The following is a 115,343-nucleotide window of genomic DNA, read 5'->3' on the forward strand; positions in this document are numbered from 1 at the left end:
AGTCTGTTCCTTCATCGCCTTTGGCAGCGTAAAGGTGGTGACATTAACGGTTTCATTCTGGCGCCCCATCAACCGATCCCAGCCTGCGCCAAAAATCGGAAATGTATCTTTCGTCACCGCGATATCCAGATTGAGATCGTCTACCGTTTTTCCCAGTACCAGCCGTGACTGAATGAGCTGAATTTCCGCTTCCGAAGCCGGCGGTTTATTCGACAACGCCGAGCCAATATCCTGCACCAGGGAATTCCCGGTATTTTGCTCAATTTGCACCAGCGCATCCGCACTGTAGATCGGCGTGGCAAACAGCGTGTAGACCGCCGCACATAACGCAAACGTCGCCGTAATACCAAGCACCCACCAGCGAGCTTCCACCACCGTTCCTACCAGACGACCAATATCGATTTCATCATTGCCCGTAACCGGCGCGGCAGACTGTTTTACTTTTTCTGTCATTGTTTTCCCTGCTCCGCGTTCAATGCCTGAGCCCACTGGCGGGCAGACCGTTCAAGTAATGCGTACACCGCGTCAAACGCATCCCGACTTTTACGGTATGGGTCGGGAATTTCACGTTCGCTGTCCCAGTGACCAAAAAGCATCACTTTGCCGCGCATCTCCGGCACCATTTCGCACAGGGCTGAAATATGGCGTTTTTCCATGGTCAGGATCAGGTCATACTCCCGGCACATGCGTCCTGAGATCTGGCGGGCACAATGATTTTCCAGTGACAGGTTGTGCGCCTGCGCGACGCTAATAGCACAGGGATCCGCACCTTTACCCACCAGCGCCCCTAGACCTGCAGAAGAGACCGTCAACGCCGGATGAAACTTCCTTAACAAGCGTTCTGCCGTCGGGGAACGGCAAATGTTCCCCACACAGACAACCAATATTTTGTTAAACATGACGATTACCAGTTGTGAAGGTCGCTGGCCGTGTCCGTCATATAGCGAACACCGCTAATGGTCGGCAGCAACTGATTGATCAAACGGTTCCAGCGGGCAACCGGCGCGGTCGTGACATACACCACATCGTAAGGCTGGAGTCGGAATGACGTCGCCATCACCAGCGAAGTCGCATCGGACATATCAAGCTGATAGATATTGGCGATCTTGCCGTTGTGCCCGCTTTCGCCTTTCAACGGACGAATAACGAAAATGCCGCTGGCGTTGGAGGTGGTCAGATCGATACCTTCCGCATTGCCAAGCGCTTCGGTGAGCGTCATACCGCTGAAATCCATTTTGAGGGTGCTCTGCTTCTTCACTTCCCCCATCACGAAGACTTTCAAATCGTCATTACGCGGAACAAACAGAATGTCGCCAGGATAGAGCAGACGGTTCTGGCTCAGGTCGCCATTTTGCATCAGCGCTTGCAGTGAAATTCGTTGCTCCTGCCCTTTGTGAGTCAGTACAACATTGCGCCAGTCAGCCGCCTCGGTGAGACCACCTGCGGCGTTAATGGCATCAAGAATGGTAAGCGGTACGTTGGTGATGGCCTGCTGGCCAGATTTATTCACCTGCCCGGAGACATAAGCCTTCTGCGAGCGGAAAGCGGCGATATTAACGTCCACCTGCGGGTCAGCAATGTACTTCGCTAAGCGCCCGGTAATATCACTACGAATTTCTGCCAGCGTTTTTCCCACCACGCTGACTTTGCCAATGTAGGGGTAAAACATGGTGCCATCAGGCTGCACCCAGTTGCCGGTATCGCTTGAGCTACGATACTGCCCGGCCGGGGTTGTTAGTTCAGGATGATCCCAGACGGTCACATTCAGGACATCGCCTGGACCGACCCGATACTGATATCCTGCAATCTCCTGCTCCAGCGACATGTTAGGCTGTGCAACATTCGGACGAGGACGTAATTGCTCGACCAGTCGCGGGGTCAGTGGATAAACATTCACCATCCGATTGATATCAAAATCAGCGTCCTGCTGTTTAATCACATCTTTGCCCATCGTAGACATATTGCTGCCCGGAAGCACGGTACAACCGTTTATCAAGATTACCGATACCAGGACTGGTATCAATTTAAGTTTGGAGTTCATCATTGATTATTTATCACTTTGGCAGAGTAATTATCACGTGCGTTCTAAATAGTGGCTTCGCCTGTACACATTTACCTTGCCGTTAATTGAAAAGGAATTTAACTGGCATCAGTCCTAAAAATAATGGATTCATCTGCGGTCTCTTGACAGAATAATTTAGGCTTGTTTTCAGGTGACCAGACACGCTACCGCCCCTGGCTTCATTAGCTACCAATGCACTGATTAATTTAAATTTTTATCTTCTCCTTTATTTTCATCATATTCAGAACAGCAACGCATCGGGAATAACGTCACCGATTAATGAGGAAATATTATCTTTTGATTATTACCGCAAGAATTGTTGCAGCTAAGTGAATAGCAGGCAAGATAACAAGCCTCCGTTCACTTGCTTTTAAGATTAATATTAAGCGTGGAATTTATATGTTTTTAGGATTTTATCGATATTGACAGCATGACTAAATAAATACGCCACCTGCGATATTTCCTAAATATAATTGGCTAAAGAAATTTATTTCCTGTAGTTACATTACGGCTATTATCCCGCAGGCATCCTGATATAACCGCCAGAGAAATCCCTTTCCGGCATTGCATTTTCCGCCAGTTTTACCCATGATCGAATTGTGACAATTGTCATACAACTATGGGTATAGCATTTACTATGGAATGGATTGCCGATCCGTCAATCTGGGCCGGACTCGTCACGCTAATCGTGATCGAACTTGTTCTTGGCATTGATAATCTTGTTTTTATTGCCATCCTCGCGGAGAAACTCCCTCCTGCCCAGCGGGATAAGGCGCGTATTACCGGGCTCCTGCTGGCGATGGTCATGCGACTGCTGCTACTGGCATCAATATCCTGGCTGGTGACGCTGACAACGCCACTGTTCAGCATTCGCGGCCTCAGTTTCAGTGCGCGCGATCTGATTATGCTGTTTGGCGGTTTCTTCCTGTTGTTTAAAGCCACAATGGAGCTAAACGAACGGCTGGAAGGCAAAGACAGCGACAATCCCACCCAGCGTAAAGGCGCTAAGTTCTGGGGAGTGGTCGCGCAAATTGTGGTGCTTGACGCCATCTTCTCTCTGGATTCCGTCATTACCGCCGTCGGGATGGTCGATCACCTGGCGGTGATGATGGCGGCGGTGATTATCGCCATCAGCCTGATGATGCTCGCCAGTAAGTCGTTGACTCGCTTTGTCAACAGCCACCCAACCATCGTCATTCTGTGCCTAAGCTTCCTGCTGATGATTGGTTTCAGCCTGGTCGCCGAAGGGTTCGGTTTCCATATCCCGAAAGGTTACCTGTACGCCGCTATCGGCTTCTCGGTTATGATCGAAGCCTTGAACCAGCTGGCAATCTTTAACCGTCGTCGCTTCCTGTCAGCCAACCATACCTTGCGTCAGCGCACTGCGGAGGCGGTGATGAGGCTGCTGAGCGGTCAAAAAGAAGATGCCGAACTGGATGCCGAAACCGCTGCTATGCTGGCGGATCATCAGGAAGGGCAGATTTTTGCGCCTCAGGAACGGCGGATGATTGAGCGCGTACTGAATCTTAATCAGCGTACCGTCAGCAGCATCATGACCTCACGCCACGACATTGAACACGTCGATCTCAACGCACCCGAAGCAGAAATTCGCGCTTTACTGGAAAAAAATCAGCATACGCGCCTGGTTGTTACCGGGGAAGACGAGGAGGAAGAGCTGCTGGGCGTAGTGCATGTCATCGATCTGCTGCAGCAGTCTCTGCGCGGCGAGGCGCTCGACTTACGCGCCCTGATTCGTCAGCCGCTGGTGTTCCCGGAAACCCTGCCGCTGCTTCCGGCGCTGGAGCAGTTCCGTAATGCCCGCACGCACTTCGCTTTTATTGCAGATGAATTTGGTTCTGTCGAAGGGATCGTAACGCTCAGTGACGTAATGGAAACCATCGCCGGTAATCTGCCAAATGAGGTAGAGGAGATTGATGCCCGCCATGATATCCAGAAAAATGCCGATGGTTCGTGGACAGCTAACGGTCACATGCCGCTGGAAGATCTGGTGCAGTACGTCCCTATTCCGTTAGATGAAAAACGTGAATATCACACCATTGCCGGGCTTTTGATGGAATATTTACAGCGTATTCCAAAAACCGGAGAGGAAGTTCAGGTTGGCGACTACCGACTAAAAACTCTGCAGGTGGAAAACCATCGCGTGCAAAAAGTCCAGTTGATACCGCTACACGGTGAAGAAGAGATGGATTACGAGGTGTAAATCACCCGCCGGATGGCGCATTAGCTGCCATCCGGCAATGTGAATCAGAGTTTATCCAGCAACTTTTTAACATCTTTACCGTTGCGGGAGTCTTTATTGCGATCGGCCCAATCGTTCAGACGACGTTTCGCTTCATCCTGCAGATGCTTACGCAGCAACTGATCGACCTGCAAGTTATAGTTCAGCGCCTGCCACTGGCCATAAACCCTGAGAGGAACCGGCGTGGCTTTCAGGAACTTAATCAGCTTGCTTTCGCCATCCCAACCGCCCAGCACGCGAATGTTAAACAGCGTGTCGCAATTCTGCTTCACCAGGTCTAACGTCCCCTTGCCAGTCAGCGCAAGCATCGCCGACTCACCGGCCATGTTATCCAGCGTAACCTCGCCGTTATCCAGCGTCATATCGGTGACAAAGCGATCCAGACGGGTGACGTTATCCAGATTTTGCTGTGATTTCACATCACCGCCGCTGCGTTCTACGGCTTGTTGTATCATCTGCTGGAAGTTCATCCCTTCCATTCGCGTATCACTCATTTCGACATGAGCCTGGCCTTGCCAACTATGGCGAAACGCCTGGGCGTCAATATCCGAGCCGGAAAAATCTCCCGCCAGTGACAGCTTGCCGGTCAGCGCGATGGGGTAATTGAAGGCTTTGAGGATAGCGCCTATTTCTACGCCTTCCAGCCGCGGATGAAAGACTGCTCGCGGCGCATCTTTTCTGGCGTCCAACGTACCGGGAAGCGAAACACGTCCACCGTTACTTTTGCCTTCCAGCTGTGCGATATTCATTAAGCCGAACTGGTTATTTATTTTTGCCGAGACATTCTCAAACGCCATTTTACGCCACAATACTTTGTCAGCCTGTAACGTGATGTCTGCCGAAAATCCCTTGAGTCCCTGGTAAGAGACGGCATCAACCTGCGAAGCAATGACGGGGCGCGCCAGCGTCGACTGACTCTGCCCTTGCTGAACCTCACCGTTTGTCGCCGCCACGGCATCGCGTTGCACAATCAGATTGTCCAGATTGAGCTGACCAAATTTCAGATCGACGAGCCATTCTGGTTTATCTAACAACGACACCTGGGCTTGCCCGGCGAGAGAGCTGTCGTTAGCGGTTAAATGAATCTGGCTAAACGCGAGCTGTTTTTTCTCTTCCAGCCACTGCGCCTGAAGCTGTCCCTCACCTTTAATGCCCTGCGACGGAAGATCGGCCCCCTGTAGCTGCCAGCTTAACTGCTCAATATTAGCGGACAAATTATGCGGGTAGTCGGAAGCATCGACGGTGCCGTTAAACGATAGCGCAAGGTCACGCTGATCGCGGTTCACACGCCCGGAGAAATCAAACGTACCGCGATGCTGGCTATCCTGTTCCATCTCCAGACGAATATCGCGAACCGTTACCTGCTCATCGTCTTCATGCTGGAATACCAGAACGCTGTCGGCGACGCGCAGACGGGCGATATCAAACGACCATCCTTTGTCTTCCGCCAGATCGGGCAACGTATTGTCTTTGGGGGCAACGGGCGCATCTTGTCCACGCACCGCCTCAGTTTGCGGGGTCAGTTGAATCACAGCCCCCTTGAGCATCACCTGCTTCACACTGAGCTGATGACTCAACAACGGCCACAACGCGACGTCGAGGCGCATATTGTCAGCACGAATCAGGGGTTCGCTGGCACCTTCAGCCGTCAACGCCATGCGCCCCGAGAGGATGCTCAACTGAGGCCATACGTGCCAACGCAGAGGACCATCCAACTGCAGTTGATATCCGCTACGCACAGCAACCTGCTTGACCATATACGCGCGGAAATCATTCGGATTCACCAACAGTACTAACGCAGAAAAACCGGCCACCAGCACGACCAGAAGGATCATCAGCGTTGTCAGAAATCGTCTCATGCTATCCCCAATGGACTGAAAACATTCAGTCTTTATCGATCCGGCTGGCAACGGCGCCCTGCTGATCGCGATACTTTGCATCCTGACGACGATTGTAAGGTCGCGCAGCCGGACCGGAAAGCGGTTCGAAACTCAACGCGCCAATTGGCATGCCAGGGCGCAGGGCCAGCGGTAATTTTCCGGAGTTGTAAAATTCCAGTACGATGCACCCTGACCAGCCCGGATCGATACGGTGTGCGGTAACGTGTACCATCAGTCCCAGACGCGCTAATGAAGAACGTCCATCTAACCAACCGACGAGATCGGAAGGCAACGTCACGGATTCGAACGTCACCGCCAGCGCAAGCTCCCCCGGATGCAGGAAAAATGCCTCGCCGTCCTTAAGGACGATTTCATCGCTCATCACGCGATCCAGCGCAGCGCTGACTTCATCTTTCGGTCCACTCAAATCGATATACGCCGCCGTATGACCGCGGAACGTACGGAATTTGTTACCAAGACGCACATCTACCGTGGCGCCATTGATTCGCTCGACAGGAGGGCGTGGAGTGATCGACAGGCGACCTTCATCCAACCAGGCTTCAATATCTCGGTCACATAAACGCATGGCACTTTCTCCTTTCGTGCTTCAACCCCTTAATGCCAGGCGCGTTAAGGGTGAGCCAGGTTATCACTGAACGGTACACAATTCGCTGAACTTATTCAAAGAACTGACTGATTTTAGCCTTCAGAATATCGATGGCGATGCGGTTTTTACCCCCGCGCGGCACGATGATGTCGGCGTATTGTTTTGAAGGCTCAATAAATTGCAGGAACATTGGACGTACGGTTTTTTGGTATTGCGCCATCACCGAATCCATGGAACGGCCACGCTCGTTCACATCCCGTTTAATACGGCGCATCAGGCATATATCCAGCGGCGTATCAACAAAAATAGAGAAGTTCATCTCGTCACGCAAACGCGCGTCTGTCAGCAGCAGAATGCCTTCCAGGATGATCACTTTCTTGGGTTCGATATGAATAGTGTCTTGCGTGCGTGTATGCTCAACATAACTGTAAACGGGTAGTTCAATGGCACTTCCGCGTTTAAGCGTCTGCAGATGTTGAAACAGCAGGCTGTGATCCATCGCGTTCGGATGGTCGTAGTTGGTTTTTACACGTTCTTCCATCGACAGATGGCTTTGATCTTTGTAATAGCTGTCTTCGGGAATAACGCCAATATGTTCGTCACCGACTTGTTCACGTAATTCGCGGTAAAGCGTGCTGGCAATAAGACTCTTGCCGGAAGCCGATGCGCCGGCGATGCCGATAATGACGCACTGATGGGACTGATCAGTCATAAATTTAGCGACCTGATTAACCTGGATGTTAAGGAAGGGCGGCGTCGAAACGCCAAACGCGGCAATTATAGGGATTTCAGCGGCGCGATGCCAGTCCAGCCTGCGCCAATGCTTTCCTTGTCGCAAATTAAAATGATCAGTTTTAAAGCAGGTGCTAAATTTATCTATCAGCCTTAGGAATTAATAGCTTGAGAGTGTTAATTTATGCGCAGCTGGCGTATAAATTGTAAATTATTTGTACTAGCATAATCGCAGATTAAACAAGATGTATTCGGCATATCTCCCGGACGACATCGGCTATTTGGGTAGAGTGGTAATGAGTAAACAATCCCAACATGTTTTAGTTACCTTACCTCATCCTCTACTGCGCATGGCCAGTTTAGGTCTGGTGGCTTTCATTTTTACGCTATTCTCGCTGGAACTGTCACGTTTCGGCGCGCAGCTGGCGCCGCTTTGGTTCCCAACGTCAATCATGATGGTGGCTTTTTACCGTCATGCGGGAAAGATGTGGCCGGGAATTGCGCTGGCTTGTTCATTTGGTAATATCGGCGCTTCCTTACTCTTCTTCCCCGGTGAATCGCTTAGCTTCACCTATACGGCTATCAACATTATTGAGGCTGTCGTTGGCGCAATGCTATTGCGTAAACTGCTGCCCTGGTACAACCCCTTACAAAATCTCAACGACTGGGCGCGCCTGGCTTTTGGCAGCGCCGTGGTTCCTCCCGTGTTGGGCGGCTTGCTACTGTGGTTATTGCTGCCAAAGGAAACCTCGTTAAATACCTTTCTTATTTGGGTGCTGTCAGAATCCATCGGCGCGCTGGCGCTGGTGCCGTTAGGTTTGCTGTTTAAGCCCCATTATCTGCTCCGCCACCGCGACCCACGGTTACTGCTTGAAACCGTCATCACACTTCTGGTGACCTTGACGCTCAGTTGGCTGTCCATGATGTATCTTCCATGGCCTTTTACCTGCGTTATCGTCCTGTTGATGTGGAGCGCTGTTCGTCTGCCGCGAATGGAGGCATTTTTAATTTTCCTCAGCACCGTAATGATGGTCTCGATGATGTTGGCCGCCGACCCTTCGCTGCTCTACATCCCAAAACCCAACTTGACGACCAGCCTGCCTTGGCTGCCGTTTTTGATGATCCTGCTGCCGGCCAATATGATGACGATGGTGATGTACGCGTTTCGGGCCGAACGCAAACATATCTCTGAAAGCGAATCGCGCTTTCGCAATGCCATGGAATATTCCGCGATTGGTATGGCGCTGGTGGGGACCGAGGGGCAATGGCTCCAGGCGAATAAAGCGTTGTGCCAGTTTCTGGGCTACAGCCAGGATGAGCTACGTTCGCTAACCTTCCAGCAATTAACCTGGCCGGAAGATCTGAACAATGATCTCGAACAGTTGGATATGCTGGCGCGCGGGGAAATCAACAGCTACTCCATGGAAAAACGCTATTACACGCGCTCCGGTGATGTCGTCTGGGCCTTGCTGGCCGTTTCATTGGTGCGTAATAGCGATAATACCCCACTCTACTTTATTGCGCAGGTTGAGGATATTAACGATCTGAAGCATACCGAGTGGATTAATAAACGGTTGATGGAGCGCATTACCCTCGCCAATGAAGCCGGGGGAATTGGCATCTGGGAATGGGAGCTGCAGCCTGACGTAATCAGTTGGGATAAGCGCATGTTTGATCTCTATGAAGTCCCTGCGCATATCAAACCCAGTTGGCAAGTCTGGTATGACTGCGTTGTGCCCGAAGATCGTGAACATGCTAAAAATGTCATTCGCGATTCGCTGGCCGCACGGGCCCCCTTTAAGCTCGAGTTTCGCATTGCGGTCAAAGATGGCGTGCGGCACATCCGCTCACTGGCAAACCGGGTACTGAATAAAGATGGTGAAGTTGAACGCTTCCTTGGCATCAATATGGATATGACCGAGGTGAAGCAGCTTAACGAAGCGTTGTATCAGGAAAAAGAACGTCTGCACATTACGCTGGATTCGATTGGCGAAGCAGTGATTTGTATTGATGTCGATATGAACGTGACCTTTATGAATCCGGTCGCAGAGAAGATGAGCGGCTGGCAGCAGGAAAGCGCCATCGGCATTCCGCTGCTGACGGTACTCCGTATTACTTTCGGCGACAACGGACCGCTGATGGAGAATATCTACAGCGCTGACATGTCGCGTACGGCCATCGAGCAGGAAGTCGTCCTGCATTGTCGCAACGGCAACAGTTATGACATTCAGTACAGCATCACCCCCCTCAGCACACTCGATGGCGGCAGCATTGGCTCGGTGCTGGTGATTCAGGATGTCACCGAGTCACGTAAAATGCTGCGCCAGCTTAGCTACAGCGCCTCGCATGACGATCTGACGCAGTTGGCAAACCGGGTCAGCTTCGAAAATCATCTAAAACAGTTACTGCATACGGTTCACGACACGCACCAACGTCATGCATTGGTTTTTATCGATCTCGATCGTTTTAAAGCCGTAAACGATAGCGCTGGTCACGCCGCAGGCGATGCCCTGCTACGCGAACTCTCTTCACTGATGCTCAGCATGCTGCGTTCCAGCGATATGCTGGCGCGCCTTGGCGGTGACGAGTTTGGTCTGTTGCTGCCGGATTGTAATATCGAAAGCGCCCGCTTTATCTCAGGTCGCATCATCAGCGCCATCAACGATTACCACTTTATGTGGGATGGACGCTTGCACCGTATTGGCGCCAGTGCGGGAATTACGCTAATTGATGAAAAAAACCATGTCGCGAGCGACGTCATGTCCCAGGCGGATATAGCCTGTTATGCGGCGAAGAACAGTGGACGTGGGCGAGTCTGCGTTTATGAACCCCAGCAAAGCGAGGCCCATGCGGCGCGAAGCCAACTGTCATTGGATGAACAAAGACACACCATTACGCACAATCCAATGTTAATCATCGCCAGGGGCGTGGCCTCCCCGCGGATACCAGAGACGTTTAGCTTCTGGCTGCTCTCGCTACGCTTAGGGACAGCTGAAGGGGAAATTATTGAAGAGCACGCTTTCCGTGCCGGGCTGGTCGATTCTACATTGAATCAGGCGCTTGACCGCCGGGTATTTACTGAGTTCTTCCAGAGCGCAGCCCCGGCCGTCGCCAGTAAGGGACTCAGCATTGCCCTGCCCCTTTCCGCCGCCGGATTGCTGAATACAGAACTTGTTGACGAACTGCTGGGGCAACTGCAAAGAAGTCCGTTACCACCACGACTGCTGCACCTGACCGTTCCGTCTAACGTGATAAAAACAAACCCAACGCAGGCTATATCCACACTACATCGACTGCGACAGTGCGGATGCCGAATTATTTTAAGTCATGTCGGTCGCGATTTAGATCTTTTTGACAACCTGAAGTATCACATGGTTGATTACCTTCTACTCGACAGCGAGCTAAGCGCCAGTGTCCACGGTAACTTGATTGACGAAATGTGGGTGTCCATTATCCAGGGCCATGCTCAGCGTCTGGACATTAAAACCATCGCTGGCCCGGTGCAGTTGCCGCTAATCATGGATGCGCTTTCTGGCATCGGGATTGATATGATTTATGGCGATATCATTGCCGACGCCCAACCGCTGGATCTGCTACTGAATACCAGTCATTTCGCCATCAACTGACGGCTGCCAGCCATCCGTATACCAGATATGTAATAACGCATAGGAGCGCCAGGGCTTCCAGCGCTCTGCATACCGCCGAATCTGGGCGGGTGTCATGCCGGCAAAACGTTGTTTAATCAGATAGTCATCCGGCAGAAAAACATCTTTCGCCTGCCAGCCGCGCAGCGCAAAGTAGTTGGCGGTCCAGCGCCCTATTCCGGGGAACGTTTGCAGATGTTTGACGCCTTGCTCGATATCGGCAGGCGCTTGTGTCGCAAGCGTTCCATCCAGCGTCGCGCGAGCCAGATGAATTAACGCTTCAGCGCGTTTGAGCGGCATCCCTAACGCTTTCAGGTGTAATGGATCGGCATCAGCGAGCGCTTCAGGGGTGGGAAAACACACATACTCTGGCGCATCCTCCAGCGTGTCCCCATAAGTATGCGCCACTTTCGCCGTCAGTTTCGCCGCCATAGCTACGCTGACTAACTGCCCTAAAATCGCCCGTACTCCTTGTTCAAACGCATCCACACTGCCCGGCAAACGCAGTCCCGGACGCGCTGCCCCAAGGCTTCCCAGCGCGCTGACGATTTGCTGCGGGCAACAGGTAAGATCGAATAAGCACGTCATTTTAGCCAGACACTCTGCGGCAACCGGCTGTAGCCCCGGACTCAACGTCACGTGTAGTTGATGGGTGTGTAGATCCGGTATCACGCGCACCAGACCACGATGATTCCCGACGGTCAGGCTTCTGGCATAACGCAGATCCCCCACGGTTTCTACCCCTTCCACCGCACGGGCGGCCAGGAACCCCAGCATCCAGGGCCAGTCATAAGGCGGTTGCCAACTCAGCGTGAACATTGCGTTTTCCTTTTCAAGCAAACCTACAGCATAAACGGTATTCAAACGATACGCCTTGCTTTCATATTCCAGTTGTCGGGACGTCGATATTTCGTTAAAGTCACGCCCCTTCTTCACTGGCATGGGGATTTTTACGGTGTTTATTGGTTTTGACTACGGTACGGCAAACTGTTCAGTGGCCGTTATGCAAAACGGGCAACCACACTTGCTCAAAATGGAAAACAACAGCACGCTTCTGCCCTCAATGCTGTGTGCGCCAACGCGCGAAGCGGTCAGCGAATGGCTGTATCGCCATCACGACGTGCCAACCACGGATGACGAAACGCAGGCGCTGCTGCGTCGTGCGATGCGCTATAACCGCGAAGAAGATATTGAGGTTAATGCCAACAGTGTGCAGTTCGGTCTGGCTTCACTGGGTCACTATATTGACGATCCGGAAGAGGTGTACTTCGTTAAATCACCAAAATCCTTTCTCGGTGCCAGCGGTCTGAAACCGCAGCAGGTTGCGCTGTTTGAGGATCTGGTCTGTGCCATGATGCTGCATATTCGTAATCAGGCACAAAGCCAGCTGCCAGAAGCCATCACCCAGGCCGTTATTGGTCGCCCAATCAACTTCCAGGGTTTAGGCGGCGATGACGCTAATGCTCAGGCGCAGGGGATTCTTGAACGTGCGGCAAAACGCGCTGGTTTTCAGGATGTTGTTTTTCAATACGAACCGGTAGCGGCTGGCCTGGATTACGAAGCCACGCTGCAGGAAGAAAAACGCGTATTGGTCGTGGACATTGGCGGGGGGACGACCGACTGTTCATTGTTGCTGATGGGACCGCAATGGCATCAACGCGGCGATCGCGAAAACAGCCTGCTGGGGCACAGCGGCTGCCGCGTAGGCGGGAACGATCTGGACATTGCGCTGGCATTTAAACACTTGATGCCGCTCCTCGGCATGGGTGGAGAAACGGAAAAAGGCATCGCCTTACCTATTCTGCCCTGGTGGAACGCGGTCGCGATTAACGATGTCCCCGCGCAAAGTGAGTTCTACAGTAGCGCCAACGGACGCTTACTGAACGATCTTGTGCGCGACGCCCGGGAAGCCGATAAAGTCGCCCTGTTGCTCAAAGTCTGGCGCGAGCGTCTGAGCTACCGCCTGGTACGCAGCGCAGAAGAGAGCAAAATCGCACTCTCCGACCAGAACATCGTTACGGCGGCGATACCGTTTATCAGTGAAACGCTGGCCACCGATATCAGCCAACACGGACTGGAAGCCGCGCTCAATCAGCCCCTGGTGCGCATTCTCGAGCAGGTTCAACTGGCGCTGGAAAACGCGCAGGAAAAACCGGACGTGATTTACCTGACCGGCGGCAGCGCGCGTTCGCCGTTGATCAAAAAAGCTCTCGCAGAGCAGCTTCCGGGGATCCCAATTGCCGGTGGCGATGATTTCGGTTCCGTCACCGCCGGACTGGCCCGCTGGGCTGAGGTTGTTTTCCGCTAAGCCGCTCGCATGCTGAAAAGGATGTGTATTGACATCACCTTAGCTGTAGCTTATTTTCAGGAGTGAGGGTTAGGGAAGGTTTCCCCTCCCCTGGTGTCTTAGTAAGCCGGTAAGCTAATCACTAAGAGTATCACCAGTATGATGACGTACTTCATCATAACCCTTTCCTTATTTTGGCCCCTTCCTCAGGAGGGGCTTTCCCGTTCCAGCGTCCCGCTGAAATCTCTGGCTTACCTCCTTTTTGCCTTGAACGCACTCTAACGCACTATTTCTTGTTCGCCGTTTTCACCGCTTAATGTTGCGTAATACCTCGCAAAGCCGCGTCAGCATTCAGACGAATCCCGACAGTGTTTCATAATTCCTCCATTTTTCTCCCTTGTTCGCTGGCTAAACTAGTATCATTCCGCGAATCGTTTCAGGATGAGAAACTCATAACAATGAAAGGCAGTAACAAATCCCGCCGGGTGATAGCAATTGTGATCGTCGTGGCCGCCATCGCCGCATTCTGGTTCTGGCAAAGCCGCAGTGAACCCCAGGGAACCGCACCAGGCGCGACCAAACCAGCACAGCACTCGCCAGGGGCTGGGCGTCGTGGTATGCGTTCCGGGCCGTTGGCTCCCGTTCAGGCTGCCACCGCCACCGAGGAAGCCGTTCCACGTTATCTGACGGGGCTAGGCACCATTACTGCCGCCAATACCGCTACGGTGCGAAGCCGGGTAGATGGCCAGCTCATCGCGTTACACTTCGAGGAAGGGCAACAGGTAAAAGCTGGCGACCTGCTGGCAGAGATAGACCCCAGCCAGTTTAAAGTTGCACTGGCTCAGGCGCAGGGGCAACTGGCAAAAGATAAAGCCACGCTGGCGAATGCCCGTCGAGACCTTGCGCGTTATCAGCAGTTGGTAAAAACCAATCTGGTCTCCCGCCAGGAGCTGGATGCCCAACAGGCGCTGGTAAATGAGACGTTAGGGACAATCAAAGCGGATGAAGCCAGCGTCGCCAGCGCCCAATTGCAGCTCGACTGGAGCCGTATAACTGCCCCTGTCGATGGTCGGGTCGGTTTGAAGCAGGTGGATGTTGGCAACCAGATTTCCAGCAGCGATACCACCGGTATCGTCGTCATTACACAAACCCACCCTATCGACCTGATATTTACCTTACCTGAAAACGACATCGCCACCGTGTTACGGGCGCAAAAATCGGGAAACCCGCTGAAAGTCGAAGCCTGGGACCGTACTAATTCGCAAAAACTGAGCGAAGGCGTCCTGCTGAGTCTCGACAATCAGATCGACACGAGCACCGGAACCATCAAAGTTAAGGCCCGGTTTAACAATCAGGATGATGCCTTATTCCCGAACCAGTTCGTTAACGCCCGCATGCTGGTCAATACGGAACAAAATGCCGTAGTCATCCCTACGGCCGCCCTGCAAATGGGTAATGAAGGTCACTTTGTCTGGGTGCTGAACAGCGACAATAAGGTGAGTAAACACCTGGTGAAACCGGGTATCCAGGATAGCCAGAAAGTGGTGATTACCGCCGGGCTGTCCGCAGGAGATCGCGTGGTGACCGACGGTATTGACCGCCTGACGGAAGGGGCAAAAGTTGAAGTCGTGGAGGGGCAAGACGCCTCAGTGACAGACGAGAAAACTGCGCCGCGCGGCTACGGCAAAAAAGGAGCTAACTCCTGATGCAGGTGTTACCACCCGGCAACTCAGGCGGCCCATCGCGCCTGTTTATTCTGCGCCCCATCGCCACCACGCTGCTGATGGTCGCCATTTTGTTAGCCGGTATTATCGGTTATCGTTTCTTGCCGATCGCCGCCTTACCGGAAGTGGATTACCCCACGATTCAGGTCGTAACGCTCTACCCCGGCGCCAGCCCGGACGTCATGACCTCGGCAGTGACCGCGCCGCTTGAACGTCAGTTTGGACAGATGTCCGGCTTAAAACAGATGTCATCGCAAAGTTCCGGCGGCGCCTCGGTCGTGACATTGCAGTTTCAACTGACGCTTCCGCTGGATGTCGCCGAGCAGGAAGTACAGGCCGCAATTAACGCCGCGACCAATTTATTACCGGGCGATCTGCCCAACCCGCCGGTTTACAGCAAGGTAAACCCGGCGGATCCACCAATCATGACGCTGGCTGTCACCTCCAGCGCCATGCCGATGACGCAGGTGGAAGATATGGTCGAAACCCGCGTCGCACAGAAAATCTCTCAGGTTTCCGGCGTGGGTCTGGTAACGCTTTCCGGTGGGCAACGTCCGGCCGTCCGCGTCAAGCTTAATGCGCAGGCCATTGCCGCGCTCGGTCTGACCAGCGAAACCATTCGTACGGCAATTACCGGCGCTAACGTCAATTCGGCCAAAGGCAGTCTTGATGGCCCAACGCGCGCCGTCACTCTCTCAGCTAACGACCAGATGCAGTCTGCAGATGAATATCGTCAGTTGATTATTGCCTATAAAAACGGTGCGCCGGTACGTCTGGGCGATGTCGCGACCGTGGAGCAAGGGGCAGAAAATAGCTGGCTGGGCGCATGGGCCAATAAGCAACAAGCCATTGTGATGAATGTTCAGCGCCAGCCTGGGGCAAACATCATTTCCACTGCTGACAGCATCCGCCAAATGCTGCCGCAGCTCACTGAAAGCCTGCCTAAATCAGTAAAAGTCAGCGTGCTTTCGGATCGTACAACCAATATTCGTGCATCTGTAGCTGATACCCAGTTTGAGCTGATGCTGGCGATTGCGCTGGTTGTTATGATTATCTACCTGTTTCTGCGCAATATCCCGGCGACGATTATACCCGCGGTCGCCGTTCCGCTGTCGCTAATCGGCACCTTTGCGGTCATGGTATTTCTTGATTTCTCTATCAATAACCTGACCTTAATGGCGCTAACCATCGCCACCGGTTTTGTGGTGGATGACGCCATCGTGGTGATTGAGAACATTTCACGTTATATCGAAAAAGGCGAAAAACCGCTGACCGCCGCCCTGAAAGGTGCGGGCGAGATTGGTTTTACCATCATCTCTCTGACATTTTCGCTGATCGCCGTGCTGATCCCACTGTTGTTTATGGGCGATATTGTCGGGCGATTGTTCCGCGAGTTTGCCGTAACGCTGGCCGTGGCGATCCTGATTTCTGCGGTGGTGTCGCTCACCCTTACGCCGATGATGTGCGCCCGCATGCTCAGCCAGGCATCGTTACGTAAACAGAACCGCTTCTCTCGCGCTTCGGAACGGATGTTTGATCGCGTCATCGCCGGGTACGGCCACTGGCTGGCAAAGGTGCTCAACCATCCGTGGCTGACGCTCAGCGTGGCGCTTGGCACGCTGGCGCTGAGCGTCATGCTGTGGATCTTTATTCCAAAAGGATTCTTCCCGATACAGGATAACGGCATCATTCAGGGCACGCTGCAGGCGCCGCAGTCCAGTTCGTTTGCCAGCATGGCCCAGCGTCAGCGTCAGGTTTCAGATGTCATCCTGCAAGATCCGGCGGTTGAGAGCCTGACCGCTTTTGTTGGCGTGGACGGCACCAATCCGGCATTAAACAGCGCACGTATGCAAATCAACCTTAAGCCACTGGATGAACGTGACGATCGCGTGCAGAAAGTGATCGCGCGGTTACAAGAGGCAGTAAACAACGTTCCCGGCGTCGACCTCTATCTTCAGCCTACGCAGGACCTGACGATTGACACTCAAGTCAGCCGGACGCAATATCAATTCACGCTGCAAGCAACCTCCCTGGATGCGCTCAGCACCTGGGTTCCCCAACTGTTGGAAAAGCTACAACAGCTTCCGCAGGTGTCTGATGTCAGCAGTGACTGGCAGGACAAAGGGCTGGTAGCCTATGTGAACGTCAATCGCGACAGCGCCAGCCGTTTAGGTATCAGCATGGCGGATGTCGATAACGCCCTGTACAACGCCTTCGGCCAGCGCCTGATTTCAACCATCTATACGCAGGCAAACCAGTATCGCGTCGTGTTAGAACATGACACCAACACGACGCCAGGGCTTGCGGCCATGGACACTGTTCGTCTGACCAGTAGCGACGGCGGCGTGGTGCCGCTCAGCGCTATCGCCAGCATTGAACAGCGTTTTGCCCCACTGTCGATTAACCATCTCGATCAGTTCCCGGTGACAACCATCTCGTTCAATGTGCCAGACGACTATTCATTGGGCGATGCGGTACAGGCGATTCTGGATGCCGAAAAAACGCTTAACCTGCCAGCGAACATTACCACCCAGTTCCAGGGCAGTACGTTGGCCTTCCAGGCCGCGTTGGGCAACACTATCTGGCTAATTGTGGCAGCGGTTGTTGCGATGTATATCGTACTCGGCGTGCTGTATGAAAGCTTTATTCACCCGATTACCATTCTCTCCACGCTGCCCACGGCAGGCGTTGGCGCGCTCCTGGCGTTAATGATTGCCGGCAGCGAACTGGACGTCATTGCGATTATCGGCATTATTTTGCTCATCGGTATCGTCAAGAAAAACGCCATCATGATGATCGACTTTGCCCTGGCCGCAGAGCGCGAACAGGGTATGGCGCCGCGTGAAGCTATTTTCCAGGCCTGCTTGCTGCGTTTTCGCCCGATCCTGATGACCACGCTGGCGGCGCTGCTGGGCGCGTTGCCCCTGATGTTAAGTACCGGTGTGGGTGCTGAATTACGCCGTCCATTAGGGATTGGTATGGTCGGTGGTCTGCTGTTAAGCCAGGTATTAACGCTGTTCACCACCCCGGTGATTTATCTGCTGTTTGATCGTTTGTCGCTGTATGTGAAAAGCCGTTTCCCACGTCAGGAAGAGGAAGCGTAAATGAAATTTTTCGCGCTTTTCATTCATCGTCCGGTGGCGACTATTCTCATTTCTGTGGCCATCACTCTGTGCGGCATACTGGGCTTTCGTCTGCTGCCGGTGGCCCCGCTGCCGCAGGTGGATTTCCCGGTGATTATGGTTAGCGCCTCATTACCCGGCGCATCTCCTGAAACGATGGCCTCCTCCGTCGCCACACCGCTGGAGCGCTCTCTGGGCCGCATCGCGGGCGTGAATGAAATGACCTCAAGCAGTTCGCTTGGCAGCACACGCATTATTCTCGAATTTAATTTCGACCGTGACATCAACGGCGCTGCGCGAGACGTTCAGGCCGCGATTAACGCCGCACAAAGCCTGCTACCAAGCGGAATGCCCAGTCGCCCAACGTACCGCAAAGCCAACCCTTCCGACGCGCCGATTATGATCCTGACGCTCACTTCTGATACGTATTCTCAGGGTGAGTTGTACGATTTCGCCTCGACCCAACTGGCGCAAACCATCGCGCAAATCGACGGCGTCGGTGACGTGGATGTGGGAGGCAGTTCTCTGCCCGCCGTGCGTGTAGGACTCAACCCGCAAGCGTTGTTTAACCAGGGAGTCTCACTCGACGACGTGCGTAGCGCAATTGATAACGCCAACGTGCGTAAGCCGCAGGGAGCTATCGAGAGTGAAACCCATCGTTGGCAGGTACAAACCAACGATGAGCTAAAAACGGCAGCCGAATACCAACCCATTATCATCCACTACAATAACGGCGCTGCGGTGAGGTTAGGTGACGTTGCGTCGGTGAGCGACTCGGTGCAGGACGTGCGCAATGCGGGGATGACCAATGCCAAACCGGCCATCCTGCTGATGATCCGCAAACTGCCGGAAGCCAATATCATTCAGACAGTAGACAGCATCCGGGCCAAACTACCGGAGTTACAAGCCCTGGTCCCGGCCGCCATCGATCTGCAAATTGCCCAGGACCGCTCTCCGACCATTCGCGCCTCGCTGGAGGAAGTTGAACAGACGCTGATTATCTCCGTGGCGCTGGTCATCCTGGTGGTCTTTGTCTTTCTGCGTTCCGGACGCGCAACACTTATCCCCGCCGTCGCGGTTCCGGTCTCGCTAATCGGCACATTTGCCGCCATGTATTTGTGCGGATTCAGCCTGAACAACCTGTCGTTAATGGCGCTAACCATTGCCACGGGTTTTGTCGTCGATGACGCCATCGTGGTACTGGAAAATATTGCCCGCCATCTGGAAGCCGGAATGAAACCACTTCAGGCAGCGTTACAAGGCACGCGCGAAGTCGGTTTTACGGTGCTCTCCATGAGCCTGTCACTGGTGGCAGTGTTTCTGCCGCTGCTGCTGATGGGCGGCCTGCCGGGGCGGCTGTTACGCGAATTTGCCGTCACGCTGTCGGTTGCCATCGGCATTTCCCTGCTGGTGTCGCTGACATTAACGCCAATGATGTGCGGCTGGATGCTTAAATCCAGCGCCCCGCGCGCGCAGACGCGTAAGCGGGGATTTGGTCGCGTGTTGGTAGCGCTGCAACAGAGTTACGGCACATCGCTTAAATGGGTACTGCGCCATACGCGCCTGGTGGGCGTGGTATTATTCGGTACCATTGCGCTGAATATTTGGCTCTACATTTCCATCCCGAAAACCTTCTTCCCTGAGCAGGATACAGGCGTATTGATGGGTGGGATCCAGGCTGACCAAAGCATCTCTTTCCAGGCGATGCGCGGCAAACTGCAGGACTTTATGCAGATCATCCGCGACGATCCGGCGGTGAATAATGTCACTGGCTTCACCGGCGGTTCCCGGGTCAATAGCGGGATGATGTTTATTACCCTCAAGCCACGCGATGAACGCCGTGAAAGCGCGCAACAGGTGATCGACCGCCTGCGCGTCGCGCTGGCAAAAGAGCCGGGCGCGAATCTGTTTCTGATGGCAGTGCAGGATATTCGCGTCGGTGGACGCCAGGCCAACGCCAGCTATCAGTACACACTGCTGTCCGACGATCTGGCGGCGCTGCGTGAATGGGAACCTAAAATTCGTAAGGCGTTAGCCGCCCTGCCCCAACTGGCGGACGTCAACTCCGATCAGCAGGACAATGGCGCGGAGATGAATCTGATTTACGATCGCGACACCATGTCCCGTCTGGGAATCGATGTTGCCGCCGCCAACAGCCTATTGAATAACGCTTTCGGACAACGGCAGATTTCGACAATTTATCAGCCCATGAACCAGTACAAAGTGGTGATGGAGGTCGATCGGCGCTATACCCAGGATATTAGCGCGCTGGACAAAATGTTCGTCATCAACAATGACGGTAAGGCGATCCCATTATCGTATTTTGCCAAATGGCAACCGGCGAATGCCCCGCTGTCGGTGAATCATCAGGGCTTGTCCGCCGCGTCAACGGTGTCGTTTAACCTGCCGACGGGCTCTTCACTTTCTGAAGCGACAGAGGCCATCAACAGGACGATGACCCAGCTTGGCGTGCCCTCAACGGTTCGCGGTAGTTTTGCCGGTACCGCGCAGGTCTTTCAGGACACCATGAACTCGCAGGTGATCCTGATTATCGCGGCCATCGCAACGGTCTACATTGTGTTGGGCATGCTGTATGAAAGTTATGTTCACCCTCTGACTATTCTTTCCACACTGCCTTCAGCGGGCGTCGGGGCGTTACTGGCACTGGAGCTATTCAATGCCCCGTTCAGCCTAATCGCCCTGATAGGGATCATGCTATTAATTGGTATTGTGAAGAAAAACGCCATCATGATGGTCGATTTTGCGTTGGAAGCGCAGAGAAACGGTAAGTTGCAACCGGAGGAAGCCATTTTCCAGGCCTGCCTGTTACGCTTTCGCCCAATAATGATGACCACGCTGGCTGCGCTGTTTGGCGCGCTGCCGCTGGTGTTATCCGCAGGTGATGGCTCCGAACTGCGCCAGCCATTAGGGATCACCATCGTCGGCGGGCTGGTAGTGAGTCAACTCCTGACGCTGTACACCACGCCCGTGGTGTATCTCTTTTTCGACCGTCTGCGTCTGCGTTTTTCGCGTAAAAATAGCAAACCGGTAGCCGAGTTATGACAGAACTTCCCGACAGCACCCGCTGGCAACTTTGGATTGTGGCATTTGGCTTTTTTATGCAGTCGCTGGATACCACCATCGTTAATACCGCGCTTCCTTCGATGGCCGCCAGCCTCGGAGAAAGCCCGTTACATATGCATATGGTCATTGTGTCGTATGTATTAACCGTTGCCGTAATGCTGCCTGCCAGCGGATGGCTGGCCGATAAAGTTGGCGTGCGCAATATCTTCTTCACCGCCATCATCCTGTTTACGCTTGGCTCGCTGTTTTGCGCCTGGTCCGGCACGCTCAACGAGCTGGTGATGGCGCGCGTCTTACAAGGCGTTGGCGGCGCGATGATGGTACCGGTTGGCAGGCTAACGGTGATGAAAATCGTCCCGCGTGAGCAATATATGGCGGCGATGACGTTTGTCACGTTACCCGGTCAGATTGGCCCATTGTTGGGTCCGGCGTTAGGCGGCGTTCTGGTTGAGTATGCCTCCTGGCACTGGATATTTTTGCTGAACATTCCGGTTGGTATTGTCGGCGCGATAGCAACGTTAATGCTGATGCCCAACTACACGATGCAAACGCGACGCTTTGATCTTTCGGGATTCGCGATGCTGGCGGTCGGCATGGCAGTGCTAACGGTGGCGCTCGATGGCAGTAAAGGAACCGGCATCTCCGGTATTACGCTGGCTGCGCTGGTTATCTGCGGGGTGTTGGCTATTGCGCTGTATCTGAAACACGCCCATCGTAATCCACGCGCGCTGTTTAGTTTGAATCTGTTTCACACACCAACCTTCTCGTTAGGTCTGCTCGGCAGTTTTGCCGGACGCATCGGCAGCGGTATGCTGCCGTTTATGACGCCGGTGTTTTTACAGATTGGCCTCGGTTTTTCACCTTTTCATGCCGGGCTGATGATGGTCCCGATGGTGCTCGGCAGTATGAGCATGAAGCGCATTGTGGTACAGGTCGTTAACCGCTTTGGCTACCGCCGCGTACTGGTCGCCACAACGCTTGGCCTGTCGCTGGTCAGCCTGTTGCTGATGACCACCGCGCTGCTCGGCTGGTATTACGCCCTGCCCTTGGTGCTGTTCTTACAGGGAATGGTCAACTCAACGCGTTTTTCATCCATGAATACCCTGACGCTGAAAGACCTGCCAGACGATCTCGCCAGCAGCGGCAACAGCCTGCTGTCGATGATCATGCAATTGTCGATGAGTATCGGGGTGACTATCGCTGGCCTGTTGCTAGGTATGTTTGGCCAGCAGCATATCGCTATCGACAGCGGCAGTACGCATACCGTCTTTATGTATACCTGGCTGTGCATTGCATTCATTATTGCGCTGCCCGCCATTATTTTTGCCCGCGTGCCGAACGACACGCAAACTAACGCGGTGATTTCACGGCGCAGAAGGAGCACCTGATGAAGTTCTGGCGGCCCGGTATTACCGGCAAACTGTTTCTGGCGATTTTCGCCACCTGCATCGTGTTGCTGATCAGTATGCACTGGGCCGTACGCATTAGCTTCGAACGGGGTTTTATTGACTATATCAAACACGGTAACGAGCAGCGTCTGCAAATGCTCAGCGACGCGTTGAGCGAGCAGTATGAGCAGCATGGCAACTGGCGGTTCTTACGCAATAACGATCGTTTTGTTTTTCAGATCCTGCGCTCATTTGAACACGACAACGACGATGATAAACCTGGTCCCGGCATGCCGCCGCACGGCTGGCGTACCCAATTTTGGGTTGTTGATCAAAACGCTCGCGTGTTGGTCGGCCCGCGCGCTCCGGTCCCTCACGACGGTATGCGCCATCCTATCCGCGTCAACGGTAGCGAAGTGGGTGCCGTGATTGCCTCTCCCGTAGAGCGCTTAACGCGAAATACGGATATCAATTTCGACATGCAGCAAAGACGCTCCAGCTGGCTTATCGTCGCGCTCTCCACAATTCTGGCGGCGCTGGCAACGTTTACGCTGGCGCGCAGCCTGTTGGCCCCGGTCAAGCGACTGGTGGAAGGCACGCATAAACTGGCGGCAGGCGATTTCACCACCCGCGTTGCGCCGACCAGTACCGATGAGCTGGGCAAACTGGCGCAAGACTTCAACCAGCTTGCCAGTACACTGGAAAAAAACCAGCAGATGCGGCGTGACTTTATGGCCGATATTTCTCACGAACTGCGTACGCCGTTGGCGGTGCTACGCGGCGAGCTGGAAGCCATTCAGGATGGGGTACGCCAGTTTACCCCTGACTCCATTACCTCTTTACAGGCAGAAGTCGCAACGCTCACCAAACTGGTGGACGATCTTCATCAGCTCTCCATGTCCGATGAAGGCGCGCTGGCCTATCAGAAAACATCGCTGGACCTTATTCCCCTGCTGGAAGTGGCAAGCGGTGCATTTCGTGAACGCTTTGCCAGTCGTGGATTGACGATACAACTTTCTCTCCCGGACAGCATGACGGTATTTGGCGACAGAGATCGTCTGATGCAATTATTCAACAATCTGCTGGAAAACAGCCTGCGCTATACCGACAGCGGCGGCGGGCTGCATATCAGCGCCGAACAACGTGAACGCATGGTGTTATTAACCTTCGCGGATTCCGCTCCCGGCGTGAGTGAAGAACAATTGCAGAAGCTGTTTGAACGGTTTTATCGCACCGAAGGCTCGCGTAACCGCGCCAGCGGAGGTTCCGGCTTGGGGCTGGCGATTTGCGTCAATATCGTCCAGGCGCATAATGGTCTGATCCACGCCGCCCATTCGCCTTTTGGCGGGGTTAGCATTACAGTAGAGCTACCGCTCGAACGCGATTTACAGAGAGATGTATGACAGAGTTACCCATTGATGAAAACACGCCGCGTATTCTGATCGTGGAAGACGAACCCAAGCTGGGACAACTGCTTATCGACTATCTGCGGGCGGCAAGCTACGCGCCTACGCTCATCAGCCATGGCGATCTGGTTCTGCCTTACGTACGTCAAACGCCGCCCGATCTGATCTTATTGGATCTGATGCTGCCCGGCACCGATGGCCTGACCCTGTGTCGGGAAATTCGCCGTTTCTCTGAAGTTCCCATCATGATGGTAACCGCAAAAATCGAAGAGATTGATCGCCTGCTGGGACTGGAGATTGGTGCGGATGATTATATTTGTAAACCCTACAGCCCGCGCGAAGTCGTCGCTCGCGTGAAGACGATCCTGCGTCGTTGTAAACCTCAGCGCGAACTGCAACAAATGGATGCAGACAGCCCGCTAATTGTCGACGAAAGTCGTTTTCAGGCGTCGTGGCGGGGGAAAATGCTCGACTTAACGCCCGCGGAATTCCGCTTACTCAAAACGCTGTCACATGAGCCGGGAAAAGTGTTCTCCCGCGAGCAGTTGCTCAACCATCTGTATGACGATTACCGCGTCGTTACCGACCGCACCATCGACAGCCATATTAAGAACCTGCGACGCAAGCTGGAATCGCTGGATGCGGAGCAGTCATTTATCCGCGCGGTGTATGGCGTAGGGTATCGCTGGGAAGCCGATGCGTGCCGAATTGCGTAATCAGCGATAGTCCAAATGATATCGGGTAAGGCGAAGCGACCACCAGCACAATGACTTTACCTGCCCGCCCCTCAGCGCTACAATGCCCGCCCTTAATATGGGGGCACTCCCCTAACCGCCTCATTAAGTGAGGCGAGTCTGACCTGTCATCAGAACGAGATAATTATGTTTAAACCGGAACTCCTTTCCCCGGCGGGAACGCTGAAAAATATGCGTTACGCTTTCGCCTATGGCGCAGATGCTGTCTATGCGGGCCAACCGCGTTATTCACTGCGCGTACGCAACAACGAATTCAACCACGAAAACCTGCAGCTCGGCATTAATGAAGCCCATGAACTGGGTAAAAAATTCTATGTGGTGGTTAATATCGCCCCGCACAATGCCAAGCTGAAGACCTTCATTCGTGATCTGAAACCGGTGGTGGAAATGGGTCCGGATGCGCTGATCATGTCGGACCCGGGTCTGATTATGCTGGTGCGCGAGAACTTCCCTGACATGGATATTCACCTGTCGGTGCAAGCTAATGCCGTTAACTGGGCGACGGTCAAATTCTGGAAGCAGATGGGGCTGACCCGCGTGATCCTCTCTCGTGAACTGTCGCTGGAAGAAATTGAAGAGATCCGTACCCAGGTGCCCGATATGGAGCTTGAGATCTTCGTTCACGGTGCATTGTGCATGGCCTACTCCGGGCGCTGCCTGCTCTCTGGTTACATCAACAAGCGCGACCCGAACCAGGGCACCTGTACCAATGCCTGCCGCTGGGAATACAACGTGCAGGAAGGGAAAGAAGACGTGGTGGGCAATATCGTACATAAGTACGAGCCGATCCCGGTACAAAACGTCGAACCCACATTGGGTATTGGCGCGCCGACAGATAAAGTCTTTATGATTGAAGAAGCCCAGCGACCTGGTGAGTACATGACCGCTTTCGAAGACGAACACGGCACTTACATCATGAACTCGAAAGATTTGCGTGCTATTGCCCACGTTGAGCGTCTGACGCAGATGGGCGTGCATTCGCTGAAAATCGAAGGCCGTACCAAGTCATACTATTACTGTGCACGTACCGCGCAGGTTTATCGCAAAGCCATTGATGATGCCGCTGCCGGCAAACCATTCGACCCGCAACTGCTGGAAACGCTGGAAGGTCTGGCGCATCGCGGTTACACCGAAGGATTCCTGCGCCGCCATACGCATGACGACTATCAGAACTACGAATACGGCTTCTCTGTGTCAGAGCGTCAGCAGTTTGTTGGCGAATTTACCGGCGAACGTAAAGGCAAACTGGCAGCCGTACTGGTGAAAAACAAATTTACCGTCGGCGACAGCCTGGAGTTGATGACCCCACAGGGCAATATCAACTTTACCCTTGAGCAGATGGAAAACGCGAAAGGCGAAGCCATGCCGGTTGCTCCGGGCGATGGTTACACCGTGTGGATGCCGGTACCTGAGGATATCGATCTGAATTATGCCTTGTTAATGCGTAATTTTGCCGGTGAGTCCACACGTAACCCGCATGCTAAGTAGTTAATTACGGTTATTTTTCAGCGATCGGAAGATTCTTAGAAATCGATCACATACCGTTTCGTTCATTAAGGGTATTATCCCACCCGCTGAAAAACATAACCCATAAATGCTAGCTGTACCAGGAACCACCTCCTTAGCCTGCGTAATCTCCCTTACGCAGGCTTATTTTTTGCCTGCCGGTTAAATACTCCGGGTACCCCCAATTCAAATCACAACATTCAGGCGAAAAAAAACCGGGCATTACGCCCGGCTCATTAGTGATTAGAACTTAATGTGCGGCTTCTGGCTTGTGCTTTTGCGCACTCTGGAAACCATAGGTCAGCTCATTTTTCTCTTTATCCAACTCAACGGTTACCTGACCACCATCCACCAGCGAACCAAACAGCAGTTCGTTGGCCAATGGTTTTTTCAGGTTGTCCTGAACAACACGCGTCATTGGACGTGCGCCCATCGCGCGGTCATAGCCTTTCTCAGCCAGCCAGTTACGTGCTTCCTGGCTTACTTCCAGTGAGACGCCTTTCTGATCCAGCTGTACCTGCAACTCGACAATAAACTTATCAACAACCTGATGAATCACCTCGGTAGAGAGATGGTCGAACCAGATAATATTGTCGAGACGGTTACGGAACTCCGGCGTAAACACTTTTTTGATTTCGCCCATCGCATCAGTGCTGTTGTCCTGATGAATAAGCCCAATCGATTTACGCTCGGTCTCACGTACCCCGGCGTTGGTGGTCATGACCAGCACCACGTTACGGAAGTCCGCCTTACGGCCATTATTGTCGGTCAGCGTACCGTTATCCATTACCTGCAGCAGCAGGTTAAAGACATCCGGGTGCGCTTTTTCGATTTCATCCAACAGCAGGACCGCATGCGGGTGCTTAATGACCGCGTCGGTCAGCAAACCGCCCTGGTCATAACCGACATATCCCGGAGGCGCGCCAATCAGACGACTGACGGTGTGACGTTCCATATACTCGGACATATCAAAACGCAGCAGCTCAATGCCGAGCGCTTTGGACAGCTGCACCGTGACTTCGGTCTTACCAACGCCAGTCGGTCCGGCAAACAGGAATGAACCGACAGGTTTATGCTCATGGCCGAGACCGGCACGGCTCATTTTGATCGCTTCAGTCAGCGCCTCAATGGCTTTATCTTGTCCGAATACCAGCATTTTCAGACGGTTACCCAGATTTTTCAGCGTATCACGATCGCTCTGCGACACGCTCTTCTCCGGGATACGCGCGATGCGGGCCACCACGGACTCAATATCGGCTACGTTAACGGTTTTCTTGCGTTTGCTGACCGGTAACAGACGCGCACGCGCCCCCGCTTCATCGATCACATCAATGGCTTTATCCGGCAGATGACGATCGTTGATGTATTTCACCGCCAGTTCGACCGCGGCACGCACTGCTTTCGCGGTGTAGCGAACGTCATGGTGCGCTTCGTATTTCGGTTTCAGACCGTTGATAATCTGCACGGTCTCTTCTACCGACGGCTCAGTGATATCAATTTTCTGGAAACGGCGCGCTAACGCCCGGTCCTTCTCAAAAATATTGCTGAATTCCTGATAGGTCGTGGAGCCTATCACACGGATTTTACCGCTGGAGAGCAGAGGCTTGATTAAGTTCGCCGCATCCACCTGGCCACCCGATGCCGCACCCGCACCGATAATGGTGTGGATCTCATCAATAAACAGGATGCTGTTGGTATCCTGTTCCAGCTGTTTCAGCAGCGCCTTAAAGCGTTTTTCAAAATCGCCGCGGTATTTGGTGCCCGCCAGCAGCGACCCGATATCCAGAGAGTAAAGGGTGCAGTCCGCCATAACTTCCGGCACGTCGCCCTGGACAATACGCCAGGCAAGGCCTTCGGCAATCGCGGTTTTACCGACGCCAGATTCACCCACCAACAGCGGGTTGTTTTTTCTACGGCGGCAGAGTACCTGAATGGCGCGCTCCAGCTCTTTTTCCCGGCCAATGAGCGGATCAATTCCACCCACACGGGCAAGCTGGTTAAGGTTAGTCGTGAAGTTCTCCATACGGTCCTCCCCGCCAGCTTGCTCTTCGTTATTTGGCTGATTCCCGGAGTCAGAAGACTGACTTGGTTCGTCTTTGCGCGTGCCATGAGAAATAAAATTCACCACGTCCAGACGACTCACTTCATGCTTACGCAGCAGATAGGCCGCCTGAGATTCCTGCTCGCTAAAGATAGCTACCAGAACATTTGCGCCGGTAACTTCATTGCGCCCGGAGGACTGAACATGAAAGACCGCGCGTTGCAGTACACGCTGAAAACTCAACGTTGGCTGCGTGTCGCGCTCTTCTTCACTGGCAGGCAATACGGGTGTGGTTTGTTCAATGAAGGCTTCGAGTTCCTGACGGAGCGCCACCAGATCCACAGAACACGCTTCCAGCGCTTCGCGGGCCGATGGGTTACTGAGCAACGCCAGTAACAAGTGCTCGACGGTCATAAACTCATGTCGGTGCTCGCGCGCTCTGGCGAAAGCCATGTTTAAACTGAGTTCCAGTTCTTGATTGAGCATAGGCACCTCCCCCAATATTTATGCCTGCATTCAGGCTTTTTCCAGCGTACACAGCAACGGATGCTCGTTCTCCCTTGCATATTTGTTCACCATCGCGACTTTGGTTTCAGCCACTTCGGCAGTGAATACGCCGCAGATAGCTTTACCTTGATAGTGAACTGCAAGCATCAGTTGCGTTGCACGTTCTACATCATAAGAAAAGAATTTTTGTAACACGTCAATAACAAACTCCATCGGAGTGTAATCATCATTGATTAATATCACTTTATACATAGATGGCGGTTTTAGCGCGTCGCGCAATTTGTCTTCCGCCAGCAGATCGAAATCCAGCCAGTCGTTCGTCTTACTCATTGTCAGTCGTCATCTTCAGTTACGGTTTCCGGCAGAAAATGTTGCCGCTGACAAGCAGCCTATGCACACAATCAATCTACCTCAAGTATTAGATAACTATCATCTATTAGTGCCATCCGCGACATCTGTCACAGAACCGACAATAGCGTTAACTGCTTCAAATTTTGATGCATTTTTACCCTATTCCATCCGTCTGACGCTTGACGCCCCGCCTGATTTCTCTAAATTGTAGTTTCGAGAGTTGGCGAGGTTTTGAACAGCCCCCACTCCGCAACCGGTTCATTCCATCTTACTTATATAAGATCTACGAAGGATGTCGAAGTATGGAAACGGGTACTGTTAAGTGGTTCAACAACGCCAAAGGGTTTGGTTTCATCTGCCCCGAAGGCGGCGGCGAAGACATTTTCGCCCATTACTCCACCATTCAGATGGATGGTTACAGAACGCTAAAAGCCGGACAGTCTGTCCAGTTTGATGTCCACCAGGGGCCAAAAGGCAATCATGCCAGTGTCATCGTGCCTGTCATTGAAGCAGAAGCCGTCGCTTAACCCTTCTGTTTCATTGTGTACATCCCGCAGTCAAAATGCCAGCCCTTGCGGCTGGCATTTTTATCTCTGTAACATTATTCCCGCGCTAACGCATCTACCGGATCAAGCCGCGCCGCATTACGCGCCGGTAACCAGCCAAACAAAATTCCGGTAGCGGTTGAGCACAGGAATGCCGTGAGCAGCGCAACGGGTGAGAAGCCAATTTCCCAGCCGGGCAGGAATAACTGTAGCGTAAAGGCGATCAGCATCGACAACGTGATGCCCAACGCGCCGCCAACCAGACATACCAGCACCGCTTCAATGAGGAACTGTTGCAGCACATCACTGGCGCGCGCGCCAACCGCCATACGAATGCCAATCTCGCGCGTTCGTTCGGTTACCGAAACCAGCATAATATTCATCACGCCGATCCCACCTACCACCAGCGAAATGACCGCCACCAGCGTCAGGAAGAGTTGTAATGTACGTGTGGTCTTTTCGGCGGTTTTCAAGACGCCGTCCATATTCCAGGTAAAGAAATCTTTCTTCCCATGGCGTAACGACAACAGACGGGTAAGTTGCTGCTCAGCCTGAGCGCTATCAAAACCGTCCTTCACTCGCACGGTGATTGAGTTCAGCCACGATTGCCCCATAATTCGCCCGGACATGGTGCTGTAAGGCAGCCAGACCCGCAGGATCTTACTACTGCCGAACATCGACTGTTTCTCCTCTGCAACACCAATCACCGTAGCAGGCATATTTCCCACCAAAATGACCTCGCCCACCACCTTCGCTTTGTTGGGGAACAACTGACGTCGGGTATTACTGTCAAGCACCACCACCTGCGCCCGGCCAGCCAGTTGCTCAGCGTTAAAGGTGGTGCCTTCGCTAAACGTCATACCATAGACGTTGAAATAGTCGCCGCTAACGCCGTTCGCACTGGCTGCCACGTCAATATTACCGTAGCGTAACCGCAGGTTCTTCGACACCGCAGGCGTCACCGAACTTACCCAGGGCTGTTTCTGCAGCGCGGTTAAATCGTCATATTTCAGCGCCTGTTGATACTGCGGATCGTCATCGCCGAAATCTTTGCCGGGATAGATATCAATGGTATTGGTACCGATAGCGCGAATGTCTGCCAGCACCAGCTGTTTTGCCGCATCCCCCACCACCACAATTGAAACCACCGAAGCAATACCGATGATAATCCCCAGCATGGTCAGCAACGTACGCATCTTATTCGCAGCCATTGCCAGCCAGGCCATGGTGAGCGCTTCGCGAAAACCGCTGATAAACTGACTCCAGCCGGATACTGTTTTCACTGTCGACTCGGAGATTTCGCGTCCACCAGAAGATTTGTGCGGCGGCGGATTACGTACGATCTCTCCGTCGCGAATTTCAATGACGCGCTCGGCCTGCGCGGCGACCTGGCTGTCGTGCGTAACGATAATTACCGTATGTCCGCGATCGCGAAGTTGATGCAAAATCGCCATCACCTCTTCGCCAGAATGGCTATCCAACGCGCCGGTGGGTTCGTCGGCAAGAATAACCTGCCCACCGTTCATCAACGCACGCGCAATACTGACCCGCTGCTGCTGACCACCGGAAAGCTGGGAAGGCTGATAGTCAACCCTGTCGCCCAGCCCCAGCCGCTGGAGTAATTCCTGCGCACGAGCCAGACGTTGCTTACGTTCAGTCCCGGCATAGACCGCTGGCACCTCAACGTTTTGCGCGGCGGTTAAATGCGACAGCAAATGATAACGCTGGAAGATAAAACCGAAATGCTCGCGTCGCAGTTGCGCTAGCGCATCGCTATCGAGGGTGGAGACATCGCGCCCGGCCACCCGATACGTGCCGCTGGTAGGTTTATCGAGACAGCCGAGAATGTTCATCAGCGTCGATTTACCCGAACCAGACGCGCCGACAATTGCCACCATTTCACCGGCCTGAATGCTCAAGGAAACGTCCTTTAACACCTCGACCTGCCCTTCGCCTGACGGGTAACTGCGGCGGATATTGCTCAGCTCAAGCAATGCCGTCATTTCGCCGCTCCTGGATTGCCCTCGCCGGTAATGACTTCATCTCCCTCTTCCAGCCCCTTCACAATCTCGACATCGGTGTCATTGCGCGCGCCGATCACCACCTCACGCTCGCGGGTTTCGCCGTTACGCAGCAGCCTGACGTTATAGCGATTATTGCCAATAGGATCGCCCAGCGCCGATAGCGGGATGGTCAGGACATTTTTGACATCCGTGAGCTGAATATGAACCTGTGCGGTCATATCCAGACGCAGGATCCCTTTCGGGTTAGGCACTTCAAAGCGGGCATAGTAGAAAATCGCATCATTCACTTTTTCCGGCGTCGGCAGGACATCTTTCAGCGTACCTTCGTAGCGCGTCTGCGGATCGCCCAGGACGGTGAACCAGGCTTTTTGTCCGGGATGCAGGTGAATAACATCCGCCTCGGAAACCTGCGCTTTCACCAGCATGGTACTCATGTCTGCTAACGTCAGAATGTTAGGCGCCTGCTGGGCGGCAATAACGGTTTGTCCTTGCAGGGTGGTTATTTGCGTAACCTCACCCGCCATCGGCGCCACAATGCGGGTGTAATCAAGGTTGGTCTTTGCTGTATCAAGAGAGGCTTGATTACGCTTAATCTGCGCATCAATGGTGCCGATTTGCGCCTGTTTGACCGCCATCTCGGTAGCCGCGGTATCGAGATCCTGTTGTGAAACCGCCTGGGTTTTCGCCAACTGTTGCTGACGGGAAAGCGTCACCCGCGCCAGCTTCCACTCGGCTTCAGCCTGTAAACGCTGAGCGCGTAATTCCATCAGCGTCGCTTCAACCTCTTTGATCTGGTTTTGCGCCTGTTCAGGATCGATAACGCCAAGCAGTTGATCTTTTTTTACTTTATCGCCAATCGCGACCGACAGCGTTTTTAACTGCCCACTGACCTGCGCCCCGACGTCAACTTTTCGCAGCGCATCCAGTTTCCCGGTTGCCAGTACGCTTTGCTGGAGATCGCCTGGACGAACAATTAACGTTTGGTACTGAGGTAAAGGCGCATTAAGCGTTCGCCATAGTGCAATTATCGCCACAATAAGGATGATGGCGAAGATAAAATAGCGTTTTTTGATTTTTCCCTTGAGCTTCATAAATGTCCCAATTTCCCCCAATACGTCCATCAGAGTGGAGTGTTAAACGTCAACGTTAAATAAATAGCCGTTGAAAAACGCAAGAATAACAGAGTTATTGATGAATGGTTAAGATCCGCTGTGCTGAAATTAATGCCAGGGTATCAATCGGATTTATATTATGAGTCAACTAACTGAAAGCGCTTTTCTTTCCAGCAAACCCATCACCAGCCTGGGTCTTTTTTACAGCCTGAGCCGCGGTCAATTACGGCCTGCACAGTGTTGGGATAAACGGAGCTTTCGGCGTAAGTTTATCTGGCGTTCATTGCTGATACCTCGCCTTACCCAGGAATGGATGACTGAACTGGCGCAGTGGCCGGAGCTTGAAGACCTGCTCGCCCGTCAACCCCGACTGCCCGTTCGTCTGCATCGTCCTTACCTTGCCGCCAACTTCGATCCCAGAATGCGATTAGATGCGGTGCGTTTTCATTATCATGTTATCCGCCATGCATTTTTACCTGGTGAATTTAACGCTTTATTAAGTCATGACGGCTTACAGTTGGCGCAAATTGCAGGCAAAGATAACGAGATATTTACCGTGACCATGATGATGTTTCCGGTACTGGATAAAGAGGGTGAAAGTACCATTCTGGTGCGAAATGGCGATGGTGACGAACTGACTAAAATGACATTTACGTTCTGCGAATATAATGGGAAAAGTACATTATTTATCGGCGGCATGCAGGGCAATTCACAACTTCCGCACGAAGCAACACAAAAAGCGACCAAATCCTGCCACGGAATATTCCCCAAACGCCTTGTTATGGAAGCCATTTGTCGTTTAGCGGAACAATTGAATATCGAAAAGGTAATGGCTGTCAGTAACGAGCAGCATATCTTTCGCAGTCCGCGTTACAACGATAAAAACAAAGTGATTCTTTCCGACTACAACGCATTTTGGGCGTCGCTTGGCGGCGAGTGCGACAGCCGCGGGTACTATCATATTCCGCGTGCGCTGGCACGAAAAAGCGAAGCGGAGATTGCCAGTAAAAAACGCGCAGAATACCGCCGTCGCTATCAGCTACTGGACAGCATCCACGCGCAGCTGTCGTCGATGTTTCGCCACTAATCCGCTCTGCCGCGTGCCAGCCACAGCACGCGGGAAAACATTTTCCGCAACAAAGTGGGAACGGCGTCTACACCACGCCGCCCTGCTTCCATCGCCACCTCGATCGCCAGATCCGGTTTTGACGAACGATGAATCGCCTTGGAGATAATTTTGCGCATATTCATTGGCACGTTTTCCGGGATCTGCGCGACGCGATGAAAGACATCGGCGAACCCCTGACGATACATAAAGTGTTCCATATCCAGCGCGGGGAGCATGGTTAAATGATCGCGCTCCTCCTCTCTGTCGTTATTCAATAAACCGCGCACCGTGGCGGCATACTTTTTCCCCGCTTCATCGCCATCGACCAACACGTGCCATTCAATTCCCATCCGGCGGGCAAACTTAACCAGTGGTTTGAGGCCTGACTGAGCGAATTCGATGACTTTAATGCCTTCCGCATCAAAGTGGTGTCCGCACTGGCGGGCCAGCTCGTTAATGACCCAGGTTTCCGTTTCGCCTTCCACCAGCAGCCAGCAGCGGGCAAACAGTGAAGATGCGCGATTGAAACGAATATGGAAAGCAATACGCCGACCGTCCTCCGCGCTGATCCCACCCGGCCCCAGTCGCCAGGCGGCGACGCGGGATGACTCACGCACCAGACGGACAACGTGTTCCACCGGCGTGAGAGACAGCAACTCACCGGAGTTGGTGGTCGCCACCCGCTGGAGAGGAAGTAGATTCAGCAGGTGCCAGGCAACCGACAACATGATGGGATGTAAACGCGTTTCCGGGTCTTCTATCAGCAATAAAGGCCGGGCATCTTTATCCAGCCTTAACGTGCCTTTGGCCTGCAACAGCGTCGAGAACAGTCCCAACAGGATAACGCGATGCGTTCGTCCGCCAGGTTTATCAATCATGCGGTTAATGATATCCAGATAGCGCCAGCTACGTTGTTCGTTATTGGAGCGGCGACGCATCAGGCGATAGCGGGACTGACCAGAACCCTGCTCAGAAAAATAGTGCTCTAATAGCTGCACCATAGCCGACAGCCCCTGACGAATCTGCCCATCGGTCAGGTTTTGTGGTCGGGTAGCCAGTTCACGCGCCAGAAAATCCAGCTGGCGAGCGGTCACTTCAACATCCGCCGAATCCGGCACCGTACCGTTACGAATGCGCCGCATAAAACGCGCGTCACGCAGACGCAACACAGGCATCAGACGCACGAGATGCCGCGCCAGATCGTTAATGTCGTCGAGATTGAGCGGATGACCATCACTATCAAGAAAACTACGTAGCGTCAGGACGCTCCCATCATCCGCGCACTCGCCCTCCAGACGATAGAATATACGGTGATAGCTATCGTGGCACGGCGTCCAGCAGGCTTCCAGAGGACGGTAGCGACGAACCCGATGACGACCCGGCTGAGATTCACGAAACGTCAGGATAATGTGCAAATGATGTTCCCGGCCCTGTATATCCCCCGGCGGGAACCAAAAATCATCGCGGTTAAAGTGGTACAAATCAGATTCCGGTGACAGCAGCAAGGTTAAAGCATCCAGCAGACTGGACTTACCCCACGCGTTCTCCCCAATCAGCACGTTACTCTGCTCAAGCATCAACGACAGGCGGTTAATACCACGAAATCCAACAATCTCAACGCGTTCGAGAATCATATAGCCTCCGGAAATGCTAACTTTTTCCTTCAAGTTATCAGGAGTATAACGTTAACCGAGCGCTCAGGGCACCCGATATCATCAGGAGGTTAATCGCAGAAATCAAAAAAATTAAGAATATTCTTCTTATGTTTTCCTGTGATTATAATTTCTGAGCCCAATCATCATTTTTAGCTAATTGAACTATGCTTCATTCATCCAATATTCAAAAAGGAATCACGACATATTGCCTTAAATCAAATTTTTTCATCAATTTAACTGGCGAAGGGATGATGTTTTTTTCTAAAATACCCGCTCTTTCATCATCGTCCCTTTAAGCGATGAATTACCGGGCAAGGAACACGAACCCGGAACTTTTAATTGAGGTGGTTATGTTCAGGAAATTAGCAGCCGAATTCTTCGGTACGTTTTGGCTCGTCTTTGGTGGGTGCGGTAGCGCAGTACTGGCCGCAGCATTCCCGGAATTGGGAATTGGATTCACCGGTGTCGCATTGGCATTTGGTCTGACCGTATTAACTATGGCCTTTGCCGTGGGCCATATTTCAGGTGGACATTTTAACCCGGCAGTAACCTTCGGTTTATGGGCTGGCGGTCGCTTCCCGGCGAAAGACGTTATTGGATATGTTTTTGCGCAGGTTGTGGGCGGTATTGTTGCAGCTGCGGCTCTGTATCTAATTGCCAGCGGTAAAGCAGGTTTTGATGCAACCGCCAGCGGTTTTGCTTCGAACGGCTTTGGTGAGCATTCACCTGGCGGTTATTCCATGCTTTCTGCTGTTGTAATTGAAATTATTCTGACCGCTGGTTTCTTATTAGTGATCCACGGCGCGACCGACAAACATGCTCCGGCAGGTTTTGCCCCTATTGCAATCGGTCTGGCGTTAACACTGATCCACTTGATCAGCATTCCAGTCACTAATACCTCCGTAAACCCGGCACGTAGTACCGCAGTTGCCATTTTCCAGGGCGGCTGGGCATTGCAACAATTGTGGTTCTTCTGGGTCATGCCAATTATCGGTGGGGTTCTCGGTGGTCTTATTTACCGCACTCTGCTGGAAAAACGCGATTAATCGATAACAAAAAGGCCTGGCGAAAGTCAGGCCTTTTTTTCCTCGCTATATTTCCTTTTATTTGCAACTTTACTCCCCTCTTTGCATTGAGTAGTGTGTGCTTGCGCATTTCGTCTTACATCTCAGCAAGGATCGGGTTTTCATGTTTTCAGGGCTGTTAATCATTCTGGTTCCCCTTATTGTGGGCTACCTTATTCCACTTCGGCACATGGGCGCACTAAAACTCATCAATCGCCTGTTGAGCTGGATCGTGTACCTTATTCTCTTTTTTATGGGCATCAGCCTGGCGTTTCTGGATAATCTCGCCAGCAACCTGTTAGCCATACTTCATTATTCTGCTGTCAGCGTGACGGTCATTTTGCTGTGTAATATCGCCGCGCTGTTCTGGCTGGAGCGTTCACTGCCCTGGCGGCATAACCATCAGCAAGAGAAACTACCGTCGCGGATCGCGATGGCGTTTGAGTCGCTCCAGCTTTGCGGGGTTGTCGTGGTGGGCTTCCTGCTGGGTCTCACCGGTCTTTCCTTTTTGCAGCACGCCACCGAAGCCAGCGAATATACGTTAATCTTTTTACTGTTCCTGGTGGGGATTCAGCTTCGCAACAGCGGTATGACCCTCAAGCAAATCGTGCTGAATCGCCGGGGCATGATTGTTGCCGCCGTCGTCGTCGCCAGTTCGATGCTGGCGGGGGTTATCAATGCGTTTATCCTCGGCCTGCCGGTCAAAACCGCGATGGCGATGGCGTCAGGTTTTGGCTGGTATTCGCTGTCCGGTATTCTGTTAACCGAATCGTTCGGGCCGGTGATTGGCAGTGCCGCCTTCTTTAATGACCTGGCGCGAGAACTGATTGCCATTATGTTGATTCCCGGCATGGTGGGCCGCAGTCGCTCCACCGCGTTGGGGCTATGCGGGGCCACATCGATGGATTTCACCCTGCCGGTTTTACAACGCAGCGGTGGACTGGAAATGGTTCCGGCAGCCATCGTGCACGGTTTTATCCTGAGTCTGTTAGTCCCTCTGTTGATGGCGTTTTTCTCCGCCTGACCCTCATACAAATACCTCTCTGGCGGTAGTCGGCTACCGCCAAAATTGCGCTAAATCAATCTCCTTGCAAGTTGTAGCAGAAATCCCTTTTATCCCTGCGCGCACAGGCATAACCTTAAACATGTATATTAAATATAACTTTAAAAGGTGTGACCATGTTTTGTGTGCAATGTGAACAAACCATCCGTACTCCGGCAGGGAACGGCTGCTCTTACGCGCAGGGTATGTGCGGTAAAACGGCTGAAACCTCCGATTTGCAGGATCTGCTGATTGCTTCCCTACAAGGTCTGTCTGCATGGGCTGTTAAAGCGCGTGAATACGGCATCATCGACCATGACGTTGATAACTTCGCACCGCGCGCGTTCTTCTCCACGCTGACCAACGTTAACTTCGACTCCCCGCGTATTGTTGGCTATGCCCGTGAAGCGATTGCCATGCGCGACGCGCTGAAAGCACAATGTCTGAACATCGATGCGAACGCAGCGGTCAACAACCCGATGGCCGATCTGCAACTGGTCAGCGACGATCTGGGCGACCTGCAACGTCAGGCGGCTGAATTTACCCCGAACAAAGACAAAGCGGCCATCGGCGAGAACATTCTCGGCCTGCGCCTGCTGTGCCTGTACGGTCTGAAAGGTGCCGCGGCCTATATGGAACACGCGCACGTTCTCGGCCAGTACGACAACGACATCTACGCCCAGTACCACAAAATTATGGCGTGGCTGGGTACCTGGCCTGCCGATATGAACGCTCTGCTGGAGTGTTCTATGGAAATCGGCCAGATGAACTTCAAAGTGATGAGCATCCTGGACGCCGGTGAAACCACTAAATACGGTCACCCGACGCCGACTCAGGTCAATGTTAAAGCCACCGTTGGTAAATGCATCCTGATCTCCGGTCACGACCTGAAAGATCTCTACAACCTGCTGGAGCAGACCGAAGGTACCGGCGTTAATGTCTATACCCACGGCGAAATGCTGCCGGCACACGGCTACCCGGAACTGCGCAAGTTCAAACATCTGATTGGTAACTATGGCAGCGGCTGGCAGAACCAGCAGGTTGAGTTCGCTCGCTTCCCTGGCCCAATCGTGATGACCTCTAACTGCATCATCGACCCAACCGTGGGCGCCTACGACGACCGTATCTGGACCCGTAGCATCGTCGGCTGGCCGGGTGTGAGCCACCTCGAAGGCGACAACTTCGGTCCGGTCATCGCTCAGGCACAACAGATGGCTGGCTTCCCGTACAGCGAAATCCCACACCTGATCACCGTAGGTTTCGGTCGTCAGACGCTGCTGGGCGCTGCTGATACGCTGATCGACCTGGTCAGCCGTGAAAAACTGCGTCACATCTTCCTGGTCGGCGGCTGCGACGGCGCGCGCGGCGAACGTAACTACTTCACCGACTTCGCCACCAGCGTACCAGACGATTGCCTGATCCTGACCCTGGCGTGCGGTAAATACCGTTTCAACAAACTGGAGTTCGGCGATATCGAAGGCCTGCCGCGTCTGGTCGATGCCGGTCAGTGTAACGATGCTTACTCTGCCATCATCCTGGCGGTCACTCTGGCAGAGAAGCTGGGCTGCGGCGTCAACGACCTGCCGCTGTCTCTGGTGCTCTCCTGGTTTGAACAGAAAGCGATTGTGATTCTGCTGACCCTGCTGTCGCTGGGCGTGAAAAACATCGTCACTGGCCCAACAGCGCCTGGCTTCTTCACGCCGGATCTGCTGGCTGTGCTCAACGAGAAATTCGGCCTGCGTTCCGTGACCACCGTTGAAGAAGACATGAAGCAGTTGCTGAGCGCGTAAGGAGTAAAGAATGACAATGCCAACTCATCAGTGCCCATGGCGGATGCAGGTGCATCACATCCATCAGGAAACGCCGGATGTATGGACGATTTCGTTGCTGTGCCACGACTATTATCCGTACCGCGCCGGGCAGTATGCACTGGTCAGCGTACGTAACTCAGCCCAGACGCTGCGTGCTTACACCATTTCATCTACCCCGGGAGTAAGCGAGTACATTACGCTGACCGTTCGCCGGATTGACGATGGCGCAGGTTCACAGTGGCTGACCCGTGACGTGAAGCGCGGCGACTATATCTGGCTGTCCGATGCCATGGGTGAATTTACCTGTGAAGATAAGGCGGAAGATAAGTTCCTGATGCTGGCTGCCGGTTGCGGCGTGACGCCAATCATGTCAATGCGTCGCTGGTTGGCAAAGTACCGCCCACAGGCCGATGTGCAGGTGATCTTTAACGTTCGTTCACCGCAAGATGTTATTTTTGCCGACGAATGGCGTGACTATCCGGTGACGCTAGTCGCTGAAAACAATGCCACCCACGGTTTTGTTTCTGGCCGACTGACGACCGATCTGCTGAAAAGCGTGCCGGATCTGGTCTCTCGTACCGTGATGACCTGCGGCCCGGCGCCGTATATGGATCTGGTCGAGAAAGAAGTCAAAGCACTGGGCGTGACGCGCTTCTTTAAAGAGCAGTTCTTCACGCCAGTTGCCGAGGCCGCCACCAGCGGTCTGAAGTTCACCAAGCTGCAACCGGCGAAAGAGTTTTACGCGCCGGTGGGCAGTACGCTGCTGGACGCGCTGGAAAGCAATAAAGTGCCGGTCGTTGCCGCATGTCGTGCGGGCGTTTGCGGCTGCTGCAAAACCAAAGTGGTTGACGGTAACTACACGGTCAGCAGTACCATGACGCTGACGGATGCAGAAATAGCCGAAGGCTATGTACTGGCCTGCTCCTGTCATCCGCAGAGCGATTTAGTACTCGCTTAATCTGTAAAATACCCCTTCGTAGCTGCTCCAGGCCGGATAATGCGTTTACGCCATATCCGGCCTTTTTTTACCGCCAGGCCGAATTTCCTGCCACCGAGAAACGCCCCGCCCCTAAAAACGCGACAGCCAGCGCGCCGAGCAAGAAGTACACCAGACTCTCAATCGCCCATGCGCCGGTTTTGTCCAGTGACCAGGTTTCGCCCATCCCGACCATCAGCCACGCCACCACCATCGTAAACGCCAGCCCCAACGCCGCCGGACGGGTCAGGATCCCCAGGATAATCAGGCAAGGCGCAACGACCTCCCCCAACAGAACGCCGTAAGCAATAAAGCCCGGAAAACCTTTCGCTATCAGCATGCCGCTGATGCCCTCAATACCGGAGAACAATTTATGTAAGCCATGAAACAGCATCAGCCCGCCGACAGCGATGCGTAACAGAAACTTGCCAAAGTCTTCATGAGTCAGCGTTCGGTTAACTGCATTTAATAGTTTAGTAACCATTTGAATTCATTCCTTGTTTCACCATGCCAGATATCAAACTACGCGTTATCTGCTCGAAATGTAAGCTGCCGAAAATAAGGGGGAAATGAGAAGCATAACTATCATCTTCATCTAAACTTGTAACCGGTATCACATTAAAGGAGATGGAAAACCATGAAACAAACGGTTGCCGCTTTTATTGCTAAAACCCTCGAACAAGCTGGCGTTAAACGCATTTGGGGCGTGACGGGCGACTCATTAAATGGTCTTAGTGACAGTCTTAATCGTATGGGAACGATTGACTGGATGCCGACCCGTCATGAAGAAGTTGCCGCCTTCGCCGCTGGCGCAGAGGCGCAGCTAACCGGCGAACTGGCCGTCTGTGCCGGTTCATGTGGACCAGGGAACCTGCACCTGATCAATGGGCTGTTTGATTGCCACCGCAACCATGTTCCGGTCCTGGCGATTGCCGCACATATCCCTTCCAGTGAGATCGGCAGCGGTTATTTTCAGGAGACCCACCCGCAAGAGTTGTTCCGCGAATGTAGCCACTATTGCGAGCTGGTTTCCAGCCCTGAACAGATCCCGCAGGTACTCGCCATTGCCATGCGTAAAGCCGTATTAAATCGTGGCGTCTCAGTCGTGGTATTACCCGGCGACGTCGCGCTGAAGCCCGCGCCGGAAAGCGCCAGCACGCACTGGTATCATGCGCCACTCCCGGTCGTCACCCCGGAAGAAGAAGAACTCAGAAAACTGGCGCAACTGCTGCGTTATTCCAGCAATATCGCCCTGATGTGCGGCAGCGGCTGTGCCGGCGCGCATCAAGAACTGGTTGAGTTTGCGGCAAAAATCAAAGCGCCGATTGTTCATGCCCTGCGGGGTAAAGAACACGTCGAATACGATAACCCGTATGACGTCGGTATGACCGGGCTGATTGGCTTTTCATCCGGATTCCACACCATGATGAATGCCGACACGCTGATCCTGCTCGGCACCCAGTTCCCCTATCGCCCGTTCTATCCGACCGACGCCAAAATTATTCAGATTGATATCAATCCGGCGAGCATCGGCGCGCACAGTAAAGTTGATATGGCGCTGGTGGGCGATATTAAATCCACTCTCCGCGCCCTGCTGCCGCTGGTGGAGGAAAAAACCGAGCGGAAGTTTTTGGACAAAGCGCTGGAGCACTATCGTGAGGCGCGCAAGGGTCTGGATGATTTAGCCAAACCGAGCGATAAAGCCATTCATCCGCAGTATCTGGCGCAGCAGATCAGCCATTTTGCCGCTGACGACGCGATCTTTACCTGCGATGTTGGTACCCCGACGGTTTGGGCGGCACGCTATCTGAAAATGAACGGCAAACGCCGCCTTCTCGGGTCGTTTAACCACGGGTCGATGGCGAACGCTATGCCACAGGCGCTCGGCGCCCAAGCGACCGAACCGGGACGCCAGGTCATCGCCATGTGCGGTGACGGCGGTTTTAGCATGCTGATGGGCGATTTTCTGTCGGTTGTCCAGATGAAGCTGCCGGTGAAGATTATCGTCTTCAACAACAGCGTGCTGGGATTTGTGGCGATGGAGATGAAGGCTGGCGGTTATCTGACCGACGGCACGGAGCTGCACGACACAAACTTCGCGCGGATTGCCGAAGCCTGCGGCATTACGGGCATTCGTGTGGAGAAATCCTCAGAGGTCGATGAAGCGCTGCAAAGGGCGATGTCGATTGACGGTCCGGTGCTGGTCGACGTGGTGGTGGCGAAAGAAGAGTTAGCCATCCCGCCGCAGATCAAACTCGAACAAGCAAAAGGTTTTAGCCTGTATATGTTGCGCGCAATCATCAGTGGACGCGGTGATGAAGTGATCGAACTGGCGAAAACGAACTGGCTCAGGTAAAACAGAGGGCATTACCTCACTAAAAAAGGAATGCCCGTGATTGACTTACGCAGTGATACCGTAACCCGGCCGAGTCGCGCCATGCTGGAAGAGATGATGGCCGCCCCGGTCGGGGACGACGTATACGGAGATGACCCTACCGTTAACGCTCTCCAGCAATACGCTGCAGAGCTTTCCGGCAAAGAAGCCGCTATTTTCTTACCTACCGGCACTCAGGCGAACCTGGTTGCGCTGCTCAGCCACTGCCAGCGCGGCGAAGAATATATTGCAGGCCAGGGCGCACATAACTATCTCTACGAAGCGGGCGGCGCAGCGGTGCTCGGCAGCATTCAGCCGCAGCCTATCGACGCCGCGCCGGATGGCACTTTACCGCTGGACAAAGTGGCGGCAAAAATCAAAGCGGACGATATCCATTTTGCCCGCACACGCCTGCTTAGTCTGGAAAACACCCACAACGGCAAAGTGCTGCCACGCGAGTATCTGAAAGATGCCTGGGAATTCACTCGTGAGCGCAATCTGGCCCTGCACGTTGATGGCGCGCGTATTTTTAACGCCGTCGTCGCTTACGGTTGTGAGCTGAAAGAGATCGCGCAATACTGCGACTCGTTCACCATTTGTCTCTCCAAAGGTCTGGGAACGCCGGTAGGCTCACTGCTGGTCGGTAGTCACGACTACATTAAACGCGCCATCCGCTGGCGTAAAATGACCGGAGGCGGAATGCGTCAGGCCGGGATTCTGGCGGCGGCCGGACTGTATGCGTTGAAAAATAACGTGGCGCGTTTACAGGAAGACCATGACAACGCGGCCTGGATGGCGGAACAACTGCGCGAAGCAGGCGCAGATGTCATGCGTCACGATACCAATATGCTGTTTGTCCGCGTTGGCGAAGAACACGCTGCTGCGCTGGGCGAGTACATGAAGGCGCAAGGGGTACTGATTAACGCCTCCCCGATTGTACGCCTGGTGATGCATCTGGACGTATCGCGTGAACAACTTGCTGAAGTCGCCGCCCACTGGCGCGCTTTTTTAACTCGCTAAGGAGATAGGCGTGCCGCAACGGATTTTGGTTCTTGGCGCCAGTGGCTACATTGGTCAGCATCTGGTACAGGCGCTCAGTCAGCAAGGGCACCAGGTACTGGCTGCGGCACGCCGGATTGAACGGCTGGAAAAACTGCAACTGGCCAACGTCAGTTGCCACAAAGTCGACTTAACCTGGCCTGATAACCTGACTCCGCTGCTGACGGATGTTGATACGGTTTATTACCTGGTCCATGGCATGGGTGAAGGCGGTGATTTTATCGCTCATGAGCGCCAGGTCGCGATGAACGTGCGTGATGCGCTACGTAGCATCCCCGTCAAACAGCTTATTTTCCTGAGCTCATTACAGGCTCCGCGACATGAACAATCCGATCATCTGCGTGCGCGGCAGATAACCGCAGACATCCTGCGCGAAGCCGGCGTGCCGATGACCGAATTACGGGCAGGCATTATCGTCGGGGCGGGTTCCGCCGCTTTTGAAGTGATGCGCGATATGGTCTACAACCTGCCGGTACTTACGCCTCCGCGCTGGGTACGTTCGCGTACCACGCCCATCGCGCTGGAAAATTTGATGTACTATCTGGTGGCGCTGTTGGACCATCCCACAGGCCATCACCGCGTACTCGAAGCCGCAGGGCCACAGATATTAAGCTATCAGGAACAGTTCGAGCATTTCATGGCCGTCAGCGGCAAACACCGCTTGTTGATCCCTATCCCGTTTCCGACCAGTTGGATTTCGGTGTGGTTTTTGAATGTTATTACGTCGGTACCGCCCACTACGGCAAAGGCGCTGATACAAGGCTTAAAGCATAACCTGCTGGCCGATGACGCTGAGCTACGCGCGCTGATCCCGCAAAAGCTGATCGCCTTTGATGACGCAGTGCGCAGCACGCTGAAAGAAGAAGAGAAGCTGGTTAACTCCAGCGACTGGGGGTATGACGCTCAGGCATTCGCCCGCTGGCGTCCCGAATATGGCTATTTTGCCAAACAGGCTGGCTTTAGCGTCGACACCTCCGCCAGTCTGAAAGCGCTGTGGCAAGTGGTGAACCGACTCGGCGGGAAAGAAGGCTATTTCTTTGGCAATTTTTTGTGGAAGACGCGCGCCGCGCTGGACCTGCTGGTCGGCCATAAGCTGGCAAAAGGCCGCCCGGAAAACCCGTTGTTGCAGGTTGGCGATGCCGTGGATAGCTGGAAAGTGATCATCGTTGAGCCAGAAAAACAGCTCACACTGCTGTTTGGCATGAAAGCGCCGGGATTAGGCCGTTTAAGCTTTACACTGGAAGATAAAGGCGATCATCGGCGCATCGATGTACGCGCCTGGTGGCATCCGCACGGCATGCCCGGTCTCTTCTACTGGTTGTTGATGATCCCGGCTCATCTGTTCATTTTCAGAGGGATGGCAAAGCGTATCGCCAAACTTGCAGAACAAATCACAGACTAATGACAAAAAGAGACTGTATTCTTTCACGTTTCCCATTGCATACAGGCGTATTTCACGGAAGAATGCGCACGATGTTTTTTAAACACAGTGGATTGATATGAAGGTACTGGTTACCGGAGCCACCAGCGGCTTGGGCCGAAATGCGGTTGAGTTTCTATGCAGCAAAGGCGTCAGCGTCAGAGCCACCGGTCGCAACGAAGCGATGGGCAAGCTGCTGGAGAAAATGGGCGCAGAATTTGTGCATGCGGATTTGACCGAACTGGTCTCTTCGCAGGCAAAGGTCATGCTCGCAGGTATCGACACGCTGTGGCACTGCTCCAGTTTTACCTCGCCGTGGGGAACGCAGGAAGCCTTCGATCTGGCCAACGTTCGTGCTACCCGCCGTCTGGGCGAATGGGCCGTTGCCTGGGGCGTACGTAACTTTATCCATATCTCCTCTCCGTCACTCTATTTTGACTATCACCATCATCGGGATATCAAAGAGGACTTCCGACCACATCGCTTCGCCAATGAATTCGCCCGCAGTAAAGCGGCTGGTGAAGATGTGATTGCGCTGCTCGCGCAGGCTAACCCGCAGACCCGCTTCACGGTATTGCGTCCACAAAGTCTGTTCGGACCTCACGATAAAGTTTTTATCCCCCGTCTGGCCCACATGATGTACCACTACGGCAGCATCCTGTTGCCGCACGGTGGAAGTGCGTTGGTGGATATGACCTATTATGAGAACGCGGTACACGCAATGTGGCTGGTAAGCCAGGAAGCTTGCGATAACCTGCCGTCAGGCCGCGCATACAACATTACTAACGGCGAGCATCGAACGCTGCGCAGTATCGTGCAGAAGCTGATCGACGAGTTGAATATTGATTGCCGAATCCGCTCGGTGCCCTACCCGATGCTGGACATGATTGCTCGCAGCATGGAGCGTCTGGGCAATAAATCGGCGAAAGAGCCAAAGCTTACGCACTACGGCGTCTCGAAGCTGAATTTTGACTTTACGCTGGATACCACCCGCGCTCAGGAAGAGTTAGGTTACCAGCCCATTGTCACGCTGGATGAAGGGATTGAGCGTACCGCGGCCTGGCTGCGCGACCACGGTAAGCTGCCGCGTTAACCCTGCCCGTATTTCTCCAGCAAGGCCTCCGCAATCGCCTGCGTTTCTGCATCCGCCACGCCGTTCCACAACGTCGGGCGGAAGTGCATCTGGAATGCCATAATCACTCGCTGCTGTTCACGCGGCGTCATTTCGGGTTTCACCTCATAACCATAGCGCGACAGCAGATCGAGTAACGATGCAGTGTCTACCGGTGTAGACGGCGCTCTCCCGTTGAGATAAAACGCCACGCGCTGAGCATCAGGCCATGCGCCGATTCCCTGTGCAGCCAGCTGTTTCCATGGAAACAATGGGCCAGGATCGTCCTTACGCTGCGGTGCGACGTCCGCATGAGCCACCACGTTTTGCGGCTTGATGTCGTAGCGAGCAATAATGTCCTTCGCCAGTGGGATCAACGCCTGAATCTGCGCTGGCTCAAACGGGGCAAAATATTTCGTTCCCGCCGATTTTTGCCAGCCGCGGTTTTCCAGCTCAATGCCAATCGAGGTATCGTTAATCCGCGTCGCGCCGCGCCAGAAGCTAATCCCGGCATGCCAGGCCAAATCTTTTTCCGGCACCAGTTGCCAGATACGTGGCTTGCCATGGTAGAGCGGCGGCACAGCCGGGATCAGATAGTGCGAACTGACGTTTTTATCGGTCAGCGTAGCCAGAGAAGCGTCAAAATCATCGGCCGTGTAATGGATAACCAGCACTTTGATGCGCGGATAAGCGGCCTGCGCCTGACGGCGGGTATCTAACTGATATCCGTCTTTATCGACAATCCCTTTTTCGCCAGCACAGCCCGCCAGCAGCAGCGTCAATGCCAGCAGCCACAACAGACGCTTCATCGGCGAGTTTTCACCGCAGTGCCGCTGACGCTCACCATCAACATGCTGCCATCTTTACCCACGGTTTCGTAATCAATGTCGATACCGACGACCGCATCGGCACCCAGCGCTTTCGCCTGTTCACCCAGCTCCTGAAAAGCAATTTCGCGCGCTTTACGCAGCTCTTTTTCATACGCGCCGGAGCGGCCGCCGACAATATCGCGAATGCCGGCGAAGAAATCGCGGAAGATATTCGCGCCTAAAATCGCTTCGCCCGTCACCACACCGCAGTATTCCACGATGCTCTGCCCTTCAAGCGTTGGGGTAGTTGAAAACTGCATGATTAATCTCCTTTTTGCGCTAAGAGCACGATCTCAAAAGCATTATCGAACCGATCCACTATCATTGAAAGGATATATTCTATCAACGTAGAACACTAATAGTAGAAAGCTAATAAGGAAATCATTATGCGCTACTCGAAACTCTCACTGCTGGTTCCCTGTGCACTACTTCTCAGCGCCTGTACAACCGTGACCCCGGTTTATAAAGATAACGGCTCTCGTAGCGGTGCATGCGTAGAAGGCGGGCCAGACAGCGTGGCTCAACAATTCTATGATTACCGTATTCAGCATCGAAACAATGATATTACCGCCCTTCGCCCGTACCTCAGCGACAATCTGGCTAAACTGCTGACCGATGCCAGCCGTGATAACGCGCATCGCGATCTGTTTAACAGCGATCCGTTCTCCAGTCGCACGACGTTACCGGATAGCGCCAGCGTCGCCAGCGCATCGACTATTCCGAATAGTGATGCACGCAACATTCCGCTGCGCGTAGAGCTGAAACAGGGTGACCAAAGCTGGCGTGACGAAGTGCTGATGATCCGCGAAGGCCAGTGCTGGGTAGTAGACGACGTCCGCTATCTGGGCGGCAGCGTACACGCGCCAGCCGGGACGCTGCGCCAGTCTGTGGAAAACCGCTAGTCCCCCCCATTCACCCGCCCGCATCATAACCCCCATAAATTGTCCGGCATTCTGCATAGAATGCCGACAATTATTCTTGCCCGCTGGTGGCCCCGCTATTTTGTGCTATGTTTAGATAAGAATGCGGTTTGCATTTAACTTTTAACGCATAAATATTGCATAACTATTCTGTCAAAGGTAGTATCTGCGGCTTCAATAGCTATCAGACTGCCAGCATACGAGTGTCAATGAGTATTCAATTAAACGGCATTAACTGCTTCTACGGCGCACATCAGGCGCTGTTCGATATCACGCTGGATTGCCCTCAGGGTGAAACACTGGTGTTACTTGGCCCTAGTGGAGCCGGGAAAAGCTCGCTACTGCGCGTACTCAACCTGCTTGAGATGCCGCGCTCGGGCACGCTCTCTATTGCGGGTAACCGTTTCGACTTCACGAAAACACCGTCAGATAAAGCTATTCGCGATCTGCGCCAGAACGTGGGTATGGTTTTTCAGCAATATAATCTTTGGCCGCACCTCACGGTTGTACAGAATCTGATTGAAGCGCCCTGCCGTGTGCTCGGTCTGACAAAAGAGCAGGCAATGGCGCGCGCCGAGAAACTGCTCGAACGTCTGCGTCTGAAGCCCTACAGCGATCGTTATCCGCTGCATCTCTCCGGCGGCCAGCAGCAGCGTGTGGCCATTGCCCGCGCGTTGATGATGGAACCGCAGGTGCTGCTGTTTGATGAACCGACCGCCGCGCTTGATCCGGAAATTACCGCGCAAATCGTTAGCATCATTCGTGAGCTGGCGGAAACCAACATTACTCAGGTGATCGTCACCCACGAAGTGGAAGTTGCTCGTAAAACGGCCAGTCGTGTGGTGTATATGGAAAACGGTCATATCGTCGAGTTTGGGGATGCGAGCTGCTTTGCCAACCCGCAAACCGAAGCATTTAAAAACTATCTCTCTCACTAAGATTCGGGACAATACAATGAAAAAAGTTCTGATTGCCGCGCTAATCGCAGGTTTTAGCCTTTCCGCTACCGCAGCCCAAACCATTCGTTTCGCTACCGAAGCGTCTTATCCTCCGTTTGAATCTATCGATGCGAATAACAAGATCGTCGGTTTTGACGTTGATCTGGCGAACGCGCTGTGTAAAGAGATCGATGCTACCTGTACGTTTACCAATCAGGCATTCGACAGCCTGATCCCGAGCCTGAAATTCCGTCGTTTTGACGCGGTGATGGCCGGTATGGACATCACGCCTGAGCGTGAAAAACAGGTCCTGTTTACCACCCCTTACTACGACAACTCTGCGCTGTTTGTTGGCCAGCAGGGTAAATACACCAGCATTGATCAGCTGAAAGGCAAAAAAGTTGGCGTACAAAACGGGACGACGCACCAGAAATTCATCATGGATAAGCATCCGGAAGTGACCACCGTACCGTATGACAGCTACCAGAATGCCAAGCTCGATCTGCAAAACGGTCGCATTGACGGCGTCTTCGGTGATACCGCAGTGGTAACCGAATGGCTGAAAGACAATCCAAAACTGGCCGCTGTTGGCGACAAAGTGACGGATAAAGATTACTTCGGTACAGGTCTGGGCATCGCGGTGCGTCAGGGCAACACTGAGCTGCAGCAGAAATTTAACGCTGCACTGGAAAAAGTGAAGAAAGATGGGACTTACGAGACCATCTACAACAAATGGTTCCAGAAGTAATATTTGATGAATGAATTTTTTCCGTTAGCAAGCGCCGCCGGGATGACCGTCGGCCTTGCGGTTTGTGCGCTGATCATCGGCCTTGCGCTCGCCATGTTTTTTGCCGTCTGGGAGTCCGTAAAATGGCGTCCAGTGGCATGGGCAGGTTCTGCGCTGGTCACCATTCTGCGCGGGTTACCAGAAATTCTGGTGGTTCTGTTTATCTATTTCGGCTCCTCGCAACTGCTGCTGACGCTGGCCGATGGTTTTACGATTAATCTCGGGTTTGTAGAAATCCCGGTACAGATGCAGATCGAAAACTTCGACGTCAGCCCGTTCCTGTGCGGTGTGATTGCGCTGTCTTTGCTGTACGCCGCCTATGCGTCGCAAACGCTGCGTGGCGCGCTGAAGGCCGTGCCGCTCGGACAATGGGAATCCGGTCAGGCGTTGGGTTTGTCTAAAGCCGCGATCTTCTTTCGTCTGGTGATGCCGCAGATGTGGCGTCACGCTCTGCCGGGGCTGGGTAACCAGTGGCTGGTATTGCTGAAAGATACCGCGCTGGTCAGCCTGATCAGCGTGAACGATTTGATGCTGCAAACCAAAAGCATTGCCACGCGTACCCAGGAGCCATTTACCTGGTACATTGTGGCGGCGGCTATTTACCTGGTGATTACGTTGGTGAGTCAGTACATTCTCAAACGCATTGACCTGCGCGCGACACGTTTTGAGCGGAGACCAGGCTGATGCTTGAGTATTTACCTGAATTGTTGAAAGGGCTGCATACCAGCCTGACGCTGACGGTCGCCTCCATCGTGGTTGCTCTGGTGCTGGCGCTGATTTTTACCGTCATCCTGACGCTAAAAACGCCGGTACTGGTCTGGCTGGTTCGCGCCTATATCACGCTGTTTACCGGTACGCCATTGCTGGTGCAAATCTTCCTGATCTACTACGGGCCAGGACAGTTCCCGACGCTGCAGGAATATCCGGTACTGTGGCATCTGCTCTCCGAACCGTGGCTGTGCGCGTTAATTGCGCTGTCGTTAAACAGTGCGGCTTACACCACGCAGCTGTTCTACGGCGCTATCCGCGCCATCCCGGAAGGCCAGTGGCAGTCATGCGGTGCATTAGGGATGAGCAAAAAGGATACGCTGGCGATTCTGTTGCCATACGCCTTTAAACGCGCCCTCTCCTCGTATTCCAACGAAGTGGTGCTGGTGTTTAAAAGTACCTCACTGGCTTACACTATCACGCTGATGGAAGTCATGGGTTATAGCCAACTGCTGTATGGTCGCACTTATGATGTCATGGTCTTCGGCGCGGCGGGCGTGATTTACCTGATCGTCAACGGTTTGCTGACGCTGATGATGCGCTTAATCGAACGTAAAGCGCTGGCGTTTGAACACCGGAATTAAGCCGAAACTGCATAAAGCGAAAAATAAAAGACGGGCAAGTCTAACAACCGCCCGTCTTTTTTTATATCGGTAAAATACTTAATCATTTTTATTGCATATAAATTCATTAAATGGCATTGTTAATTCACGCCGCAGACACGGTAAATCATCATAAGATTGACAGACGGGAGTTCCACCATGAAAAAGTTAGTACTGGCCGCATTACTGGCTACTTTCGCCGCTGGCGCCTCAGCCGCTGATAAAATTAGCTTTGGTGTATCAGCGACTTATCCGCCATTTGAATCGCTGGACGCGAGCAACAAAATTGTCGGTTTTGACATTGACCTGGCAACGGCGCTGTGCAAACAAATGCAGGCGGAATGTACGTTTACCAATCATGCTTTCGACAGCCTGATCCCCGCGCTGAAATTCAAAAAATATGATGCAGTGATTTCCGGAATGGATATCACGCCTGAACGTAGCAAACAGGTTGCGTTCACACAGCCTTACTATGCTAACTCCGCGCTGGTTATTGCCAAGAAAGACGCCTATAAAACCTTTGCCGATCTGAAAGGCAAACGCATCGGTATGGAAAACGGCACCACGCACCAGAAATACCTGCAGGACAAACATCCTGAAGTGAAAACCGTGGCCTATGACAGCTATCAGAATGCGATTATCGACCTGAAAAATGGCCGTATTGATGGCGTATTTGGCGATACCGCCGTCGTTAACGAATGGCTGAAAACTAACCCGCAGTTAGGCGTGGCTACCGACAAAGTGACCGACCCACAATACTTCGGTACCGGTCTTGGCATTGCGGTTCGTCCGGATAACAAAGCCCTGCTGGAAAAACTGAATAACGCGCTGGCCGCCATCAAAGCGGACGGCACCTACCAAAAAATCAGCGATCAGTGGTTCCCGCAGTAATTTCCGCTCAATCTGAAAAGCCGCAACCGCGGCTTTTTTTATCTCTTCTCCTGCGCTTTCAGTCAGTTCTTACGCCAGAAATGCATTCATGGCATACACTAATTAAAACGATAAAGAATGAGGCATAAGGATGATAGCGTTTCCTGCCAGCTTGCTGATCCTCAATGGAAAAAGTGCTGATAATCTCCCTCTGCGTGAAACTATTGCGCAGCTTCGCGATGAGGGCGTGGAAATTCATGTACGCGTCACCTGGGAAAAAGGCGACGCTCAACGTTACGTTGATGAAGCGCGTCGATTAGGCGTTGCAACGGTGATTGCCGGCGGCGGCGATGGCACGATCAACGAAGTCTCGACAGCGCTAATCCAGTCGCAGGGCGGCAATGTTCCCGCCCTGGGTATTTTACCGTTGGGAACGGCGAATGACTTTGCCACCAGCGTGGGTATTCCTGAAGCATTGGATAAAGCGTTAAAACTGGCTATCGCCGGAAATGCGACAGAGATCGATATGGTGCAGGTCAATGATAAAACCTGTTTTATCAACATGGCGACCGGCGGCTTCGGCACTCGTATCACCACCGAAACGCCAGAAAAACTCAAAGCCGCGCTGGGCGGCGTATCGTATTTTATTCACGGTTTAATGCGCATGGATACGCTCAAGCCCGACGTCTGCGACATCCGTGGAGAAGATTTTCACTGGCAGGGCAAAGCGCTGGTGATTGGGATTGGTAATGGCCGCCAGGCCGGTGGTGGACAACAGCTTTGCCCGACGGCGCTGATTAACGACGGATTGCTGCAACTACGCATTTTTACTGGCGAGGAGTTGTTGCCCGGCCTGCTTTCAGCGTTAACGCAATCTGAAGACAACCCTAATATCATTGATGGCGCTTCATCGTGGTTTGATATCCGCGCCCCACACGAAATTACCTTTAATCTTGATGGCGAACCGCTCAGCGGACAGGAGTTTCATATTGAAATCCTGCCCGCGGCGCTACGTTGCAGATTGCCGCCGGGTTGCCCGCTGTTGCGCTAACAAAACGGCACCCCGCCGCAATCAGGCAATGGTGACTTTGCTGTCCAGATAAACATCCTGCACGGCGTTAATCAGCTTAACGCCGTCGGCCATGGTTTTCTTGAATGCTTTGCGTCCAAGAATCAGCCCCATACCGCCAGCGCGCTTATTAATGACCGCCGTACGTACCGCATCGCTCAGATCGGTTTCTCCACCGGCAGCGCCGCCAGAGTTAATTAATCCGGCGCGCCCCATATAGCAGTTCGCCAACTGATAACGTACCAGGTCAATCGGGTTGTCGCTGGTCAGCTTGTTGTAGACGCGATCGTCGGTGTAGCCAAAGTTAACGGCTTTGTATCCGCCGTTATTTTCCGCCATTTTCTGCTTCACGATATCCGCCCCAATGGTGGCGGCCAGATGGTTAGCCTGACCAGTGAGATCGGCGGAGACATGATAATCCACCCCGTCTTTCTTAAACGCGGAGTTACGCAGATAAGCCCACAGTACGGTGACCATACCCAGCTCATGGGCACGCTCAAACGCGGCGGAAATCTCTTCAATCTGACGTCGAGACTCCTCAGAACCGAAATAAATAGTCGCCCCGACCGCCACCGCGCCCATATTGAACGCCTGCTCGACGCTGGCATATAACGTCTGGTCAAACGTATTGGGATAACTGAGCGTTTCGTTGTGGTTAATCTTCACAAGGAACGGAATACGGTGCGCGTAACGGCGGGAAACAGAAGCCAGCACGCCATAGGTCGATGCCACGCAGTTACACCCTGCTTCGATTGCCAGTTCCACGATATTCTTTGGATCAAAGTACAACGGGTTAGCCGCAAACGATGCCCCAGCGGAGTGCTCCACGCCCTGGTCCACCGGAAGAATCGACAGGTACCCTGTTCCAGCCAGGCGCCCCGTGTTATATAGCGTCTGCATATTACGCAGTACGGCTGGGGGACGGTTGTTATCAACCATTACGCGATCAACGTAATCATGTCCTGGCAGGTAAAGTTGGTCAGAAGGAATGGTCATACAACGATGCTGTAAAAGGCTGTCGGCATCTTTGCCAAGCAACTGCGCAATATCAGTCATAGCTATGCTCCCGTAAGTTCCGATTAATAATCGGAATGTGAATTATCCTGACCCGCTTTTTTGCGGGCAGCAATAAGCCTGGTACCGACTGCGCTTTTTTTCCATCTTTAGCGCACTTTTCAGCGATTTCCGCTGGAACGATTCAGGAAGAAATAATGTTAAGGCGGTCAAATTTAGACCGCAAAGGTATTTTAAAGGTATTATCAGATGGTACTATCAACGCGTACCTTACCTGTCATGAAGGATTTAAAGATGAAAACTACAGTTAAGCTGTCGTTCATGATGTTTGTTGAGTGGTTTATCTGGGGCGCCTGGTTTGTCCCGCTTTGGCTGTGGCTCAGCAAAAGTGGCTTTACCGCGGGTGAAATTGGTTGGTCATACGCCTGTACCGCCATTGCTGCGATCCTGTCGCCGATTCTGGTCGGCTCTATCACTGACCGTTTCTTCTCGGCGCAAAAAGTCCTCGCCGTATTGATGTTTGTCGGCGCTATCCTGATGTACTTCGCCGCGCAGCAAACCACCTTTAGCGGATTCTTCCCGCTGTTACTGGCCTATTCACTGACCTATATGCCGACAATTGCGTTAACCAACAGTATCGCTTTTGCCAACGTACCGGACGTGGAACGTGATTTCCCACGCATTCGCGTGATGGGCACCATTGGCTGGATTGCGTCTGGTTTGGCCTGCGGCTTCTTGCCGCAAATGCTCGGCTATAGCGATATTTCCCCCACCAATATCCCCCTGCTTGTTACGGCCGGAAGTTCCGCGCTGTTAGGCGTTTTTGCGTTCTTTTTACCAGATACACCGCCGAAAAGTACCGGCAAGATGGATTTCAAAGTCATGCTGGGGCTGGATGCGCTGATCCTGCTGCGGGATAAGAACTTCCTCGTCTTTTTCTGTTGCTCATTCCTGTTTGCCATGCCGCTGGCATTTTATTACATCTTCGCCAACGGTTATCTGACAGAAGTTGGGATGAAAAATGCGACCGGTTGGATGACGCTGGGCCAGTTCTCTGAAATCTTCTTTATGCTGGCGCTGCCGTTCTTCACCAAACGCTTTGGCATTAAAAAGGTATTACTGCTTGGTCTTATTACTGCGGCTATCCGCTACGGATTCTTCGTTTACGGCGGTGCGGAAGAATATTTCACTTATGCCCTGCTGTTTCTCGGCATTCTGCTACACGGCGTCAGTTACGACTTCTACTACGTTACGGCTTATATCTATGTCGATAAAAAAGCGCCGGTACACATGCGCACCGCAGCGCAAGGGCTTATCACGCTCTGCTGTCAGGGATTCGGCAGCCTGCTGGGTTATCGCCTGGGCGGCGTAATGATGGAAAAAATGTTTGCCTATAAGGAACCGATTAATGGTCTCACCTTCAACTGGGCGGGCATGTGGGGATTTGGCGCGATCATGATCGCCGTCATTGCCGTGCTGTTTATGATTTTCTTTCGCGAATCAGATAAAGAAATTACCGCCATTCAGGTGGACGATCGCGATGTAGCGTTGAAACAAGGGGAAGTGAAATGAAAGCAGAACGTATTCTCGGTGCTCTTTATGGGCAGGCGTTAGGGGATGCGATGGGCATGCCGTCTGAACTGTGGCCAAGAACCCGGGTTAAAGCACACTTCGGTTGGATCGACCGTTTTTTGCCTGGACCTGCGGAGAATAATGCCGCCTGTTATTTTAACCAGGCGGAGTTTACCGATGACACATCCATGGCCCTGTGTCTGGCTGATGCCTTGCTTGAATGTGATGGAAAGATAGTTCCAGACGTTATTGGCCGCAATATTCTGGCCTGGGCCGAACGTTTCGATGCCTTTAATAAAAACGTGCTTGGTCCAACGTCAAAAATTGCGCTAAATGCCATTCGCAACGGCAAACCTGTTGCCGAACTGGAAAATAATGGCGTCACTAACGGAGCGGCAATGCGCGTTTCGCCGCTGGGATGTCTGCTGCCCGCGCGCGATCTCGATACCTTTATTGATGACGTCGCACTGGCCTCCAGCCCGACACATAAATCGGATCTGGCTATCGCCGGCGCTGTCGTCATCGCGTGGGCGGTGTCGCGTGCTATCGACGGAGGAAAATGGTCGGAGATCGTCGACGCGCTGCCTGCCATTGCCCGACATGCGCAGCAAAAACGGATCACCACCTTTAGCGCCTCGCTCTCTGCCCGCCTTGAACTGGCGCTAAAAATCGTTCGTCATGCCGATGGTATAGAGTCCGCCAGCGAGCAGTTATACCAGGTCGTTGGGGCCGGAACCAGCACCATTGAGTCCGTGCCCTGCGCCATCGCGATGGTCGAACTGGCGCAGACCGATCCTAACCGCTGCGCCATTCTGTGCGCGAATCTTGGGGGCGATACCGACACCATCGGGGCAATGGCGACCGCTATTTGCGGTGCGTTACATGGCGTAAGCGCGATTGACCCGGCATTGAAACAGGAACTGGATGCGGTAAATCAGTTGGACTTTACCCGCTACGCCAATGGATTACTACGACTGCGCGGACAACGGGAGGCGCTATGAACAGCACCACGCGTCTGCAACAACTTCTCCCCCAGTTAGGTTCACACAGGCCGGTCACGGTGGTGGGGGCAGCGGTCATTGATGTCATTGCCGATGCGTATGCCCTCCCCTGGCGCGGGTGTGATATCGAGCTTAAACAGCAAGGCGTTAACATTGGCGGCTGCGCGCTCAATATTGCCGTTGCGCTCAGGCGTTTAGGTATCAGCGCCAGCAATGCGCTACCGCTGGGTCAGGGGGTATGGGCCGATATTATCCGCAACCGGATGGCAAAAGAGGGATTGCATAGCCTGATCGACAACGCAGAAGGCGATAACGGCTGGTGTCTGGCGCTGGTGGAACCGGATGGCGAACGAACCTTTATGTCTTTTAGCGGCGTCGAAAACCAGTGGAACACCGACTGGTTGGCGCGACTGAACATCCCGCGTAACAGCCTGGTCTATCTGTCAGGCTATCAGTTAGCCTCTCCATGTGGCGAGCTGCTGGTCCAGTGGCTGGAAGGTCTGGAAGACGTGACGCCGTTTATCGATTTTGGTCCGCGAATCGGCGATATTTCAGACGCCTTAATGGCGCGAATCATGGCCTGCCGACCACTGGTATCACTCAATCGACAGGAGGCCGAAATTGCCACCGAGCGGTTTGCATTAAGCCAGGATGTAGAGGGTTTTGGCGCAGAGTGGGTACGCCGTTTCGCCGCACCGGTGGTGATACGCCACGATAAAGACGGCGCGTGGTATTTCAGCGCGCAAACATCCGGTTGCGTACCAGCATTTAAGACGACCGTCGTGGATACCATTGGCGCGGGCGACAGCCACGCCGGCGGCATGCTGGCCGGACTGGCGTCAGGCTGGCCGCTGGCTGATGCGGTACTGCTGGGCAATGCGGTGGCTTCCTGGGTAGTCGGGCATCGCGGCGGCGATTGCGCCCCCTCGCGAGAGGCGTTACTCCTCGCACACAAAGACGTATAGATCGCTTCGGCAATAGCTGATGCTGTATTCAATGGGCCGTTGCTGCTGGTCAAGCGCTACCTGCTTGATCACCAGCACCGGCACTTTGCTGTCCATTTGAATGTGTGCCTGGAACTCTGCGTCAGGCATCCTGGCGCTGACGCGTGAACGCGTGCGCTGCGGGAAGATATGCTGGCTGCGAAAATAGTCGTACAGCGAAACGCCGATGGCATCCACATCATGGATTAGTTGGACCGGCACCCATGACTCTTCAATAGAAACGGCGTCTTCATCGACATAGCGAATACGCTTGAGCAGAAAAACGTCACTCCCGGCGGCAACAGCCAACTGCTGCGCTACCTCTTCCGGACAAGGCACAATGCGCTTGTTGACCCACAGCGTATCTGGTTTTTTACCGCGTAAAACGACCTGCTGCGAAAAACCCCGCGCTTCTTTAAGCGAATACTCGAAGATGTTGTTGATCTGCGTCCCGTAACCGCGGGCGCGTGTCACCACACCTTCTTCCTCCAGGGCCTGCATAGCCTTGCGTACCGTAATTCGCGACACGCCGGTCAACTGACTGAGATCGCGCTCGCCGGGCAGGATATTGCCATGCTCAAGGATCCCGCTGCGCACAGCGTTTTTCACCGTTTGCGCAAATTTCATATACAGCGGCGTGTTATCTGCCGCTGCAATGCGTTCATTCAGTTGCGCGATAAGCTGGGTATGCGCTTGTTCCATTTATCTTTTTCCAGGCAGACGTTTCTGCTGCCAGTATACTCATTACCACCACGCGTGGAAATGATGCACCGGACCTATTCCCTGCCCGACTTCAAGGGTGTCGGCTTGTGCCAGCGCAGCTGAAAGCCACAGCTTGGCTTCCTGTACCGTATCAGCCCAGTTGTTATGCCGTGGACGCAGCGCCGCCAGCGCTGCGGACAGCGTACAACCGGTACCGTGGGTATTTTTAGTGATAACACGGGGCGCAGTAAAACGCTGTTCGCCGTCACGGGTAAACAGCCAGTCCGGGCTTTGCGCATCCTCCAGATGACCGCCTTTCATCAGCACCGCCTCACAGCCCAGCGCTCGCAGCGCCCTTCCCTGTTCTAACATCTCCTGTTCCGTTTGCGCATGCGATGCGCCGAGCAATGCCGCGGCCTCCGGCAAATTTGGGGTGATAATTGAAACCTGCGGCAGCAAACGGGTACGCAGCGTTTTTACCGCCGCGGACGACAGTAACGGATCGCCGCTTTTCGCCAGCATTACCGTATCCAGCACCACATTTTGCACCCGATGGCGGTGCAAACGTTCGGCGACCGCTTCAACAATATCCGCTTCCGCCAGCATGCCGATTTTGGTGGTATCAATACGTACATCGCTGAACACTGAGTCCAGTTGCGCGGCGACAAAGTCAGGTTCAATGCGATATACCGACTGCACCCCACGCGTATTTTGCGCCACCAACGCAGTGATCACCGAACAGCCGTAAGCGCCAAGCGCGGAGAACGTTTTTAAATCGGCCTGAATACCCGCGCCACCGCTGGGATCGGTTCCGGCAATCGTTAATGCGTTAATCCGTTTCATGCTTGCTCCTGCGCGTTCAGGTTATAGAGGGCGTCGAGAAATGCCGGGACAAAACTGCCCGGCCCGGTCGATTGTTGCGTGGCGATTTGTCCGGCCTGTTTCATCCAGCTACAGGCGGAGGCGACGTTATCAAGCCGGTCACCGGGCAGTGCGCAACTGGCCGCAACGACCGCAGATAGCGCACATCCGGTGCCGACCACGCGCGTCATCAACGGATCGCCGCCATTCACGCAGACGGTGCGCAGACCATCGGTAACATAGTCCACTTCGCCGGTCACCACGACGATGGTCTCTACCTGACGGGCCAGCGCCTGGGCCGCGCCAAGCGCAGCGGCTGGCGTATCGGTCGTGTCCACGCCACGCCCCCCGCCGTTCATTCCTGCCAGCGCCAGTATTTCCGAGGCATTACCGCGAATTACGGCTGGCTGTAGCGACAGTAAATCCAGACAGAAGCGGCGGCGAAACTCAAGAGCGCCCACGGCAACGGGATCGAGCGTCCAGGGGGTTTTAGCAAGAAGCGCCTGCTCAACGGCGACGCGCATCGCCGTGGCCCGCTCCAGGGTAAGCGTGCCGACGTTAACCAGCAATGCGCTGGCAATAGCCGCAAACTGGCTGGCTTCTTCAGGTTCAACCACCATCGCAGGTGATGCGCCTAACGCCAGCAGCGTATTGGCGGTAAAGTTTTGCACGACCTCATTGGTCATACAGTGCGTGAGGGGGGAAAGCGTTCTAAAGTGGTGTAAGGCATGGGCCGCGAGCGCGCGGCTGTGCAGGTCAGGCTGCATGGTTCAGCTCCTGCCCGCGCGAAGAAGGGACACGAGCAGTGTCAGACTTCCCTACGCTGGCATTATCCAGATCAGGTGGTACGGGTATTTCTCAGCCTTCACAAAGAAGGGCACCCCGAGTCGTTTTACATAAAACTCAATAATATTAAAGGATAGCGAGAGAAACTTACATACTCGAGCCCCTGCTATCCATTTACTGAATGGCGGAATGTATCCACACCACATACTTTACCAGTCAGTGAGGGAAGTGAACAGCAGGGGTTGATTCTGGAAAGGATGATCATTGGCGCAGGCGACGTCATCCACTCAGGCATTTCGTATAGCGTCTCAATGCTGGGACACAACGATCATCCCTGCTTAAATTTCCAGGCAGACAGAAACGTTGCCACTGAACATTCAGCCAGTTTCTCAAGTTTATGGGGATCAACTGCTTTTTGCGCAATTATTGCACCAGGAAGGAGATAACCCATAATGGCCCCGAGGAAAGCAGTAGCCTGTAATTCCGGATTATCTAACGTAACTATTCCTTCATTATTTTTCTGTTCCAGAATTTCCGTCAACGCCTGCAAAACGCGTCCAGAGTTTCTTTGCTCCAGCATGACATGTAAATCGGGCTTTTGAACCAGCACTTGAATCAATAAACGCTGGAAATGGATATTCTCCGGAGTATAGAAATGATTCTGTACAACCCGGGCAAACCCTCTCAGGAGATCGGGAAAATCCAGTTGCTCCTGGAGCAACTGGCGTAAAGGCGGCTGCATTTTGTCATTCAGAAATTCAAACGTCGCCAGCAGGAGAGCATCCTTTCCCCCTGGAAAATGGCTGTAAAGTGTCGGCCGCGTTGTCCCTGCTTCACTGGCAATAGTATCAAGAGACACGTCAATGCCATGCTTGAGAAACAGCTCACATGCCGTTTGTAAAATGCGAGGACGGGACTTCATTGGCCGCCCACGTTGATTAACCATTATTGCATTCCTTACGTTTGCCTTTTTTCAGTCTCGAGATTCTCTGCTGAATGAGAATAAAAAATATTGGGACAAAGAGCAGCGTCAGTAACGTGCCTGTGAGCATACCGCCGATTACCGAAGTTCCAATCTCTTTTTGGCTGGAGGCCCCTGCGCCAGTAGAGAGTACCAGAGGGATAACACCAACAACAAATGCCAGAGACGTCATGATGACAGGACGTAAGCGTAATCTTGCTCCTTCAAAAGCAGCCTGAATCAAAGGTTTACCCTTGCGGATTTGCGCCAGAGCAAATTCAATAATGAGAATTGCATTTTTTGCTGAGAGCCCCATCGTTGTGAGTATACCCACCTGGAAGTAGACATCATTTTCAAATCCGGCGATCAAGGCTGCGCTCACTGCGCCGAGAACCCCAAGTGGGATAATCAGCAGCACAGCAATGGGCACAGACCAGCTTTCATATAAAGCAGCCAGACATAAAAATACGAACGCAACGGAGGCAAGATATACCCATAGTGTCTGTGCCGATGAAGCCTGTTCCTGCCATGATATCCCGCTCCACTGCAGATCAAATCCTTCAATTGGCGCTATCAGCCGGGCCATTTCAGCCATTGCTGCCCCAGAACTTATTCCCGGAGCTGCGTCTCCTTGAAATTGCACAGCAGGTAATCCATTGAATCGCTGAAGCATTTGTGGACCAGTAGTCCAACGGAAGGAAGCAAAACTGGCGAATGAGGTCATATTATCGCTACTGTTACGTACAAACCAGGAGGATAAGTTTTCAGGTAGTGAACGCCATGGCGCATCACCTTGTATATAAACCCTTTTTACACGGCCACGGTCAATAAAGTCATTAACGTAAATCCCTCCCCATGCAGCAGAAAGCGTTTCGTTGATATCCGCCTGTTCAAGGCCGTGAGCTTGTGCTTTTTGTCTGTCAATATCTACCTGCAGCAACGCCTTCTCGGCCAGGCTGTTCATTCGCACAGCGCTCAGATTTTGGTTTTCTCTGGCAGCCGTAAGTAACATTGTTTGCGCCTGATTAAGACTGTGGTAACCGCGGTCTGAAATGTCCTGAAGCCATAATTCGAACCCGCTGGATTGTCCTAGCCCCCGAACTGTGGGTGGCGATACAATGCTGACAGAGGCGTTCTGAGACGTTTGATTAAAATATTGATTAGCTCTTGCGATAATAGCCTGAGCGCTGTTAGTTTCCCCCTGACGTTCGTCCCAGTGCTTTAACTCAGCAACGGACATTCCCACATTTTGCCCGCTACCTGCGTTATTTCGTCCAGCGACAGTAAATATAGCGTTAAGATTGGCATTCTCCCGCGTCATGAAATAGCGTGTGATTTCATCTCCAACCCTCTGAGTCATTGACATTGGTGCCCCTGGAGGAAGAGTGAACTGGATTGATATTGCCCCCTGATCCTCCTCCGGAAGAAAACTGGTCGCGAGTTTTTGATATTGCCAAACCATGAACATCGACATCAGAAAAGCGAGAATAATGATTCTCACAGGGCGTGCTGATATTTGCGCGAGCACATTAATATAACGATGCTGGCTTTTTTCGACATACCTGTTGAAATGAGTGAAGAATTTCCCTTTCTTCTCATTTCGGCTTTTAAGCAAATGAGCGCACAATGTAGGGGTTAAAGTCAGTGCAACCAGCACGGAAAGCACCATAGCAGAAACAATGGTGACCGTGAACTGGCGGTAAATAATGCCGACTGAGCCACCAAAAAAAGCAACTGGAATAAAAACTGCGGATAAGACCAGCGCGATACCTATTAATGCACCGGTTATTTCCCGCATGGAGTTTAGCGTAGCCTGCAGCGGCTCGAGATGTTCTTCTTCCATTACTCGTTCGACATTCTCAACCACGACAATCGCGTCGTCGACAAGTAACCCAATGGCAAGCACCATGGCAAAAAGTGTTAAGGTATTGATGCTATACCCTAGCAGGCTGAGGATGCCGAATGTGCCCAATAATACGACAGGTACCGTCAATGAGGGAATTAATGTGGCTCTCCAGTTTTGTAAGAACAGATACATTACCACCACAACAAAAACGATCGCTTCAATCAGCGTCTGCACAACATTTGTGATGGACACCGTCACAAACGGAGTACTGTCACGAGGATAGGCAACTACAATGCCTTGCGGAAATCGATCTTTTAATCTGTTAACTTCAGCGCGAACCTTTTCAGCAGTTTCCAGAGCATTAGCTCCGGATGCGAGTTGAATAGATATTCCAGCCGCAGGATGACCATTAAGTGTGGTCAGATTCTGATAGTTTTCAGCCCCGAGTTCGACTCGAGCAACATCTCGCAAATATACAGCTGAGCCATCATTATTTGTCCGAAGAATGATACTTTCAAATTGCGTCGATGTTTCCAGGCGGGACTGGGCGGTCACCGTCGCATTCAGATACTGATCATTGAGAGAAGGAAGAGAGCCAATTTCTCCGCTGGTAACTTGCGAATTTTGTGCCTCGATAGCCGTTTGTACATCAGAGGGCATCAAACCATAATTATTGAGCTGATGTGGGTTGAGCCAAATCCGCATAGCATATTGCGCACCAAAAACTGTTGTTTCTCCCACCCCCTTAACTCTACTTAAGGGCTCCTGCAACGTGTTGATAAGGAAGTCGCTGATATCGACACTGGTTAAACGGTCGTTCTGGTCATATAAGGAGATAACCATCAGGCTATCTCCCTGTGATTTAGTCACAGAAAGTCCCTGTTGTTGCACTTCCTGCGGTAGCCGTGTCATAGCCTGGTTTACAGCATTTTGTACCTGGACCTGGGCTATATCGGGATTGATACCTTGTTCAAAACTAAGGCTAATACGGGACTGACCAGCTGAACTGCTGGTTGAAGAAAAATAAAGCAGACCATCAATTCCTTTTATTTGCTGTTCAAGTAGCTGCGTTACGCTGTCCTCAACGTTTTGCGCAGAAGCGCCTGGGTAGTTTGCCGTAACGTTCACCCCCGGTGGCGCAATATCCGGATACTGCTCAACAGGCAGTGTTAAAAGAGCCAGGATACCAGCAGAAACGATGCAAATAGCAATGACCGCGGAGAAAACAGGACGGAAAATAAAGAAGTGAGCCAGCATCGTGTTTTCCTCCGTTTAGTCAATGGGGTCGCGCAGTGAAAACACGTGCGGAGGCCTGGCTCGTTGAATAAAAGCCATATGCGATGTTTGCCACAAATTAAAAACAGGTTGAGGTATGGGTAATTTGACCGTTGCTGGGCATAGCAGAATATTGATTGCTTTCGCGACAATGTATCTGCTGATTTCGAGGCAAGACATTGTTCGTTGATGTTCACGCCATAAATAGTCATAGGTTTGGATAGTGAAACTATTTTGGAGTAGTAAAAAACGTAAATAGCTGAGTCGTAACTGCATATGCTGATAATTCAAATCGGTACACTGAAAGCAAGCCTGCTCCCGGTCCCGCGTAACAAGACAGCGATCAACCGTCTTTGGCTCTACAGCCCCCCCTCCAGGCAGAGATGCCTTAAGATGACATGACAAAGTCATTAACAATATGAAAATTAATAACTTTCCCCATTTACTAAAGTTCGTCATAGTAAAGCCTCGCCAATTTATTTACTTTACAGTAAAGTAAATAAATTGATTAAACAAGCATCAACTTTTTACTCCATTCCTGTAGTGGGTTTTCTTGAAGACAATTGTTCCGGGTCACAGAAACCGGAGCAACTCATGTATGCTGTGGAACAGCGCTACCCTGAGTTGATATGCAAAAACGTGACACCTCATCGCTAAATTGCCACTCGAAATTGTCGCAATGCTGTACATTCATTTACACTTTTTACGAAATTACTGGAGTGATAACAAAAAAGTCCTTGTCAGATGCCCTGTAAGCCAGGAATGATACATGACTGATTTTGATGACCCGAAGAGGTAGAGAAGATGGGTATGAAGAATAAAATGTTGCTGGGTGCACTCCTGCTTGCGAGCAGTGTCGTCTGGGCCGCGCCGGCTGCAACAGCTGCCCCCACCGGTATCGATAAATATGAGCTGAGCAGCTTTATTGCTGACTTCACCCATTTCAAACCCGGTGACAAAGTTCCACCACTGTATCTCACCAGCGAATACACTATTAAGCAGTGGAATCTGCGCAACCTGCCCGAACCGACAGCAGGCACCCACTGGACCTACATGGGCGGCGCGTATGTGCTGGTCAATGATGCCGATGCTAAGATCATTAAAGCCTACGACGGCGAGATTTTTTATCATCGGTGAAAAAACACGCACTCGCTCTGATGAGGGAGTGCGTAAAATACCATAGCGTGATCAATCATAATCGATAACAATTTTTACACGGCTTAGTACCTGCCCGGCTTTAAATATCTTATCTCCATAAGGAGTGTATTTATATTTCAGCGGTATAATCGTATTTCTGGCCACGTTTTCTTTTAAATCTCCCCATGCTATCAGATCATAATGATTATTGCTTAAATTAACTACAGAACCATCTTTTATTAACTCAAAGCCAATATTTCCAGCGCTATCACTATTCGTATATTCATTAGGTAAAACATTACCGACAGCATTATCAGAAACGAATCTGTAATGAACTGATCTTGTGGCATAGGCCACAATTTGGTCACAATCAATTTTCACTTCGGCATCAGCATCATATGAAAGATTATTCTTCACATCACTATAATTTACAGTATTAACTCTAACTGCAGTATCAGTAAAAGAACAGGTAGTAGGAGTATAATTAAATTTCACCTTGATTTTTTGGGCTAAATAATGACTAGAGTCAGTACGGTCCTCCGTAAAAACAATATAATCGCCAAGGAGCGTTGAATTATTTAATTTTATAGACGTAGTTCCTCCCGGATCTTGATTGATTAATTTATAATCTACCCTGTAGCTTCCTTTCGAATTAATTTCACCACCATTGAAATTAAAATACTCATACTGACTCAATATCCCCGCAATTCGAGAAAGTGGAAAGACAGGGGAATTTTGCACTATAATTCTCACTGCGACATATATATAACTACTTATATCTTCTGACTCTATCCGATAGTACATGATATGATTATAAAGAGGTATGGCAGTGAGTTCGTAATTATTACTATTTTTATTCGAAAATTGACAGTGGAATTTTCTTGAAGAAGTAAAATTAAAATTTTGAGCAATAGTTTGCTGAAATAAATTTAACTGCGCCTCATTTAAATTTATTTCTATATCTTCACTTACAGCCACCCCATCCGAAATTTTTGTCGCAGTTCCTAAAAAAGAAAAATCATCATCATAACACATAGAAAAACTTGAAAATGATACAACCATAAGAAATAACAAACATATAAATCTCATACATCCTCCTTACCGGCAAATATAAACTTTACTTTCATCAATCGTTTTACCAAAGGAGATTGAGCATGAAAGTCCCTGTTGTTTATCCACTGCGACTTTAATTTCCGGCGGCACACTGTCGGTACGAATAAAGAGCTGGCTGCCCTGACCGACCAGGCCAATATTATTCCCTTGGTTATCTTCCACCTCATAACCAAAAGTTAACGGTGAACCATCCGGGCGCTGGGCGCGAATAAACCAGGGCTGCCGTTGGTCGGTATCGAATTTCACCAGCACCACGGCGCCGCGATAAGGCGCGGCACTGTGTCGGTTACCCAATAGCTCGGTTTTACTGTCGGTATTAGAAACGTCCAGCGTCAGGCTATTTTCCCGGTACGGGGTCAACATATCATATAACACCACACCGCTGCGGTTAGTGGTGCGGTAACGTTGCCCGTTGACGTAGGCGCCTTGCAGTCCCGGCGCCTGCATTACTGCAAAAGTATCGGAAAGGCGGTTCGCAAGATTCACCCCGCCGGACCAGGCCACTATCCCGCCCGAAATATTACCACCCGCCTGCCGGTATTTATTAGACTGGCTATAGCTACCGCTTAGTTTAGCAATCGGTGCGTTCCAGGTTAAGTTGGTGCCTGCCGTCGTTTCGCTGTCCTGGCGCTGATGGCTCAGGTTAACGCCATAGTTAAACTGGTCGCGATCGCCCATCGTCCCGGAAAGTCCGGTATTGTTTGAGGAAAACCCATCGTTATTAAAGGTCGTTGAGTTAGATAAATATATCTGGCGGCGTCTTGAGGTAATATCATCCCCCCAGTCAAACGGAACAGAAATTAAAAGGTTAAAACGCTTATCCTCGCGATGATCCTCGTCATAGGTCTGGCTGGCCGAAAAGGTATAGCTAATACGTTGCCAGTTATTGGTATAACTCAACTGATAATCCTTACTCGTGCCACTACGCTCCCAGTAATCGCGCCACAATATACTTAGTGATAAGGAACCATAGCCCGCCGGTAAAGTTTGGCTCACATTGGCGGAAAAACTGTTTTTGCGACCAAAATCATACTGGTAATAATCCGCTATGTCATAAACATCATTTTCATCACGATGATAGCTGTCTTTATTATTGGCCCAAACGTGATCGTTAAAAGTCCGATAATCCCGTGATGAGTATCGATAGGCAGCAAGGCCAAAACGCGTGGCGGTTTGTGTCAAATATTTATTATAAGCAATTTGATAGCTTTGCCCATCAAATACATCACCATTATCCTGTTTACTGTGTGAACGCGTCGCATCCACGGAGATTGCGCCAATTCGGGTATTCCAGCCAGTTCCTAACGTGAACGAATTATAGTTATCAGCGAGCATCGTACCGCCATATAACGTTAATAGGTTACTCCACCCATATTGATAGCTCATCTGCGCAAAGTCGGTCTGATTACTTGCCCCTTCGATATGGCTACGTCCGGCGGCAAAATCATATTTTGAGACCCCAGGCTGCAACATGTTAGGTACCGCTGCATATGGCACCAGATAGGTGGTAACCGATCCATCGGCTTCTTTGATGCTAACATCAAGATCTGCACCTCCCCCTGCTAACTGCAAATCCGCGATAGAAAACGGGCCTGGCGGTACTTCTTTCTGATACACCACAAAACCGTTCTGCTCAATAGTGACCAGCGCATTGCTCTGCGCAATCCCCTGCACCACCGGGGTAAAGCTTTGTTTTGAGTTGGGTAACATCTGCATATCACGGTATAAACGCACCCCACGAAAGCGTACCGAGTCAAAAATATCAGATGAGGTGTACATATCCCCGGCGCGTAACGTGCCGAGAATTTGTGGAATACCGTATTCCAGATAAAGGGTGTTACTTTTCCATTCCCCGCTGCTGTCATCCGTTTTGTTGTAGCTGGCATCGGAATGCAACTGCCAGCCCAGCAGGTTTAATCCACTGGTAAATCGCGCATAGGTACTTTTGCTGTTACCAGAATTCTTATAGTCGCTATTGTACTGGCTGAGATAATAGGAGGTATAAAGGGCATTGATACCGCGATCCCAGCTTTCCGGCGGCACATAGCCATTTTCCAGCTCGTCAACGTAGGCCTGGGGTACGCTAAGATCTAACTGAAATTTTCCTATGTTCCAGCGATAACTCCCGCCCTGCACCGCTTGCTCAAGAGAAAGGCAGTTTTTGGTTTTATCAAGCTTATCGGTATTAATCCCTAAACGCGTGATGGTATCGCGAGTCAGGCAGGTTTCAGCAGCCGTATCTTTAACTGTAATCTCATATTTGCCGCGCCACTGTTTATTAACGTAGATATCCACGTCATATTGTCCAGGTAAAGGATGATTATCATCAACGCGTAAAGCAGAAACTTTTTCGCCCTTCATCCCGCCCATCATAAAGTGTGTATCAAAAGTTTCTTCTGCCGACAGGACAGAAAAAGACAACAAAGACAATAATATCGCAGAAGCAAGCGGGGTCATCCTTAACATAATCAGCTCCTGTCATCTCAGGCTGACGTTATCACTTATATAATTGCCATGATCATCAATAATTGTTAGTTTATACTGACTGGCATTACTATTTTTCACCGTAAAAGATTCGCTAGATAATGGCGCAACCATCACCGAGTCATTATTTATCTTGATACTGCCAGCTTTAACTTCCGTGACCGTTATCCAGTTAGCACTGCTATTTTTTATAGAGAAATTTCTTCCACTATGGTTTAACGATAATTTTTTAAAAATTTCTTTATTAACTGGCGCAACACCTGCAGGACGATAAAAGAGCTTAATCCGGTTCTGCATAGCAAATTTAAGTACATTTTTACCATCATATGCCGGATTATTGGGTGGGATATCCAACACATTGAGATAAAACAGACTCTCTTTATTATTTGGTAGCATATTAGGCATTTTCTTAATTTTAAGCTGCTGCCCTGAATTTCCCGCTACTTTAGCGACTGGAGGCGTCAGCAAAAAAGGTACCTGAATCTTCTCGGGTGGCAGCGTTGTATTACCATCATCAATCCAGGCCTGTATCAAAGAAGCGCTTTTTTCCTGGTTCATCAACTGTATAACTATTTCATTTTTTTCTGCAGGGTAAATTACTCTTGTGCCATAAATCACTATCCCTGCCTGAGCCGGTGTCATAAGTGATAATGTAATTACCGCGCCTAATATTTTCATTTTAATTCCCTTTTTATACCGGCAACCAGGGTTGCCGGTATAACACTAATCCTGAACAACAATCAGTTTTATATTTGCTTTTACTTCACCTGTACCAACGGGAGCACCCGCAGCACCTAAAGCCTTTGCATAACGAGCCGAAAGTCGAAGCCCGTATTGAGTATTACCCTCAGTTGATAAACCCAACCGTTCAAGATCTGAAAGCTTAAATTCATCCTGACCATCTTTTGTAATTAAAACATTCTTGTGAAATAATTTAAAACCGACCTCTGCAGGACCTGTGCCTGTATTTTCAATAACACTATTATAATCAAAAGCACTACCATCAACTTTTATTTTGACATTATCGCTACTATTACACTCAAGAATTAAATTCTTATCTGCTTCATTTTCACCATACCCCGTATCCTGACCCGCGGCCAGTGGAGTAAGTACTGTAGCGGGAATATCGTCTAATGTAATAGTAGCGGTATTTGCTGTATCAAGGAACTTACAAGCGGTACCTGACACCATACCGGTAATTGTTAACGTACCTTCTTCAACCCCAGCAGCAAACGCCCCGCTACTCATAAATAATCCTGTTACCACTGCCGCAGCAATAATTGAACGTTTCATAGTATCTTCCTTAATCAACATATTTAGATTTGTTACGTGGTGTTATTCCTGTAATTAGAATCTACACACTTAAATCGTTACCGCAATGTAAACGGAATGTTTTTTTGATTTAAGACAAGTTACTCAATGCAATATAATTACAACAAATAGTCAGGAACCAATCTTATTTACACAATTAATAAGTTAACGTAATTTACCATTCATATTTATTTTTAAGATAAATAAAAAAGCCCACATCATTCATGAGAGTGATGTGGGCTATATGAAAGAGAGTATCCTAGTCGTAGCGGTTGAGGATAATTTGACGATTATCACTGCCTGGAACAGCGACCAGTTCCGTTGTTACTCCCCTCACCACCGATGAAACAGTTTGTTCGGTACTCGAAACGTGGGTGGTGTTGCCGCAGCGCTGTTGAAGCTGAGCATTTACCACTTCGGTACTGCAGGTCGGCGCGACAACGTTGCCGCTAATAGTTAAGGTTGCGGTATCTGTTCCCAACGCGGGAAGACTTAATCCATAAGCCAGAACTATAATTCCCAGCGACAAAGTTTTTTTCATCTAAACGTCATTCCTGTATTAAGCCCGATTTAACATGCAGGGTAGTTATTTAGCGTAATAATAGGTGCGCTACCACGCGAAAACCAATTGAAATACTAAATCAATAGGATAGGCATGATCAATTTAAATGATGAATATCGGATTTAATTCAGAAAAAAACATGTTTTATTAAGACAGGGTAAACAATGCTCTATTTTTTCTTCATCTTACATATTCACCGCATCAATATATCATTGATGCGGTGAATAATATTTAACGCCAGAAATTACACCGCGCGGAAGGCAATTTCGCCCGGAATAACTTCACCCTGCCAGTACAGCTGCGCTGCCACGCGCCCTGCAAGGTCACGGTAAATGGCGGTAAATTCGCTGTCTGGACGGCTGATAACCGTCGGCGTACCGCGATCGAGGTCTTCACGCAGAGAAATATGCAGCGGCATTTGTCCCAGCAGTTGGGTGTGGTACTGCTCGGCCAGTTTCTGTGCGCCGCCGGTGCCAAAGATTGGCTCATGATGCCCGCAGTTGCTGCAAATATGCATACTCATATTCTCAACAATACCCAACACCGGCACTTCGACTTTTTCGAACATCACAATGCCTTTTTTCGCATCGATCAGCGCAATATCCTGCGGCGTGGTCACTACAACCGCCCCAGTTACCGGAATGTTCTGCGCCAGAGTCAGTTGGATGTCACCGGTGCCTGGCGGCATATCCAGTACCAGATAATCAAGATCTGGCCATAAGGTTTCCTGCAGCATCTGCAATAGCGCTTTACTGGCCATCGGCCCGCGCCACACCATAGCGTTATCGTCGGTGACCAGATAGCCAATGGAGTTGGTCGCCAGACCGTGAGACATGATCGGCGCCATATGGGTGCCGTCCGGTGAAGTGGGACGCTGGTTTTCCGCGCCGAGCATCGTCGGGATGGACGGGCCATAAATATCGGCGTCAAGAATGCCCACCTTTGCCCCTTCCGCAGCCAGCGCCAGCGCCAGGTTCACCGCAGTGGAAGATTTACCCACCCCGCCTTTGCCGGAACTGACGGCAATGATGTTTTTCACACCATTAATACCCGGCTGATTTTTCACACGTTTCAGGGTGGCGATGTTATGTGACAACTTCCAGTCAATCGCTTTCGCGCCGGTAATACGCAACAGATCTGCACTGCATTGCTCTTTTAATGCTTCAAACGCGCTATGCCAGACGAAGGGCATGACCAGCTCGACGTGCAACGTGTCATCCATCCAGGCGACGTGGTGCAACGCTTTAAGCGTCGTCAGATTATGCTTCAGGGTTGAATGCTGAAAATTCGCCAGCGTCCCGGCGACCATCGCGCGCAGGGTTTCTGGTGATTTGGCCTGGGATTGTGCGTTCATCCCGACTCCTTTTTGTTGTTCTGAAAATACAATAGTCACCAGGTAGTTTACTCCAACCGCAACAATTATTCATTTACGGATAAATGCCCTTATCGCTTGGCGCAGTAATTACCATTTTGGTACTATCTAAGCCCTTTTCACTACAAAAGAAGTAATTGCCCACTATGACTCAAGTCGCGAAGAAAATTCTGGTAACGTGCGCGCTGCCGTACGCCAACGGCTCTATCCACCTCGGCCATATGCTGGAGCACATCCAGGCTGATGTCTGGGTCCGTTACCAGCGAATGCGCGGCCACCAGGTAAACTTCATCTGCGCGGACGACGCCCACGGTACGCCAATCATGCTGAAAGCACAGCAGCTTGGGATCACGCCAGAGCAGATGATCGGTGAAATGAGTCAGGAGCATCAGACTGATTTTGCGGGTTTTGACATCAGCTATGACAACTACCACTCTACGCATAGCGAAGAGAACCGCGAGCTGTCTGAGCTGATTTACACGCGCCTGAAGGAGAACGGTTTTATTAAAAACCGCACTATCTCCCAGCTTTACGATCCGGAAAAAGGCATGTTCCTGCCGGACCGTTTCGTTAAAGGCACCTGCCCGAAATGTAAGTCTGCGGATCAATACGGCGATAACTGTGAAGTCTGTGGCGCAACCTACAGCCCGACCGAACTTATCGAGCCGAAATCCGTCGTTTCCGGCGCAACGCCGGTGATGCGTGACTCAGAACACTTCTTCTTTGACCTGCCGTCATTCAGCGAAATGCTGCAGGCATGGACGCGCAGCGGCGCGTTGCAGGAGCAGGTCGCCAACAAAATGCAGGAATGGTTTGAAGCCGGCCTGCAGCAGTGGGATATTTCCCGCGACTCACCGTACTTCGGTTTTGAAATCCCGAATGCGCCTGGCAAGTACTTCTACGTCTGGCTGGATGCGCCGATTGGCTATATGGGATCGTTCAAAAACCTGTGCGATAAGCGCGGCGACACCACTAGCTTTGACGAATACTGGAAGAAAGACTCTACCGCCGAGCTATATCACTTCATCGGTAAAGATATCGTCTACTTCCACAGCCTGTTCTGGCCTGCCATGCTGGAAGGCAGCAACTTCCGTAAGCCGACCAACCTGTTCGTACACGGTTATGTGACGGTGAACGGCGCGAAGATGTCCAAATCTCGCGGCACCTTTATTAAGGCCAGCACCTGGCTGAAGCACTTTGACGCCGACAGCCTGCGCTACTACTACACCGCGAAGCTCTCTTCACGTATTGATGACATCGACCTGAACCTGGAAGACTTTGTCCAGCGCGTTAACGCCGATATCGTCAACAAGGTGGTTAACCTGGCCTCCCGTAACGCTGGTTTTATCGCCAAGCGTTTTGACGGCGTGCTGGCGGCAGAACTGGCCGATCCGGCACTGTATAAAACCTTTACCGATGCCGCTGCAGTCATTGGCGAAGCGTGGGAAAGCCGTGAATTCGGTAAAGCTATCCGTGAGATCATGGCGCTGGCCGATGTGGCAAACCGCTACGTTGACGAACAGGCCCCGTGGGTTGTGGCTAAACAGGAAGGCCGCGATGCGGACCTGCAGGCAATTTGCTCAATGGGCATTAACCTGTTCCGCGTGCTGATGACTTACCTGAAACCGGTACTGCCGACGCTGGCTGAGCGTGTTGAAGCTTTCCTGAACAGCGAACTAAGCTGGGATGCTATCGAGCAGCCGCTGCTCGGCCACAAGGTCAACACCTTTAAAGCGCTCTACAATCGCATCGACATGAAACAAGTTGAAGCGCTGGTTGAAGCGTCTAAAGAAGAGGTGAAAGCCGCAGCCGCACCGGTCACCGGCCCGCTGGCGGACGATCCGATTCAGGAAACCATCACCTTTGACGATTTCGCCAAAGTTGACCTGCGCGTAGCGTTGATTGAAAACGCTGAGTTTGTAGACGGTTCTGACAAGCTGCTGCGTCTGACGCTGGATCTCGGTGGCGAAAAGCGTAACGTCTTCTCCGGTATTCGTTCTGCTTATCCGGATCCGCAGGTTCTGATTGGACGTCAGACCATTATGGTAGCCAACCTGGCTCCGCGTAAAATGCGCTTCGGTATTTCCGAAGGTATGGTGATGGCGGCGGGTCCTGGCGGGAAAGATATCTTCCTGTTAAGTCCGGATGAAGGCGCAAAACCAGGCCAACAGGTGAAGTAAGACCTATCAAGCCTATCAAGCCTATCAAGCGCTGCAATGGCAGCGCTTTTTTTTTGCAGTAGCTATTCCCCTAATCTCAAACGCGTCACTTCACTCCATTTTCGGACTGCTCAGCCATTGCGATTAGATTTATTCTATACTGCTTTGCTATTAAGGTCGTACGGGCCCATCAAATTCATAGGCTCTATTATTTTGCATCCGATATTCATGAAATGGAGTTTTACATGACAGCGTTTCAAAAATTAGTTTCTCTTGCCGTAGCGTCGGTTGTCATTTTTTCCCTGACGGGGTGTGGTGATAAAGAAGAGACAAAAACATTTAATGCCAACCTAAACGGCTCGGATATTACCGTCTCTTACACCTATAAGGGCGATAAGGTTCTGAAACAAATCTCTGAAAGCAAAATCAGCTATGCGTCGGTCGGCGCCAGCAATAAAGAAGAAGCAGCAAAAGTATTTGACGCCTTAAGCGCTAAATATCAAAACATCCCTGGCATAGAAGAAAAGCTCACCTATTCAGACACCTATGCGCAGGAAAACGTCACTATCGATATGGAAAAAGTCGATGTAAAAGCATTGCAGGCAATTTCCGGGATGAAGCTGTCTGAGAATACCGATAAAAACATCAGCATGAAGCAAATGCAAACGGTAATGGAATCGGAGGGTTTTAAAGAAGTGAAGTAAACCGTCGGCGACCCGATTTTAATCGTGGTCGCCCGTTTTTCTCGTTATGCTTTCGTGCTATGTACGCGTGCGGTCAAACCGCGCAGGAAATAACGCAGGAACTGATCGCCGCATTCGCGATAGTTTTTATGATCCGGCGCGCGCATCATGGCGGTAATTTCCGGCATCGACACGCGAAATTTCTGCTCGGTCATAATGGCCAGAATATCATCGGTTTTCAGCGAAAAGGCGATACGCAGCTTTTTCAGCACCGTATTGTTATTAACACGACGCTCAAGCGCCAGCTCCGGCGCTGATTCATCTTTCCCACGCAGATGATAAATCAGACCGTTTAAAAAACCGGAAAGAATGATATCCGGGCAACGCACAAACCCGTCTTCATCTTCTTTTGTCATCCAGGTATCGAAACCCGCGGAGGTGGATTCCATGTCAGCAAGCGCAAGAATACGCACCATGTCGTTATTGTTCGCTTTCAGGGTGTAGCGCAGGCTACGAAGAATATCGTTACTTAGCATAGAGCCTTCAACAGTCGGTGATGCAATGGCGCGCAGTGTATCAGTTTTACAGTCCAATCGCCTCTTTTAGACTTTTAAGATAACGACGACTCACCGGAACGGTCAGCCCGTTACGCAAAATCAGCTCGGCCTGGCCGTTATCTTCCAGTCGGATTTCCTGCAATTGCGCCAAATTCACCAGATATTGGCGGTGGCAGCGCAGGAGTGGCGTACGGCTTTCCAGCGTTCTGAGCGTTAACTCTGTGAACCCCTCTTTGCCATCGCTACTGGTGACATACACGCCGCTCATACGGCTGCTGATAAACGCCACATCATCCATTTGCAGCAAATAAATACGGCTATGACCGCTGCACGGAATAAACTTCAGCGGCTGCTGATGCTCGGGCAGTAGCGATACATCCTGCTTCGTGCGTTCCTGACGTAAACGGCTCAGCGTTTTTTCCAACCGCGCTTCTTCAATCGGCTTGAGCAGATAATCAAACGCGTGTTCTTCAAAGGCTTTGACCGCATACTCATCAAACGCGGTCAGGAAAACAATGTATGGACGATGTTCGGGATCAAGCATCCCGACCATTTCCAGGCCGCTGATACGCGGCATCTGAATATCGAGAAACAGGACATCCGGGTGCAGTTTATGTACCGCGCCGATGGCTTCCACCGCATTCGAACACTCCCCGATAATCTCGATGTCGCTTTGCTCCTGCAACAGGATCCGCAGATTCTCCCGCGCTAACGGTTCGTCATCGACAATCAGCACTTTGATCATGCCTGTTCCTCCAGAGGAAGTCGTAAAGTAATTCGGGTAAAGCGGTCAGGTTCACACGCTACGCTGATGCCAAAGTCATCGCCAAACCGCTCGCGTAGTCGCTTATCGACCAGATTCATACCCAACCCGCTGGCCTCAGACGTTGGCTGATACAGCCCGGCATTATCTTCAATATCCAGCATCAGATACTGCCCTTCGCGACGGGCGGTAATCGACACCTCTCCGGTATCCAGTAATTGAGAGGTACCATGCTTAATGGCATTCTCCACGATGGGCTGCAGGGTAAAAGCCGGTAATTGCTGATGCGAAAGTTCATCAGGCACCGTTAAAGTCACCTGTAGCCGTGACTGGAATCGTGCCTTTTCAATTTGCAAATAGGCGTTCACGTGCTCAATTTCATCGGCCAGTGTGACAATCTCCGACGGGCGTTTTAAGTTTTTGCGAAAGAAGGTCGACAGGTACTGCACCAGTTGACTGGCCTGCTCGCTATCGCGGCGGATCACGGCTTTGATGGTATTGAGCGCATTGAACAGAAAATGAGGATTCACCTGGGCATGCAGGAGTTTTATTTCTGACTGCGTAAGCATTGCTTTTTGCCGCTCGTACTGTCCGGCCAGTATTTGCGCCGAAAGTAGCTGAGCGATCCCCTCCCCCAGCGTGCGGTTGATCGAGCTAAAGAGGCGGTTTTTAGCCTCATACAGTTTGATGGTCCCCATCACCCGCTGATTTTCACCCCGCAGCGGAATCACCAGCGTCGAGCCTAATTTGCATTGCGGATGCAAAGAGCAACGGTAAGGGACTTCATTCCCGTCGGCATACACCACCTCTCCGGTTTCTATTGCCCGTAGAGTGTACGACGACGAAATCGGTTTACCAGGCAGGTGGTGATCGTCACCAATGCCGGTAAATGCCAGCAGCTTCTCACGATCGGTAATCGCCACCGCGCCGATATCCAGCTCTTCGTACAGCACCTGGGCCACCTTCATGCTGTTAACCTCGTTGAATCCCTGACGCAAAATACCTTCCGTAGAGGCGGCAACTTTGAGCGCAGTAGCGGAAAAAGCGGAGGTGTATTTTTCAAACATCGCCCGTTTATCGAGCAATATACGCATAAACAGGGCTGCGCCCACGGTATTCGTCACCATCATCGGCGCGGCAATATTGCTGACCAACCGAAACGCATCATCAAACGGACGAGCAATTAACAAGATAATCAGCATCTGCACCAGTTCGGCCACAAAGGTAATCGCGCCCGCCGTCAACGGGCTGAAGACTTTATCGGTACGACCGCGACGAGTGAGCACGCTGTGCACCAGCCCGCCGAGTAAACCTTCCACAATGGTCGAAATCATGCAGCTTAGCGCCGTCATACCGCCCATTGAATAACGGTGTAAGCCACCGGTCAGACCGACTAAACCACCGACTACGGGACCGCCAAGCAGCCCGCCCATCACCGCGCCGATGGCACGCGTGTTAGCAATAGAGTCATCAATGTGCAGCCCGAAATAGGTGCCCAAAATGCAGAAAATGGAAAAGGTGACATAGCAAAGCAGTTTGTGCGGGAGACGGATAGTGACCTGCATCAGCGGGATAAACAAACGCGTTTTGCTCATTAGCCACGCGATAACGAGAAACACGCACATCTGCTGAAGCAGCAGCAACACCAGATTAAACTCGTACATACGCGCCAACCACACATCACTTAAAAGCGCGTAACATACATGGGCTGCGCGTAACTTTCTTTGAAGTGTTGCAAAAAAACAGGAATTTGTGAGAACGATCACTCGAAAGCGCGAGTAGGACGACAAACTCACCCCTTCATTGATCAAAAAACAGACAAAACTACCTGGTTCGTAAAAGAGCGTCTAAAGTAAAACTGGGACCTCGCGAGCAAGAGTGAGACGACGATGGCGCTTTACACAATAGGTGAAGTGGCTTTGCTTTGTGATATCAACCCTGTCACTTTACGCGCGTGGCAGAGGCGTTACGGATTACTCAAACCGCAGAGGACAGACGGCGGTCATCGCCTGTTTAACGACGCGGATATTGACCGGATCCGAGAGATAAAACGCTGGATAAACAACGGCGTTCAGGTCAGTAAGGTGAAAATGTTGCTCAGCAATGAGAACATTGATGTGCATAACGGCTGGCGTGAACAGCAAGAGACGCTATTAAGCTATTTGCAAAGCAATAATTTGCATAGTCTGAGAATGTGGATCAAAGAGCGTGGCCAGGATTATCCCGCGCAAACGCTCAACACCCATTTGTTCACACCGTTACGCCGCCGTCTGCAGTGTCAGCAGCCGATCCTCCAGGCGTTACTCGGGATCCTCGACGGCGTCCTCATCAACTATATCGCGATTTGTCTGGCCTCAGCGCGCAAGAAACAGGGTAAAGATGCGCTGGTTGTCGGCTGGAACATTCACGATACCACCCGTTTGTGGCTGGAGGGTTGGGTTGCCAGTCAGCAGGGATGGCGCGTTGACGTTCTGGCTCACTCACTGAACCAACTACGACCGGAAATGTTTGAGGGTCGAACCTTACTTGTCTGGTGCGGCGAGAACCAGACGCCCGCTCAGCAACAGCAGCTGAGTGAATGGCGCGCGTTAGGTCACGATATTTATCCACTCGGTATTTAATATTCTATTAACAAAAGTGTACAATCCTTAGATTCACATAAGGAGTGCACAATGAGCGCAGCTAAAATCGGTGTAATAACCCTCTTCCTGCTGATGGCTATCGGCGGTATCGGCGGCGTCATGCTGGCAGGCTACACCTTCATTTTACGTGCCGGGTAAGGTAGCTCGCTAATCGCTCAAATCCGCGATCGACAATTACTGCCGCCAACGCGACCAGCAACGCCCCCTGAATCACATAGGCGGTATTGAATCCGCTAAGTCCGATAATTATCGGCGTGCCCAGCGTATTCGCCCCGACGGTTGAGGCTATCGTTGCGGTGCCGATATTAATGATCACCGATGTGCGGATCCCCGCCAGAATAACCGGTGCCGCCAGCGGCAACTCCACTTTACGCAGGCGCTGCCAGCGACTCATCCCCATCCCGCTGGCGATATCCATCACGCTGGCAGAGACGCCTCCCAACCCCGCCAGGGTTGCCTGTAGGATCGGTAACACGCCATACAGGATCAGCGCGATAACCGCCGGCTCAAGACCAAATCCCATCACCGGCACGGCAATCGCCAGCACCGCGACCGGGGGAAAAGTCTGCCCCACGGCGGCGATAGTTTCCACCATCGGTCTGAACTCTGCCCCCCAGGGCCGGGTTACCGCAATCCCGGCGCCGGTGCCGATGAGTACAGCGATAAGACTCGATATTCCCACCAGTGCAAAATGACTCAGCGCCAGCGCCGTAAAACTTTCCTGCTGATACACGGGACGCGGCAACTCTGGAAACAACGAACTAAACAGGGTCTGACTGTGCGGCAACCCGACCAACAGGATCAGGAACAGGACAACCAGCCACAGCAATGGATCAGTAAGACGTTTCACGGGGCGGCATCTCCGAAAGCAGATCGCGAAAGTGAAGCGTACCGCAGGACACGCCCTGCGGCGTCACAACCGGCAGTACATCGCACCCCCGCGCCACAAACATCGACAGCGCATCACGCAGCGTCATTTCAGCCACCAGCGGCTCACCGGCTGAATGTTCGCCGCGACGAATAAAATCCCCCACCGTACGCAGCGACAGTAACCGTACGCCCAGTTCGCTGCGGCCAAAGAACGTTTGTACGAAATCGTTCGCTGGCGCAGTCAGCATCGACAACGGCGTCCCTTGCTGCACGACCTTACCCGCGTCCATCAGGACCAGATGTTCCGCCAGCCTCAGCGCCTCGTCGATATCATGCGTCACCAATACAATGGTACGCCCCAGAAGACGATGAATACGGGTCATCTCCTGCTGCAGCGCACCGCGGGTGACGGGATCCAGCGCGCCAAAAGGCTCATCCATCAGTAACACCTGCGGATCTGCCGCCAGCGCGCGTGCAACCCCGACCCGCTGCTGTTGCCCACCGGAAAGCTGATGCGGATAACGGTGACGCAAACTCGCCTCCAGCCCCAACAGCGCCATAAGTTCATCTGTGCGATCATCAATACGCGAACGCGACCACTTTTGTAATTGCGGCACGGTGGCGATGTTCTGCGCGACGGTCCAGTGCGGGAACAAACCGATAGACTGGATCGCGTACCCCATACGCCGCCTTAATTCCAGTACCGGCAGACTGCGAATCTCCTCGCCCGCAAAAAGAATCTGCCCGCGGTCATGCTCGACCAGTCGATTGATCATCTTCAGTGTGGTGGATTTCCCGGAACCCGACGTGCCAATCAGCACCGAAAAGCTCCCCTCCGCCAAATGCAGATTAAGGTCGTCGACGGCTTTTTGCTGACCGTAGGTTTTACTGACATGACTAAATTCAATCATTATTCGTTCCCTTCAGCAGCGCTAGCCCTAAATCAAACAGCGCATCAATCAGCACTGCCAGCACAACTACCGGGATCACGCCCAGCAGCACTAAATCAACGGCGCTACTGAGCAATCCCTGAAAGACCAGCGCGCCAAAACCCCCGGCACCGATCAGCGCGGCAATCACCGCCATCCCTACTGTCTGGATCATCACCACCCGCAAACTGCGCAAGAAGACAGGCAGCGCCAGCGGCAACTGCACCGAGATAAACCGTTGACGCGCGCTCATCCCCATCGCCCGGGCGCTTTCCAGTACATCCTGTGGAACCTGATTCAGTCCAGCCACCACGCCACGTACCAACGGTAAGAGCGCGTACAGTACCAACGCAATAAGCGCGGGTGTCAGGCCGGTTCCCGCAACGCCGAGTGAGCTTAACCAGGGAAAATGCTTAACCAACCCAGCGAGCGGCGCAATCAACAGGCCAAACAAGGCCACCGAGGGAATGGTCTGGATAATGTTCAGTACGGCGAAAACGGGTCCCTGACGCGAGTCAGAAAAAGAGCACCAAACGCCCAGCGGCACACCAAGGAATAGCGCGGGTATCACGGTGCCAAACAGAATAGTCAGATGCTGCGCCAGTGCGTCGTTAAAGACATCCTGGCGGTTGGCATACTCTTTCAGCAGGGAAAGATCGTTAAACGTGCCGGACAGTAATAACACTATCGGCATAACAAAAAGTTGCGCATGCAGCACCCATCGCCACAACATCTGACGGGTGATGCGCCGAATGGCGTCACTGGCAGCCAGCAGCATGAATCCGAGACCCAGCCAGAACCCGGAGCCAAGACTGGTTCTGGCCAACGTACTGCCCGTCTGCGCCAGATACGTTGCCGTTGTACCTGCGGTTACCAGCGCCGCAATCACCAACAGCTGGCTGATAACAAGCGTCAATATATTGCCGGGTTTGCCCGACACAAAGCACAGAAGAAACAGTAGCAGACAGGCCACCGCCAGTCCCCACGCCATGTCGGGCCTGATATCCCAGAGTTGACGACCTTCGCCGGAAACCAGGCGATTGGGAGCATAGCTAATGAAAGGAAGCGCAGCTGCTGCGAAGGTAAGAAGAACCAGCAGCAACAGCACCCGATTAACCGAGATATTGGACAAAACACCCACCCGCCGTAAATTCCGTTACTTAACCCATCCTTTTTGCTTCAGATAATCTGCCGCAACTTTTTTTGCATCCAGCCCCTCTACAGCAATACTGGCGTTAAGCTGCTGGAGCGTTTTTTCATCCAGACTGGCAAAAACAGGCTGCAGCCATTCTTCCATTTGCGGATAGTCCTTGAGTACCGACTCACGTACCACTGGCGCAGGCGCATAAATCGGCTGAACGCCTTGCGGATCGCTTAACGTTTGCAGCCCCAGCGCGGCGACCGGACCATCGGTGCCGTAGGCCATCGCGGCATTGACGCCGGAGGTTTGCTGCGCTGCGGCTTTAATCGTCACGGCGGTATCCCCCCCGGCCAGTGATAAAAGCTGATTCTGATTCAGTTTAAAATCATAGGCTTTTTCAAACGCTGGCAGCGCGTCCGCACGTTCGATAAACTCCGCAGAGGCGGCCAGTTTGAAAGTGCCCCCCTCCTTGAGGTAGCGCCCTAAGTCTGCAAGCGAAACCAGTTTATTCTTTTCGGCGACATCCTGGCGGACCGCAATGGTCCAGGTATTGTTGGCGGGCGCAGGCGTTAGCCAGACCAGTTTATTTTTCTCTGCGTCCAGCTTTTTCACTTTGTCGAAACCAGCCTGCGCATTTTTCCACGCCGGATCATTCTCATCTTTAAAGAAGAAGGCGCCATTGCCGGTATATTCCGGGTAGATATCCAGCTCGCCGGATGTAATCGCGCCACGCACCACTGGCGTAGTCCCCAGTTGCACTTTATTGACGGTTTTCACACCATGGCTTTCGAGCACTTGCAAAATAATGTTACCGAGCAGCGCCCCTTCAGTATCAATTTTTGACCCAACCGTAACGGGCGACGCGGCCTGCAAGGGCATACTTATCGCGGCTAAAAATGCCAACGACCCTACCCCAAACTTTGAGATTATCATGCTGTGCTCCTCATCCTTTTGCGGCCCTTTTCAGAGACTTGAGGAAAAAGCATAGTCGAAAAATCAGGCCTTAACCTGGCAATTGGGTAGTAACACTGAGAGTAATTAGCAGTAAGGCGAAAAAAATCCGGCAAACCCAAAGTGAATTTGCCGGATAGCGTTATTTCATAGACCAGATAAGCATTGCGCCATCAGGCATGATGCGTGGCTTTCTTCATCAACTACAGCAGTTCAAATTCACCCTGCTTCACTCTGGCGGAATCCACGCCGATAAAGACGTTAAATTTACCCGGTTCAGCATCGTATTTCATACGCTGGTTCCAGAATTTCAGCGCTTCGATATCAATCGGGAAGCTGACAGTCTGCGTTTCACCCGGTTTAAGATTCACTTTCTCAAAGCCTTTCAGCTGTTTTACCGGACGGCTCATTGAAGCGGTCACATCCTGCAAATACATCTGAATCACCGTGGCACCTTCGCGCTTGCCGGTGTTGGTCACCTGGACGCTGGCCGTCACAGTCCCGTCACGTTTCATCGTCGGTGCAGAGAGTTTCACATCCGAAACGGTAAAGGTGGTGTAGCTCAGGCCATAGCCAAAGGGATACAACGGACCGTTTGCCTCGTCAAAATAACGCGAGGTGTACTTATTCGGCTTATCGGCGTTATACGGACGACCGGTATTGAGATGGCTGTAATAGACCGGAATCTGTCCGACAGAGCGTGGGAAAGACATCGGCAGCTTGCCTGATGGGTTGTAATCGCCAAACAACACATCGGCGATGGCGTTACCGCCTTCCGTCCCGGCAAACCAGGTTTCGAGGATCGCATCAGCCTGTTGATCTTCCTTAACCAGCGCCAGCGGACGTCCGTTCATCAGCACCAGCACCAGCGGTTTGCCCGTTGCTTTCAGCGCGGCAATCAGGTCGCGTTGGCTCTGCGGAATAGTAATGTCCGTACGACTGGAGGCTTCATGCGCCATTCCCTGTGCCTCACCGACCACCGCAACCACCACATCAGACTGTTTCGCCGCGTTAACGGCTTCATCAATCATCGCCTGCGGCGAACGCGGATCAACTTTCACCGCCTCTTCATACAGGTTCAGGAAGTCGACAATGCCTTTATCGTTGGTGATATTCGCCCCTTTGGCGTATATCACTTTGCCCTGCTCGCCAATGGCATTTTTAATCCCCGTCAGCACCGTTACCGACTGATCGGCAACCCCCGCTGCGGACCAACTGCCCATCACATCACGCTTGCTGTCGGCCAGTGGCCCGACAACCGCCACGGTAGCGGATTTTTTCAGCGGCAGCGTGTCGAGGCGGTTTTTCAGCAGCACCAGGCTTTCACGCGCCACTTCACGCGCTTCTTTACGGTGCAGGCGGCTTTCGGCGTTGGTATCCACCGGGTCAGACTCTTTGGCTCCCAGATGGCTGTACGGATCGTTAAACAGCCCCATATCATATTTCACGTTCAGCACGTGACGCGCAGCGTCGTCAAGCTCCGCCATCGTCACTTTGCCTGATTTAATCAGCCCCGGCAGGTATTTGCTGTAATACTCATCGCTCATACTCATGTTGATACCGGACTTGATAGCCACGCGTACCGCATCCTCAGGATCGGAGGCCGTACCGTGCTTAATCAGTTCCTTAATCGCGCCGTGATCGGAAACGGTGATGCCTTTAAAGCCCCACTCATCGCGCAGCACGTCTTTCAGCAGCCATGCATCCGACGTCGCCGGCGTACCGTTGAGTGAATTAAGTCCTACCATCACCGCGCCGCTACCGGCATCCAGCCCGGCTTTGTACGGCGGCATGTAGTCGTTAAACAGACGCTGCGGGCTCATATCGACGGTGTTGTACTCTTTCCCGCCCTCTACCGCACCATAAGCAGCGAAGTGCTTGACGCTGGTCATCACCGAATAGCGATCGGCCGGGCTTTTCCCCTGCATCGCTTCCACCATGGTTTTACCCATTGTGGCGGTCAAATACGTGTCTTCGCCAAACCCTTCCGATGCCCGGCCCCAGCGCGGATCGCGGGAGACATCAACCATCGGCGCCCAGGTCATGTTCAGGCCATCGTCAGCGGCTTCATACGCTGAAACGCGACCGACGGTTCTGACCGCATCGAGATTAAAGGAGGACGCCAGACCGAGGCTTATCGGGAACACGGTACGCTGGCCGTGCAATACGTCGTAGGCAAAAAAGAGAGGAATTTTCAGGCGGCTGAGTTCCATCACCTGATCCTGCATTTTGCGGATATCCTGGCGTGTGACGGTGTTAAAAATAGCCCCAACCTGCCCGTCTTTGATCATCTCGCGGATGGCTTCCTTCGGATTATCAGGCCCGACGCTGATTAAGCGTAATTGACCAATTTTCTCATCCACGGTCATCTGTTTGAGTAAATCGGTAACAAACGCATCCCGCGCTTCTGGCGTCAGCGGATGGTTACCAAACAGAGTGTCCGCCAGCGCGGGTTGCACCGCCAGACTCACCGCAACACCTACAGAACATAGCCATTTCATGTTGATTCTCTCTTTATTTTTTCCTGACGCATCAGCGAAAATATAACAAAAACCGCAATTTGCCGTAAGACTAAACGGGAGCGCTAAAGAAAGCTAAGGTTATTCTCCTAATTTTCAAAACCAGCGTGAATCAATGAAAGACAAGCCAGAGACAATATGAATGAGAAAGCGTATTGTCATACAAAGCGCTATGCTTGTTCCTGATATTGAGTCCCACCACAAGGAGTGGAGAATGTCTTCCATTACAACAGATAATAAAGCTTTCCTGAATGAACTGACCCGCCTGGTGGGTCATTCGCACCTGCTCACTGAACCCGCTAAAACCGCCCGCTATCGCAAGGGATTCCGCTCCGGCCAGGGCGATGCGCTCGCCGTCGTTTTCCCGGGCTCGCTTTTAGAACTGTGGCGCGTCCTGAACGCCTGTGTCGCCGCAGACAAAATCATTCTGATGCAGGCCGCCAATACCGGCCTGACCGAAGGCTCTACGCCAAGCGGCAATGATTACGACCGTGAGATTGTTATTATCAGCACCCTGCGTCTTGATAAGCTGCACGTCATCGGCAAAGGCGAACAGGTGCTGGCCTGGCCTGGAACAACGCTCTATTCGCTGGAAAAAGCGCTCAAACCTTTTGGTCGTGAACCGCATTCAGTGATCGGTTCTTCCTGCATCGGTGCTTCCGTGATTGGCGGCATTTGTAACAACTCCGGCGGCTCGCTGGTGCAACGAGGCCCGGCCTACACGGAGATGTCGCTGTTTGCGCGTATTGATGAACAGGGCAAATTACAGCTGGTTAACCATCTGGGCATCGAGCTTGGCCAAACCCCAGAGCAGATCCTTAGCAAACTCGATGACGAGCGCATCAAAGATGACGATGTTCGCCACGACGGACGTCATGCGCACGATCACGACTACGTGACCCGCGTCAGAGATATTGAGGCGGACACGCCCGCACGCTATAACGCCGACCCGGACCGCTTGTTTGAATCTTCCGGTTGTGCCGGAAAGCTCGCGGTTTTCGCCGTGCGTCTGGACACTTTCGAAGCCGAAAAAAATCAGCAGGTCTTTTATATCGGCACCAACCAGCCAGAGGTGTTGACGGAGATCCGCCGTCATATTCTGGCGAAGTTTGAGCATCTGCCGGTTGCCGGTGAATATATGCATCGCGATATTTACGACATTGCAGAGCAGTACGGTAAAGATACGTTCCTGATGATCGACAAACTCGGCACCGACAAAATGCCGTTTTTCTTCACCCTGAAAGGTCGCACCGATGCGATGCTGGAAAAAGTGAAATTTTTCCGTCCGCACTTCACCGACCGGGCGATGCAGAAGTTTGGCCATTTATTCCCCAGCCACTTACCGGCGCGTATGAAAAGCTGGCGCGACAAATACGAGCATCACCTGCTGTTAAAAATGGCCGGTGGCGGCGTGGCTGAAGCGCAAAACTGGCTAAATGAGTTTTTCAAAACGGCCGAGGGCGACTTCTTTGCCTGTACGCCGGAAGAAGGCAGCAAGGCATTCCTGCACCGCTTTGCGGCGGCTGGCGCAGCTATTCGTTATCAGGCCGTTCATGCGGATGAGGTGGAAGATATTCTGGCGCTGGATATCGCGCTGCGTCGTAACGACACCGAATGGTATGAACATCTGCCGCCAGAAATCGACAGCCAACTGGTGCACAAGCTCTATTACGGGCATTTTATGTGCTATGTATTCCATCAGGATTACATCGTCAAAAAAGGCGTGGATGCCCATGCGCTGAAAGAGCAGATGCTGGAGTTACTTCGCGAGCGTGGGGCACAGTATCCGGCGGAGCATAACGTCGGGCATCTGTACCAGGCGCCGGAAACATTAACCCGCTTTTACCGCGAGAATGACCCCACCAACAGTATGAACCCGGGTATTGGGAAAACGAGTAAGCAGAAGTTCTGGAAAGAGTCGTAGGCCCGATAAGCATAAGCGCCATCGGGCACGTTGCCGGGGGCGCTTCGCTTGCCCGGCCGACGGTTTAATCGTTCTGCGCGGTTTGCTCACCCGTAGCTGAACCTGCCGCCGCCATCTGCGCCGCTTTTTGCTTTTTGTAGCTCAGCGCCGCCGCCGGAACCGGCATCACCTTGCCGGTTTCAATCCAGGTGCGTAAACGGCTGGCATCGGCAAAGTGGGTATATTTCCCAAAAGCATCCATCACCACCAGCGCCACCGGTTTGTTATTAATCACCGTACGCATCACCAGACAGTGGCCCGCCGCATTGGTAAACCCGGTTTTAGTTAACTGAATATTCCAGTTATCGCGATACACCAGATGGTTGGTATTACGGAACGGCAATGTATATGCCGGATTGGCAAACGTCGCCATATCTTCACGCGTAGTACTTAGCTGACCAATCAGCGGATACTGTTTGCTGGCAATCAGTAACTTCGTTAAATCACGCGCGGTTGAGACGTTATGAATCGATAACCCGGTCGGCTCCACAAAACGGGTATGGGTCATGCCCAGCGCTTTCGCTTTCGCATTCATCGCCTTGATAAACGCGTTATAGCCGCCAGGGTAATGATGCGCCAGACTGGCTGCCGCACGGTTTTCAGATGACATCAGCGCCAGTAACAGCATGTCTTTACGGCTGATTACACTGTTCAGCCGTACGCGAGAGTAAATTCCTTTCATCTCAGGCGTCTGGCTGATATCAACTTTCAGCTTTTCATCCAGCGGCAGTCGCGCATCAAGCACCACCATCGCCGTCATTAATTTGGTAATCGACGCAATCGGACGCACCAGATCCGGATGGTTCGAATAGATAACCTTGTTGGTATTCAGATCAACAATCATCGCGCTACCGGACGCTATCTCAGGTTGAGAAGCCGCTACGGTAGGTGCCGTTTTCGCCACGGCTTGGGGTGCAAAAGGAACGGCCAGCACCAGGGCAAGGCTTAATAATGAAACTCGGAATTTCAGCATGATGAGATTTCTGATAAGGGTTCACGCACGTCACAACGCACACCGCCCGAGATTAAGTATTTTCTCAGGCTAGCTCAGGCATCATAGCGATCCGGCAGGTTTGCCGCTACAGGATAATCGTCTCGAAATGCTGCGTTGCTGACTTTTACGTCAACAACGCAGCGCAGAGGCGTTTTACAGGTCAGAATAAGCGATAGCCGTAACCCCACAGGATTACCGTAATCGCCAGCAGAACCTCCAGTACCAGCACACCAATAGCCAGCGTGGAACTGGAAAAACTTAACCCTTCCTCACGAGTGATATTCAGGAACGTTGGAATACCGAGATAGAGTAAATAACCGGTGTAAAACAGCGCGATAGTTCCCACCAACGCACACAGCCAGACCAGCGGATAAAGGGCGACCAGACCGCTTAAAAACAGCGGAGTCGCGACATATCCGGCAAAGACCATACAGTGCGCCAGCGATGGACGCTGCGGGTAATTTCGCGCCATCCACCAGATAACCCGGCCCATGACAGCCACGCCCGCCAGCATCACGCCGTAAAACAGAATGGCCAGCGCCAGTCCGGTCAACAGGGATAACTGCAGTATGTTGCCGTCACCAAAATTCCAGCCGATTTGTGTGGTACCGATAAACGCGCAAACAACCGGGATTGCCGCCATCAGCAGTACATGATGGGTATAGTGATGCGAAACGCTTTCGTTTTCGCTGTTGATCACGTGCATTTCACGATCGGGATGGGAAAACAGCCCCCAGACATGGTTCATACCGCCCCCTTCTTGTCAGCTCCGGACCTCAACACTTCAAGTATAATTCAGCTTTTGATTATTTTATGTACACAGAGAAAATACCGGATCGCTACGGCGTATTGTTACGTTCACCCAATGTTTATCACTTCTCTGAAACGATACTGCCTGTGAAGAGAAATGACACCGCGGAGGTGAACGGAACCCTGAGCCAGAATCACATGTCCTTCATAATACTTAACTGACAAGCATTAGATCGCTACGGCGCGGCTTTTCCGGCATCAAGTATTCATAGGGTGTATGCTATAAGCGGTGGAGGTCATACAATCGTATGGATATAAATCATTATGTTGCGCAATACGGCTATGCCGCATTAGTGATTGGCAGTCTGGCTGAAGGGGAAACCATTACCCTGTTAGGCGGCGTCGCGGCCCATCAGGGAGTACTTAAATTTCCGCTGGTGGTGCTCTCCGTCGCGCTGGGCGGGATGATTGGCGATCAGTTGCTCTATTTACTCGGACGTCGTTTTGGCGGCAAAATTCTGCGGCGTTTTTCGCGTCATCAGGCAAAAATTGATTACGCGCAGAAGATGATCCAACGGCGTCCTTATCTGTTCGTGGTCGGCACGCGTTTTATGTACGGTTTTCGCGTTATTGGCCCTTTGTTGATTGGCGCCAGTCACCTGCCACCGAAGATCTTTTTACCGCTCAATATTCTCGGGGCGCTGGTGTGGGCGCTGATATTTACCACTCTGGGTTATGTGGGGGGAGAAGTCATCGCGCCGTGGCTGCACAATCTCGACCAGCACATTAAGCACTGGATATGGCTGGTTCTGGTGATTGTACTGGTGGTAGGCGCGCGCTGGTGGTTGAAAAAACGCAGCAGCAAGAAGACGGCCCGGTAGAGCGGCATCTACCGGGCAGGTGTGTTACGACGCGTGGTAACCGCCGCCCAGCGCGCTGGTCAACTGAATGGAAGCATCCAGCCACTGGCCTTGCAATACCAGACCGTTACACTGCTCACGTAACGCCGGGATCTTTGCTTCGCTGACCCGGGAACCCGCGATAATACCGGCGTTAAATCGCGCCTGCGCAAGTCCCACCACACGCTGTGCATCATGTTCGATCTGCTGCTGATGCTGATTCTTCTGCGCCAGTGTTTCCACCTGCGATGCGGCACGCGCCACGTCATTCACCGCATCTACCACGGCTTTGTTGTAATTCGCCACCGTCAGGTTGCTTTGCGCTTTGGTGATATCAAGATTGGCATTCAATCTGCCGCTGTCGAAAATAGGCAGCGTGAGTCCGGCTGTGACCCCCATCTGCTGCGCGGAATGGCGGAACAGATCGCTCAGATGTAACGCATCTTGTTGTAAAAACGCCATCAAATTCACGTCCGGATAAAACGCGGCTTTGGCCGCATCAATGCTGCTCAGGGATGATTCAATATACCAGTGCGCGGCCTGTAAATCCGGTCGACGGGCCAGCAGCGAATAGCCTAACTGGGACGGGAGCTGGCTTTCTACGGTAGGTAACTTACTGGTATGCAGTTTCAGAACGGTAGACTGTGAATTAGTCAGGGCGCTCAGCCGCGCCTCAATCACTTTCATTTTGCCGTTAACATCGTTCAGCTGCTGATCCGTTTTACTGGAATCGATATCGGTCTCCACGCCTTCCACTGATGAGGTAATGCCGTTTTGATACAGCTGACGATCGACAGTTATCACGTTCTGTTGCTCATTTTTAATCTGCGTCAGCACGCTTTTCAGTGCCGCCTGCGTCTGCCATTCCCAGTACAGACGCGAAACACCGCTCGCCAGCAGTTGGCGGGTTTGTTCACGCTCAGCTTCACGCGCTTTAACGGCCCCAATACGCGCCGTCACTTCGGCCCGATTTTTCCCCCACAGATCCAGATTCCAGCCGGCGGTTAAACCAAACGTCCCGTTGGTGTACCACGGGCCTGTCGTTCCGGCGGCAGGATCGGTAATGGCAAACGGTCCCATCAGCCCTTCAGCTGACATTCTCTGACGCTCAACGTCCGCAGAAAAATCGATCTCCGGACCATCCTGCGCCTCAACGGCCTTCGCCTGCGCCTCCGCCAGTTGAATGCGCTGTTCCGCCACCTGCATATCAGGAGAGTTTCGCAACGTGCTGTCAATCAGCGCATTAAGCTGAGGATCGTGGTATGCCTTCCACCATTGGCTGTCCGGCCAGCCATTTTTTAACGCCGCAGGTAATGCGGAATCGACATTCGCAGCAGGGGTCTGCTGCGACAGAGACTGACGGTCATCATGCATAGGCGCACAGCCAGCCATGAGAATAAAAAGGGGCAACAATGCCGTCGCGGCAAAAACAGAATTACGATTCATGGAGATATACAGGTAAGAAAAGATGCGCAGAGAGTACGACTTGTCGCTGTTACTTTTTTAGTTACGCGTGGCAATACATCTTTGGCAATAAAAATATATAATCAGAAAAATATACACCACACAAATAATACAGATTAAATAATTTTAATAATTTATAGATGGAAACCTTATGTCACAGAATATTTATGACGACCCGGAATTCTTTGCCGGATATGCCACGCTGGATCGTTCAGTAAAAGGACTTGATGGCGCACCGGAATGGCCAGCAATACAGGCTATGCTCCCCGCTCTGCAGGGTAAAAACATTCTCGATTTGGGCTGCGGATATGGCTGGTTTTGTCGCTACGCGCGCGATAATCATGCCGCCAGCGTCGTGGGGCTGGATATCTCACAAAAGATGTTAACCCAGGCGCATAATATGACTCACGGCAATGGCATCGTCTATCGCCGTGAAGATCTCGAAACGCTTACGCTCTCGCCGGCGTCTTTCGACCTGGCGTATAGCTCCCTTGCCCTGCACTATTTACACGATATTGAACGATTATTCGTAACGATTTACCAGGCATTAACACCGGGAGGCATGTTGGTTTTCTCTGCCGAGCACCCCATTTATACCGCACCGCTTAACCAGGGCTGGATAAAAGACAAAACCGGGCAGCTGTCCTGGCCGGTTAATCATTACCAACAAGAAGGCGAGCGTATCAGTAACTGGTTTGCTGAAGGCGTTAAAAAACAGCACCGCAAGCTGGCGACCTGGATTAACGCGCTCATTGCCGCCGGATTCGACATTGTGTGTGTTGATGAATGGGGACCCTCTGCTCAGCAGATTGCTGAAAACCCGGCGCTGGATGAAGAAAAAGAGCGGCCAATGGTGTTTCTGCTAAGCGCACGTAAACCCGCATAACAGCGCCGCCAGGCAGAATAGTTGATACTTTCCTATACTCAATCTGAATTTACCAAAAAAAGGAAAGTTAATGAAAATTCTGCTGTGGATTATTCTAATTATTTTTCTGATTGGACTGTTGGTGGTAACCGGCGTGTTTAAGATGATTTTCTGATGTTGTCTTTTAGCCCAGGCCTGATAGCAGAAATGTCAGGCGATTATTCTCTCTGATGCCGGATGGCGGCGTAAACGCCTTATCCGGCCTACCAGAACTGACGTCAGGCGGTAATCTCGATGGCCTGAATCGCCCGAGCGATATCCGGCGAATTGTTTAACGCGCGAATCTCCTGAAACAACGCCGTGGCTTCTGAATATTCTTTACGCAAATACCCTAACCACTGCTTAATACGCGCCACATGATACAACCCCGTGTCACCCTGCTTTTCGAGACGGGTATATTTTTGCAGCAGCATCACGACGTCAGGCCACGGCATACGCGGCTCGTTGTACTTCACCACGCGACTCAGGTTCGGGATATTTAACGCACCACGACCGATCATCACCGCATCGCATCCGCTGATGGCCATACAATCCTGGGCGCTCTGCCAGTCCCAGATTTCACCATTTGCGATAACCGGAATGGTAAGTCGCTGGCGAATTTCGCCAATCGCCTGCCAGTTAATATGCTCGGCCTTATAGCCCTGCTCTTTGGTACGACCATGCACCACCAGTTCACTGGCACCAGCCTGCTGGACGGCATCGGCAATTTCAAACTGCCGGTCGCTGTTGTCCCAGCCCAGACGTACTTTCACCGTCACCGGGAGAGGGTCCGGCACAGCCTCGCGCATGGCTTTTGCGCCGCGGTAGATGAGCTCAGGATCTTTCAATAACGTCGCGCCACCGCCGCTGCCGTTGACCAGCTTCGACGGGCAACCGCAGTTCAGATCGACACCGTACGATCCCAGTTCGACCGCGCGCGCGGCGTTCTCCGCCAGCCACTGCGGGTACTGGCCCAACAGCTGTATGCGCACCCGCGTGCCGGATGGCGTGCGGCTGTTGTTATGCAGTTCCGGGCAGAGCCGGTGAAATACTTTTGCCGGCAGGAGCTGATCCACCACGCGCACAAACTCCGTGATGCACAGATCGTAATCATTCACTTCAGTCAGCAGCTCGCGCACCAGGGAATCGAGCACGCCTTCCATCGGCGCCAGTAAAACACGCATATCGTCACCCGCAAAAAAAGAGGCGCTATGGTAGCGCCTCCGTTCGGGAGATTAAAGAGGCTCAGCGCGGCAACAGACAGTTATCTTCTTTCCAGCCGTACAGCCACTCCATACCGCGATAAAACTCCGCCTGTGATTTACCTTTCCACAGCAGATTACGCACCTGGCGCTCGACGCCCGCGGCGTGATAAACGCGGCCCATTTCGCGCGTCGACCAGACAATCCGCGCCGTACGCGGAATGCGCACCGACTCATACAGGGCAAAGGCATCAGCCGCATCGCCGTCACACTGCTGTAACGCCTTACCAAGCGTGACGGCATCCTCCAACGCCATACAGGCTCCCTGCGCCATATATTGCGCCACCGGGTGCGCGGCATCACCCACCAGCGTAATGCGGTCGGTACCCCATTTCTCGACCGGCTCGCGGTCAGCGGTGGACCAGCGCCGCCATGATGTCGGTTTATCCAGCATCTGGCGCGGACGTGGATGAATACCGGCAAAATAGGAGAGCACCTCCTCTTTACTGCCATCCTTCACGCCCCACTCTTCCTGCTGACGACTATGAAAGGTCACCACCAGATTGTATTGTTTGCCGCCGCGCAGCGGATAGTGCACCAGGTGACAGTGCGGTCCGGCCCACAGCACCGGCGCGTTAATGCGCAAATCTTCCGGCATATCATCGCAATCAATTACAGCGCGGTAGACCACGTGCCCGGTCACGCGTGGCGCATCGCCAATCAGAGACTGACGGACAACCGACTTCACACCGTCACAGCCGACCAAAATATCTGCCGTCCAGCTGTTGCCATGCTCGTCAAATACCGTCACGTCATTCTCGGTCTGGCGAATATCAACCACGTTAGTTGAAGTGCGATACTCAACGTTGGGATGAACCAGCGCCGCTTCCCACACAGAAGCATGAATATCCACCCGATGGATAACCGCATAAGGACCGCCAAAGTGATCGCGGAACGCCTGTCCGGTTTCAATACGCACGACTTCCTGCGCATTTACCGCATCCATCATGGTGATATGATCGGTAAAAACGGCGCGCTGGCGGGCAACCTCTCCCACGCCAAGGCTGTCGAGAGCAGAGAACGCGTTTGGCCCGAGCTGAATGCCCGCGCCGATTTCGCCAATCTCATGCGCTTTCTCCAGCAACATCACTTTGATTCCCTGACGGGCCAGCGATAACGCGGTCGCCGCGCCGCCAATCCCACCACCCACGATAATTGCGCGTGTCACTTTAGCCATTGTCGTTCTCCTTATCAGGCCGGAATTTTGTCTTGTTGGTTCTCGGGCGCGGCGGCGATAAACGCCGGAAGCTGGGTACAGGCATCATAGACCGCCTTACAGCGTGGATATGCGCTCAAATCGCAGCCCATACGTAGCGCGTTCGCCCATTGCGGGATCAGGCAGCAATCCGCCAGCGTCGGCGCATCACCCACGCAGAACGCCCCCGAATGACTCTGGCGCAGCATCTGTTCCACTGCGCTTAACCCTTGCTGGATCCAGTGCGCATACCAGCGTTTTTTATCCTCTTCACTGATCTTTAATTCGTCGCTCAGGTAGCGCAGTACCCGCAGATTATTCACGGGGTGGATATCACAAGCGATGGCATAAACAATTTCCAGCACCCGACTGCGCATCGGGAAGTCAGCAGGCAGCAGCGGCGACTGCGGAAAGTGGCCATCCAGCCAGTCGATTATCGCCAGCGATTGTCCAAGCGATTCTCCGTCGTCGGTCACCAGCGTCGGCACCAGCCCCACCGGATTCATCCGCCGGTAGGCCAGCTCGTTCTGCTGACCGATGCGAATGTTGACGCCCACCGTCTGGTAATCGAGCCCTTTCAGCGCCAGCGCAATACGCACGCGATATGACGCGGAGCTATTAAAGAAACTGTACAGCTTCATCATCCACCTCAGACAATCTTCACGGCGATGGGGGTTAAACCGTCTACGTTGCCGGTGATCACATCCCCTTTCACTACCGCCCCCACGCCTTCCGGCGTACCGGTGTAGATCAGATCGCCCGGCTGCAGTTCGAAAAATCCGGACAGATAGCTGATGGTTTCATTCACAGACCAGATAAGGTGACGAATATCGCTCCGCTGATGATCGTCGCCGTTAACCTGCAGCCAGATAGGCGCATTGTTAACATCAGCGATTTCACTGGCTTTATGCAGCGGCGCGATGGGCGCAGAGAGATCAAACGCTTTGCCGATTTCCCACGGACGCCCCATCTGGCGCATCTCCATCTGCCTGTCACGACGGGTCATATCCAGACCGGTGGCATAGCCCCAGATATATTCGTGCGCTTTTTCCAGCGGTATATCGCTGCCCTTTTTACCAATCGCCACCACCAGTTCTATCTCGTAGTGATAGTTATCGGTCTGCGACGGGTACGGCAGTTCAAGGGTTTGACCAGCCGCCACCGGAACCACCGCGTCGGCCGGTTTACAGAAGAAGAACGGCGGTTCGCGATCCGGGTCAAAGCCCATTTCACGCGCGTGTGCAGCATAGTTGCGCCCCACGCAGTAAACGCGGCGCACGGGAAATTGTTCATCACTACCAACCACCGGAACGGTAACAGGCGCTTGTGGTTCGAATACGTATTGCGTCATTTTCTCTCTCCCAAATTAATAGCGTGCTTCACGGAACAACCCCAGCGCTTCCTGAACCGGTCTGTCCGAAAAACTGAATAAGACGGCATCTTCGCTGGCCTGGAACGACACACCGTGCCAGGTCGGCACCACGAAGATATCTTTTGGCGAAAAGTTGAAGGTTTCGTTGCCGATGGTGACCCGCCCGCTTCCTTCCACCACATGGTAGATAGTGCTGTCAGTGGTACGCGCCATCCGTGAAGAAAAGCCCTTCGGCAACAATTGCAGGAAGGTCCCCATTGACGGCATGGGATAACCGCCAGTTACCGGGTTCACGTAGCGCATCTTGTAACCATCCCACTCGTCGGCTTCGCCCATGCGGGTCAGGTCATGCAGTGCTTCACGGCTACGATCGTAGCGATAGTTGAAAATGGGCGATGAGTTACCCTTCTGATGACGCAGCGGCAACATGTTGGCCGCATAGCGCGGTAAATAATCCCCTTCCTTGCGCGTGACCGGCTGCTGATCTTCCGGGTAGTCTTCCGCAAAGCCGCAGCCCAGCAGATTCACCAGCGGCAGATCCAGACCGTCCAGCCACACTACCGGTTCGCTGCCTGGGTTGCCGTGATCGTGCCAGCGCCATTGCGGCGTCAGAATAAAATCGCCTTCATGCATCTGGGTGCGCTCGCCATCGACGGCGGTAAATGCCCCTTTCCCTTCGACAATAAAGCGCAGCGCAGACTGATTATGGCGGTGGCTCGGCGCAACCTCGCCCGGCATAATCAACTGTAATCCCGCGTACAGCGTCGGGGTGATTGAAGACTGTCCGCGCAGCATTGGGTTTTCCAGCACCAGCACGCGACGAATTGCCTCTTTCGCGCCAATCAGATCGCCGCTTTCCAGCAGTAGCGGACGGATCTCCTGATAGTTCCAGTACGCAGGCGCGCAATTCGCGTTCGGCGTTGACGGCACCAGACGGTGCAACGACTCCCACAGCGGGGTCAGATTCTGCCCGGAAATATGCTGGTAAAACTGCTGACGGCTGTTCTTAACATCCTGATTCAGTTCAGACATAGGGATTCTCCTTATTCATTCACGATGCCTGCGCGTGGCAAGGCGTCAGGGACAGAGGCCGACTGGCGAACAACAACCGTCAGCAGCGTAAGCATCACCGCGCTGATGGCCGCCGGAACGGCAATAATGAAAAACAGGTTATCGAATGAGAAATTCATCGCCATCATCACGCCGCCGGAAAGCGAACCGACAATCGCGCCGCAGCGGCCAATGGCATTAGACCAGCTGACGCCCGTCGCCCGGCTTTGCGTCGGATAAAGGGTGGCGGTTAACGCATTGAGACCCACCTGAGAACCGCTAATCCCGATGCCGGTGCCAAAAATCGCCAACGCCATCAGCCACAGGCCGTTTTCGCTCAGGCCAATCATGACGATACATGCCGCCCCCAGCGCATAGCTCACCGCCAGCACGCGGAAAGGATTGTATTTATCCATCAGTACGCCCAGCGCCAGCGCGCCTAACGTACCGCCAATCTGGAAGGCCGCAGTCACCCAGGAGGCATGTTGCAGGTCGATTCCTCGATGGTTAAGCAGCGTTGGCATCCAACTGGAGAGCAGATAAATAATCAGCAGGCTCATAAAGAACACCACCCATAACATCAGGGTAATGGGCAACTGTCGCCCGACGAACAGCTGGCGGATACTGCCTTTGGCAATCGCTGCGCCTTCGTTGAGATAAAAATGGGTATCGTCATAACGTTCCCGGGTAATAGCGCTGACAGTTCTGGCAATCACGTTTTGCGGTAGCTGGCGACGAACCTGCCAGCGCGGGGATTCCGGTAGCGCAAACAGCAGGGCGACAAACAGCATGAGCGGCAAAACGCCCCCCAGCACCAGAATGCCGTGCCAACCAATAACCGGCACCAGTTGAGCACTGACGATGCCGCCCATAGCCGATCCGAGAGTAAAGCCGCAGAACATCATGGTGACCAATGCGCCACGCCGACGGGCAGGCAGGTATTCCGACGTCATGGTGATGGTATTAGGCATCGCGCCGCCCAGACCTAACCCGGTAAGGAAACGCAAAATGACCAGCGTTTGCAGATCGGGCGAAAAAGCAGAGATCAGACTCAGCGCGCCAAACAGCGCCACGCAAAGCTCAATCACCCGTTTACGGCCAAAACGATCGGACAGAGGGCCGCAGAGCAACGCGCCAGCAGTTAGCCCCAGCAGTCCTGCGCCAAAAAGCGGCGCCAGATCCCCGGCGGTCAATTGCCAGTGAGTGCGTATATCGGGTGCGATAAAACCAATCGCCGCGGTATCAAAACCGTCGAGCATGACGACCAAAAAACAGCAAATAATCACGCGCCACTGCGTCTTACCGACGGGAGCGGAATCTATTAGTGCTTGTAGATCACGTTGTTGAGTCATAGTGAATGCCTCAGTGCAGGTAGAGTAGATGTCTGTTTTGTTTTAGGTATGTTGCGACTTTGTATGTTTGGAGATGAAATGTACAATGGCTTTTCATGCAGAGGCATAACCTGGAGGTTATAGCAAATGGCTAACTGGGCACAGAAACTGAAGTTGCACCACCTGCAAACGCTGGTCGCGCTAGGGGAACAGGGAAATTTGACTCACGTCGCCCGAATGATGAATATCACCCAGCCTGCCTTGTCCAAATGGTTATCACAGCTCGAAGATGAGATTGGCATCACGCTCTTTGAACGACATAGCAAAGGCTTACGCCCCTCCGAAGGCGGCAAGCTGTTGCTGCAACATGCTCAACGCCTGATCAATGATATGGAGCGTTCGCAGTATGAAATTGCCCGTTTCAAACAAGGCGGTCTGGTAGGAAGTCTGAAGATTGGCTGCTCGCCGGTGGCGACCGACTGCGTTTCACAGGCAATACTGGGCTTGCTTACGGAGCTACCCACTCTGCATCTCAATATTGAAGAGAAAGTGATGACCCCGTTACTGCACGATCTGCTGGCGGGTTCAGTGGATGTCGTCGTCGGTCGCGTTGGCGGCCGGGCGCTTCAGCTGCCGCTTAATTACCAGGTGCTCTATACCGAGCCGGTCTGTTTTGTCGCCCGCCCCGATCATCCGCTGGCAAAATATCCCCTGCTCACCTGGAACGATCTGGCTAACTGGCGCTGGATTGTCTGGCCGACAGGCACCCCCATTCGGATTAGCATTGACAACGCGCTGGTCGATAATGGCGTAATGCTGCCGGAAAACACCATTGAATCAGCGTCGATAAACGTCAGCACCAACCTGCTGCAAAGTAGCGACATGGTTTCTATTCTTTCTCTGCGTCTGGCACAGCGTTACGCCGCCCAGGGACAACTGGCTATCCTGAATCTGCCGAAGATTGAACAAAAAGGCAGCGTAGGCGTATTCTGGCGCAACAATGAAACGCCTACCACAGCCCTGAGTCGTTTTTTGTATTACCTGGCGCAGGTTTAGCGCGGTCATATGCGCAATGTTCCAGACGTCTATTTCCTCTATGCTTAGAATTCATGATGTGATCGGTAGCACGTTTTGAAGTTTAATTGTATGATGAATCAGTCTCGTCAAGGGTTTCAATTATGAGCAAATCACTGAACATTATCTGGCAATATTTGCGCGCATTCGTCCTGATCTATGCCTGCCTCTATGCAGGTATTTTTATCGCTTCGCTGCTGCCGATCACGATTCCGGGCAGCATCATTGGCATGCTGATTCTGTTTGTCTTACTGGCATTGCAGGTATTACCGGCAAAATGGGTTAATCCCGGCTGTTATGTCCTGATTCGCTATATGGCCCTGTTATTTGTCCCGATTGGCGTGGGGATCATGCAGTACTTTGATTTGCTCCGCGCACAATTTGGCCCTGTGGTGGTGTCATGCACCATCAGTACGCTGGTTGTTTTCCTCGTGGTGAGCTGGAGCTCGCATCTTGTACACGGTGAACGCAAAATTGTTGGCCAAAAAGGTTCGAAAGAATGATGACATATATCTGGTGGTCGTTGCCCCTGACTCTCGCGGTGTTCTTTGGCGCACGTAAGCTGGCAGCACGCTTTAAAATGCCGCTGCTGAATCCGCTGCTGGTCGCGATGGTGGTGATTATTCCCATTCTGATGCTGACCGGAATTCCCTACGATCACTATTTCAAAGGCAGCGAGGTGCTGAACGATTTACTGCAACCTGCCGTGGTCGCGCTGGCCTATCCGTTATACGAACAGCTGCACCAAATTCGCGCGCGCTGGAAATCGATAATCGCTATCTGTTTTGCGGGGAGCGTCGTGGCGATGGTTACCGGCACAACAATCGCCCTGTTGATGGGCGCCTCACCGGAAATTGCCGCGTCAATCATGCCGAAATCGGTCACCACGCCTATCGCTATGGCGGTGGGAGGAAGTATTGGTGGTATTCCGGCCATCAGTGCGGTGTGCGTCATTTTTGTCGGCATTCTCGGGGCGGTATTTGGTCATACTTTACTGAATGCTATGCGCATTCGCACGAAGGCCGCGCGAGGACTGGCAATGGGTACCGCTTCGCACGCCCTGGGAACCGCGCGTTGCGCAGAACTGGATTATCAGGAAGGCGCGTTTAGCTCTCTGGCGCTGGTCATTTGCGGCATTATCACCTCGTTGGTCGCCCCGTTTCTGTTCCCGGTTATTCTGGCAGTGGTCGGCTAACCTTCACTTTTTGGTTATTTATTTGCGATGCGTTGCACATTTTTCATTTAAGTTTCATAAGTTGCACACACAATGAGATTTGGATCACATATAAAGCCGTAACAGGCCCGTAAACTACGATTCCATTACATTGTTATGAGGCATCGCCATGCATCCACGTTTTCAAACTGCTTTTGCCCAACTCGCGGATAACTTGCAATCAGCCCTGGCCCCTGTTCTGGCGGATACGCATTTCCCCGCCATGCTGACTGCTGAGCAGGTCTCTTTGCTGAAACGCGAATCGGGACTGGACGAAGACGCGCTGGCATTCGCTCTGCTGCCGCTGGCTGCGGCCTGCGCACGTACCCCGCTTTCCAACTTCAACGTGGGCGCGATCTCTCGCGGCATTAGCGGCACCTGGTACTTCGGTGGCAACATGGAGTTCCTGGGCGCAACAATGCAGCAAACCGTTCATGCCGAGCAAAGCGCCATCAGCCACGCCTGGCTGCGCGGTGAAAAAGGCCTCGCCGCCATCACCGTTAACTACACCCCTTGCGGCCACTGCCGCCAGTTTATGAACGAACTGAACAGCGGGTTGGATTTACGCATTCATCTGCCTGGGCGCGAACCACACGCACTGCGCGACTATCTCCCGGACGCGTTCGGGCCAAAAGATCTCGACATCAAAACGCTACTGATGGACGACCAGGATCACGGCTTCGCGCTGCAGGGCGACGCCCTGACCCAGGCGGCAATTACCGCCGCCAACAGATGCCATATGCCATACAGCAAATCGCCAAGCGGCGTGGCGCTCGAGTGTAAAGACGGGCGAATTTTCAGTGGCAGCTATGCTGAAAACGCCGCCTTTAACCCCACTCTCCCACCGCTGCAAGGCGCGTTAAACCTGTTGAGTCTGAACGGTTACGACTATCCGGACATTCAACGCGCGGTGCTGGCAGAAAAAGCCGATGCGCCGTTAATCCAGTGGGATGCGACCTCCGCCACCCTGCACGCGCTGGGCTGCAACAATATTGAGCGCGTGCTGCTCAGTTAACTCATAAAGCCCGGTGGCGCTGCGCTAACCGGGTAACAGTGACTAAAATCCCCTCAATCAGACTGCTGTTTCTTGCGCTACGTCTTCCGGTACAGTAGCCTGATTGAAATTCCACCCAAATAACGAGTTTTCTGCATGTTAAAGCGCGTGTTTTACAGCCTGTTAGTCCTGTCAGGCTTGCTGCTGTTGACTGTGCTTGGACTCGACAGATGGATGAGCTGGAAGACTGCCCCCTATATCTACGACGAATTACAGGATTTACCCTACCGCCAGGTCGGTGTGGTCCTGGGTACAGCAAAATACTATCGAACCGGCGTTATCAACCAGTATTACCGCTACCGTATTCAGGGCGCATTGAACGCCTATAACAGCGGGAAGGTAAACTATCTGTTGCTGAGCGGCGACAACGCGCAGCAAAGCTATAATGAACCCATGACGATGCGTAAGGATCTGATTGCCGCAGGCGTCGATCCGGCTGACATTGTGCTTGATTACGCCGGGTTCCGTACGCTCGACTCCATCGTGCGTACCCGTAAGGTATTCGATACCAACGATTTCATCATTATTACTCAGCGATTCCACTGTGAACGCGCCTTGTTTATTGCGCTGCATATGGGCATTCAGGCCCAGTGCTATGCGGTGCCTTCACCAAAAGATATGCTTACCGTGCGGGTACGCGAATTCGGCGCGCGTTTTGGCGCACTCGCCGATCTCTATATTTTTAAACGTGAACCCCGTTTTTTAGGCCCACTGGTACCCATCCCTACCATGCATCAGGTACCCGACGATGCGCAGGGGTATCCGGCGGTTACGCCTGAACAATTACTCGAATTACAAAAGAAACAAGGAAAATAAGCATGGATGTACAAACCCTCTTCGTCGTGTTGGCCTTTCTGCTCATTCCTGTTTTTTGTTTCCGCGAGGCCTGGAAAGGCTGGCGCACCGGGGCCGTAGATAAAATTAAGAAGAATACGCGCGAACCGGTATACGCTTATCGCCATCAAGAGCCCCTGCAATTTTGGTCCTATGTGTTGGTTTATGCCGGATGCGGATGTTTATCCTTCGGTATGGTTATTTACTTAATTTTCTATCGATAAAGATATTATTTTTATATTAGCGTTTGAGAATAGCTAATATTATGATAACGGTTACCATTTCAAAGTAAGGGATTAATGCTGCCCGCCAGCATTTCCCGCCAACACTCTTCTATTTGTGAATCCTTTCACAGAATACTCTTCCTGCAGTGCTTAGCCTTAAGAATAGCCTTTCGATTTTTATATTTTGTTATTAACGGTTTGCCTTAATTTACTCACGCATTAAGGAAGAAAATATGCCACAACAAAATTATCTGGATGAGCTCACGCCTGCTTTTACGCCATTATTAGCCATAAAAGAGGCTTCCCGCTGTTTATTATGTCACGATGCCCCCTGTAGCCAGGATTGTCCGGCGCAAACTGACCCGGGAAAATTTATTCGCTCCATTTATTTTCGTAATTTTAAGGGTGCAGCCGAAACTATTCGTGAAAATAATGCACTTGGGGCAGTATGCGCCCGGGTATGCCCAACCGAAAAGTTATGCCAACGCGGGTGTACACGCTCAGGCATTGATAAGCCGATTGATATTGCACGTCTGCAACGCTTTATTACCGACTTTGAGCAGCAGACCGCAATGAAAATTTATCAACCCGCCACAAAAACACGTGGCAAGGTAGCCATCATTGGCGCAGGCCCGGCAGGATTACAAGCCAGCGTAACGCTGAGCAATCTGGGCTATGACGTCACTATCTATGAAAAGCAGACCCAACCTGGCGGCTGGTTACGCTATGGCATTCCAGAGTTTCGTCTGCCGCATGCTGTTTTAGATAACGAAATTGCTCGTATCGTTGAAATGGGCGTAACAATCAAATGCAATTGTGAAGTCGGCACTGCCCTTTCCATTGAGCAACTCAAAACAGAATACCGCGCCGTACTGGTTACCGTAGGGATGTCTTACGGTTCAACGTTACCGCTGTTTGAGAAGGCCAATCACGTTGAAATTGCCGTCGATTTTCTGCAACGAGCCCGGCAAACCAGCGGCGATATTACCGTCGCGCAAAGCGCATTGATCATCGGCGGCGGCGATGTCGCGATGGATGTCGCCAGCACGTTGAAACTGCTGGGCTGTCCGTCAGTTACCTGTGTCGCCCGTGAAGAACTGGCCGATTTCCCAGCCAGCGATAAAGAGTTCAGCAGCACACAAGCGTTAGGGGTATCGATTATTGACGGTTTCACGCCTGTGGCGGTTAGCGGAAACCGGGTTACTTTTAAACACGTTCGCCTGCCGGGAGAACTGACGCTTGAAGCCGAACATATTATTCTCGCCGTTGGTCAACATGCTCAACTTGAACATTTCGCCGCGTTAAAACCACAGCGCAATCTTATCGACACGCATCATTATCAAACCGCCGATCCCGCTTTGTTTGCCGCGGGCGATATTGTAAAAGGCGATAAAACGGTGGTTTACGCCGTGAAAACCGGAAAAGAAGCCGCTCAGGCCATTCATCACTACTTAGAGGGAGCTTGCTCATGTTAACGAAAGATCTTTCTATTACTTTTTGCGGCGTCAAATTCCCCAACCCGTTCTGCCTCTCTTCTTCTCCGGTGGGCAACTGCTATGACATGTGCGCCAAAGCCTATGACACCGGCTGGGGCGGTATTGTTTTTAAAACCATTGGTTTCTTTATTGCGAATGAAGTCTCTCCACGCTTTGACCATCTGACCAAAGAAGATACCGGCTTTGTTGGCTTCAAAAATATGGAGCAAATTGCCGAGCACCCGCTGGAGGAAAATCTGGCCGCTATTCGCCGGCTGAAACAGGACTACCCGGATAAAGTTCTGATTGCATCGATCATGGGAGAAAATGAACAGCAGTGGCAGGAGCTGGCACGGCTGGTCGAAGAGGCGGGTGCAGACATGATCGAATGCAACTTCTCTTGCCCGCAAATGACCTCACATGCCATGGGTAGCGATGTTGGGCAAAGCCCTGAGCTGGTCGAAAAATATTGTCGGGCAGTTAAACGCGGTTCTTCCCTGCCGATGCTGGCTAAAATGACACCGAATATCGGTGATATGTGTGAGGTTGCGCTGGCGGCAAAACGCGGTGGCGCCGACGGTATTGCAACCATCAATACGGTTAAATCCATTACCAATATCGATCTGAACCGGAAAATTGGGATGCCGGTCGTCAACGGTAAATCCAGTATTTCCGGCTACTCCGGCAAGGCCGTTAAACCTATCGCCCTGCGATTTATTCAGCAACTGCGCATGCACCCTGAACTGCGCGATTTCCCGATTAGCGGCATCGGGGGTATAGAAAACTGGGAAGATGCCGCCGAGTTTTTACTGTTAGGCGCGGCCACGCTGCAGGTGACCACCGGGATAATGCAGTATGGTTATCGGATTGTGGAGGACATGACCAGCGGGCTGTCACATTACCTCGCCGATCAAGGATTTGACTCACTGGAGGAGATGGTGGGCCTTGCCAATGCCAATATCATCCCCGCTGAAGATCTTGACCGTAGCTACATCGTCTACCCAAACATCCATCTCGATAAATGCGTGGGCTGTGGTCGCTGCTACATTTCCTGTTATGACGGCGGGCATCAGGCGATGGAATGGAATGAGGAAACCCGAACCCCACACTGCGACACGGAAAAATGTGTGGGATGCTTGCTGTGCGGCCACGTTTGCCCGGTCGCCTGTATCGACCTGGGTGAAGTAAAATTTAAACCCGGAGAGAAAGAGCACGCGTTAACATTATAACGCGGACAAAAAAGGCCGGTGCAGATTGCGCTGCACCGGCCTTTTGGCGTTTTATCGTTACTTCTTACGCGCGTACTTCAGGGAGTCCAGCGCCACCGCGAAGATGATGATGCCGCCCTTAATAATGTACTGCCAGTATGGGTTAACGCCGATGTAAGTCAGCCCGTAGTTGATGACGGTAAAGATAATCACACCGGTCACCACGCCGAAGACGGTCCCTACCCCACCGCTAAACGAGACGCCGCCAACCACGCACGCCGCAATCGCATCCAGCTCATACATAAAACCGAGGTTGTTGGTCGCCGAGCCGATACGTCCTGCTTCCAGCAAACCACCGAAGGCATAGAACACACCAGACAACGCATAGATAATCAGCAGGTTCAGCGCGACGTTCACGCCAGACACTTTCGCCGCTTCTGGGTTACCGCCGATAGCAAAAATGTTTTTACCGAAGCGGGTCTTGTTCCACAGCACCCACACAAAGGCCACGGCAATCAGCGCATAGAAGGTGATATAAGAGAGTCGGAAGCTGCCCAGCGCGATAAAGCCCTGCGCAAAGGTAGAGAATCCGCTGTCAAAGCCAGAAATTGGCGATGCGCCGACAAAATCATAGTACAGGGAGTTGATCCCGTAGACGATGATCATCGTACCCAACGTGGTAATAAACGGCGTCACGTTCAGATACGCGATGATGATACCGTTCACCAGACCGATAATCGCGCCGATGACGCAAACAATCAGTACCACCACGATAATCGGCATCGTCGCCATTTCCGGGAATACCTTGTTGGCGTTCTCCATCGATTGCAATAAGGTTGCCGCCACCACTGCCGCCAGACCAACCTGACGCCCTGCCGACAGGTCTGTCCCTTGCGTCACAATCAGTCCGGCAACACCCAATGCGATAATAATACGCACTGAGGATTGCGTCAGAATATTACTCAGGTTGAGTAAACTTAAGAAAGTGGGATCCTGGAAAATAATAATTGCCAGCAAAACCAAAAGAACAACGTATATTCCGCCTTCTTTCAGATAAGTAAGAAAACTTTTCTTATTTAACGCACTCATGAGGAGCCCCTAATCTTAAAGGTGCAAAGACGCAAGACGGAGGATTTCGTTTTGCGTTGTCGTTTTAGTGTCAACAATTCCGGCAACGAGACCATTGCTCATCACCAGAATACGATCGGTAATACCCAGCAGCTCCGGCATTTCAGAGGAAATAATAATAATCCCCTTATCTTTTTTCGCGAGTTCGGCTATCAACTGATAAATTTCAAATTTTGCGCCGACATCGATACCACGTGTAGGTTCATCCAGCATCAGGATTTCTGGCTGCGTTAATAGCCAGCGGCCAATAACCACCTTTTGCTGATTCCCCCCGGAAAGTGAACCAATTTGTGTACGATGGCCCGGCGTTTTCACCCTCATAGAGTCAATCACCCACTGGGTATCGCTCTTCATGCGGGAATTATCCAGCAGACCGACTTTATTTTTATAGTTTTGGATATTGGAGATTAACGAGTTAAAACCAATGTCCAGATACGCATAAATACCGGTCGAGCGGCGCTCTTCCGTGACCAGTGCAAAGCCATGGTTGATGGCTTCATTGGCGCTGTGGTTATTAATTTTTTTGCCGTGTAACGTAATCGTACCCGATGATTTCTCACGAATACCAAAAAGCGTTTCAACGATATCAGTGCGTTTTGCGCCTACCAGACCGGCAATCCCGAGGATTTCCCCTTTGTGCAAATCAAACGAGACATCACGAATCGATGGCTGACGCAGCGAGGTCAGGTTACGCACTTGCAGAATCACTTCACCAGGTTTGTTTTCTTTATCAGGAAAACGTTGGTTCAGCGAACGTCCAACCATCATGGCGATGATCTTGTCCATATCCAGCCCTTCCAGCGGCTGGGTTGCGATCCACTGCCCGTCGCGCAGCACGGTAATTTCATCACACAGCTGGAAAATTTCTTCCATTTTGTGAGAAATATAAACAATACCGCATCCACGCTCTTTCAGCTTACGAATGATGGTGAACAGATGATTAACTTCTTTCTCGGTTAACGATGACGTCGGCTCATCCATGATGACGATTTTGGCATCGTAGGAGAAGGCTTTCGCAATTTCGATCATCTGCATTTGTGAAACGGATAATGTACCGACGCGCGCCCGCGGATCGATATCAATATCCAGCTCATCAAATATCGCTTTGGTATCACGGTACATTTTTTCCTGATCGACAAACATACCTTTGGTGGGATAGCGCCCCAACCACATGTTGTCCATCACGGAACGTTGTAATACCAGGTTTAATTCCTGGTGGACCATCGAAATACCATTTTCAAGCGCTTCTTTCGCCGAATGAAAATCGATTTCTTTACCCTGAAATAAAATACTACCGGAATCTTTTTGATAGATGCCGAAAAGACATTTCAATAATGTGGATTTCCCCGCGCCGTTCTCGCCCATTAAGGCGTGAATTGAATGCGGGCGGACCTTTAAATTAACGTTATCAAGAGCCTTAACGCCGGGGAAAGACTTGTTAATGCCGGTCATTTCCAACAAGTATTCGCCTGACGACTGAGTATGTGTGCTGACCATAAATATACCTTGTTGGCCTTGCAAAGCGCGTTATTAAGGGCGCAATGACATTGCGCCCATAGACGGAGATTTATTTATTAGTGAACTCAGCCAGATTATCTTTATCGACACCGACGTACGGAACGCGAACAATTTTGTTGTCAATTTTCCAGTTAGTGCCGTCTGCTGCGCCTTTGCCATCAGCCAGGTTTTTCGCCAAATCGAAGGTCGCTTTCGCCTGGTTGTTGGCATCGTTCAGCACGGTACCGGCCATGGCGCCGGATTTCACCAGGGCCAGCGCTTCAGGCAGCGCATCCACGCCAAACACCGGTACGCTGGTTTTGTTGTGCGCTTTCAGTGCTTCAACTGCGCCCATCGCCATCGCATCGTTGTTGGCGATAACCACTTCAATTTTGTTAGCGTTCGGACCGGACATCCACGCATCCATCTTATCTTTCGCCTGAGCGGTATCCCACATCGCGGTATCTAACTGCAGTTGCTCAGTTTTAATGCCCTTGTCGTTCAGCTCTTTGATCACGTAAGTGGTACGTGCTTCAGCATCCGGGTGTCCCGGTTCGCCTTTCAGCAGAACAAACTGGATTTTACCGTCTTTATTCAGATCCCAGTTCGGGTTAGCAGCCCAGTGTTTAGCAATCAAGTCACCCTGAATAATGCCAGACTCTTTAGAGTCAGTACCGACGTAATACGCTTTGTCATAGCTGTCCAGCGCTTTACGAGAAGGTTCTTTGTTGAAGAACACGATCGGCACGTTCTGACCGCGTGCTTTTTCAATTACCGTGCCTGCAGCTGCCGGGTCAACCAGGTTAATCGCCAGTGCTTTAACGCCTTTTGCCAGCAATACGTCGATCTGGTCGTTTTGTTTGGACTGGTCGTTCTGCGAGTCATTCATCAGCAACTGTACGTCAGGCGCCGCTTTGGCATCCTTTTCAATAGCCTTACGTACCACAGACATAAAGTTATCGTCGTACTTATAAATCGTCACACCAATGCGGGTATCAGCAGCGTGCGCAGCCGCGCCGAATAACATGCTTGCCATTACAGCAGACAGGGTCAACACCTTCTTATTCATGGTATCTCCGGTTTTATTATGCAGGGTAGTACTTGAGATAAATGCTCGGCAGGCAGAACGTTACTGAAGTGTTACTGAACGCCGAAGCTCACTTTTAAAAATAATTCTTCCGTGCCTGGCAACGCTCCAAAAACTGGCTTTAATTTTTGTTTAAGGCACCAATACCTCGATGAAAGTGATTATTCACCGTTACATAGTAGTTACAGCGCAACAAACAGTGTCATCATAGCTATCGCATTGTTAATATACTGTGAATTTACTCACATATTGAAAGCGGTTACATAGTTCGACTTTATGAGTTAGTGATCGGTGCCGCATTCTGCCGCAATGCCACAGAATGACGACGCACCAGTGTCGGCATAAAGCAATGCGACGCCGCAGGATCTAACGTGCCCGCCGCGCCTTGCAGCGCAAGCTCCGTCGCCATTTTTGCCATTGAGGCGATGGGATAGCGTACGGTTGTCAGTTGCGGATCGGTGTAACGCGCAATGGGAATATCATCAAAGCCAATGATAGAAAGATGTAATGGGATGGCGATGCCGTTGTCTTTTAACGCGGTCAGTGCGCCCGCTGCCATGTTGTCGTTGTAGGCGAAGACCGCCGTCAGTTGCAAATTGCGCCCCAGCAGCTCCACCATGGCAGACTCTCCTCCCTGCATATCGGGCGAACCGGTACCGATCCAGCTTTCCGCCGCATCAATTCCTTGTTCTTTCAGGGCCGATAACCACCCTTCTTTGCGCATCGCATCATCTTCAATACGGTGGCTTGATGCCAGGTAACCAATGCGTTGATGACCATTATTCAGCAGCATGCGGGTCGCCATTTTGGCGCCGCTGATATTATCCAGGCAGACGCAACGGTGGGCGTAACCCGGAACAAGGCGATTGATCAGCACCATGCCAGGAATCTGATCCATAAACTCTGCCAGTTCCCGATCGCTGAGCGCTTTAGAGTGAACAATCAGAGCGTTACAGCGTTGGCGAATCAAAACCTCGATAGCATGGCGTTCTTTTTCAGCCTCATGATAGCTATTACCAATCAGGACATATTTCTGATGCTGCTGGGCAACCATATCGACAGCTTTAACCAGCGCGCCAAAAAACGCATCTGACACATCCATCACCACCACACCAATGGTGTCACTTACCTGTGTCGCCAACGCCTGCGCATTGGCGTTAGGTCGATAGCCTAACTGAGTGACTGCTTTCATCACCGCTTCACGCGTGTCGGGACTCACCAGCGCACTGTTGTTCAGTACGCGGGAAACGGTCGCTACAGATACGCCAGACTGTCGTGCCACATCACGGATGGTTACCATATTCACTGCCCTGTTTTAGATTGCGGTTAGCCACAGACACCCCAGGCTGGGTATTTTGTCAGCACAATGAAACGGACTGCGTGAGTGATGTCACAGGAATGAAAGCGCTTACATCCATTTTGTTAATGAATGTGATCCAGATCGTTATCTGGATGTACGTGGTAATGATGTCCCTGAAGCACGCAGGGTTAATTGACGCCACAGCCACTCTACCGGGCCCTGCCGGTAAAAACGCAGCCAAATGACGGAGAACAGAAGATTAACGGCCCAGACAGGAATGACGAAACAGAGCAGCTCCAGCCGATCGAATTTCATAAACAAGCCGAATTGATAAAACAGCGTGGTGCAAATTAAGGTTTGAAACAGATAGTTAGTTAACGCCATACGTCCCACGCAGACGATGGCAATCACCCACTTTAAGCGGCTCAGCTGCGGCCAGAAGCCAAACATCAGGGCGGCGTAGCCGATAGTCTGCAACGGCGCGCCCAGCTCGCGCGGAGCTTGTAACAGGAAAGCACACCAGCGGTAGGCCCACTCCAAATGCCACTGAATGATAATAGCAGGCAGGTTAATCGCCATGCCAATAATGACCAACAGTACGCCGGTACGTCGATAATGCTGCAGACTGTACTGCCCTTTCAGCCAGCCGCTGCGCATTAATGCTGCGCCAAGCAGCATCATCCCAGCCAGTTGCCAGCCGTACTGCGCGCCCAGTGCCAGCAAGCTATTGGACATCATATCCACGCGATTGCTGACCGCTTCCAGACCGCCATTCACTTTCCAGTATTTTTCATACAGCAAAGCTGAGGCATCCGGCGTCCAGGCCCGACTGGTTTCCCCGCCGGAGATAACGCCCAGCAGCAACAGTACGCCAATCCCCACCAGATAAAGCAGGACGCCGGTGTTAAACAGGCTTTTTACCGAAGGGGCATCGCGAATCAACCGCCAGCAAATCAGACCAATTAAGCCATAAGCCAACAGGATATCGCCGTCCCAGAAGAGTAAACCGTGAATAAAACCCAACAGCACCAGTAGCGTAAGCCGCGACTGGATCCAGCGTTTGCCGCGCGGGAGCAGCATTTGCAGCCCTGCCCCAAACAGCAATGCAAACAGCGTGAGAAACTTGACCTGTGCGAAGAGATCAAGCACCGCCCAGCTCCAGGCGTCGGATAAGGTGATATTGCCATACCAGGCGGGATTGAGATATGCCGCCTTTGGCAGGCCAAAGGCGTTAATATTGAGAAGCAGGATGCCAAGAATGGCGACGCCACGAATAAAATCCAGCGTGACATTACGCTCCATAGCCCCTGCCCTAATCAGTTATGATGACGTACTGCGCGCAGGAATTCCTGACGCGTGTTCTGGCTGGACTTAAACAATCCGCCCAGAGAAGTGGTGGTGGTCGCGCTGGTCGCATCGCGAATACCGCGCGCTTTCACGCAGTAATGCACCGCATCAATCGACACCGCAACATTATTCGTCCCAAGCAGCGTTTGCAGCGCGGTGAGAATTTGCTGGGTCAGACGTTCCTGCACCTGCGGACGCTGCGCAAAGAACTGCACAATGCGGTTGATCTTCGACAGGCCAATGACTGAATCTTTCGGGATATACGCCACCGTCGCTTTACCATCGATAGTGACAAAGTGATGCTCGCAGGTGCTGGTCAGCGTGATATCGCGGACCGTAACCATCTCGTCCACCTTCATTTTGTTTTCAATGACGGTGATTTTCGGGAAGTTGGCGTAATCGAGACCGGAGAAAATCTCATCGACATACATTTTCGCAATGCGATGCGGAGTTTCCATCAAACTGTCATCGCTCAAATCGAGATTGAGCAATTGCATAATCTCGGTCATATGGCCTGAGATAAGACGTTTGCGCGTTTCGTTATCCATCTCCTGCACGGGCGGGCGTAGTGGTGTTTCGAGACCACGCGCGACCAGCGCTTCATGAACCAAAGCCGCTTCTTTACTGAGTGATGACATTTCTTTTTCTCCTGCAGGTGTGGCGCCTCTGCCCTGCATGGGGCAAAGTTTTTAGGCTGTGTCACAGCCAGAACATTGTGCGTGAGGCGGCGCACATAATCCAGTATTCACCGCGATAATTATTGAAATTGGCACAGCCTTTCAGCGTATCAAATTCACGTAGCGTTCAGCCCGGCGATGTTGAGTGTTAATGTAAAGTTATATAGATGATGAAGTATGTTTGCCCAATGCGGAAGTGAAAGTTACTCACAGTGCAATGAATAATCTGTATTATGATGAATTCGCAAACATATTCAGGTTCAACACAACAAGGAGCCACGCATGGAAATGCTTGAAGAGCACCGCTGTTTTGAAGGCTGGCAGCAACGCTGGCGTCACGACTCCGCCACGTTAAATTGCGCTATGACTTTCAGCATCTTTCTTCCCCCGCCTCGTGAGAATACCCCGCCTCCGGTGCTGTACTGGTTGTCGGGCCTGACCTGCAATGACGAAAACTTCACCACCAAAGCGGGCGCGCAACGTGTGGCGGCTGAGCTGGGTATTGTGCTGGTGATGCCGGATACCAGTCCACGCGGCGATCAAGTAGCCAACGATGATGGCTACGATTTAGGCCAGGGGGCTGGGTTTTACCTCAATGCCACCCAGCAACCGTGGGCAAGCCATTTTCGCATGTATGACTATCTGCGTGATGAGCTTCCGGCACTGATCCAGTCGCAGTTTAACGTCAGCGATCGTTGCGCCATCAGCGGACATTCCATGGGTGGTCACGGGGCGTTGATTATGGCGCTGAAAAATCCGGGGAAATACACCAGCATCTCCGCTTTTGCCCCCATCGTTAACCCTTGCCGCGTTCCGTGGGGCGAGAAGGCTTTTAGCGCTTATCTGGGTGAAGATAAATCGCTGTGGGCCGAATGGGATAGCTGCGCGTTAATGTTGGCCAGCAGGCCCGAAGATGCGATTCCGACGCTTATCGATCAAGGGGACAACGATCAGTTTCTTGCCGATCAGTTGCAGCCCGCGGTACTGGCCGAAACAGCACGTCAGACCGCATGGCCGATGACGTTACGCATCCAGCCGGGTTACGATCACAGCTATTACTTTATTGCGTCGTTTATTGAGGATCACCTGCGCTTCCATGCGCAATATTTACTGAAGTAACGCCTGAGTGAGGGCGAAAGCCCTCTTCATTTCGCCATCATCCCTTCACTTTTTCTCCATTTTTCTTTTTCACTTATCTTATTGATTTAATAATAATTTCCCCTCAAACTACATCAAACACAAATGATTTCTATTATCATTTGTGTTTACAAAAATTCATACTTTTGTACAATCCATTCGCTTCTTTACTGAAAAGAGTCCTTAAAAGACAAATACATACAATTGTCATGGCCTTTCACATGACGCGCAGTTTGATTCATTTAAATGGAATGATACAAATGACTATACCTCACGTTAAGGCTGTAGCTGCCGCAGTATGCGTCGCCAGTCTCCCATCACTCGGCCATGCCGCTGAACAGGACACCGTCGTCGTCACCGCTACCGGCTTCGAGCAGAAAATTCAGGACGCCCCCGCGTCGATATCTGTTATTACCAAGCAGCAAATTGAAGACAAAGCCTATCGCGATGTCACCGATGCGCTAAAAGATGTCCCTGGCGTCGTCGTCACCGGTGGCGGCAGCAGCAGCGATATCAGTATTCGCGGTATGGCTTCGCAATACACGTTGTTCCTGGTCAACGGCAAACGCATCAGCACACGCAGCACACGACCTAACAGCGATAACTCAGGGATTGAACAAGGCTGGTTACCGCCGCTGGAATCCATCGAGCGCATCGAAGTTATCCGTGGACCAATGTCATCGCTTTACGGCTCTGATGCGATGGGTGGCGTTATCAACGTCATCACCAAAAAAGTGTCGAATACCAAAGCCTGGACCGGCTCCTTACATGGCGATGCCACTTTCCAGGAAGACAGGGATTCCGGTGATATTTACCAGACGAATGCCTATGCGTCCGGGCCGCTGATTGACGGGTTACTCGGTGCGAAGGTGACCGGATTATTCTCTCATCGTGCCGAAGATGAAATCCTCAATGGCTACAATGAACAGCGTATGCGTAACGGGGGTTTAACCCTCAACTTCACGCCGGATGATAAAAACGACATCGACTTCGATTACGCACGTGAACTGCAGGATCGTGACAGTACGCCGGGCAAATCCAGGGCTGAAGAAATCTGCCGCAACGGAAGCTGTAAGCCCAACAGTAAAAGCGAAAGCAAGTATGTGCACACCACACATTCACTCACCCATAGCGGCTATTACGACGACTTCAACTCCACCAGCTATATCCAGCAGGAAGAGACCGACAACCCTGGTCGCCAGATGAAGTCCTACAACACCATCTTTAACA

99 protein-coding genes and 1 riboswitch (2 of these 100 cut by a window edge) are annotated in these 115,343 nt (G+C 52.2%); of the genes, 48 read left to right on the forward strand and 51 right to left on the reverse strand.

What is annotated here, in order from left to right; translation table 11 throughout:
* The 3 genes in view from wzc to FDW97_RS06970 are tightly spaced (at most 5 nt apart) and all read right to left on the reverse strand, a layout consistent with a single transcriptional unit that may run on beyond the window.
* On the reverse strand, nt 1-453 hold the start of the coding sequence (gene wzc / locus FDW97_RS06960) for a tyrosine-protein kinase Wzc (protein ID WP_137350814.1). The gene continues 1,710 nt to the left of window position 1, outside the view; 453 of the gene's 2,163 nt are visible here — the first part of the coding sequence; it begins with the start codon at nt 451-453; its stop codon lies off the left edge, out of view.
* Nucleotides 450-899, reverse strand: coding sequence for a low molecular weight protein-tyrosine-phosphatase Wzb (wzb, locus tag FDW97_RS06965; protein ID WP_038641798.1), 450 nt, complete (start codon nt 897-899; stop codon nt 450-452). The genes wzc and wzb overlap by 4 nt, the downstream gene beginning before the upstream one ends.
* A 5-nt stretch (nt 900-904) precedes the next feature.
* Nucleotides 905-2,044 (reverse strand): polysaccharide export protein, encoded by a 1,140-nt coding sequence (locus FDW97_RS06970; RefSeq protein WP_038641800.1) that lies wholly within the window; start codon nt 2,042-2,044, stop codon nt 905-907.
* A gap of 655 nt (nt 2,045-2,699) precedes the next feature.
* On the opposite strand from FDW97_RS06970, the gene FDW97_RS06975 reads away from it, so the two are divergent.
* Complete coding sequence (locus FDW97_RS06975; protein WP_085047919.1) at nt 2,700-4,283, forward strand: TerC family protein; 1,584 nt, start codon at nt 2,700-2,702, stop codon at nt 4,281-4,283.
* Nucleotides 4,284-4,327: 44 nt separating this feature from the next.
* Here the strand turns inward: FDW97_RS06975 and asmA are convergent, their stop codons facing one another.
* The 3 genes from asmA to udk all read right to left on the reverse strand — a co-directional run bounded on the left by asmA (nt 4,328) and on the right by udk (nt 7,521).
* Nucleotides 4,328-6,181 carry an outer membrane assembly protein AsmA gene (gene asmA, locus FDW97_RS06980; protein ID WP_137347113.1) on the reverse strand — a complete coding sequence of 618 codons (1,854 nt, stop codon included), beginning with the start codon at nt 6,179-6,181 and terminating at the stop codon, nt 4,328-4,330.
* 25 nt (nt 6,182-6,206) lie between these two features.
* On the reverse strand, nt 6,207-6,788 hold the full coding sequence (dcd, locus tag FDW97_RS06985) for a dCTP deaminase (RefSeq protein WP_003834269.1): 582 nt from the start codon (nt 6,786-6,788) through the stop codon (nt 6,207-6,209).
* Between the two features lie 91 nt (nt 6,789-6,879).
* Nucleotides 6,880-7,521, reverse strand: a complete 642-nt coding sequence (gene udk / locus FDW97_RS06990; protein WP_003036776.1) for a uridine kinase — start codon at nt 7,519-7,521, stop codon at nt 6,880-6,882.
* Nucleotides 7,522-7,837: 316 nt separating this feature from the next.
* Between udk and FDW97_RS06995 the strand changes: the two genes are divergently transcribed.
* The gene (locus tag FDW97_RS06995) at nt 7,838-11,167 is read left to right on the forward strand and encodes a diguanylate cyclase (protein ID WP_137350815.1); all 3,330 of its coding nucleotides are present in this window, start codon (nt 7,838-7,840) and stop codon (nt 11,165-11,167) included.
* Here FDW97_RS06995 and alkA read toward each other — a convergent pair.
* A complete protein-coding gene (gene alkA, locus FDW97_RS07000; RefSeq protein WP_137350816.1) occupies nt 11,135-12,004 on the reverse strand; it encodes a DNA-3-methyladenine glycosylase 2 in 870 nt (289 codons plus the stop codon). The genes FDW97_RS06995 and alkA overlap by 33 nt on opposite strands.
* 136 nt (nt 12,005-12,140) lie before the next feature.
* On the opposite strand from alkA, the gene yegD reads away from it, so the two are divergent.
* Nucleotides 12,141-13,493 (forward strand): molecular chaperone, encoded by a 1,353-nt coding sequence (yegD, locus tag FDW97_RS07005; protein WP_137350817.1) that lies wholly within the window; start codon nt 12,141-12,143, stop codon nt 13,491-13,493.
* A 98-nt stretch (nt 13,494-13,591) separates the two neighbouring features.
* Here the strand turns inward: yegD and FDW97_RS07010 are convergent, their stop codons facing one another.
* On the reverse strand, nt 13,592-13,651 hold the full coding sequence (locus FDW97_RS07010; RefSeq protein ID WP_106672390.1) for a type I toxin-antitoxin system Ibs family toxin: 60 nt from the start codon (nt 13,649-13,651) through the stop codon (nt 13,592-13,594).
* A gap of 279 nt (nt 13,652-13,930) precedes the next feature.
* Between FDW97_RS07010 and FDW97_RS07015 the strand changes: the two genes are divergently transcribed.
* The 7 genes from FDW97_RS07015 to yegQ all read left to right on the forward strand — a co-directional run bounded on the left by FDW97_RS07015 (nt 13,931) and on the right by yegQ (nt 26,439).
* A complete protein-coding gene (locus FDW97_RS07015) occupies nt 13,931-15,178 on the forward strand; it encodes an MdtA/MuxA family multidrug efflux RND transporter periplasmic adaptor subunit (protein ID WP_137350818.1) in 1,248 nt (415 codons plus the stop codon).
* Entirely contained in the window at nt 15,178-18,300 is a 3,123-nt protein-coding gene (locus FDW97_RS07020; RefSeq protein ID WP_137350819.1) for an MdtB/MuxB family multidrug efflux RND transporter permease subunit, read from the forward strand. The genes FDW97_RS07015 and FDW97_RS07020 overlap by 1 nt, the downstream gene beginning before the upstream one ends.
* Nucleotides 18,301-21,381, forward strand: a complete 3,081-nt coding sequence (gene mdtC / locus FDW97_RS07025) for a multidrug efflux RND transporter permease subunit MdtC (RefSeq protein WP_137350820.1) — start codon at nt 18,301-18,303, stop codon at nt 21,379-21,381.
* Nucleotides 21,378-22,790, forward strand: a complete 1,413-nt coding sequence (locus tag FDW97_RS07030; protein WP_110497464.1) for an MFS transporter — start codon at nt 21,378-21,380, stop codon at nt 22,788-22,790. Before mdtC ends, FDW97_RS07030 begins: the two co-directional genes overlap by 4 nt.
* Nucleotides 22,790-24,193, forward strand: a complete 1,404-nt coding sequence (baeS, locus tag FDW97_RS07035; protein WP_069323480.1) for a two-component system sensor histidine kinase BaeS — start codon at nt 22,790-22,792, stop codon at nt 24,191-24,193. The genes FDW97_RS07030 and baeS overlap by 1 nt, the downstream gene beginning before the upstream one ends.
* Nucleotides 24,190-24,912 (forward strand): two-component system response regulator BaeR, encoded by a 723-nt coding sequence (baeR, locus tag FDW97_RS07040; protein WP_038641831.1) that lies wholly within the window; start codon nt 24,190-24,192, stop codon nt 24,910-24,912. The genes baeS and baeR overlap by 4 nt, the downstream gene beginning before the upstream one ends.
* A gap of 165 nt (nt 24,913-25,077) precedes the next feature.
* The gene (gene yegQ / locus FDW97_RS07045; protein WP_137350821.1) at nt 25,078-26,439 is read left to right on the forward strand and encodes a tRNA 5-hydroxyuridine modification protein YegQ; all 1,362 of its coding nucleotides are present in this window, start codon (nt 25,078-25,080) and stop codon (nt 26,437-26,439) included.
* A gap of 268 nt (nt 26,440-26,707) precedes the next feature.
* Here yegQ and clpA read toward each other — a convergent pair whose 3' ends face one another.
* Together clpA and clpS are read right to left on the reverse strand one after the other, a co-directional pair.
* Nucleotides 26,708-28,984, reverse strand: coding sequence for an ATP-dependent Clp protease ATP-binding subunit ClpA (gene clpA, locus FDW97_RS07050; RefSeq protein ID WP_038641840.1), 2,277 nt, complete (start codon nt 28,982-28,984; stop codon nt 26,708-26,710).
* 30 nt (nt 28,985-29,014) lie between these two features.
* The gene (gene clpS, locus FDW97_RS07055; RefSeq protein WP_006683877.1) at nt 29,015-29,335 is read right to left on the reverse strand and encodes an ATP-dependent Clp protease adapter ClpS; all 321 of its coding nucleotides are present in this window, start codon (nt 29,333-29,335) and stop codon (nt 29,015-29,017) included.
* Between the two features lie 323 nt (nt 29,336-29,658).
* Between clpS and cspD the strand changes: the two genes are divergently transcribed.
* Entirely contained in the window at nt 29,659-29,883 is a 225-nt protein-coding gene (cspD, locus tag FDW97_RS07060; protein WP_003036813.1) for a cold shock-like protein CspD, read from the forward strand.
* Nucleotides 29,884-29,957: 74 nt separating this feature from the next.
* Here the strand turns inward: cspD and macB are convergent, their stop codons facing one another.
* Together macB and macA are read right to left on the reverse strand one after the other, a co-directional pair.
* The gene (gene macB / locus FDW97_RS07065; RefSeq protein ID WP_087855946.1) at nt 29,958-31,904 is read right to left on the reverse strand and encodes a macrolide ABC transporter ATP-binding protein/permease MacB; all 1,947 of its coding nucleotides are present in this window, start codon (nt 31,902-31,904) and stop codon (nt 29,958-29,960) included.
* Entirely contained in the window at nt 31,901-33,016 is a 1,116-nt protein-coding gene (gene macA, locus FDW97_RS07070; RefSeq protein ID WP_038641845.1) for a macrolide transporter subunit MacA, read from the reverse strand. The genes macB and macA overlap by 4 nt, the downstream gene beginning before the upstream one ends.
* 160 nt (nt 33,017-33,176) lie before the next feature.
* Between macA and FDW97_RS07075 the strand changes: the two genes are divergently transcribed.
* The gene (locus FDW97_RS07075; protein WP_110497459.1) at nt 33,177-34,124 is read left to right on the forward strand and encodes a VirK/YbjX family protein; all 948 of its coding nucleotides are present in this window, start codon (nt 33,177-33,179) and stop codon (nt 34,122-34,124) included.
* Here the strand turns inward: FDW97_RS07075 and FDW97_RS07080 are convergent.
* Complete coding sequence (locus tag FDW97_RS07080; protein WP_137350822.1) at nt 34,121-35,779, reverse strand: ATP-dependent endonuclease; 1,659 nt, start codon at nt 35,777-35,779, stop codon at nt 34,121-34,123. The genes FDW97_RS07075 and FDW97_RS07080 overlap by 4 nt on opposite strands.
* 371 nt (nt 35,780-36,150) lie before the next feature.
* On the opposite strand from FDW97_RS07080, the gene aqpZ reads away from it, so the two are divergent.
* The 4 genes from aqpZ (at nt 36,151) to hcr (ending at nt 40,675) form a co-directional block, all read left to right on the forward strand.
* Nucleotides 36,151-36,846 carry an aquaporin Z gene (gene aqpZ / locus FDW97_RS07085; protein ID WP_137350823.1) on the forward strand — a complete coding sequence of 232 codons (696 nt, stop codon included), beginning with the start codon at nt 36,151-36,153 and terminating at the stop codon, nt 36,844-36,846.
* Nucleotides 36,847-36,988: 142 nt separating this feature from the next.
* The gene (locus FDW97_RS07090) at nt 36,989-37,888 is read left to right on the forward strand and encodes a lysine exporter LysO family protein (protein WP_087855944.1); all 900 of its coding nucleotides are present in this window, start codon (nt 36,989-36,991) and stop codon (nt 37,886-37,888) included.
* 155 nt (nt 37,889-38,043) lie between these two features.
* Entirely contained in the window at nt 38,044-39,696 is a 1,653-nt protein-coding gene (gene hcp, locus FDW97_RS07095) for a hydroxylamine reductase (RefSeq protein ID WP_137350824.1), read from the forward strand.
* A gap of 10 nt (nt 39,697-39,706) precedes the next feature.
* Nucleotides 39,707-40,675: an NADH oxidoreductase gene (gene hcr / locus FDW97_RS07100; RefSeq protein ID WP_069323474.1), complete on the forward strand. Its 969-nt coding sequence runs from the start codon at nt 39,707-39,709 to the stop codon at nt 40,673-40,675.
* Between the two features lie 67 nt (nt 40,676-40,742).
* Here hcr and FDW97_RS07105 read toward each other — a convergent pair whose 3' ends face one another.
* Nucleotides 40,743-41,177, reverse strand: coding sequence for a DoxX family protein (locus FDW97_RS07105; RefSeq protein WP_137350825.1), 435 nt, complete (start codon nt 41,175-41,177; stop codon nt 40,743-40,745).
* A gap of 153 nt (nt 41,178-41,330) precedes the next feature.
* On the opposite strand from FDW97_RS07105, the gene poxB reads away from it, so the two are divergent.
* The 4 genes from poxB (at nt 41,331) to FDW97_RS07125 (ending at nt 46,639) form a co-directional block, all read left to right on the forward strand.
* Entirely contained in the window at nt 41,331-43,049 is a 1,719-nt protein-coding gene (poxB, locus tag FDW97_RS07110) for a ubiquinone-dependent pyruvate dehydrogenase (RefSeq protein ID WP_137350826.1), read from the forward strand.
* Nucleotides 43,050-43,085: 36 nt separating this feature from the next.
* A complete protein-coding gene (gene ltaE, locus FDW97_RS07115; RefSeq protein ID WP_085047903.1) occupies nt 43,086-44,087 on the forward strand; it encodes a low-specificity L-threonine aldolase in 1,002 nt (333 codons plus the stop codon).
* Nucleotides 44,088-44,097: 10 nt separating this feature from the next.
* Nucleotides 44,098-45,528: an SDR family oxidoreductase gene (locus FDW97_RS07120; protein WP_137350827.1), complete on the forward strand. Its 1,431-nt coding sequence runs from the start codon at nt 44,098-44,100 to the stop codon at nt 45,526-45,528.
* Nucleotides 45,529-45,625: 97 nt separating this feature from the next.
* Nucleotides 45,626-46,639, forward strand: a complete 1,014-nt coding sequence (locus tag FDW97_RS07125) for an NAD(P)-dependent oxidoreductase (protein WP_038641874.1) — start codon at nt 45,626-45,628, stop codon at nt 46,637-46,639.
* Here FDW97_RS07125 and FDW97_RS07130 read toward each other — a convergent pair.
* Both FDW97_RS07130 and FDW97_RS07135 read right to left on the reverse strand, forming a co-directional pair.
* Nucleotides 46,636-47,466 carry an N-acetylmuramoyl-L-alanine amidase gene (locus FDW97_RS07130; protein ID WP_137350828.1) on the reverse strand — a complete coding sequence of 277 codons (831 nt, stop codon included), beginning with the start codon at nt 47,464-47,466 and terminating at the stop codon, nt 46,636-46,638. The two genes, FDW97_RS07125 and FDW97_RS07130, sit on opposite strands and share 4 nt — an antisense overlap.
* Nucleotides 47,463-47,786: a heavy metal-binding domain-containing protein gene (locus FDW97_RS07135; protein ID WP_001160725.1), complete on the reverse strand. Its 324-nt coding sequence runs from the start codon at nt 47,784-47,786 to the stop codon at nt 47,463-47,465. The genes FDW97_RS07130 and FDW97_RS07135 overlap by 4 nt, the downstream gene beginning before the upstream one ends.
* Nucleotides 47,787-47,912: 126 nt before the next feature.
* On the opposite strand from FDW97_RS07135, the gene FDW97_RS07140 reads away from it, so the two are divergent.
* The 7 genes from FDW97_RS07140 (at nt 47,913) to yegS (ending at nt 53,462) form a co-directional block, all read left to right on the forward strand.
* A complete protein-coding gene (locus FDW97_RS07140; RefSeq protein WP_137350829.1) occupies nt 47,913-48,428 on the forward strand; it encodes a lipoprotein in 516 nt (171 codons plus the stop codon).
* Between the two features lie 227 nt (nt 48,429-48,655).
* Nucleotides 48,656-49,384, forward strand: coding sequence for an arginine ABC transporter ATP-binding protein ArtP (artP, locus tag FDW97_RS07145; RefSeq protein ID WP_003027295.1), 729 nt, complete (start codon nt 48,656-48,658; stop codon nt 49,382-49,384).
* A 16-nt stretch (nt 49,385-49,400) separates the two neighbouring features.
* Nucleotides 49,401-50,132: an arginine ABC transporter substrate-binding protein ArtI gene (gene artI / locus FDW97_RS07150; protein ID WP_003027298.1), complete on the forward strand. Its 732-nt coding sequence runs from the start codon at nt 49,401-49,403 to the stop codon at nt 50,130-50,132.
* 6 nt (nt 50,133-50,138) lie between these two features.
* Nucleotides 50,139-50,855, forward strand: a complete 717-nt coding sequence (gene artQ, locus FDW97_RS07155; RefSeq protein ID WP_038641891.1) for an arginine ABC transporter permease ArtQ — start codon at nt 50,139-50,141, stop codon at nt 50,853-50,855.
* Nucleotides 50,855-51,523 (forward strand): arginine ABC transporter permease ArtM, encoded by a 669-nt coding sequence (artM, locus tag FDW97_RS07160; RefSeq protein WP_003844364.1) that lies wholly within the window; start codon nt 50,855-50,857, stop codon nt 51,521-51,523. Before artQ ends, artM begins: the two co-directional genes overlap by 1 nt.
* 177 nt (nt 51,524-51,700) lie before the next feature.
* Nucleotides 51,701-52,432, forward strand: a complete 732-nt coding sequence (artJ, locus tag FDW97_RS07165; RefSeq protein ID WP_061382043.1) for an arginine ABC transporter substrate-binding protein ArtJ — start codon at nt 51,701-51,703, stop codon at nt 52,430-52,432.
* 130 nt (nt 52,433-52,562) lie between these two features.
* Nucleotides 52,563-53,462 carry a lipid kinase YegS gene (gene yegS / locus FDW97_RS07170; protein ID WP_038641896.1) on the forward strand — a complete coding sequence of 300 codons (900 nt, stop codon included), beginning with the start codon at nt 52,563-52,565 and terminating at the stop codon, nt 53,460-53,462.
* Nucleotides 53,463-53,483: 21 nt separating this feature from the next.
* Here yegS and fbaB read toward each other — a convergent pair whose 3' ends face one another.
* Nucleotides 53,484-54,536, reverse strand: a complete 1,053-nt coding sequence (fbaB, locus tag FDW97_RS07175) for a class I fructose-bisphosphate aldolase (RefSeq protein ID WP_038641899.1) — start codon at nt 54,534-54,536, stop codon at nt 53,484-53,486.
* Between the two features lie 252 nt (nt 54,537-54,788).
* On the opposite strand from fbaB, the gene FDW97_RS07180 reads away from it, so the two are divergent.
* The 3 genes from FDW97_RS07180 to FDW97_RS07190 are packed head-to-tail and all read left to right on the forward strand — an operon-like array spanning nt 54,789 to nt 58,032.
* Nucleotides 54,789-56,066 carry a nucleoside permease gene (locus tag FDW97_RS07180; RefSeq protein WP_038641902.1) on the forward strand — a complete coding sequence of 426 codons (1,278 nt, stop codon included), beginning with the start codon at nt 54,789-54,791 and terminating at the stop codon, nt 56,064-56,066.
* Complete coding sequence (locus FDW97_RS07185) at nt 56,063-57,067, forward strand: ADP-ribosylglycohydrolase family protein (RefSeq protein WP_085047900.1); 1,005 nt, start codon at nt 56,063-56,065, stop codon at nt 57,065-57,067. Before FDW97_RS07180 ends, FDW97_RS07185 begins: the two co-directional genes overlap by 4 nt.
* Nucleotides 57,064-58,032, forward strand: a complete 969-nt coding sequence (locus FDW97_RS07190; protein ID WP_085047899.1) for a PfkB family carbohydrate kinase — start codon at nt 57,064-57,066, stop codon at nt 58,030-58,032. Before FDW97_RS07185 ends, FDW97_RS07190 begins: the two co-directional genes overlap by 4 nt.
* On the opposite strand, the gene FDW97_RS07195 is transcribed toward FDW97_RS07190, so the two are convergent.
* From FDW97_RS07195 to FDW97_RS07215, 5 genes are all read right to left on the reverse strand, one after another.
* Entirely contained in the window at nt 58,006-58,752 is a 747-nt protein-coding gene (locus FDW97_RS07195) for a GntR family transcriptional regulator (RefSeq protein WP_085047898.1), read from the reverse strand. The genes FDW97_RS07190 and FDW97_RS07195 overlap by 27 nt on opposite strands.
* A gap of 42 nt (nt 58,753-58,794) precedes the next feature.
* Nucleotides 58,795-59,595: a bifunctional hydroxymethylpyrimidine kinase/phosphomethylpyrimidine kinase gene (thiD, locus tag FDW97_RS07200; protein ID WP_085047897.1), complete on the reverse strand. Its 801-nt coding sequence runs from the start codon at nt 59,593-59,595 to the stop codon at nt 58,795-58,797.
* Nucleotides 59,592-60,380 carry a hydroxyethylthiazole kinase gene (gene thiM / locus FDW97_RS07205; RefSeq protein ID WP_137350830.1) on the reverse strand — a complete coding sequence of 263 codons (789 nt, stop codon included), beginning with the start codon at nt 60,378-60,380 and terminating at the stop codon, nt 59,592-59,594. The genes thiD and thiM overlap by 4 nt, the downstream gene beginning before the upstream one ends.
* Nucleotides 60,381-60,411: 31 nt before the next feature.
* Nucleotides 60,412-60,508, reverse strand: a riboswitch (TPP riboswitch).
* A gap of 219 nt (nt 60,509-60,727) precedes the next feature.
* Nucleotides 60,728-61,345: a TetR/AcrR family transcriptional regulator gene (locus FDW97_RS07210; RefSeq protein WP_137350831.1), complete on the reverse strand. Its 618-nt coding sequence runs from the start codon at nt 61,343-61,345 to the stop codon at nt 60,728-60,730.
* Entirely contained in the window at nt 61,338-64,463 is a 3,126-nt protein-coding gene (locus FDW97_RS07215; protein ID WP_137350832.1) for an efflux RND transporter permease subunit, read from the reverse strand. The genes FDW97_RS07210 and FDW97_RS07215 overlap by 8 nt, the downstream gene beginning before the upstream one ends.
* An 822-nt stretch (nt 64,464-65,285) precedes the next feature.
* Here FDW97_RS07215 and FDW97_RS07220 point away from each other — a divergent pair.
* Nucleotides 65,286-65,618, forward strand: coding sequence for an RcnB family protein (locus FDW97_RS07220; RefSeq protein ID WP_137350833.1), 333 nt, complete (start codon nt 65,286-65,288; stop codon nt 65,616-65,618).
* 51 nt (nt 65,619-65,669) lie between these two features.
* On the opposite strand, the gene FDW97_RS07225 is transcribed toward FDW97_RS07220, so the two are convergent.
* The 6 genes from FDW97_RS07225 to apbC form a co-directional block, all read right to left on the reverse strand.
* Nucleotides 65,670-66,707, reverse strand: coding sequence for a hypothetical protein (locus FDW97_RS07225; protein WP_085047893.1), 1,038 nt, complete (start codon nt 66,705-66,707; stop codon nt 65,670-65,672).
* 9 nt (nt 66,708-66,716) lie between these two features.
* Nucleotides 66,717-69,197 (reverse strand): fimbrial biogenesis outer membrane usher protein, encoded by a 2,481-nt coding sequence (locus tag FDW97_RS07230; protein ID WP_069323462.1) that lies wholly within the window; start codon nt 69,195-69,197, stop codon nt 66,717-66,719.
* 12 nt (nt 69,198-69,209) lie between these two features.
* On the reverse strand, nt 69,210-69,893 hold the full coding sequence (locus FDW97_RS07235) for a fimbria/pilus periplasmic chaperone (protein ID WP_085047892.1): 684 nt from the start codon (nt 69,891-69,893) through the stop codon (nt 69,210-69,212).
* 45 nt (nt 69,894-69,938) lie between these two features.
* On the reverse strand, nt 69,939-70,508 hold the full coding sequence (locus FDW97_RS07240) for a fimbrial protein (RefSeq protein WP_170973664.1): 570 nt from the start codon (nt 70,506-70,508) through the stop codon (nt 69,939-69,941).
* Nucleotides 70,509-70,785: 277 nt separating this feature from the next.
* The gene (locus FDW97_RS07245; RefSeq protein ID WP_085047890.1) at nt 70,786-71,067 is read right to left on the reverse strand and encodes a DUF2574 family protein; all 282 of its coding nucleotides are present in this window, start codon (nt 71,065-71,067) and stop codon (nt 70,786-70,788) included.
* Nucleotides 71,068-71,332: 265 nt separating this feature from the next.
* The gene (apbC, locus tag FDW97_RS07250; protein WP_038641931.1) at nt 71,333-72,442 is read right to left on the reverse strand and encodes an iron-sulfur cluster carrier protein ApbC; all 1,110 of its coding nucleotides are present in this window, start codon (nt 72,440-72,442) and stop codon (nt 71,333-71,335) included.
* Between the two features lie 164 nt (nt 72,443-72,606).
* Between apbC and metG the strand changes: the two genes are divergently transcribed.
* Nucleotides 72,607-74,640 (forward strand): methionine--tRNA ligase, encoded by a 2,034-nt coding sequence (gene metG / locus FDW97_RS07255; protein ID WP_038641933.1) that lies wholly within the window; start codon nt 72,607-72,609, stop codon nt 74,638-74,640.
* 224 nt (nt 74,641-74,864) lie between these two features.
* Nucleotides 74,865-75,323: a YehR family lipoprotein gene (locus FDW97_RS07260; protein WP_137350835.1), complete on the forward strand. Its 459-nt coding sequence runs from the start codon at nt 74,865-74,867 to the stop codon at nt 75,321-75,323.
* Between the two features lie 44 nt (nt 75,324-75,367).
* Here FDW97_RS07260 and FDW97_RS07265 read toward each other — a convergent pair whose 3' ends face one another.
* From FDW97_RS07265 to FDW97_RS07275, 3 genes are read right to left on the reverse strand one after another with little or no spacing between them, the layout of a single operon-like run.
* Nucleotides 75,368-75,838, reverse strand: a complete 471-nt coding sequence (locus FDW97_RS07265) for a DUF1456 family protein (RefSeq protein ID WP_087856170.1) — start codon at nt 75,836-75,838, stop codon at nt 75,368-75,370.
* Nucleotides 75,839-75,884: 46 nt separating this feature from the next.
* Nucleotides 75,885-76,604: a two-component system response regulator BtsR gene (btsR, locus tag FDW97_RS07270; protein ID WP_038641937.1), complete on the reverse strand. Its 720-nt coding sequence runs from the start codon at nt 76,602-76,604 to the stop codon at nt 75,885-75,887.
* On the reverse strand, nt 76,601-78,286 hold the full coding sequence (locus tag FDW97_RS07275; RefSeq protein WP_038641939.1) for a sensor histidine kinase: 1,686 nt from the start codon (nt 78,284-78,286) through the stop codon (nt 76,601-76,603). The genes btsR and FDW97_RS07275 overlap by 4 nt, the downstream gene beginning before the upstream one ends.
* Before the next feature lie 225 nt (nt 78,287-78,511).
* Between FDW97_RS07275 and mlrA the strand changes: the two genes are divergently transcribed.
* Nucleotides 78,512-79,243 carry an HTH-type transcriptional regulator MlrA gene (gene mlrA, locus FDW97_RS07280; protein WP_042307362.1) on the forward strand — a complete coding sequence of 244 codons (732 nt, stop codon included), beginning with the start codon at nt 78,512-78,514 and terminating at the stop codon, nt 79,241-79,243.
* 51 nt (nt 79,244-79,294) lie between these two features.
* On the forward strand, nt 79,295-79,402 hold the full coding sequence (locus FDW97_RS07285) for a protein YohO (protein ID WP_003027354.1): 108 nt from the start codon (nt 79,295-79,297) through the stop codon (nt 79,400-79,402).
* On the opposite strand, the gene FDW97_RS07290 is transcribed toward FDW97_RS07285, so the two are convergent.
* The 5 genes from FDW97_RS07290 to bglX all read right to left on the reverse strand — a co-directional run bounded on the left by FDW97_RS07290 (nt 79,383) and on the right by bglX (nt 85,656).
* Entirely contained in the window at nt 79,383-80,114 is a 732-nt protein-coding gene (locus FDW97_RS07290; RefSeq protein WP_110497426.1) for an ABC transporter permease, read from the reverse strand. The two genes, FDW97_RS07285 and FDW97_RS07290, sit on opposite strands and share 20 nt — an antisense overlap.
* On the reverse strand, nt 80,098-81,045 hold the full coding sequence (locus FDW97_RS07295; protein WP_110497424.1) for an ABC transporter ATP-binding protein: 948 nt from the start codon (nt 81,043-81,045) through the stop codon (nt 80,098-80,100). Before FDW97_RS07295 ends, FDW97_RS07290 begins: the two co-directional genes overlap by 17 nt.
* On the reverse strand, nt 81,038-82,204 hold the full coding sequence (locus FDW97_RS07300) for an ABC transporter permease (protein ID WP_121529280.1): 1,167 nt from the start codon (nt 82,202-82,204) through the stop codon (nt 81,038-81,040). The genes FDW97_RS07295 and FDW97_RS07300 overlap by 8 nt, the downstream gene beginning before the upstream one ends.
* A gap of 15 nt (nt 82,205-82,219) precedes the next feature.
* Entirely contained in the window at nt 82,220-83,137 is a 918-nt protein-coding gene (locus tag FDW97_RS07305) for an ABC transporter substrate-binding protein (protein ID WP_137350836.1), read from the reverse strand.
* A 221-nt stretch (nt 83,138-83,358) separates the two neighbouring features.
* Nucleotides 83,359-85,656 carry a beta-glucosidase BglX gene (bglX, locus tag FDW97_RS07310; protein WP_087855924.1) on the reverse strand — a complete coding sequence of 766 codons (2,298 nt, stop codon included), beginning with the start codon at nt 85,654-85,656 and terminating at the stop codon, nt 83,359-83,361.
* A 232-nt stretch (nt 85,657-85,888) separates the two neighbouring features.
* Here bglX and dld point away from each other — a divergent pair, with 232 nt between their 5' ends.
* Nucleotides 85,889-87,598 (forward strand): D-lactate dehydrogenase, encoded by a 1,710-nt coding sequence (dld, locus tag FDW97_RS07315; protein ID WP_042307352.1) that lies wholly within the window; start codon nt 85,889-85,891, stop codon nt 87,596-87,598.
* Between the two features lie 64 nt (nt 87,599-87,662).
* Here dld and pbpG read toward each other — a convergent pair whose 3' ends face one another.
* On the reverse strand, nt 87,663-88,610 hold the full coding sequence (gene pbpG / locus FDW97_RS07320) for a D-alanyl-D-alanine endopeptidase (RefSeq protein WP_038641951.1): 948 nt from the start codon (nt 88,608-88,610) through the stop codon (nt 87,663-87,665).
* Between the two features lie 181 nt (nt 88,611-88,791).
* Nucleotides 88,792-89,379, reverse strand: coding sequence for a Yip1 family protein (locus FDW97_RS07325; protein WP_038641953.1), 588 nt, complete (start codon nt 89,377-89,379; stop codon nt 88,792-88,794).
* 310 nt (nt 89,380-89,689) lie between these two features.
* Here FDW97_RS07325 and FDW97_RS07330 point away from each other — a divergent pair, with 310 nt between their 5' ends.
* Nucleotides 89,690-90,262, forward strand: a complete 573-nt coding sequence (locus tag FDW97_RS07330; protein ID WP_038641956.1) for a DedA family protein — start codon at nt 89,690-89,692, stop codon at nt 90,260-90,262.
* 24 nt (nt 90,263-90,286) lie between these two features.
* Here FDW97_RS07330 and mdtQ read toward each other — a convergent pair whose 3' ends face one another.
* A complete protein-coding gene (mdtQ, locus tag FDW97_RS07335) occupies nt 90,287-91,726 on the reverse strand; it encodes a multidrug resistance outer membrane protein MdtQ (RefSeq protein ID WP_038641958.1) in 1,440 nt (479 codons plus the stop codon).
* Between the two features lie 169 nt (nt 91,727-91,895).
* Between mdtQ and FDW97_RS07340 the strand changes: the two genes are divergently transcribed.
* Nucleotides 91,896-92,630 (forward strand): class I SAM-dependent methyltransferase, encoded by a 735-nt coding sequence (locus tag FDW97_RS07340; RefSeq protein ID WP_087855922.1) that lies wholly within the window; start codon nt 91,896-91,898, stop codon nt 92,628-92,630.
* 257 nt (nt 92,631-92,887) lie between these two features.
* Here the strand turns inward: FDW97_RS07340 and dusC are convergent, their stop codons facing one another.
* The 6 genes from dusC to FDW97_RS07375 form a co-directional block, all read right to left on the reverse strand.
* Complete coding sequence (gene dusC, locus FDW97_RS07350; protein ID WP_087855920.1) at nt 92,888-93,832, reverse strand: tRNA dihydrouridine(16) synthase DusC; 945 nt, start codon at nt 93,830-93,832, stop codon at nt 92,888-92,890.
* Nucleotides 93,833-93,893: 61 nt separating this feature from the next.
* Nucleotides 93,894-95,087: a 3-hydroxybenzoate 6-monooxygenase gene (locus tag FDW97_RS07355; protein ID WP_085047880.1), complete on the reverse strand. Its 1,194-nt coding sequence runs from the start codon at nt 95,085-95,087 to the stop codon at nt 93,894-93,896.
* A 14-nt stretch (nt 95,088-95,101) separates the two neighbouring features.
* The gene (maiA, locus tag FDW97_RS07360) at nt 95,102-95,746 is read right to left on the reverse strand and encodes a maleylacetoacetate isomerase (protein WP_085047879.1); all 645 of its coding nucleotides are present in this window, start codon (nt 95,744-95,746) and stop codon (nt 95,102-95,104) included.
* An 8-nt stretch (nt 95,747-95,754) separates the two neighbouring features.
* The gene (locus FDW97_RS07365) at nt 95,755-96,456 is read right to left on the reverse strand and encodes a fumarylacetoacetate hydrolase family protein (RefSeq protein ID WP_038641969.1); all 702 of its coding nucleotides are present in this window, start codon (nt 96,454-96,456) and stop codon (nt 95,755-95,757) included.
* Between the two features lie 15 nt (nt 96,457-96,471).
* Nucleotides 96,472-97,509, reverse strand: a complete 1,038-nt coding sequence (gtdA, locus tag FDW97_RS07370; RefSeq protein WP_038641971.1) for a gentisate 1,2-dioxygenase — start codon at nt 97,507-97,509, stop codon at nt 96,472-96,474.
* An 11-nt stretch (nt 97,510-97,520) separates the two neighbouring features.
* On the reverse strand, nt 97,521-98,879 hold the full coding sequence (locus FDW97_RS07375) for an aromatic acid/H+ symport family MFS transporter (RefSeq protein ID WP_137350837.1): 1,359 nt from the start codon (nt 98,877-98,879) through the stop codon (nt 97,521-97,523).
* Between the two features lie 126 nt (nt 98,880-99,005).
* On the opposite strand from FDW97_RS07375, the gene FDW97_RS07380 reads away from it, so the two are divergent.
* From FDW97_RS07380 to preA, 8 genes are all read left to right on the forward strand, one after another.
* Complete coding sequence (locus FDW97_RS07380) at nt 99,006-99,914, forward strand: LysR substrate-binding domain-containing protein (RefSeq protein WP_085047876.1); 909 nt, start codon at nt 99,006-99,008, stop codon at nt 99,912-99,914.
* A gap of 122 nt (nt 99,915-100,036) precedes the next feature.
* Nucleotides 100,037-100,435, forward strand: a complete 399-nt coding sequence (locus FDW97_RS07385) for a CidA/LrgA family protein (protein ID WP_038641975.1) — start codon at nt 100,037-100,039, stop codon at nt 100,433-100,435.
* Nucleotides 100,432-101,127 carry a CidB/LrgB family autolysis modulator gene (locus FDW97_RS07390; RefSeq protein ID WP_038641977.1) on the forward strand — a complete coding sequence of 232 codons (696 nt, stop codon included), beginning with the start codon at nt 100,432-100,434 and terminating at the stop codon, nt 101,125-101,127. The genes FDW97_RS07385 and FDW97_RS07390 overlap by 4 nt, the downstream gene beginning before the upstream one ends.
* A gap of 148 nt (nt 101,128-101,275) precedes the next feature.
* Nucleotides 101,276-102,160, forward strand: a complete 885-nt coding sequence (gene cdd / locus FDW97_RS07395; RefSeq protein WP_038641979.1) for a cytidine deaminase — start codon at nt 101,276-101,278, stop codon at nt 102,158-102,160.
* 135 nt (nt 102,161-102,295) lie between these two features.
* Nucleotides 102,296-103,015 carry an outer membrane permeability protein SanA gene (gene sanA, locus FDW97_RS07400; protein ID WP_038641981.1) on the forward strand — a complete coding sequence of 240 codons (720 nt, stop codon included), beginning with the start codon at nt 102,296-102,298 and terminating at the stop codon, nt 103,013-103,015.
* A 2-nt stretch (nt 103,016-103,017) separates the two neighbouring features.
* Nucleotides 103,018-103,257 (forward strand): DUF2542 family protein, encoded by a 240-nt coding sequence (locus FDW97_RS07405; RefSeq protein WP_038641982.1) that lies wholly within the window; start codon nt 103,018-103,020, stop codon nt 103,255-103,257.
* 233 nt (nt 103,258-103,490) lie between these two features.
* The gene (locus tag FDW97_RS07410) at nt 103,491-104,732 is read left to right on the forward strand and encodes an NAD(P)-dependent oxidoreductase (protein ID WP_137350838.1); all 1,242 of its coding nucleotides are present in this window, start codon (nt 103,491-103,493) and stop codon (nt 104,730-104,732) included.
* Nucleotides 104,726-105,961, forward strand: coding sequence for an NAD-dependent dihydropyrimidine dehydrogenase subunit PreA (gene preA / locus FDW97_RS07415; RefSeq protein ID WP_085047874.1), 1,236 nt, complete (start codon nt 104,726-104,728; stop codon nt 105,959-105,961). Before FDW97_RS07410 ends, preA begins: the two co-directional genes overlap by 7 nt.
* A gap of 57 nt (nt 105,962-106,018) precedes the next feature.
* Here the strand turns inward: preA and mglC are convergent, their stop codons facing one another.
* The 6 genes from mglC to folE form a co-directional block, all read right to left on the reverse strand.
* Nucleotides 106,019-107,029, reverse strand: coding sequence for a galactose/methyl galactoside ABC transporter permease MglC (gene mglC, locus FDW97_RS07420; RefSeq protein WP_003027393.1), 1,011 nt, complete (start codon nt 107,027-107,029; stop codon nt 106,019-106,021).
* 15 nt (nt 107,030-107,044) lie between these two features.
* The gene (gene mglA, locus FDW97_RS07425; RefSeq protein ID WP_005129207.1) at nt 107,045-108,565 is read right to left on the reverse strand and encodes a galactose/methyl galactoside ABC transporter ATP-binding protein MglA; all 1,521 of its coding nucleotides are present in this window, start codon (nt 108,563-108,565) and stop codon (nt 107,045-107,047) included.
* Between the two features lie 70 nt (nt 108,566-108,635).
* The gene (gene mglB, locus FDW97_RS07430; RefSeq protein WP_006683804.1) at nt 108,636-109,634 is read right to left on the reverse strand and encodes a galactose/glucose ABC transporter substrate-binding protein MglB; all 999 of its coding nucleotides are present in this window, start codon (nt 109,632-109,634) and stop codon (nt 108,636-108,638) included.
* 292 nt (nt 109,635-109,926) lie between these two features.
* The gene (gene galS, locus FDW97_RS07435; protein ID WP_038641992.1) at nt 109,927-110,952 is read right to left on the reverse strand and encodes an HTH-type transcriptional regulator GalS; all 1,026 of its coding nucleotides are present in this window, start codon (nt 110,950-110,952) and stop codon (nt 109,927-109,929) included.
* Nucleotides 110,953-111,096: 144 nt separating this feature from the next.
* Nucleotides 111,097-112,254, reverse strand: coding sequence for a DUF418 domain-containing protein YeiB (gene yeiB / locus FDW97_RS07440; RefSeq protein ID WP_137350839.1), 1,158 nt, complete (start codon nt 112,252-112,254; stop codon nt 111,097-111,099).
* 14 nt (nt 112,255-112,268) lie between these two features.
* Nucleotides 112,269-112,937, reverse strand: a complete 669-nt coding sequence (gene folE / locus FDW97_RS07445) for a GTP cyclohydrolase I FolE (RefSeq protein ID WP_003027410.1) — start codon at nt 112,935-112,937, stop codon at nt 112,269-112,271.
* A 321-nt stretch (nt 112,938-113,258) separates the two neighbouring features.
* On the opposite strand from folE, the gene fghA reads away from it, so the two are divergent.
* Both fghA and FDW97_RS07455 read left to right on the forward strand, forming a co-directional pair.
* On the forward strand, nt 113,259-114,095 hold the full coding sequence (gene fghA, locus FDW97_RS07450; RefSeq protein ID WP_085047873.1) for an S-formylglutathione hydrolase: 837 nt from the start codon (nt 113,259-113,261) through the stop codon (nt 114,093-114,095).
* Nucleotides 114,096-114,373: 278 nt separating this feature from the next.
* On the forward strand, nt 114,374-115,343 hold the 5' end (the start) of the coding sequence (locus FDW97_RS07455) for a ligand-gated channel protein (protein WP_137350840.1). The gene runs 1,016 nt beyond the window's last position; only the first 970 of its 1,986 coding nucleotides appear in the window; it begins with the start codon at nt 114,374-114,376; the stop codon falls past the right edge of the window.

The sequence above is a fragment of the Citrobacter sp. wls708 genome (genome assembly GCF_005281255.1).
GTDB classification, from domain to species: domain Bacteria; phylum Pseudomonadota; class Gammaproteobacteria; order Enterobacterales; family Enterobacteriaceae; genus Citrobacter; species Citrobacter werkmanii.

Coding starts and splice junctions, on each gene's coding strand:
- wzb (WP_038641798.1), bottom strand. CDS start 899: ATGTTTAACAAAATATTGGTTGTCTGTGTGGGGAACATTTGCCGTTCC.
- FDW97_RS06970 (WP_038641800.1), bottom strand. CDS start 2,044: ATGATGAACTCCAAACTTAAATTGATACCAGTCCTGGTATCGGTAATC.
- FDW97_RS06975 (WP_085047919.1), top strand. CDS start 2,700: ATGGAATGGATTGCCGATCCGTCAATCTGGGCCGGACTCGTCACGCTA.
- asmA (WP_137347113.1), bottom strand. CDS start 6,181: ATGAGACGATTTCTGACAACGCTGATGATCCTTCTGGTCGTGCTGGTG.
- dcd (WP_003834269.1), bottom strand. CDS start 6,788: ATGCGTTTATGTGACCGAGATATTGAAGCCTGGTTGGATGAAGGTCGC.
- udk (WP_003036776.1), bottom strand. CDS start 7,521: ATGACTGATCAGTCCCATCAGTGCGTCATTATCGGCATCGCCGGCGCA.
- FDW97_RS06995 (WP_137350815.1), top strand. CDS start 7,838: ATGAGTAAACAATCCCAACATGTTTTAGTTACCTTACCTCATCCTCTA.
- alkA (WP_137350816.1), bottom strand. CDS start 12,004: ATGTTCACGCTGAGTTGGCAACCGCCTTATGACTGGCCCTGGATGCTG.
- FDW97_RS07015 (WP_137350818.1), top strand. CDS start 13,931: ATGAAAGGCAGTAACAAATCCCGCCGGGTGATAGCAATTGTGATCGTC.
- FDW97_RS07020 (WP_137350819.1), top strand. CDS start 15,178: ATGCAGGTGTTACCACCCGGCAACTCAGGCGGCCCATCGCGCCTGTTT.
- mdtC (WP_137350820.1), top strand. CDS start 18,301: ATGAAATTTTTCGCGCTTTTCATTCATCGTCCGGTGGCGACTATTCTC.
- FDW97_RS07030 (WP_110497464.1), top strand. CDS start 21,378: ATGACAGAACTTCCCGACAGCACCCGCTGGCAACTTTGGATTGTGGCA.
- baeS (WP_069323480.1), top strand. CDS start 22,790: ATGAAGTTCTGGCGGCCCGGTATTACCGGCAAACTGTTTCTGGCGATT.
- baeR (WP_038641831.1), top strand. CDS start 24,190: ATGACAGAGTTACCCATTGATGAAAACACGCCGCGTATTCTGATCGTG.
- yegQ (WP_137350821.1), top strand. CDS start 25,078: ATGTTTAAACCGGAACTCCTTTCCCCGGCGGGAACGCTGAAAAATATG.
- clpA (WP_038641840.1), bottom strand. CDS start 28,984: ATGCTCAATCAAGAACTGGAACTCAGTTTAAACATGGCTTTCGCCAGA.
- clpS (WP_006683877.1), bottom strand. CDS start 29,335: ATGAGTAAGACGAACGACTGGCTGGATTTCGATCTGCTGGCGGAAGAC.
- cspD (WP_003036813.1), top strand. CDS start 29,659: ATGGAAACGGGTACTGTTAAGTGGTTCAACAACGCCAAAGGGTTTGGT.
- macB (WP_087855946.1), bottom strand. CDS start 31,904: ATGACGGCATTGCTTGAGCTGAGCAATATCCGCCGCAGTTACCCGTCA.
- macA (WP_038641845.1), bottom strand. CDS start 33,016: ATGAAGCTCAAGGGAAAAATCAAAAAACGCTATTTTATCTTCGCCATC.
- FDW97_RS07075 (WP_110497459.1), top strand. CDS start 33,177: ATGAGTCAACTAACTGAAAGCGCTTTTCTTTCCAGCAAACCCATCACC.
- FDW97_RS07080 (WP_137350822.1), bottom strand. CDS start 35,779: ATGATTCTCGAACGCGTTGAGATTGTTGGATTTCGTGGTATTAACCGC.
- aqpZ (WP_137350823.1), top strand. CDS start 36,151: ATGTTCAGGAAATTAGCAGCCGAATTCTTCGGTACGTTTTGGCTCGTC.
- FDW97_RS07090 (WP_087855944.1), top strand. CDS start 36,989: ATGTTTTCAGGGCTGTTAATCATTCTGGTTCCCCTTATTGTGGGCTAC.
- hcp (WP_137350824.1), top strand. CDS start 38,044: ATGTTTTGTGTGCAATGTGAACAAACCATCCGTACTCCGGCAGGGAAC.
- hcr (WP_069323474.1), top strand. CDS start 39,707: ATGACAATGCCAACTCATCAGTGCCCATGGCGGATGCAGGTGCATCAC.
- FDW97_RS07105 (WP_137350825.1), bottom strand. CDS start 41,177: ATGGTTACTAAACTATTAAATGCAGTTAACCGAACGCTGACTCATGAA.
- poxB (WP_137350826.1), top strand. CDS start 41,331: ATGAAACAAACGGTTGCCGCTTTTATTGCTAAAACCCTCGAACAAGCT.
- FDW97_RS07125 (WP_038641874.1), top strand. CDS start 45,626: ATGAAGGTACTGGTTACCGGAGCCACCAGCGGCTTGGGCCGAAATGCG.
- FDW97_RS07130 (WP_137350828.1), bottom strand. CDS start 47,466: ATGAAGCGTCTGTTGTGGCTGCTGGCATTGACGCTGCTGCTGGCGGGC.
- FDW97_RS07135 (WP_001160725.1), bottom strand. CDS start 47,786: ATGCAGTTTTCAACTACCCCAACGCTTGAAGGGCAGAGCATCGTGGAA.
- FDW97_RS07140 (WP_137350829.1), top strand. CDS start 47,913: ATGCGCTACTCGAAACTCTCACTGCTGGTTCCCTGTGCACTACTTCTC.
- artP (WP_003027295.1), top strand. CDS start 48,656: ATGAGTATTCAATTAAACGGCATTAACTGCTTCTACGGCGCACATCAG.
- artI (WP_003027298.1), top strand. CDS start 49,401: ATGAAAAAAGTTCTGATTGCCGCGCTAATCGCAGGTTTTAGCCTTTCC.
- artQ (WP_038641891.1), top strand. CDS start 50,139: ATGAATGAATTTTTTCCGTTAGCAAGCGCCGCCGGGATGACCGTCGGC.
- artM (WP_003844364.1), top strand. CDS start 50,855: ATGCTTGAGTATTTACCTGAATTGTTGAAAGGGCTGCATACCAGCCTG.
- artJ (WP_061382043.1), top strand. CDS start 51,701: ATGAAAAAGTTAGTACTGGCCGCATTACTGGCTACTTTCGCCGCTGGC.
- yegS (WP_038641896.1), top strand. CDS start 52,563: ATGATAGCGTTTCCTGCCAGCTTGCTGATCCTCAATGGAAAAAGTGCT.
- fbaB (WP_038641899.1), bottom strand. CDS start 54,536: ATGACTGATATTGCGCAGTTGCTTGGCAAAGATGCCGACAGCCTTTTA.
- FDW97_RS07180 (WP_038641902.1), top strand. CDS start 54,789: ATGAAAACTACAGTTAAGCTGTCGTTCATGATGTTTGTTGAGTGGTTT.
- FDW97_RS07185 (WP_085047900.1), top strand. CDS start 56,063: ATGAAAGCAGAACGTATTCTCGGTGCTCTTTATGGGCAGGCGTTAGGG.
- FDW97_RS07190 (WP_085047899.1), top strand. CDS start 57,064: ATGAACAGCACCACGCGTCTGCAACAACTTCTCCCCCAGTTAGGTTCA.
- FDW97_RS07195 (WP_085047898.1), bottom strand. CDS start 58,752: ATGGAACAAGCGCATACCCAGCTTATCGCGCAACTGAATGAACGCATT.
- thiD (WP_085047897.1), bottom strand. CDS start 59,595: ATGAAACGGATTAACGCATTAACGATTGCCGGAACCGATCCCAGCGGT.
- thiM (WP_137350830.1), bottom strand. CDS start 60,380: ATGCAGCCTGACCTGCACAGCCGCGCGCTCGCGGCCCATGCCTTACAC.
- FDW97_RS07210 (WP_137350831.1), bottom strand. CDS start 61,345: ATGGTTAATCAACGTGGGCGGCCAATGAAGTCCCGTCCTCGCATTTTA.
- FDW97_RS07215 (WP_137350832.1), bottom strand. CDS start 64,463: ATGCTGGCTCACTTCTTTATTTTCCGTCCTGTTTTCTCCGCGGTCATT.
- FDW97_RS07220 (WP_137350833.1), top strand. CDS start 65,286: ATGGGTATGAAGAATAAAATGTTGCTGGGTGCACTCCTGCTTGCGAGC.
- FDW97_RS07225 (WP_085047893.1), bottom strand. CDS start 66,707: ATGAGATTTATATGTTTGTTATTTCTTATGGTTGTATCATTTTCAAGT.
- FDW97_RS07230 (WP_069323462.1), bottom strand. CDS start 69,197: ATGTTAAGGATGACCCCGCTTGCTTCTGCGATATTATTGTCTTTGTTG.
- FDW97_RS07235 (WP_085047892.1), bottom strand. CDS start 69,893: ATGAAAATATTAGGCGCGGTAATTACATTATCACTTATGACACCGGCT.
- FDW97_RS07240 (WP_170973664.1), bottom strand. CDS start 70,508: ATGAAACGTTCAATTATTGCTGCGGCAGTGGTAACAGGATTATTTATG.
- FDW97_RS07245 (WP_085047890.1), bottom strand. CDS start 71,067: ATGAAAAAAACTTTGTCGCTGGGAATTATAGTTCTGGCTTATGGATTA.
- apbC (WP_038641931.1), bottom strand. CDS start 72,442: ATGAACGCACAATCCCAGGCCAAATCACCAGAAACCCTGCGCGCGATG.
- metG (WP_038641933.1), top strand. CDS start 72,607: ATGACTCAAGTCGCGAAGAAAATTCTGGTAACGTGCGCGCTGCCGTAC.
- FDW97_RS07260 (WP_137350835.1), top strand. CDS start 74,865: ATGACAGCGTTTCAAAAATTAGTTTCTCTTGCCGTAGCGTCGGTTGTC.
- FDW97_RS07265 (WP_087856170.1), bottom strand. CDS start 75,838: ATGCTAAGTAACGATATTCTTCGTAGCCTGCGCTACACCCTGAAAGCG.
- btsR (WP_038641937.1), bottom strand. CDS start 76,604: ATGATCAAAGTGCTGATTGTCGATGACGAACCGTTAGCGCGGGAGAAT.
- FDW97_RS07275 (WP_038641939.1), bottom strand. CDS start 78,286: ATGTACGAGTTTAATCTGGTGTTGCTGCTGCTTCAGCAGATGTGCGTG.
- mlrA (WP_042307362.1), top strand. CDS start 78,512: ATGGCGCTTTACACAATAGGTGAAGTGGCTTTGCTTTGTGATATCAAC.
- FDW97_RS07285 (WP_003027354.1), top strand. CDS start 79,295: ATGAGCGCAGCTAAAATCGGTGTAATAACCCTCTTCCTGCTGATGGCT.
- FDW97_RS07295 (WP_110497424.1), bottom strand. CDS start 81,045: ATGATTGAATTTAGTCATGTCAGTAAAACCTACGGTCAGCAAAAAGCC.
- FDW97_RS07305 (WP_137350836.1), bottom strand. CDS start 83,137: ATGATAATCTCAAAGTTTGGGGTAGGGTCGTTGGCATTTTTAGCCGCG.
- bglX (WP_087855924.1), bottom strand. CDS start 85,656: ATGAAATGGCTATGTTCTGTAGGTGTTGCGGTGAGTCTGGCGGTGCAA.
- dld (WP_042307352.1), top strand. CDS start 85,889: ATGTCTTCCATTACAACAGATAATAAAGCTTTCCTGAATGAACTGACC.
- pbpG (WP_038641951.1), bottom strand. CDS start 88,610: ATGCTGAAATTCCGAGTTTCATTATTAAGCCTTGCCCTGGTGCTGGCC.
- FDW97_RS07325 (WP_038641953.1), bottom strand. CDS start 89,379: ATGAACCATGTCTGGGGGCTGTTTTCCCATCCCGATCGTGAAATGCAC.
- FDW97_RS07330 (WP_038641956.1), top strand. CDS start 89,690: ATGGATATAAATCATTATGTTGCGCAATACGGCTATGCCGCATTAGTG.
- mdtQ (WP_038641958.1), bottom strand. CDS start 91,726: ATGAATCGTAATTCTGTTTTTGCCGCGACGGCATTGTTGCCCCTTTTT.
- FDW97_RS07340 (WP_087855922.1), top strand. CDS start 91,896: ATGTCACAGAATATTTATGACGACCCGGAATTCTTTGCCGGATATGCC.
- dusC (WP_087855920.1), bottom strand. CDS start 93,832: ATGCGTGTTTTACTGGCGCCGATGGAAGGCGTGCTCGATTCCCTGGTG.
- FDW97_RS07355 (WP_085047880.1), bottom strand. CDS start 95,087: ATGGCTAAAGTGACACGCGCAATTATCGTGGGTGGTGGGATTGGCGGC.
- maiA (WP_085047879.1), bottom strand. CDS start 95,746: ATGAAGCTGTACAGTTTCTTTAATAGCTCCGCGTCATATCGCGTGCGT.
- FDW97_RS07365 (WP_038641969.1), bottom strand. CDS start 96,456: ATGACGCAATACGTATTCGAACCACAAGCGCCTGTTACCGTTCCGGTG.
- gtdA (WP_038641971.1), bottom strand. CDS start 97,509: ATGTCTGAACTGAATCAGGATGTTAAGAACAGCCGTCAGCAGTTTTAC.
- FDW97_RS07375 (WP_137350837.1), bottom strand. CDS start 98,879: ATGACTCAACAACGTGATCTACAAGCACTAATAGATTCCGCTCCCGTC.
- FDW97_RS07380 (WP_085047876.1), top strand. CDS start 99,006: ATGGCTAACTGGGCACAGAAACTGAAGTTGCACCACCTGCAAACGCTG.
- FDW97_RS07385 (WP_038641975.1), top strand. CDS start 100,037: ATGAGCAAATCACTGAACATTATCTGGCAATATTTGCGCGCATTCGTC.
- FDW97_RS07390 (WP_038641977.1), top strand. CDS start 100,432: ATGATGACATATATCTGGTGGTCGTTGCCCCTGACTCTCGCGGTGTTC.
- cdd (WP_038641979.1), top strand. CDS start 101,276: ATGCATCCACGTTTTCAAACTGCTTTTGCCCAACTCGCGGATAACTTG.
- sanA (WP_038641981.1), top strand. CDS start 102,296: ATGTTAAAGCGCGTGTTTTACAGCCTGTTAGTCCTGTCAGGCTTGCTG.
- FDW97_RS07405 (WP_038641982.1), top strand. CDS start 103,018: ATGGATGTACAAACCCTCTTCGTCGTGTTGGCCTTTCTGCTCATTCCT.
- FDW97_RS07410 (WP_137350838.1), top strand. CDS start 103,491: ATGCCACAACAAAATTATCTGGATGAGCTCACGCCTGCTTTTACGCCA.
- preA (WP_085047874.1), top strand. CDS start 104,726: ATGTTAACGAAAGATCTTTCTATTACTTTTTGCGGCGTCAAATTCCCC.
- mglC (WP_003027393.1), bottom strand. CDS start 107,029: ATGAGTGCGTTAAATAAGAAAAGTTTTCTTACTTATCTGAAAGAAGGC.
- mglA (WP_005129207.1), bottom strand. CDS start 108,565: ATGGTCAGCACACATACTCAGTCGTCAGGCGAATACTTGTTGGAAATG.
- mglB (WP_006683804.1), bottom strand. CDS start 109,634: ATGAATAAGAAGGTGTTGACCCTGTCTGCTGTAATGGCAAGCATGTTA.
- galS (WP_038641992.1), bottom strand. CDS start 110,952: ATGGTAACCATCCGTGATGTGGCACGACAGTCTGGCGTATCTGTAGCG.
- yeiB (WP_137350839.1), bottom strand. CDS start 112,254: ATGGAGCGTAATGTCACGCTGGATTTTATTCGTGGCGTCGCCATTCTT.
- folE (WP_003027410.1), bottom strand. CDS start 112,937: ATGTCATCACTCAGTAAAGAAGCGGCTTTGGTTCATGAAGCGCTGGTC.
- fghA (WP_085047873.1), top strand. CDS start 113,259: ATGGAAATGCTTGAAGAGCACCGCTGTTTTGAAGGCTGGCAGCAACGC.